At 42.4% G+C, this 115,343-nt stretch carries 111 protein-coding genes, 1 pseudogene and 1 riboswitch (2 of these 113 cut by a window edge); of the genes and pseudogenes, 64 read left to right on the top strand and 48 right to left on the bottom strand.

The window, feature by feature from the left end:
* The 11 genes from ACLOAU_RS07170 to ACLOAU_RS07120 all read right to left on the bottom strand — a co-directional run.
* Positions 1-294, bottom strand: the 5' portion of a protein-coding gene (locus tag ACLOAU_RS07170; RefSeq protein WP_427861176.1) for a cytochrome c oxidase subunit 3. Its footprint begins 591 nt before the window's first position; the window shows 294 of its 885 coding nt (coding positions 1-294); it begins with the start codon at positions 292-294; the stop codon falls past the left edge of the window.
* 15 nt (positions 295-309) lie between these two features.
* Entirely contained in the window at positions 310-879 is a 570-nt protein-coding gene (locus ACLOAU_RS07165) for a cytochrome c oxidase subunit 3 (protein WP_427861175.1), read from the bottom strand.
* A 30-nt stretch (positions 880-909) separates the two neighbouring features.
* Positions 910-1,815, bottom strand: coding sequence for a heme o synthase (cyoE, locus tag ACLOAU_RS07160; protein WP_427861174.1), 906 nt, complete (start codon positions 1,813-1,815; stop codon positions 910-912).
* A 71-nt stretch (positions 1,816-1,886) separates the two neighbouring features.
* Positions 1,887-3,701 carry a cytochrome c oxidase subunit I gene (locus ACLOAU_RS07155; RefSeq protein ID WP_427861173.1) on the bottom strand — a complete coding sequence of 605 codons (1,815 nt, stop codon included), beginning with the start codon at positions 3,699-3,701 and terminating at the stop codon, positions 1,887-1,889.
* A gap of 41 nt (positions 3,702-3,742) precedes the next feature.
* The gene (locus ACLOAU_RS07150) at positions 3,743-4,831 is read right to left on the bottom strand and encodes a cytochrome c oxidase subunit II (RefSeq protein ID WP_427861172.1); all 1,089 of its coding nucleotides are present in this window, start codon (positions 4,829-4,831) and stop codon (positions 3,743-3,745) included.
* Between the two features lie 129 nt (positions 4,832-4,960).
* Positions 4,961-6,220: a quinol:cytochrome C oxidoreductase gene (locus tag ACLOAU_RS07145; protein ID WP_427861171.1), complete on the bottom strand. Its 1,260-nt coding sequence runs from the start codon at positions 6,218-6,220 to the stop codon at positions 4,961-4,963.
* Positions 6,221-6,251: 31 nt separating this feature from the next.
* Entirely contained in the window at positions 6,252-6,890 is a 639-nt protein-coding gene (locus ACLOAU_RS07140; protein ID WP_427861170.1) for a c-type cytochrome, read from the bottom strand.
* 28 nt (positions 6,891-6,918) lie between these two features.
* Entirely contained in the window at positions 6,919-7,506 is a 588-nt protein-coding gene (locus tag ACLOAU_RS07135; protein ID WP_114790180.1) for a DUF3341 domain-containing protein, read from the bottom strand.
* Between the two features lie 108 nt (positions 7,507-7,614).
* Positions 7,615-9,063: an NrfD/PsrC family molybdoenzyme membrane anchor subunit gene (nrfD, locus tag ACLOAU_RS07130; protein WP_427861169.1), complete on the bottom strand. Its 1,449-nt coding sequence runs from the start codon at positions 9,061-9,063 to the stop codon at positions 7,615-7,617.
* Positions 9,064-9,142: 79 nt separating this feature from the next.
* Entirely contained in the window at positions 9,143-12,301 is a 3,159-nt protein-coding gene (locus ACLOAU_RS07125; RefSeq protein WP_427861168.1) for a TAT-variant-translocated molybdopterin oxidoreductase, read from the bottom strand.
* Positions 12,302-12,397: 96 nt separating this feature from the next.
* On the bottom strand, positions 12,398-13,690 hold the full coding sequence (locus ACLOAU_RS07120) for a c-type cytochrome (protein WP_427861167.1): 1,293 nt from the start codon (positions 13,688-13,690) through the stop codon (positions 12,398-12,400).
* Between the two features lie 278 nt (positions 13,691-13,968).
* Between ACLOAU_RS07120 and ACLOAU_RS07115 the strand changes: the two genes are divergently transcribed.
* The 5 genes from ACLOAU_RS07115 to ACLOAU_RS07095 all read left to right on the top strand — a co-directional run bounded on the left by ACLOAU_RS07115 (position 13,969) and on the right by ACLOAU_RS07095 (position 20,011).
* On the top strand, positions 13,969-14,262 hold the full coding sequence (locus ACLOAU_RS07115; protein ID WP_427861166.1) for a DUF6787 family protein: 294 nt from the start codon (positions 13,969-13,971) through the stop codon (positions 14,260-14,262).
* 30 nt (positions 14,263-14,292) lie between these two features.
* Entirely contained in the window at positions 14,293-14,862 is a 570-nt protein-coding gene (purN, locus tag ACLOAU_RS07110; RefSeq protein ID WP_427861165.1) for a phosphoribosylglycinamide formyltransferase, read from the top strand.
* A gap of 107 nt (positions 14,863-14,969) precedes the next feature.
* Positions 14,970-17,549 (top strand): alpha-L-arabinofuranosidase C-terminal domain-containing protein, encoded by a 2,580-nt coding sequence (locus ACLOAU_RS07105; RefSeq protein WP_427861164.1) that lies wholly within the window; start codon positions 14,970-14,972, stop codon positions 17,547-17,549.
* A gap of 72 nt (positions 17,550-17,621) precedes the next feature.
* On the top strand, positions 17,622-18,413 hold the full coding sequence (locus ACLOAU_RS07100) for a peptidase associated/transthyretin-like domain-containing protein (RefSeq protein WP_427861163.1): 792 nt from the start codon (positions 17,622-17,624) through the stop codon (positions 18,411-18,413).
* Positions 18,414-18,439: 26 nt separating this feature from the next.
* Positions 18,440-20,011, top strand: coding sequence for an N-acyl-D-amino-acid deacylase family protein (locus tag ACLOAU_RS07095; protein ID WP_427861162.1), 1,572 nt, complete (start codon positions 18,440-18,442; stop codon positions 20,009-20,011).
* A gap of 20 nt (positions 20,012-20,031) precedes the next feature.
* Here the strand turns inward: ACLOAU_RS07095 and ACLOAU_RS07090 are convergent, their stop codons facing one another.
* The 4 genes from ACLOAU_RS07090 to ACLOAU_RS07075 form a co-directional block, all read right to left on the bottom strand.
* On the bottom strand, positions 20,032-20,700 hold the full coding sequence (locus ACLOAU_RS07090) for a TapB family protein (protein ID WP_427861161.1): 669 nt from the start codon (positions 20,698-20,700) through the stop codon (positions 20,032-20,034).
* Positions 20,701-20,859: 159 nt separating this feature from the next.
* Positions 20,860-21,726 carry a pirin family protein gene (locus ACLOAU_RS07085; RefSeq protein WP_427861160.1) on the bottom strand — a complete coding sequence of 289 codons (867 nt, stop codon included), beginning with the start codon at positions 21,724-21,726 and terminating at the stop codon, positions 20,860-20,862.
* A gap of 371 nt (positions 21,727-22,097) precedes the next feature.
* Complete coding sequence (locus ACLOAU_RS07080) at positions 22,098-22,682, bottom strand: Crp/Fnr family transcriptional regulator (protein ID WP_427861159.1); 585 nt, start codon at positions 22,680-22,682, stop codon at positions 22,098-22,100.
* Between the two features lie 42 nt (positions 22,683-22,724).
* Positions 22,725-24,713: an alpha-ketoacid dehydrogenase subunit alpha/beta gene (locus ACLOAU_RS07075; RefSeq protein ID WP_427861158.1), complete on the bottom strand. Its 1,989-nt coding sequence runs from the start codon at positions 24,711-24,713 to the stop codon at positions 22,725-22,727.
* 171 nt (positions 24,714-24,884) lie between these two features.
* Between ACLOAU_RS07075 and ACLOAU_RS07070 the strand changes: the two genes are divergently transcribed.
* On the top strand, positions 24,885-25,946 hold the full coding sequence (locus ACLOAU_RS07070; RefSeq protein ID WP_427861157.1) for a DUF4421 family protein: 1,062 nt from the start codon (positions 24,885-24,887) through the stop codon (positions 25,944-25,946).
* Positions 25,947-26,026: 80 nt separating this feature from the next.
* Here the strand turns inward: ACLOAU_RS07070 and ACLOAU_RS07065 are convergent, their stop codons facing one another.
* Positions 26,027-26,314 (bottom strand): helix-turn-helix domain-containing protein, encoded by a 288-nt coding sequence (locus tag ACLOAU_RS07065; protein ID WP_427861156.1) that lies wholly within the window; start codon positions 26,312-26,314, stop codon positions 26,027-26,029.
* 30 nt (positions 26,315-26,344) lie between these two features.
* Positions 26,345-27,619, bottom strand: coding sequence for a M16 family metallopeptidase (locus ACLOAU_RS07060; RefSeq protein ID WP_427861155.1), 1,275 nt, complete (start codon positions 27,617-27,619; stop codon positions 26,345-26,347).
* A gap of 174 nt (positions 27,620-27,793) precedes the next feature.
* On the opposite strand from ACLOAU_RS07060, the gene ACLOAU_RS07055 reads away from it, so the two are divergent.
* The 3 genes from ACLOAU_RS07055 to ACLOAU_RS07045 are packed head-to-tail and all read left to right on the top strand — an operon-like array spanning position 27,794 to position 30,311.
* A complete protein-coding gene (locus ACLOAU_RS07055) occupies positions 27,794-29,269 on the top strand; it encodes a sensor histidine kinase (protein ID WP_427861154.1) in 1,476 nt (491 codons plus the stop codon).
* 20 nt (positions 29,270-29,289) lie between these two features.
* Positions 29,290-29,589: a hypothetical protein gene (locus ACLOAU_RS07050; RefSeq protein ID WP_427861153.1), complete on the top strand. Its 300-nt coding sequence runs from the start codon at positions 29,290-29,292 to the stop codon at positions 29,587-29,589.
* A 50-nt stretch (positions 29,590-29,639) separates the two neighbouring features.
* Positions 29,640-30,311 (top strand): LytR/AlgR family response regulator transcription factor, encoded by a 672-nt coding sequence (locus ACLOAU_RS07045; RefSeq protein ID WP_427861152.1) that lies wholly within the window; start codon positions 29,640-29,642, stop codon positions 30,309-30,311.
* 50 nt (positions 30,312-30,361) lie between these two features.
* Here the strand turns inward: ACLOAU_RS07045 and ACLOAU_RS07040 are convergent, their stop codons facing one another.
* Positions 30,362-31,600: a M16 family metallopeptidase gene (locus tag ACLOAU_RS07040; RefSeq protein WP_427861151.1), complete on the bottom strand. Its 1,239-nt coding sequence runs from the start codon at positions 31,598-31,600 to the stop codon at positions 30,362-30,364.
* Positions 31,601-31,697: 97 nt separating this feature from the next.
* On the bottom strand, positions 31,698-32,990 hold the full coding sequence (locus ACLOAU_RS07035) for a retropepsin-like aspartic protease (RefSeq protein ID WP_427861150.1): 1,293 nt from the start codon (positions 32,988-32,990) through the stop codon (positions 31,698-31,700).
* Positions 32,991-33,189: 199 nt separating this feature from the next.
* Between ACLOAU_RS07035 and mqnC the strand changes: the two genes are divergently transcribed.
* The 8 genes from mqnC to ACLOAU_RS06995 all read left to right on the top strand — a co-directional run bounded on the left by mqnC (position 33,190) and on the right by ACLOAU_RS06995 (position 41,752).
* Complete coding sequence (mqnC, locus tag ACLOAU_RS07030) at positions 33,190-34,314, top strand: cyclic dehypoxanthinyl futalosine synthase (protein ID WP_427861149.1); 1,125 nt, start codon at positions 33,190-33,192, stop codon at positions 34,312-34,314.
* A gap of 10 nt (positions 34,315-34,324) precedes the next feature.
* Positions 34,325-34,795, top strand: coding sequence for a DUF2314 domain-containing protein (locus ACLOAU_RS07025; RefSeq protein WP_427861148.1), 471 nt, complete (start codon positions 34,325-34,327; stop codon positions 34,793-34,795).
* Between the two features lie 80 nt (positions 34,796-34,875).
* The gene (locus ACLOAU_RS07020) at positions 34,876-36,162 is read left to right on the top strand and encodes an NAD(P)/FAD-dependent oxidoreductase (protein WP_427861147.1); all 1,287 of its coding nucleotides are present in this window, start codon (positions 34,876-34,878) and stop codon (positions 36,160-36,162) included.
* Positions 36,163-36,210: 48 nt separating this feature from the next.
* Positions 36,211-37,824, top strand: a complete 1,614-nt coding sequence (locus ACLOAU_RS07015; protein ID WP_427861146.1) for a Na+/H+ antiporter — start codon at positions 36,211-36,213, stop codon at positions 37,822-37,824.
* A 49-nt stretch (positions 37,825-37,873) separates the two neighbouring features.
* Positions 37,874-38,443 carry a pentapeptide repeat-containing protein gene (locus ACLOAU_RS07010; RefSeq protein WP_427861145.1) on the top strand — a complete coding sequence of 190 codons (570 nt, stop codon included), beginning with the start codon at positions 37,874-37,876 and terminating at the stop codon, positions 38,441-38,443.
* An 89-nt stretch (positions 38,444-38,532) separates the two neighbouring features.
* Positions 38,533-39,243 (top strand): DUF4198 domain-containing protein, encoded by a 711-nt coding sequence (locus ACLOAU_RS07005; protein WP_427861144.1) that lies wholly within the window; start codon positions 38,533-38,535, stop codon positions 39,241-39,243.
* Positions 39,244-39,386: 143 nt separating this feature from the next.
* Positions 39,387-40,511: an MBL fold metallo-hydrolase gene (locus ACLOAU_RS07000; protein WP_427861143.1), complete on the top strand. Its 1,125-nt coding sequence runs from the start codon at positions 39,387-39,389 to the stop codon at positions 40,509-40,511.
* A gap of 185 nt (positions 40,512-40,696) precedes the next feature.
* Positions 40,697-41,752, top strand: a complete 1,056-nt coding sequence (locus tag ACLOAU_RS06995; RefSeq protein WP_427861142.1) for an NAD(P)-dependent alcohol dehydrogenase — start codon at positions 40,697-40,699, stop codon at positions 41,750-41,752.
* Between the two features lie 99 nt (positions 41,753-41,851).
* Here the strand turns inward: ACLOAU_RS06995 and ACLOAU_RS06990 are convergent, their stop codons facing one another.
* Complete coding sequence (locus ACLOAU_RS06990; RefSeq protein ID WP_427861141.1) at positions 41,852-42,232, bottom strand: VOC family protein; 381 nt, start codon at positions 42,230-42,232, stop codon at positions 41,852-41,854.
* A 326-nt stretch (positions 42,233-42,558) separates the two neighbouring features.
* Here ACLOAU_RS06990 and ACLOAU_RS06985 point away from each other — a divergent pair, with 326 nt between their 5' ends.
* The 10 genes from ACLOAU_RS06985 to ACLOAU_RS06940 all read left to right on the top strand — a co-directional run bounded on the left by ACLOAU_RS06985 (position 42,559) and on the right by ACLOAU_RS06940 (position 51,167).
* Complete coding sequence (locus tag ACLOAU_RS06985) at positions 42,559-43,140, top strand: (2Fe-2S)-binding protein (protein ID WP_427861140.1); 582 nt, start codon at positions 42,559-42,561, stop codon at positions 43,138-43,140.
* Positions 43,137-44,108, top strand: coding sequence for an FAD binding domain-containing protein (locus ACLOAU_RS06980; RefSeq protein WP_427861139.1), 972 nt, complete (start codon positions 43,137-43,139; stop codon positions 44,106-44,108). The genes ACLOAU_RS06985 and ACLOAU_RS06980 overlap by 4 nt, the downstream gene beginning before the upstream one ends.
* 61 nt (positions 44,109-44,169) lie before the next feature.
* Positions 44,170-44,409 (top strand): hypothetical protein, encoded by a 240-nt coding sequence (locus ACLOAU_RS06975; protein WP_427861138.1) that lies wholly within the window; start codon positions 44,170-44,172, stop codon positions 44,407-44,409.
* Between the two features lie 5 nt (positions 44,410-44,414).
* Positions 44,415-44,819: a PIN domain-containing protein gene (locus ACLOAU_RS06970; protein WP_427861137.1), complete on the top strand. Its 405-nt coding sequence runs from the start codon at positions 44,415-44,417 to the stop codon at positions 44,817-44,819.
* A gap of 63 nt (positions 44,820-44,882) precedes the next feature.
* Complete coding sequence (locus ACLOAU_RS06965; RefSeq protein WP_427861136.1) at positions 44,883-47,102, top strand: xanthine dehydrogenase family protein molybdopterin-binding subunit; 2,220 nt, start codon at positions 44,883-44,885, stop codon at positions 47,100-47,102.
* A 76-nt stretch (positions 47,103-47,178) separates the two neighbouring features.
* On the top strand, positions 47,179-47,538 hold the full coding sequence (locus tag ACLOAU_RS06960) for a bleomycin resistance protein (RefSeq protein ID WP_427861135.1): 360 nt from the start codon (positions 47,179-47,181) through the stop codon (positions 47,536-47,538).
* 249 nt (positions 47,539-47,787) lie between these two features.
* Positions 47,788-48,276 carry an asparaginase domain-containing protein gene (locus ACLOAU_RS06955; protein WP_427861134.1) on the top strand — a complete coding sequence of 163 codons (489 nt, stop codon included), beginning with the start codon at positions 47,788-47,790 and terminating at the stop codon, positions 48,274-48,276.
* 146 nt (positions 48,277-48,422) lie between these two features.
* Positions 48,423-49,697 (top strand): TCR/Tet family MFS transporter, encoded by a 1,275-nt coding sequence (locus ACLOAU_RS06950; protein ID WP_427861133.1) that lies wholly within the window; start codon positions 48,423-48,425, stop codon positions 49,695-49,697.
* Positions 49,698-49,803: 106 nt separating this feature from the next.
* Positions 49,804-50,679 carry a helix-turn-helix domain-containing protein gene (locus tag ACLOAU_RS06945; RefSeq protein WP_427861132.1) on the top strand — a complete coding sequence of 292 codons (876 nt, stop codon included), beginning with the start codon at positions 49,804-49,806 and terminating at the stop codon, positions 50,677-50,679.
* 8 nt (positions 50,680-50,687) lie between these two features.
* Positions 50,688-51,167: a DUF983 domain-containing protein gene (locus ACLOAU_RS06940; protein ID WP_427861131.1), complete on the top strand. Its 480-nt coding sequence runs from the start codon at positions 50,688-50,690 to the stop codon at positions 51,165-51,167.
* 2 nt (positions 51,168-51,169) lie between these two features.
* On the opposite strand, the gene ACLOAU_RS06935 is transcribed toward ACLOAU_RS06940, so the two are convergent.
* The 3 genes from ACLOAU_RS06935 to ACLOAU_RS06925 form a co-directional block, all read right to left on the bottom strand.
* Positions 51,170-51,526 (bottom strand): arsenate reductase family protein, encoded by a 357-nt coding sequence (locus ACLOAU_RS06935; protein WP_427861130.1) that lies wholly within the window; start codon positions 51,524-51,526, stop codon positions 51,170-51,172.
* Positions 51,527-51,624: 98 nt separating this feature from the next.
* Positions 51,625-52,488, bottom strand: coding sequence for a vWA domain-containing protein (locus ACLOAU_RS06930; RefSeq protein ID WP_427861129.1), 864 nt, complete (start codon positions 52,486-52,488; stop codon positions 51,625-51,627).
* A gap of 57 nt (positions 52,489-52,545) precedes the next feature.
* Positions 52,546-54,255, bottom strand: coding sequence for an OmpA family protein (locus tag ACLOAU_RS06925; protein ID WP_427861128.1), 1,710 nt, complete (start codon positions 54,253-54,255; stop codon positions 52,546-52,548).
* Between the two features lie 287 nt (positions 54,256-54,542).
* Between ACLOAU_RS06925 and ACLOAU_RS06920 the strand changes: the two genes are divergently transcribed.
* The 4 genes from ACLOAU_RS06920 (at position 54,543) to ACLOAU_RS06905 (ending at position 56,912) form a co-directional block, all read left to right on the top strand.
* The gene (locus ACLOAU_RS06920; RefSeq protein ID WP_114790215.1) at positions 54,543-55,139 is read left to right on the top strand and encodes a NifU family protein; all 597 of its coding nucleotides are present in this window, start codon (positions 54,543-54,545) and stop codon (positions 55,137-55,139) included.
* 85 nt (positions 55,140-55,224) lie between these two features.
* Complete coding sequence (pnuC, locus tag ACLOAU_RS06915) at positions 55,225-55,854, top strand: nicotinamide riboside transporter PnuC (RefSeq protein WP_427861127.1); 630 nt, start codon at positions 55,225-55,227, stop codon at positions 55,852-55,854.
* A complete protein-coding gene (locus ACLOAU_RS06910; protein ID WP_427861126.1) occupies positions 55,847-56,449 on the top strand; it encodes an AAA family ATPase in 603 nt (200 codons plus the stop codon). Before pnuC ends, ACLOAU_RS06910 begins: the two co-directional genes overlap by 8 nt.
* A complete protein-coding gene (locus ACLOAU_RS06905; protein ID WP_427861125.1) occupies positions 56,433-56,912 on the top strand; it encodes an SRPBCC family protein in 480 nt (159 codons plus the stop codon). Before ACLOAU_RS06910 ends, ACLOAU_RS06905 begins: the two co-directional genes overlap by 17 nt.
* On the opposite strand, the gene trxA is transcribed toward ACLOAU_RS06905, so the two are convergent.
* The 5 genes from trxA to ACLOAU_RS06880 all read right to left on the bottom strand — a co-directional run bounded on the left by trxA (position 56,909) and on the right by ACLOAU_RS06880 (position 60,842).
* Complete coding sequence (gene trxA / locus ACLOAU_RS06900) at positions 56,909-57,253, bottom strand: thioredoxin (RefSeq protein ID WP_427861124.1); 345 nt, start codon at positions 57,251-57,253, stop codon at positions 56,909-56,911. The genes ACLOAU_RS06905 and trxA overlap by 4 nt on opposite strands.
* A gap of 43 nt (positions 57,254-57,296) precedes the next feature.
* Positions 57,297-57,992, bottom strand: coding sequence for a monofunctional biosynthetic peptidoglycan transglycosylase (gene mtgA, locus ACLOAU_RS06895; protein WP_427861123.1), 696 nt, complete (start codon positions 57,990-57,992; stop codon positions 57,297-57,299).
* Between the two features lie 85 nt (positions 57,993-58,077).
* Positions 58,078-58,710 (bottom strand): LysE family translocator, encoded by a 633-nt coding sequence (locus tag ACLOAU_RS06890; RefSeq protein WP_427861122.1) that lies wholly within the window; start codon positions 58,708-58,710, stop codon positions 58,078-58,080.
* Between the two features lie 40 nt (positions 58,711-58,750).
* Positions 58,751-60,283: a GH3 family acyl-acid amido synthetase gene (locus tag ACLOAU_RS06885; protein WP_427861121.1), complete on the bottom strand. Its 1,533-nt coding sequence runs from the start codon at positions 60,281-60,283 to the stop codon at positions 58,751-58,753.
* Between the two features lie 355 nt (positions 60,284-60,638).
* Positions 60,639-60,842 carry a hypothetical protein gene (locus ACLOAU_RS06880; RefSeq protein ID WP_427861120.1) on the bottom strand — a complete coding sequence of 68 codons (204 nt, stop codon included), beginning with the start codon at positions 60,840-60,842 and terminating at the stop codon, positions 60,639-60,641.
* A 122-nt stretch (positions 60,843-60,964) separates the two neighbouring features.
* Here ACLOAU_RS06880 and ACLOAU_RS06875 point away from each other — a divergent pair, with 122 nt between their 5' ends.
* The 4 genes from ACLOAU_RS06875 (at position 60,965) to ACLOAU_RS06860 (ending at position 64,822) form a co-directional block, all read left to right on the top strand.
* Positions 60,965-61,738 (top strand): inositol monophosphatase family protein, encoded by a 774-nt coding sequence (locus tag ACLOAU_RS06875; RefSeq protein WP_427861119.1) that lies wholly within the window; start codon positions 60,965-60,967, stop codon positions 61,736-61,738.
* Positions 61,739-61,835: 97 nt separating this feature from the next.
* The gene (locus ACLOAU_RS06870; RefSeq protein WP_427861118.1) at positions 61,836-62,072 is read left to right on the top strand and encodes a four helix bundle protein; all 237 of its coding nucleotides are present in this window, start codon (positions 61,836-61,838) and stop codon (positions 62,070-62,072) included.
* 161 nt (positions 62,073-62,233) lie between these two features.
* Complete coding sequence (gene thiL, locus ACLOAU_RS06865) at positions 62,234-63,262, top strand: thiamine-phosphate kinase (RefSeq protein ID WP_427861117.1); 1,029 nt, start codon at positions 62,234-62,236, stop codon at positions 63,260-63,262.
* 6 nt (positions 63,263-63,268) lie between these two features.
* Positions 63,269-64,822, top strand: coding sequence for a S41 family peptidase (locus ACLOAU_RS06860; RefSeq protein WP_427861116.1), 1,554 nt, complete (start codon positions 63,269-63,271; stop codon positions 64,820-64,822).
* Between the two features lie 96 nt (positions 64,823-64,918).
* Here ACLOAU_RS06860 and ACLOAU_RS06855 read toward each other — a convergent pair whose 3' ends face one another.
* The 3 genes from ACLOAU_RS06855 to ACLOAU_RS06845 all read right to left on the bottom strand — a co-directional run bounded on the left by ACLOAU_RS06855 (position 64,919) and on the right by ACLOAU_RS06845 (position 67,464).
* On the bottom strand, positions 64,919-65,290 hold the full coding sequence (locus tag ACLOAU_RS06855) for a LuxR C-terminal-related transcriptional regulator (RefSeq protein ID WP_427861115.1): 372 nt from the start codon (positions 65,288-65,290) through the stop codon (positions 64,919-64,921).
* A complete protein-coding gene (locus ACLOAU_RS06850; RefSeq protein WP_427862680.1) occupies positions 65,268-65,435 on the bottom strand; it encodes a response regulator in 168 nt (55 codons plus the stop codon). Before ACLOAU_RS06850 ends, ACLOAU_RS06855 begins: the two co-directional genes overlap by 23 nt.
* Before the next feature lie 88 nt (positions 65,436-65,523).
* Complete coding sequence (locus ACLOAU_RS06845) at positions 65,524-67,464, bottom strand: tetratricopeptide repeat-containing sensor histidine kinase (RefSeq protein WP_427861114.1); 1,941 nt, start codon at positions 67,462-67,464, stop codon at positions 65,524-65,526.
* A gap of 161 nt (positions 67,465-67,625) precedes the next feature.
* Here ACLOAU_RS06845 and ACLOAU_RS06840 point away from each other — a divergent pair, with 161 nt between their 5' ends.
* The 9 genes from ACLOAU_RS06840 (at position 67,626) to ACLOAU_RS06800 (ending at position 74,723) form a co-directional block, all read left to right on the top strand.
* A complete protein-coding gene (locus tag ACLOAU_RS06840; RefSeq protein ID WP_427861113.1) occupies positions 67,626-68,456 on the top strand; it encodes a YdgH/BhsA/McbA family protein in 831 nt (276 codons plus the stop codon).
* Positions 68,457-68,549: 93 nt separating this feature from the next.
* The gene (locus ACLOAU_RS06835; RefSeq protein ID WP_427861112.1) at positions 68,550-70,019 is read left to right on the top strand and encodes an outer membrane protein assembly factor BamB family protein; all 1,470 of its coding nucleotides are present in this window, start codon (positions 68,550-68,552) and stop codon (positions 70,017-70,019) included.
* Between the two features lie 74 nt (positions 70,020-70,093).
* Positions 70,094-70,375: a hypothetical protein gene (locus tag ACLOAU_RS06830; RefSeq protein ID WP_427861111.1), complete on the top strand. Its 282-nt coding sequence runs from the start codon at positions 70,094-70,096 to the stop codon at positions 70,373-70,375.
* A gap of 11 nt (positions 70,376-70,386) precedes the next feature.
* The gene (locus tag ACLOAU_RS06825) at positions 70,387-70,911 is read left to right on the top strand and encodes a hypothetical protein (protein WP_427861110.1); all 525 of its coding nucleotides are present in this window, start codon (positions 70,387-70,389) and stop codon (positions 70,909-70,911) included.
* 20 nt (positions 70,912-70,931) lie between these two features.
* Positions 70,932-71,348, top strand: a complete 417-nt coding sequence (locus ACLOAU_RS06820; RefSeq protein WP_427861109.1) for an SET domain-containing protein-lysine N-methyltransferase — start codon at positions 70,932-70,934, stop codon at positions 71,346-71,348.
* Complete coding sequence (locus tag ACLOAU_RS06815) at positions 71,345-71,740, top strand: SET domain-containing protein-lysine N-methyltransferase (protein WP_427861108.1); 396 nt, start codon at positions 71,345-71,347, stop codon at positions 71,738-71,740. Before ACLOAU_RS06820 ends, ACLOAU_RS06815 begins: the two co-directional genes overlap by 4 nt.
* A gap of 239 nt (positions 71,741-71,979) precedes the next feature.
* Positions 71,980-72,555, top strand: coding sequence for a hypothetical protein (locus ACLOAU_RS06810; protein WP_427861107.1), 576 nt, complete (start codon positions 71,980-71,982; stop codon positions 72,553-72,555).
* 33 nt (positions 72,556-72,588) lie between these two features.
* Positions 72,589-73,635 carry a hypothetical protein gene (locus tag ACLOAU_RS06805; RefSeq protein ID WP_427861106.1) on the top strand — a complete coding sequence of 349 codons (1,047 nt, stop codon included), beginning with the start codon at positions 72,589-72,591 and terminating at the stop codon, positions 73,633-73,635.
* Positions 73,636-73,646: 11 nt separating this feature from the next.
* On the top strand, positions 73,647-74,723 hold the full coding sequence (locus tag ACLOAU_RS06800) for a lipocalin-like domain-containing protein (protein ID WP_427861105.1): 1,077 nt from the start codon (positions 73,647-73,649) through the stop codon (positions 74,721-74,723).
* A gap of 93 nt (positions 74,724-74,816) precedes the next feature.
* Here the strand turns inward: ACLOAU_RS06800 and ACLOAU_RS06795 are convergent, their stop codons facing one another.
* From ACLOAU_RS06795 to ACLOAU_RS06780, 4 genes are read right to left on the bottom strand one after another with little or no spacing between them, the layout of a single operon-like run.
* The gene (locus tag ACLOAU_RS06795; RefSeq protein WP_427861104.1) at positions 74,817-75,635 is read right to left on the bottom strand and encodes a nitrilase family protein; all 819 of its coding nucleotides are present in this window, start codon (positions 75,633-75,635) and stop codon (positions 74,817-74,819) included.
* 1 nt (position 75,636) lies between these two features.
* Complete coding sequence (locus ACLOAU_RS06790) at positions 75,637-76,128, bottom strand: regulatory protein RecX (protein ID WP_427861103.1); 492 nt, start codon at positions 76,126-76,128, stop codon at positions 75,637-75,639.
* A 9-nt stretch (positions 76,129-76,137) separates the two neighbouring features.
* On the bottom strand, positions 76,138-77,241 hold the full coding sequence (locus ACLOAU_RS06785) for a trypsin-like peptidase domain-containing protein (protein WP_427861102.1): 1,104 nt from the start codon (positions 77,239-77,241) through the stop codon (positions 76,138-76,140).
* 48 nt (positions 77,242-77,289) lie between these two features.
* A complete protein-coding gene (locus tag ACLOAU_RS06780) occupies positions 77,290-78,615 on the bottom strand; it encodes a type III secretion system chaperone family protein (protein WP_427861101.1) in 1,326 nt (441 codons plus the stop codon).
* 422 nt (positions 78,616-79,037) lie between these two features.
* Between ACLOAU_RS06780 and dnaN the strand changes: the two genes are divergently transcribed.
* The 11 genes and pseudogenes from dnaN to kdsB all read left to right on the top strand — a co-directional run bounded on the left by dnaN (position 79,038) and on the right by kdsB (position 91,294).
* Entirely contained in the window at positions 79,038-80,153 is a 1,116-nt protein-coding gene (gene dnaN / locus ACLOAU_RS06775) for a DNA polymerase III subunit beta (protein ID WP_427861100.1), read from the top strand.
* A 72-nt stretch (positions 80,154-80,225) separates the two neighbouring features.
* Positions 80,226-80,849: a TPM domain-containing protein gene (locus ACLOAU_RS06770; protein ID WP_427861099.1), complete on the top strand. Its 624-nt coding sequence runs from the start codon at positions 80,226-80,228 to the stop codon at positions 80,847-80,849.
* 93 nt (positions 80,850-80,942) lie between these two features.
* Entirely contained in the window at positions 80,943-82,559 is a 1,617-nt protein-coding gene (locus ACLOAU_RS06765) for a PQQ-dependent sugar dehydrogenase (RefSeq protein WP_427861098.1), read from the top strand.
* A gap of 121 nt (positions 82,560-82,680) precedes the next feature.
* Positions 82,681-82,884: riboswitch (cobalamin riboswitch) on the top strand.
* A gap of 100 nt (positions 82,885-82,984) precedes the next feature.
* Entirely contained in the window at positions 82,985-85,003 is a 2,019-nt protein-coding gene (locus ACLOAU_RS06760; protein WP_427861097.1) for a TonB-dependent receptor plug domain-containing protein, read from the top strand.
* A 10-nt stretch (positions 85,004-85,013) separates the two neighbouring features.
* Positions 85,014-86,117 (top strand): YncE family protein, encoded by a 1,104-nt coding sequence (locus ACLOAU_RS06755; RefSeq protein WP_427861096.1) that lies wholly within the window; start codon positions 85,014-85,016, stop codon positions 86,115-86,117.
* Positions 86,118-86,150: 33 nt separating this feature from the next.
* Positions 86,151-87,275, top strand: coding sequence for a hypothetical protein (locus ACLOAU_RS06750; RefSeq protein ID WP_427861095.1), 1,125 nt, complete (start codon positions 86,151-86,153; stop codon positions 87,273-87,275).
* Positions 87,276-87,290: 15 nt separating this feature from the next.
* Entirely contained in the window at positions 87,291-88,406 is a 1,116-nt protein-coding gene (locus tag ACLOAU_RS06745; RefSeq protein WP_427861094.1) for a DUF5074 domain-containing protein, read from the top strand.
* Positions 88,407-88,483: 77 nt separating this feature from the next.
* Positions 88,484-88,882 carry a putative signal transducing protein gene (locus ACLOAU_RS06740; RefSeq protein WP_427861093.1) on the top strand — a complete coding sequence of 133 codons (399 nt, stop codon included), beginning with the start codon at positions 88,484-88,486 and terminating at the stop codon, positions 88,880-88,882.
* A 105-nt stretch (positions 88,883-88,987) separates the two neighbouring features.
* Entirely contained in the window at positions 88,988-89,521 is a 534-nt protein-coding gene (locus tag ACLOAU_RS06735; protein WP_427861092.1) for an SRPBCC family protein, read from the top strand.
* 123 nt (positions 89,522-89,644) lie between these two features.
* Positions 89,645-90,468: pseudogene (locus ACLOAU_RS06730) on the top strand (sterol desaturase family protein).
* 94 nt (positions 90,469-90,562) lie between these two features.
* The gene (gene kdsB / locus ACLOAU_RS06725; protein ID WP_427861091.1) at positions 90,563-91,294 is read left to right on the top strand and encodes a 3-deoxy-manno-octulosonate cytidylyltransferase; all 732 of its coding nucleotides are present in this window, start codon (positions 90,563-90,565) and stop codon (positions 91,292-91,294) included.
* 65 nt (positions 91,295-91,359) lie between these two features.
* Here the strand turns inward: kdsB and ACLOAU_RS06720 are convergent, their stop codons facing one another.
* Positions 91,360-91,929, bottom strand: a complete 570-nt coding sequence (locus ACLOAU_RS06720) for a hypothetical protein (RefSeq protein ID WP_427861090.1) — start codon at positions 91,927-91,929, stop codon at positions 91,360-91,362.
* A 5-nt stretch (positions 91,930-91,934) separates the two neighbouring features.
* Positions 91,935-92,405: an RNA polymerase sigma factor gene (locus tag ACLOAU_RS06715; RefSeq protein ID WP_427861089.1), complete on the bottom strand. Its 471-nt coding sequence runs from the start codon at positions 92,403-92,405 to the stop codon at positions 91,935-91,937.
* Between the two features lie 103 nt (positions 92,406-92,508).
* On the opposite strand from ACLOAU_RS06715, the gene corA reads away from it, so the two are divergent.
* Positions 92,509-93,621: a magnesium/cobalt transporter CorA gene (gene corA, locus ACLOAU_RS06710; RefSeq protein ID WP_427861088.1), complete on the top strand. Its 1,113-nt coding sequence runs from the start codon at positions 92,509-92,511 to the stop codon at positions 93,619-93,621.
* A gap of 118 nt (positions 93,622-93,739) precedes the next feature.
* A complete protein-coding gene (locus ACLOAU_RS06705; RefSeq protein WP_427861087.1) occupies positions 93,740-95,848 on the top strand; it encodes a S9 family peptidase in 2,109 nt (702 codons plus the stop codon).
* Between the two features lie 65 nt (positions 95,849-95,913).
* Here the strand turns inward: ACLOAU_RS06705 and ACLOAU_RS06700 are convergent, their stop codons facing one another.
* The 5 genes from ACLOAU_RS06700 to ACLOAU_RS06680 all read right to left on the bottom strand — a co-directional run bounded on the left by ACLOAU_RS06700 (position 95,914) and on the right by ACLOAU_RS06680 (position 101,859).
* Positions 95,914-97,941: a M43 family zinc metalloprotease gene (locus ACLOAU_RS06700; protein WP_427861086.1), complete on the bottom strand. Its 2,028-nt coding sequence runs from the start codon at positions 97,939-97,941 to the stop codon at positions 95,914-95,916.
* A 196-nt stretch (positions 97,942-98,137) separates the two neighbouring features.
* Positions 98,138-98,644 carry a DUF2480 family protein gene (locus ACLOAU_RS06695; RefSeq protein WP_427861085.1) on the bottom strand — a complete coding sequence of 169 codons (507 nt, stop codon included), beginning with the start codon at positions 98,642-98,644 and terminating at the stop codon, positions 98,138-98,140.
* Between the two features lie 100 nt (positions 98,645-98,744).
* The gene (locus ACLOAU_RS06690; protein WP_427861084.1) at positions 98,745-100,883 is read right to left on the bottom strand and encodes a peptidylprolyl isomerase; all 2,139 of its coding nucleotides are present in this window, start codon (positions 100,881-100,883) and stop codon (positions 98,745-98,747) included.
* Between the two features lie 287 nt (positions 100,884-101,170).
* Positions 101,171-101,404, bottom strand: coding sequence for a 4a-hydroxytetrahydrobiopterin dehydratase (locus ACLOAU_RS06685; RefSeq protein WP_427861083.1), 234 nt, complete (start codon positions 101,402-101,404; stop codon positions 101,171-101,173).
* A gap of 11 nt (positions 101,405-101,415) precedes the next feature.
* On the bottom strand, positions 101,416-101,859 hold the full coding sequence (locus tag ACLOAU_RS06680; RefSeq protein ID WP_427861082.1) for an IPExxxVDY family protein: 444 nt from the start codon (positions 101,857-101,859) through the stop codon (positions 101,416-101,418).
* A 158-nt stretch (positions 101,860-102,017) separates the two neighbouring features.
* Here ACLOAU_RS06680 and feoB point away from each other — a divergent pair, with 158 nt between their 5' ends.
* On the top strand, positions 102,018-104,123 hold the full coding sequence (gene feoB / locus ACLOAU_RS06675) for a ferrous iron transport protein B (RefSeq protein WP_427861081.1): 2,106 nt from the start codon (positions 102,018-102,020) through the stop codon (positions 104,121-104,123).
* A 113-nt stretch (positions 104,124-104,236) separates the two neighbouring features.
* Here the strand turns inward: feoB and ACLOAU_RS06670 are convergent, their stop codons facing one another.
* Positions 104,237-105,598 carry an OmpA family protein gene (locus tag ACLOAU_RS06670; protein ID WP_427861080.1) on the bottom strand — a complete coding sequence of 454 codons (1,362 nt, stop codon included), beginning with the start codon at positions 105,596-105,598 and terminating at the stop codon, positions 104,237-104,239.
* A gap of 304 nt (positions 105,599-105,902) precedes the next feature.
* Here ACLOAU_RS06670 and ACLOAU_RS06665 point away from each other — a divergent pair, with 304 nt between their 5' ends.
* Positions 105,903-106,337 carry a viral A-type inclusion protein gene (locus tag ACLOAU_RS06665; protein WP_427861079.1) on the top strand — a complete coding sequence of 145 codons (435 nt, stop codon included), beginning with the start codon at positions 105,903-105,905 and terminating at the stop codon, positions 106,335-106,337.
* A gap of 92 nt (positions 106,338-106,429) precedes the next feature.
* Positions 106,430-108,007, top strand: a complete 1,578-nt coding sequence (locus ACLOAU_RS06660) for an IS1182 family transposase (RefSeq protein ID WP_427859941.1) — start codon at positions 106,430-106,432, stop codon at positions 108,005-108,007.
* A 175-nt stretch (positions 108,008-108,182) separates the two neighbouring features.
* Here the strand turns inward: ACLOAU_RS06660 and ACLOAU_RS06655 are convergent, their stop codons facing one another.
* The gene (locus ACLOAU_RS06655; protein ID WP_427861078.1) at positions 108,183-108,767 is read right to left on the bottom strand and encodes an adenylate kinase; all 585 of its coding nucleotides are present in this window, start codon (positions 108,765-108,767) and stop codon (positions 108,183-108,185) included.
* Between the two features lie 152 nt (positions 108,768-108,919).
* Here ACLOAU_RS06655 and msrB point away from each other — a divergent pair, with 152 nt between their 5' ends.
* A complete protein-coding gene (gene msrB / locus ACLOAU_RS06650) occupies positions 108,920-109,486 on the top strand; it encodes a peptide-methionine (R)-S-oxide reductase MsrB (RefSeq protein WP_427861077.1) in 567 nt (188 codons plus the stop codon).
* Positions 109,487-109,548: 62 nt separating this feature from the next.
* On the opposite strand, the gene ACLOAU_RS06645 is transcribed toward msrB, so the two are convergent.
* From ACLOAU_RS06645 to ACLOAU_RS06630, 4 genes are read right to left on the bottom strand one after another with little or no spacing between them, the layout of a single operon-like run.
* The gene (locus ACLOAU_RS06645; protein WP_427861076.1) at positions 109,549-110,535 is read right to left on the bottom strand and encodes a DUF6620 family protein; all 987 of its coding nucleotides are present in this window, start codon (positions 110,533-110,535) and stop codon (positions 109,549-109,551) included.
* Positions 110,536-110,561: 26 nt separating this feature from the next.
* Positions 110,562-111,383 carry a hypothetical protein gene (locus tag ACLOAU_RS06640; protein ID WP_427861075.1) on the bottom strand — a complete coding sequence of 274 codons (822 nt, stop codon included), beginning with the start codon at positions 111,381-111,383 and terminating at the stop codon, positions 110,562-110,564.
* 38 nt (positions 111,384-111,421) lie between these two features.
* Positions 111,422-111,673 carry a hypothetical protein gene (locus ACLOAU_RS06635; RefSeq protein ID WP_427861074.1) on the bottom strand — a complete coding sequence of 84 codons (252 nt, stop codon included), beginning with the start codon at positions 111,671-111,673 and terminating at the stop codon, positions 111,422-111,424.
* Positions 111,673-112,632: an SPFH domain-containing protein gene (locus tag ACLOAU_RS06630; RefSeq protein ID WP_427861073.1), complete on the bottom strand. Its 960-nt coding sequence runs from the start codon at positions 112,630-112,632 to the stop codon at positions 111,673-111,675. Before ACLOAU_RS06630 ends, ACLOAU_RS06635 begins: the two co-directional genes overlap by 1 nt.
* 236 nt (positions 112,633-112,868) lie before the next feature.
* Here ACLOAU_RS06630 and ACLOAU_RS06625 point away from each other — a divergent pair, with 236 nt between their 5' ends.
* The 3 genes from ACLOAU_RS06625 to ACLOAU_RS06615 all read left to right on the top strand — a co-directional run.
* Entirely contained in the window at positions 112,869-114,194 is a 1,326-nt protein-coding gene (locus ACLOAU_RS06625; RefSeq protein ID WP_427861072.1) for a Gfo/Idh/MocA family protein, read from the top strand.
* 292 nt (positions 114,195-114,486) lie between these two features.
* Positions 114,487-114,789, top strand: coding sequence for a helix-turn-helix domain-containing protein (locus ACLOAU_RS06620; protein WP_427861071.1), 303 nt, complete (start codon positions 114,487-114,489; stop codon positions 114,787-114,789).
* A protein-coding gene (locus tag ACLOAU_RS06615) for a type II toxin-antitoxin system HipA family toxin (RefSeq protein WP_427861070.1) crosses the window boundary here: on the top strand, positions 114,782-115,343 show its 5' end (the start). Its footprint extends 686 nt past the window's final position; 562 of the gene's 1,248 nt are visible here — the first part of the coding sequence; it begins with the start codon at positions 114,782-114,784; the stop codon falls past the right edge of the window. Before ACLOAU_RS06620 ends, ACLOAU_RS06615 begins: the two co-directional genes overlap by 8 nt.

The following is a 115,343-nucleotide window of genomic DNA, read 5'->3' as shown; positions in this document are numbered from 1 at the left end:
TAATACCATGGTAACAGAGCTGATGATCAGGATAAAGGTCATGATACTTACGAATACCAATGGCAGGTTAGTGTGACCCGCACCCGGCAAGGCGTTAAATACCACGTTTGGATCTGGCCAGAAGTTCTGGCTAAACCGGGTGGTACCATAAGAGATAAGGAACGCGCCGAACGTAAAGGCATCGCTCATTAAAAAATACCACATCATCACTTTTCCGTACTCGATATTAAAAGGGCTTTTCCCTCCGCTCCACCATTTGGTACGATGTGTGTTTACTGTTGCTTCGTGTGCCATTCCTTAGAAAAAATTTTATCCAACAATTATAAAAAATATTAATAAATACAACCACAAAAGGTCTACAAAATGCCAGTACATGCCCATTACTTCGGCAGGAACCGCACTATATAATTTACTCTTTCCTATTAAAGACCTTACCACCATCACAATCAATGCTACAACGCCGCCTAATACGTGCAAACCGTGCAAACCGGCAATTGCATAAAAGAACTGGCCTGCACCGGATGATCCTTTAAAGCGTATATTCTGATCCCATAACTCACCAAATCCCATCACCTGGCAAATTACAAAAGCCAACCCTAATACTACCGTCACACCCATCAGGGAACGATAGCGCTGCATTTCTCTGGCTTTAAATGCTTTAATAGCCATTTGCATGGTTACGCTGCTTGCTAAAATTACGACAGTTGAAACCCAGAATATTTTGGGTAATACAATCGTTCTCCAACCTGTAAGATTACTTTTTACAATAAAAGCACTCGTAAGACCCGCAAACATCATAATGATACTTGCTATGGCTACCCATAAAGTAAATTTATGAGGATGTACTCTTTTATGCTGCTCGTTGCTCACTATATCCACGTTCAAATTTTTTAATATAACTTTTAGGTACTAAACCTTTGCCAATAATAAGGCCAGTAAAACAACCGGTAAATACATATAGCTTCCAAACATCACATTTCTCGCACTCTTCACATCCATCTTACTATACAAAGTCACACACCTCATGATCATAAAAAGATTGGCTATAATGATCAGCACCAATGCAATAATTCCTCTTACTCCTGCTGAGCTGCTAATGCCGGTAAAAAAAGGAGCTACCGTAATGGGCACCAGTAACAGCGAATAAACCAGTGTTTGTAATGCCGTAAACTTGGTTGGACCTTTGTCACTCGGCAATAATTTGAAACCAGCTTCACTGTAATCTTTATGCGCTACCCAGGCAATGGCCCAGAAGTGTGGAAACTGCCATAAAAACTGGATACCAAACATTACCGCACCACCCAGCCAATCTATTTCCTGGCCTGGTACAAATCCAGCCACCCAACCTATTAAACAAGGAAGAGCTCCCGGAAAAGCGCCTACCAGAACAGCGATAGAGTTTACCTTTTTTAGCGGCGTATAAACAAAGGCATATAAGAACAAACTAAATGCTGCCAATGCTGCCGCTGTCCAGTTAAAATAAAAGCCTAAGATAAATACCCCTAAAGCGCCGGTAAGTACTGCAAAACCCCAACCCTGCTCGGGCGTTATACGTCCGCTGGCAATGGGTCTTTTAGCCGTGCGTTTCATCAAAGCATCGGTATCCTTTTCAACCACCATATTGATGGTGTTGGCACTACCCGTAACCAACATTCCACCTGCAAAGAGCAAAACGATCCGCCACCAGTCAATCAGCACATCGGGCACCAGCAGGTAACTGATTACGCTGCTAAATACCACCATTATACTTAAAGAGGGCTTTACAAGTTGTATATAATCTTTAAAGCCGGTTCTTTCCTGTTTCAAATTGTTCATGGTTCATTGTTAATGGCCATTAGGCTAAAGTCCGTCGACCATTGACTATTGACCATTGACTACTTCTCTTCTTAATGCGAACTTTCTTTTTCTCCTATCGGCTCAGTCTGAGGAATGAAATCTCTTCCGTCTTTACCATAGTCGTAAGCCCAACGGTGAACTTCAGGAATTTCACCATCCCAGTTACCATGACCCAGACGGATAGGCGTAGTCCACTCCAATGTAGTAGCACCCCATGGATTCAGTGTTCTTACCCTTCTTCCTTTATAGATAGAATAAAAATAGTTGAATACGAACATGAGCTGAACTGCAAACACTAATACTGTTACCACTGTGATCATAGCATCCAGACCATGGAACTGGCTGAAGCTCACCCAGCTGCTTTTATCCAGGTACCTTCTTGGCATACCGGCAAAACCCTGGTAGTGCATGGGCCAGAATATAAGGTAGGCACCTATCAATGTAACCCAGAAGTGGATATAACCTAAAGTATTGTTCATATACCGGCCAAACATCTTGGGGAACCAGTGATAAATACCGCAGAACATACCAAAGAATGCGGATACACCCATTACAATGTGGAAGTGAGCGATCACAAACATAGTGTCATGCAGGTGAATATCGATAGTTGAGTTACCCAGGAATATACCGGTTAAACCTCCGGAGATAAATAAGCTAACAAAACCAATAGCAAAAAGCATAGCAGGTGTAAACCTGATATTACCACGCCATAAAGTAGTTAACCAGTTAAATACTTTGATAGCGGAAGGCACCGCAATTAAAAGCGTCAATAATACGAATACCGATCCGAGGAAAGGATTCAGCCCCGTGACAAACATATGGTGCGCCCATACCAGGAAGGCGAGTACGCAAATAGCAAACATAGAGAACACCATCGCCATATAACCAAAGATAGGCTTACGTGCATTTACCGACATTACCTCCGATACGATACCCATGGTAGGTAAGATAATAATATATACCTCAGGGTGACCTAAGAACCAGAATAAGTGCTGGAACAGGATGGCACTACCACCTTCGTTTGCCAAAGCTTGTCCGGCAATATAAATATCACTCAGGTAGAAGCTCGTACCCAGGTGACGATCAAAAATCAATAATACCACACCTGATAATAATACAGGGAATGACAATACACCCAAAATAGCAGTAAACAGGAGCGCCCAGATAGTCAACGGCACCCTGGTCATACTCATACCTTTGGTACGCATGTTCAATATGGTTGCGATATAGTTCAACCCACCCAAAAGCTGGGAAATAATAAACAACGCCATACCAATGATCCAGTAATCCATACCCGCTTTAGAACCTTCTGAAGCCTGGCCCAGGGCGCTCAGCGGAGGATAGATCGTCCAGCCACCGGATGCAGGTCCTGTCTGGATAAACAAAGAAGCCAGCATTACTATACTTCCACCAAAAAAGAACCAGTAAGATAACATGTTCATCATAGGAGATGCCATATCTCTTGCCCCAACCTGCAATGGAATAAGAAGGTTCGCAAAAGTTCCGCTCAAACCGGCAGTTAATACAAAGAATACCAGTACCGTACCGTGCATAGTAGTTAATGCATAGTAAAACTCAGGTCTTAGCTTTCCACCCTCAGCCCATTTTCCGAAAAATGTTTCCAGAATCGGGAAGCTTTCATCAGGAAAACCTAACTGCAACCTGAACAATACCGAAAACAAACCACCAATAATCGCCCAAACAATACCCGTAATAAGGAACTGCTTAGCAATCATTTTATGATCCATGCTAAAAATATACTTCGAAATGAAAGTCTCTTTGTGATGCGCATGCACATGATGATGATCATCTGCATGGTGACCGTGGCTTGCTGTTTCCTGGTGGGTATGTAAAATATCGCTCATAAAAAATTTCGTCTTTAATATCGATCTAAAGGTATATCAAATTATTTTGCAGTAGCAGAATCGGGTTTAGCAGCAACCGCAGCGCTGTCTGCCGGTTTTGCCGCTGAAGAATCTTTGGCAGCAGCCGGAGCCGCAGCAGTTTCTTTATCAGTCACTGCAGTCTTGTATTGCGCTTTCTGGCTTGCCATCCACTGATCGTATTCTTCCTGGGTTTCAACAATAATTTCTCCGCGCATGCCCGTATGTCCCGCTCCGCACATCTGATCGCAGGCAATTTCAAATACAAAGTTCTCCTGGCCTGTTTCTTTGATCATCTCTTTGGTGGTCTTAATAGGAGTAAACCATAAAGTAGTAGGCGTTCCCGGTACCGCATCCATTTTCAGGCGGAAATGTGGTAAACCTACACTATGAATCACATCTTTAGCGCCAATTACCAGTCTTACAGGTTTGTTTACTACCAGGTGCAAAGGACCACCCGATACAATATCATCATGGGTAGCTTCATCATCCCAGATCAAACCTAAAGAGTTATCATTGCTCTCATCAATAAATTTGTAGTTCTTTTTACCTAAAACGCCATCCTTGCCCGGGTAACGGAACTCCCATTTAAACTGGCTGCCGGTAATTTCTACTGTAGCAGCATTTTCAGGAGCAGCACCGGTAATCTGGAACCAATACACTAAACCAAATGAGATTAATACTGTTAAAACAATGGCAGGAACAACAGTCCAGATCATTTCCAGCTTATTGTTATGCGGGAAATAGTATGCTTTTTGATTTTCTCTTTCCTGGTATTTAAAAGAATACCAAAACAACAATACCTGAGTTAATACAAACACAATACCCGTAGCAATCAGGGTATATTTCAACATCCTGTCTACTTTGATACCATGGTCAGAAGCAGAGCTGTCAAAACCTAATGTTTTATCAGCCAGGGTATGATGCGCCCAATACACACCAAAAAGACCTACAATCAGAAACACTAACAACAAAAATGCATTGATCCTGTTAGACTGCTTTCTGGTTCTTTCCTCCCCTTGTACTATTGATACAAATTCAGTCGCCCTTGCAATCTGAAAGGTGATAATGAATCCCAATAATAAAATCGTTATTAGTAAAAAAGTATGCATACGATGTATTGTTCTGTTATGTTATATCTTATTTTTTGTGATCAGCCATGTGCTTCTGTCAGCTTTGTTGCGTCGCACTCTTGTACTGATGAATATATCTCAACTATTCTTTAAACCGCTTTACGTTTATTAAGTATGGTGAATAACACTCTCTTTCGCAAAAGGGTGATTTTTTACTGTCAAAGGATATTTACTTAATGTACGCGCCACCAGCAACATAATCAATCCTACAAAGAACATAGCAATGCCCATATCGAAAATAATAGACGGAACTTTATCAGGAGACACTGCTGGAAATACCATCTGGTAGAAATCAAGCCAGTGACCGAAGATGATCAATATTGCCACAAATGTTACGATAGTGTAATTACGTTTCGAATCGCGGCTCATGAAAATAAGTATTGGCCCAACGAAATTGATAATCAGCATAAACCAGAAGATACCGGAATAAGGACTTTGTCTGGCACTGTTACCAATTCTGTTTACGAAATAAATAGTTTCCTCAGGTTGGTTACTATACCAGATCAACATAAACTGGGAGAACCACAGGTATGTCCAGAAGATAGAAAACGCGAACATAAATTTACCCAGGTCGTGTAAGTGCTCCTGGTTTACTGCAGGCAGTAAGCCATTATTTTTAAGAAATACCACATAAAGAGCGATCAGCGCAATACCCGCAACAAAAGTACTTGCGAAAGTATACCAGCTATACATGGTACTGAACCAATGGGCATCAATACTCATTAACCATAACCAGGGTAAAGATGACATTATCGTTAAAGCAAATACAACCAGGTATAAAGCTGCCATTACGGTGTTATTCCATATAAACTTCTTTTTGGCTTCTACTGTTACCGGAGGGTTTGTATCCAGGCTGCGCGAACGTTGTCTCATTTTCCAACCCAGGAACGACCAGAATACTACCGTTAAAACAGTTACGCTCACATAAAATCCTTTATTCAGGAATCCTTTTTTAAAGTTCAGGATCTTGTCGTGCTTCACATGCTCTGTGTCAGTCCAGTGATAAATAGTATGATTATCACCAAAAACAATCGACAGCAAAATCACAGCGGCTATAACACCGATTACAGGAACTGCCGAAGAAACGGCTTCTGTAACCCTTGAAAAACCAATTTGCCATCCACCCCATGCTAATGTAGTGGCGCACATAAAGAACATAGCTGCATTCACTACCAGCAAAAAGTAAACGCTATTTTGTAACAGGCTTGCCCAAAAGCGTGCGTGGCTTCTGTGTACTTCTTCCTCACTGCCGGTTGCGCCATGCGTTGAAATATACAGCGCAATAGTCGCTACCAAACCTACGGCCATTAACACATAAGATATAGTGTTATACTTTTTTGTAGGTAAAAATTTTTCTACTGTTGACATTCCTGATCTTTATTAAATAAGTTCAAATAAATTAATTCTTTGCCGTTGCTGCGCTATCTACTGGTGCAGCGGCGGCCGGAGTAGCTGCCGGGGCTGCTTTCTTTTGCTTCGATTTAATATAAGCCACTACTTCCCAGCGCTCTTTGGGCGTCAATTGAGAAGCATAACTACCCATTTGTCCTTTACCATAAGTAATAGAATAAAACATGGTACCGGGAGCCATCGCCTCATAAACCGCATCGCCAACTAAAGTGGCAGGTTTTGCAGAGTAAGGACCTTCGCCACCTTTGAAAAGAGGACCGTTACCATCCAATGCTGCACCATGACAAATACCGCAGTTTACCAGGTACAATCTTTCAGCTTCTTTCAGGTTTACGGTAGCACCGCTATCCAACGGATTCTTCAGGCTTGCAGATTGCGCATACCCCGTAGAATCGTGTTTCAGATTAAAATGAAACGCAAGATCTTCATTTGTAGAAACGGTTCCTGCAACAGGAAGCCTGTTGTAATATATACCAGAATCTTTCAGCTCTTTAGTAGAAGCATACGTTTCGTAAGCTTTACTGTAATACATATCAGGCATATAAGCAATACCAGGCTCTTTACCTGCGCCACAACCAGCGGCTACTGCGCTAAGCACCACAACTGCTATATAAAAATATTTGTTCATCTGTTTCTTTTCCTTGAGTTGATATTAATTAAACCTGGGGTACTTTCTTTCCAAATCTTACTGTTTCCCTGTCATAGCGGCCAATCCACCAATCTGCTTCACGATGCTGAATTTCTACACCTTGTGCACCAACACTTTGCAAAAAGGCAATCGCCTCTTCTTCATTTGTTTTGTCAGTACATTCAATAGCCATTGTAAAGGTATCGTCTGTACTACGCAGGTTAAAGTGGTCTTTTTTCACAAACGGAGCCAGTTGGCACAGCCAGCAAAAAGTAAGCACCATACCCACAGCAGCAAATAGTACTGTAAGCTCAAACATAATAGGAATCCATGCCGGTAAAGAGAAGAACGGCTTTCCACCAAAGTTGATCTTCCAGTCGAACGCCAGCATAAAGGTGATAAAGCCTATGGCGGTAGAAGTACCTGTGATACCGTAAATGAAACCGGCAATATGAAGATCAGTATCCTTTAGTCCCATCACTTTGTCTAAACCATGGATAGGAAAAGGCGTATACACATCGTGTATTTTGTACCCGGCACGACGAACCTTCGTTACCGCCGGAAACAAAACCGTCTCTTCGTAAAAATTACCTACAACAAATTTTTTAACGTTCATATATTTTTTGTTACTGGATTCTGGTTACCGGATTCTGGTAAATACCGACCCAAAAACCTTGTCAACTTATAAACCCTGTCCGCCGACAGGCAGGTTTTCAACTTACTATTAATGATGATGGCTTTGCTCGTGCTCAAACGCATCATAGCTTTCTTCTTCCTCTTTGCTATAACCAGCTTTGTAGCTGTCACCGTTTTTCTTCAGGATATGTTTGATCTCAGCGATCGCAATTACCGGGAAGAATTTAGAGAACAGGAAGTAGCAGGTAAAGAACAAACCAAACGTACCCATATAGAAACCAATCTCCCAGATTGTTGGAGTGTAATAAGTACTCCATGAGCTTGGTAAATAATCGCGATAGATAGAGGTAACGATGATCACAAAACGCTCAAACCACATACCGATATTTACTAGGATACTCATAAAGAAAGTAACCAGGATATTACGTCTCATTTTACGGAACCAGAAGATCTGCGGAGAAATTACGTTACACCCCATCATCAGCCAGTAGCTCCATCCATAAGGACTGTTCAGGTTCAAACGGTTTTCTTTAAAAGCAAACCACTCGTAAGGCGAAGCACTATACCATGACATGAATAACTCTGTCAGGTAAGCGATACCTACAATGGAACCGGTAAGAACAATAACCTTGTTCATTACATCGATATGCTCTATAGTGATATATTGCTCTAAACCTAGTACTTTACGTGTGATCAATAAAAGCGTTTGCACCATGGCGAAACCACTGAATACCGCACCCGCTACGAAGTAAGGAGGGAAGATAGTAGTGTGCCAACCTGGTATAACCGAAGTTGCGAAGTCAAAAGATACGATCGTGTGTACTGAAAGTACAAGAGGTGTAGAAAGACCGGCTAATACCAACGACAATGCTTCATGTCTTTGCCAGTGTTTGGTACTACCCGTCCAGCCAAATGCCGCCAAACCATAGAAGAACTTACTCCATTTTAATTTAGCACGGTCACGTAATGTTGCCAGGTCAGGCAATAAACCAGAGTACCAAAACAAAAGAGATACCGTAAAATAAGTAGAGATCGCGAATACGTCCCAAAGAAGTGGTGAGTTAAAGTTCACCCACAACGGACCACGGGTATTGGGATAAGGCATTACAAAGAAAGCGTTCCATACACGACCCATGTGCCAGATCGGGAACTGGCCTGCACACATTACCGCGAAGATCGTCATTGCTTCAGCCGCACGGTTTACACCGGTACGCCAGCCCTGGCGGAAGAGCAATAAAATGGCAGAGATCAGGGTTCCCGCATGACCAATACCTACCCACCATACGAAGTTGGTAATATCCCAACCCCAACCAATCGTTTTATTCAGGTTCCACTGGCCCGTACCATACACTACATCCATATATATGGACACTACACCAAAACCTAATAAGCCCAACGATATAATGAAACCAACCCACCATAATTTGCTGGGTTTAGCCTCCACCGGACGACAAATGTCTTCCGTTACATCGTGGTAGGTTTTATTTCCCTCCACCAATGGCGCCCTGGCCTGCGATTCGTATCTGATTAATGACATAATTATCTATAAAAAATTCTAAAAGTCAAATTCTAAATCCTGATATTGTTTTGCCCTGTTACAGAGGTTGCGTCGTCTATTAATGATGCGCTTCTTCTGCGGCAGGCTTAGCTCCATGTCCTGCTTCAGCGCCATGCCCTGCAGCTTCGTGCCCCTCTTCATGATGCTCATCCCCGGCAAGCACTTCGTCGGTATTTCTAACTTTAGCCAGGTAGCTAACATTAGGTAATACGTGCAGTTGCTCCAGAGAGTAGAATAAACGCTGAGGATTATTCTGCCTGTCCTGGCTTACACGGCTTGCTTTATCATTAATATTACCAAACACGATCGCGTCTGCATTACAAGCCTGCATACAAGCTGTTTTTGCTTCTCCGTCGCGTAAAGGCCTGTTTTCTTTTTTAGCTTCCAGCTTAGCGTGTTGCGTACGCTGGATACAGAAAGAACATTTTTCCATTACACCACGGGAACGTACAGTAACATCCGGGTTCAACACCATGCGTGTTAACGGATCGTTCATCTGGAATATAACCGGATCTAATTTACCAACGATCGTCTGATCCTGGTTGTGAGGGAAGCTATCTGCTCCTGTATAATCTAACCAGTTAAAGCGACGTACTTTAAACGGACAGTTATTAGCGCAATACCTTGTACCGATACAACGGTTATAAGCCATTTGGTTAATACCTTCTTCACTGTGGTTGGTTGCAGCTACCGGACAAACGTTCTCACAAGGAGCGTTATCACAATGCTGACACATCATAGGCTGGAATACCACACCTTTTAACTCATCTGCATTGTTCTCGTCGCTGATGAAATAGCGGTCGATACGAAGCCAGTGCATATCGTGGTACCGAAGCACTTCACTTTTACCAACAATAGGTACGTTGTTCTCAATATGACAGGCTACCACGCAGGCACCGCAACCAAAACAGGCATTCATGTCTACGTTCATACCCCATTTCAATCCCGGAGTTTCGTGTACACCATATAAAGTAGCTTCTTTTCTGAAGTCGCCGGTTGTTGCAGCGAAAGTTTCTACCAGGTGATCTCTCCACTCTTTGATCTCATTAGGTCTTTTCTTGAAAGTACCGAAAGTAGTTTCTCTCAATACTTCAACACGGCCTTCATAAGAATTGTGTATCTGTGTTTGCGCTACTTTTTCTTTTCTTCCGGCATCAGTTACCGTAACATTCGGATTTACGAAGCTTACTGTTGTTCCGTTGAATGAAGTGAAAGGAAATGCATTAGCACCTACACCAGCTGCGGTACGGCCTGTGAATTCGGCACGACCGTATCCCATCGGGATCGCAATCGTATTCGCATTCATACCAGGCATTACCAGTATCGGCAATTCAATGCTGGCTTTACCGCTTTGTATTTTAATTACCGGCTTTTCAGGGTAATATTCATAATCATTATCTAACTCAATGCCTAATTCTTTTGCTTTTGCAACAGAAATAAGTGCGTAGTTACCCCAGGTAACACGCGTTACCGGATCTGGCAGCTCTTGTAACCATGGGTTAGTGGCTCCAACACCAGTACCAACACCCACGTTTCTGTATACCACCAGCTCATCTTTACCACCTGCAGGCGTAGCAGATACAGCAGCAGCAGCAGCAGCAACAGCAGCACCGGAGTAAGAGCCTCCTGTAGCAGCTGCATTTTCAATAACACCCGTTTTTAAGGCATTAAGGAAAGCTATTTCACCGCCCAACTTAGAAGTCCAGAATTCTTTATGGTAATCATGATACTCTGTGGCATTACCACTCAACTTTAATAAAGTATCCTGGTATGCTCTTGTTTTAAACAGAGGATTGATAGTAGGTTGCAGAAAGCTAACGATGCCGCCTTTAGGCTCTGCATCTCCCCAGCTCTCCAGGTAATGGTGAGTAGGTAATATATATTTTACTAACTGCGTTGTTTCGTCCATTCTTTCGCTGAACGATACAGAAGTATTTACTTTTTTAAGTGCATTGGCAAAACGGGCACCATCGAAATAATCGTAAACCGGGTTTGCGCCGTGAATCAGGATCGCTGTTACCTGTCCGCCTTCCATTTGGGTCAGTAAGTCAGCGAAATCTTTATCAACTGCCTTTGAAGTATTAGATGGTCTGGTAAAGTCGATGGTAGAGCCATAAGCACCAATAGCGCCGTTGATTGCATTTACCAGCGTTTGTACGTTTACATCGTTGCTGCCCGATACTACCAGGCCACGTGCACCCGCCGCTTTCAGATCGGCAGCCGCTTTGGCAATACCTGCGCTTAATTTAGCATCCAGGGCAGGAGCGGTAGCGCCGCCACCCACTGCTGCCAATAAGGCTAAAGCAACAGCACCCGTTTGTGAAGGACGATGCGCAAAACGCTCATCGGCGTTAGAACCAGTCATACTTAAGAAGCCCTCAAAATGATAATGCTTATTCATTTTAGGATTCTTCTCGTCTATTTTCCGGCCTTTGGAATATCCTGAAGCCTGCTCAATTGGGTTTAACCATGTTCCCAGGAAGTCTGCACCCAGGCTTACAATTACATCCGCATTTTCAAACCTGTAGGTAGGTAAGTTTCTTCCAAATCCTGATGCTTCGTTGGCCAGCAACATACCGCTGTAGTTAGCAGGGTCGTATTGTACCAAACGGATCTTTGGATTTTTCGCAATAATATCTAAAGTAGATGGAGATGTAATAGTGTTAGAAAGTAAAACAATCTGGCCGGCGCTGGCTAACTCGGCAGCAATTGTTTTATCTAAATGTTCGTAAGTACTTTCTTCAAATTTATCGCCTACTTTTCTTTGGGGAAAACGAAGGCGGTGTGTATCGTACAGATCTAAAACAGATGCCTGAACTGCTGCAGAAGTACCTCCGTTAGTAAAAGTGGCTTTATCATTTCCTTCGATCTTAATAGGACGGCCATCTCTCACTTTTGCCAATACCGGAACCACTTCTCCACCCTGTACATAAGTAGTAGCGTAAAATTTTGCCTCACCAGGTACAATACTCTCTGGCTTAAAGGCGTAAGGAATGGCTTCGCGAACCTTTGTTTTACAGCTGGCTGCTAAGGTTGCAGCGGCAGTGCTAAAACCAAGGTATTTCAAAAAGTCCCTGCGCGGGGCTTTTGCGTCTAATAAGCCCTTGCTGTCAAAATCTTCAAAAGGCAGCTCTTCGCGAAACTCGTCGCTCACTTTCTTCTGAAAATTTTCAGGATCATTTATTTCTCCGAAACCTTGCCAGTACTTTTTACTCATATCTTTATCTAATGTGATAATTTGCTAATGTGATAATTTGCTCTTCGCTTCAGCGTTCGTACTGATGGAGTGCATCAGCACAATAACTGACTACTATTAATAGTGACATTTTTGACACTCCAGGCCTCCGATATCTTTCACCGTCACACTATCCATTTTGCCCGATTTGATGTCATTATGAAACTTCTCGTAAATGCTGTAAAACTGATTTCCGTTGGTAGAATCTACATTGAAATTCACCTTGGTTTGCCTGTGACAGTTCACACACCATCCCATGCTCAACTCAGAGAACTGGTATACTTCGTCCATACCGGTGATTTCACCGTGGCAGGTTTGACACTGAACATTACCCACTCTGATGTGTTGGCTGTGGTTAAAGTAAACGTGGTCAGGCAGGTTGTGAATTTTCACCCACTCAATTGGTTTCGCTTTTGAAGGATCCCATGCATCTGGTTGAGCCGGGTCGAAGCCTGCATATTCATATAATTTCTGGATCTCACGGGTTCCGTCCACCAGGTTACCATTTCTGTCTTTTAACTCAGGACCGCCATACTTCTGAATGGTTTTGTGACAGTTCATACACACATTTACAGATGGGATAGCGGCTGTTTTGCTTTCCCAGGCGTTACCATGACAGTATAAACAGTTGATCTGGTTTACACCCGCGTGTACTTTGTGAGAGTAGAAAATAGGTTGTGTAGGCTCATAATTAATCTGCCTGTTTACGTTAACCAATCCTTTGGTAGTGAAATAACCACCTATTATAAAAAACACGATCGCGAAAATGGCTATATATGTTTTATTGCGGTAAATAGGTAATGAAGGAGCCGATTTTACATTTTCTGCATCACGGGCTGCTTTTTGTAGGTTGAAATTTACATAAATCAAAACCAGGGCAACCAGGGCCAGTATCAATGAAACCACACCGTACATCAGGTTATTCTGGCTGGATCCGCCGCCACCTGCTGCTGCCGTACCTGTCGCTCCGTCTTTTGGCGTATCTAATTTACCAGAAGCTTTTGCATCGATATAGGCAAGAATTGCATCTATCTGAGGATCAGTAAGATCAGGGAATGTAGTCATCGCCGAAGCGCTGATTTTTGACGTTTCAACAGCTTTAGGATATCCTGAAGCAATCAGCTTTTGGTTATTACGTATCCACTCATGTAGTTTTCCGGCATCTTCCCAACGTCCCTGAACACCGCCTAAAGCAGGTCCTGTGCTGTTCGACTTCATGTCGCCGGCATGACAGCTCTGACACTTACCTATAAATAAAGTCTTTCCCTCCTGAACGGCGGCACCATCCTGCGCAAAAACGGGGGCAACGGAAACAAGCAGCGCTATTATAAGTAAGGTTAGTTGGTTAAATAAATACTTATGATTGTTCATAAAACGCATAAAATCTAAAATGTGGATAAAAACCTCTGAACGACTGCAAAAATAAGGCGCGGCGTTAACATAACAGCAACAATTTGCAACTTTTTTAAACCCGCGTCCAGTCTGAGTTTCAGCCGATTTTTTGTCCTTTTTTTTTGAAAGCAAAATTTGTTTGTCATTAAAAAGTCATCCAAGCTTGCACGGTTTTGATGTGAATATCTGGGGTTTCAGCAGGTGTTATACCTCATTTTAGCTTATTTGGAAATTGTGGATTATTTTGCAGGATCAGTATGCTCAACAGGCTCAGGCAAAAATGGAAGGTTGGCCCGCTGCAGTTATTTTTAATACTCTGCACTTTTGCCGTTGGCGGCAGCCTGAGTGGGTATGTTGGCAGGCGGCTGATGTTGATACTACCAATCGACAATAAGGTTCTCTATACTATTATATATATAATACTGGTAACCTTAATCTGGCCATTAATGGTTTTAGGGGTAAGTATTATTTTTGGCCAATATGCTTTTTTTAAAAAGTATTTAAGAGAACTGTTCAGAAAAACTACAAGAAAACGGGCCAATAATGAGTAAGAAGGTCGGTTATGGATCAAATAATAAAAGATGAAACAAAAAATAGCTGTTTTTGCCAGTGGCGCCGGCAGTAATGCCCAGAAAATTATCGATCATTTCAAGGCAAGCGAAATTGCCCAGGTAAGCCTGATAGCCTGTAACAAACCCGGAGCCGGGGTATTGACAATTGCCGAACGTGAGCAAATTGAACAGGTAGTGATTGAGAAAGAACAGTATAAAAAAGATGGATATGCGGCTTTTTTAAAGGAAAAAGGGATTGATTTTGTTGTTTTGGCCGGTTTTTTATTGAAAATTCCGCAACCGCTGATAGATGCCTATCCCCGCAAAATTGTTAATATTCACCCTGCATTGTTACCCAACTACGGCGGAAAGGGCATGTATGGCGCCTTTGTACACCAGGCTGTGATCGCCAACCAGGAAAAACAAAGTGGCATTACCGTTCATTATGTTGACGAACATTACGATCATGGAGATATCATCTTCCAGGCTACCTGCGATATTGAACCCGGAGACTCGCCCGAACAACTGGCCCAAAAAATACACCTGCTGGAACATGCACATTTTCCGGCGGTAATAGAGCAGGTGATCCAACAACATTGATATTAATTCCGGCAGGATCAAGAAGTTGAACCATCAGTTAAAGTAGTTGCGATTCTCTTTGTAAATAAATATATTTGTCATTTATACTATTATAAATTGCCCCTGCTATGAAACGATTGTTTGCCCTGATGGTGCTTTGTTTTTTTGCGGCAACAGGTAAAGCCCAGCAACCAGCCAACCGACCCGATTCGGCCTATATTTTTGCCTATTCTCCGGAAAAAGGAAATTCCCGCACCGGTTTGGCCTTTGCATGGAGTAATGATGGATATAGCTGGCATCCGATAGGACCTGAACATTATTTTGTATACAGCGATTATGGTACATGGGGCGCTCAAAAAAGAATGTTGAAGCCATTTCTTTATGCCGGCGACGCCGGAACCTGGCACCTGGTGTGGAGCCTGAATGCCAACGAAAATGTATTTGCACACGCAGCCTCCACCGACCTGGTATATTGGGGACGCCAGAGTTATCCGCAAACCCCTGCAGGCAGTAATGTAATAGAACCGGTTATATCACCCTCAAATGGCAAATATGCGGTGACCTGGCAAAGTAACACCAGCACCAGTCAGGTATTTTCCCTGGTAACGGACTTTAAAACCTTTCCCACAGCTCAAAAGGTGAGTGCCGGGCAGCACCTTAACAAACGTACGGAGGCAACTATTTTAGGACAAAGGCAAACAGGAACAGCGCACAAAGTAGCTTTTAGCCTGGTGGAAGGACTTTTGAATGCACAAAAATACGCGCAACATCAATCTGCACTTTTAGCAGAATCTGCAGCCACTGATGTACAGCGGTTTGCCGGTTTAAAACCAGTAGATGTGGTACTCACACCCGTTCCTGGAAGAAGCAAAAAGATCAGCGACCTGCTGATCGGAGCTTTTTTTGAAGATATTAATTATGCAGCGGATGGTGGCTTATATGCAGAACTGGTACAAAACCGCGATTTTGAATACCACCCTGCTGATAAAAAATACCAGGACAAAAACTGGAATCATCAAACTGCATGGCGGGTGGGCCTTGGAAATTTGTCCATAGACTCCGTCTCGCCCATCCATCCCAATAACCCGCATTACGCCGTGCTGAATGATGATCTTGGAAACCCGGTGCTGATCAACGAAGGTTTTAGAGGCATCGCTGTTAAGGCAGGTGAACAATATGATTGCAGCGCTTTTGTCAGGATTCCTTCCGGAAAAGCGGGGCAAATCACCTGGAGACTGTCAGATAAAAATGGAAATACACTGGGTGCCGCTTCCATAAAAGTTCCGGCCGGCACCAGCTGGAAAAAGCTTTCGGCAGTAATAACGGCTAATGCAACTGTTGCCGATGCCTCGCTTGAATTAGTTGCGGGGCAAAAGGGAAGTATCCATTTCGATATGGTATCGCTATTCCCTCAAAAAACATTTAAAAATCGTAAAAACGGCCTGAGAGCCGACCTGGCGCAGGCATTAGCAGATATGAAACCTAAATTTTTGCGATTCCCCGGAGGATGTGTTGCCCATGGAGACGGAATTGCGAATATTTACCGCTGGAAAACGACGATTGGCCCGCTCGAAACCCGGAAACCCATGCGCAATTTGTGGAATTATCACCAGACAACCGGTTTGGGTTATTACGAGTATTTCCAGTTTTGTGAAGACATGGGGGCGGAGCCCTTGCCTGTTTTGGCAGCCGGTGTGCCCTGCCAGAACTCTTCCGACGGCGGTGCGGGTCAGCAATGTGGTATCCCTATGGCCGATATGGATGAATATGTACAGGATATCCTCGACCTGATCGAATGGGCGAACGGCGATGCCAAAACAACCCATTGGGGCAGGATCCGTGCCGCATCGGGGCATCCTAAATCCTTTAACTTAAAATACATAGGTATTGGTAACGAGGACCTGATCACCGATATTTTTGAAGAACGGTTCACGATGATCTTTAATGCCATCAAAAAGAAACACCCTGAAATAAAGGTAGTAGGAACCTCGGGGCCGTTTTATGAGGGCACCGATTACGTAGAAGGCTGGGGTATCGCCCGCAAGCTGGGTGTAGACCTTATAGATGAACATTACTATGTGTCGCCAGGCTGGTTTATTCACAACCAGGATTATTATGATAAATACGACCGCAATGGCAGTAAAGTATACCTGGGCGAATATGCCAGCCATTTACCCGGCAGGCCTAACAACCTGGAAACGGCTCTCTCTGAAGCACTTCATCTCAATAATTTGGAGCGTAATGGGGATGTGGTTGCAATGACTTCTTACGCACCTCTTTTTGCAAAAGAAGGCGCTACCCAATGGAATCCCGATCTTATCTATTTTAATAATACCGAAGTAAAACTCACGCCCGGCTATTACGTGCAGCATTTATACGGCAACACACCGGGTGATGAATACATACCAGCCGACTTACAATATTCCAGCAACGATGCAGGCGTAATCAAACGGGTCTCCACTTCAATCGTAAAAAATACAAAAACTAACGAGTTAATAGTGCGTGCAGTGAACCTGTTACCGGTTAATACAAACATCCGGCTGAATTTGGATGGAGTATCCGGTAATCAAAAGGCACAAAAAACAGTATTGAGCGGTAACCCGGCCGATCGAAAAGCGAAACCAGTAACGGGAGAAATACAATTGAAGGCAAACACACGCGAAATTTTACCTCCCTATTCACTCACAGTATGGCGGATTAGACTCTGATTACCAGATATCTGTTATTTTTATCAAAGCATTTGCAAATAGTTTGCTTGTTTTGCCGTCCTATTAACTGATTTGAAGCGTTTTTCTCTCATACTACTTATTCTAACAGCTACGGCGCTGGCAGGCGTGCAGGCGCAGATTACTGTAAAGGGAACAGTGTTCGACAGTTCGGGCACTTACCCGGTTCAGGGCGTGTCTGTTTTATCTACCAACGGAACCGGCACCAGCACCGATGCCAATGGTGATTACAGTATCCGAGCCAATGAAACCGACTCCATCTGGTTCAGCTATCTCAATAAACCTACCCGTAAGTTCCTGGTGCGCAGCATTAAAACACCCTATGCTTTTAATATTTCGCTGCAAACATTTATCACCTTATTGCCGGGAGTAAAAGCCCGGGTGAAGGATTACAAGCGGGACTCTATTCAAAACCGGCAGGATTATGCCAAATATTTCAATTATGAAAAGCCGGGTTTGAAAGTGAGCTCATTAAGTGACGGATCTGTTGGATTTGATCTGAATGAGATCATTAATTCCTTTCGGTTTGGCCGCAATAAACGTTTGTCGATGTTCCAGAACAGGTTGATCACACAGGAGCAGGATGCATTTATTAAGCATCGCTTTAGCAAGGCTTTGATCAGGCGTATTACCGGAGCCGATAACGACAGTACCATCAGCGAGTTTATTATTTATTACCAGCCCTCGTATCTTTTTACTTCTACTGCAACCGACTATAGCTTTCATAAATATATTAAAGACTCTTATGAGCGTTTTACCGCAGGTTTGATGCCCTCCCCGCTCTGGCTGGAAGGAGCAACAGATGACGAGGAAGTCATTTACAGGAGATTGGGTAGCAGGCCTTAAAAGCCGGATTATGCTTAAATTGCAGTATGCGCCATTTAAAACTATGGATCGTCCTGCTGCTTTCTTATCATGTATGCCCTGCACAAACCAGCTGCGATATCCTCATTAAAAACGGGAAAATTATTGACGGCACCGGTAACAACTGGTATTATGGCGATATAGCCATAAAAGAAGGTAAAATTGACCGAGTAGGTAAATCATTGCCTTATATAGCTAATAAAACCATTGATGCAAAAGGATTGATTGTTGCTCCCGGGTTTATAGATGTTCATACCCATATTGAAGGGGATGAGGCCAAAAACCCGACTGCGGATAACTTTATTTATGATGGCGTAACCACTGTAGTAGCAGGCAATTGCGGCGCATCGAATGTAGACATAGGCAGGTATCTGAAATGGATAGACTCACTGCAACTCTCGGTAAATGTAGCTTCGCTGATCGGGCATAATGATATACGCAAAGCCGTAATGGGAAGAGCTAACCGCGATGCCACTCCGCAAGAATTATCGCAAATGCAGGCCCTTGTAGAAAAAGCCATGAAAGATGGCGCCGTGGGGCTTTCTACAGGTCTTATTTATATACCGGGCACTTATTCCAAAACACCAGAAATAGTAGCGCTCGCCAAAATAGCATCCCGTTATAATGGCGTTTATGCCTCACACATGAGAGATGAGGGAGATAAGGTAACTGATGCGATCAATGAGGCCATTACCATTGGCCGGGAGGCTGATATACCGGTAGAGATATCGCATTTCAAATTAAGCGGCCAGCAAAACTGGGGCAGAAGTAAGGAAACGATTGCGATGGTGGTCAATGCGCGTGAACAGGGATTAGATGTAACCATTGACCAATACCCCTACACCGCCAGCAGTACCTCCATCAGTACATTATTACCCGATGATATATTGGGCGACGGGCAGGACAGCATCGTAGCAAGACTTAAAAACCCGGCCATAAAGAAAAGAGTGGTTGATGAAATGCTGGCGAGATTAAAGAAAAGAAAATTGAAGCATTTTAGTTATGCAGTGGTAGCCAGTTATCGGCCAGACAGTAATTATAATGGCAAAAGCATTGAAGAAATCAACCTGATGATGGGCCGCAGGCATAAGGTGAAGGAAGAAGCAGAAACGATTATTGATATTATGATCAATGGAGGCGCCAGCGCCGTATTTCACGGTATGGGAGAGGAGGATGTAAAACGCATTATGCAATACCCTTTTAATATGTTTGCCAGCGACGCTTCTATCCGCGTTTTTAACCAGGGTGTACCACATCCCCGGGGCTATGGCACCAACGCCCGGGTATTGGGTAAATACGTAAGAGAAGAAAAAGTAATTTCATTAGAAGAGGCCATCCGGAAAATGACTTCCCTGCCGGCTCAAAAATTCCAGCTAAAAGACCGGGGACTTTTAAAAGAGGGAATGGCAGCAGACATCGTAATCTTCGATGAAAAACAGGTAATCGATCAATCCATCTATAAAAGTCCGCATGCCTACTCGAAAGGGTTCCATTATGTATTGGTAAATGGGCAACTAACAGTTAATCAGGAAAAGCATTTGGGAACAAGGGCGGGTAAGGCCTTATATCATTTGCATTAGTAAATACAGCGCATGGCATTCTATTCAATAGAAATCAGCTCTTGTGTGCCCCATTTGGAAGTACTTTTTACTATGCCAAAATCGGGTACAAACCATTCGGTCATTTGCATTTTCATGGGAATAGCAATACCCATATTCATGATTATTTTTGAGTCGTAAGTAATTTTATAAGCGTCCCAGCTGCCTGCTGGTGTAGTGATCTTTTCCTTTGCCTCTACTTTACGGTTAGTAACATCGATGGTAACATTGGCCATCATACCCGACTCAGACTTCATATCCATGTTGAAATTGGCATCGCTTAGCGACTGACCAACGCTTAACGATGAAGGATATTCCATAAACACGCCCTTACCATCTACATCTGTATTTTTAAACTGCTGCGCCTGCTGGGGATTCATCATCATTTTCATATCAATCATTAGTTGTCCGCTCTTGCATTGCATGGTGCCGGCACCGCCTCCCAGAGACTTCCCCTTTTTGTCAAACACCTCCGATTTTACTTTGGCACTGGTGGTGCCTCCTGCTTTGGCTACACCCGATACCTTGTAAACATATTTCCCGTCCTGGTTACCCTTTCTGTCGTACATAGCCATGGTAATCGTTTTATTATTTTGTAAATAATAATAGTTACACTGCGCATAAACACCTGAGCTGATCGCTAACAATAACATTAAAATAAGGACTCGCATAATGAATAGTTTTATACTGCAAATTACTTTGCTTCAGATCATCCGGCCATCGCTTAAATAGGCGAGCGACAGTATGATCATTGGATGGATCAACTATAAACCAATAACGGCCGCCCAGGGCGACCGTTATCCTTACCAATAAACCCAAAACAAAAAACACTAATTCAACACACCATACTTCCCATTTTGAAATTCTTCCATCGCTTCATAAATTTCAGCCTGTGTATTCATTACAAAAGGACCATAACTGGCAATAGGTTCTGCAATGGGCTCACCACTTAATACCAATACCACGCTGTCTTTTGTTGCAGAAAATTCTATCTCTTCACCGTCATTTTTAAATAATATAAAGCTATGCTCCTCAATTTCTTTACCATTTACAGTAATACGTCCTTCTATTACCAGTAATGCCGTATTATGACTAGCAGGAATAGTTGTTGTTAAGCTGGCGCCACTATTTAGCTTTACGTTGAAAAGATTGACATCTGTATAGGTTTCAGCAGCACCTGTGTTGCCATTAAAGTTACCGGCAATAACATTTACTTCACCACCATTGTCAGGCAACACCGTTTTACCGATCTTCTCTTTTGTCAGGGACTGGTAATGTGGTTGAGCCGATTTATCTTTTTTAGGCAGGTTCACCCACAACTGTACCATTTCAAAAACACCACCCCTTGCGGCAAAAGTCTCTTCATGATACTCCTTGTGCAAAATGCCGGCCCCTGCTGTCATCCACTGTACATCGCCGGGATGAATAACGCCGCTGTTACCTGCGCTATCATGATGTGCTACACTTCCCTTATACGCAACGGTTACTGTTTCAAATCCTTTATGAGGGTGCACATCAACACCGCGGGGTTTGTCGGTGGGTGAAAAATTAAAAGCAGCAGCAAAATCAAGCATTAAAAAAGGACTTAACCTTTGTTGGGTAACACCGCGGGGTATGAAATTAAAAACCCTGAATCCGTCGCCCACCATGCCTGCTTGCGTGGGGCGGGTAAGCACTCTTTCTATTGACTTTTTCATTTTGTGATCTCCTTTAAAAGCAAAGCTAGCTTAAAGAAGAGGCGGGCACAATAACACGGATTAAGTAAAAGAGTTAATCCAGGTTAAGTGAGAAAGGCTGGAAATAATGTAATTTTAAGAGATGTTCTGTTTCCCGCAGAGCGCGCAAAGGAACGGAGGCGCAGAGATTACAGGAACGTAGAGTGTTATATATCCCTTCGATGCTAACCCTAATAGCTGCTTGCCATCACCTACTAGCTTGTTTCACGCAGGGCGCACAGAGGAACAGAGGCGCAGAGGTTAATGTATATTGCTTATTGAAAATTAAATGTTGTCCATTTCTTCGATGCTAACCCCTACTAGCGACTCACCATTCCCCTACTAGCTACTTTCTAGCCCTTCTTCATCGGCTGACTCAACATCTTACTCATAAACTCGGGGGTAATGCCAATATAAGAAGCCACATATTTCTGTGGGATGCTTTGTATAAGCGAAGGATATCTTATGCAGAAGTTGTTATATCGTTCAACAGCGGTAAGACTTAAAGCATCTATCAATCTTTGCTGAGATGTAGCCAGAGACCGTTCTGCCAGTATCCTGAAATAGCGTTCCATTTGAGGCAGGGCCTGGTACATATCTTCTATTTCCGATTGCTTTATTAAAAAAACTTCGCTGTCTTCTATGGCGTCAATACTCAGGTTCGACGGCGCATTATTTAACAGGCTTTGCATATCTGCAATCCACCAGCCGGCAGGAGCAAACTGCAAAATATGTTCTGTTCCGTTTTTATCAATAGAATAGCTACGTAAACAACCGGAGTTAATAAAGGCTATATGCTGCTGTACATCTCCCTCCTGGTATAAAAAGGTTTTCTTCTTCAGTTTTTTGGTTCTGAAAAAAGAAGTAAATGTTTTTTGGTCTTCTTCGTTCAGTGTTACCCGCTTTGAAATGCTTTGTAGTAATAGTTCGAAAGACATTGTTTAGTTGATAGTTTATAGTTGAGCCGGAAAATACCGTAATTAAAAATTCAGTAAATTCTGAATGCATTTTTCTAACCGGGCATGGGCCATAAAATTTGCTTCCAGTTCTTTATTAAAAGGCACTGGTGTATCCAAAGAGGCGCATCGCATTACCGGCGCATCCAGCCGGTTAAAGCAATGCTCACCAATCCAGGCCGCTATTTCTGCACCAATACCACCCGTCAAAGTATCTTCATGCAATACCAGTACTTTGCCGGTACTTTCTGCAGCTTGTTTGATTGCATCATAATCCAGCGGCAAAAGGGTTCGCAGATCCAGTATAGCTATTGATACCTCGGGATGTGAGGCTGCATATTCTTCGGCCCAAATAACACCCATTCCATAAGTAATAATAGCGATATCATCTCCTTGCTGTACCCACCTTGCTTTACCAATCGGTATCTCAAAGCTTTCATCGGGCACCGTAGCAGCTATACTACGGTACAAAGTTTTATGCTCAAAAAACAATACCGGGTTGGGATCATTGATGGCCGAAATCAGCAACCCTTTTGCATCAGCAGGAGTAGAAGGATATACCACTTTCAAGCCGGGCACATGCGTAAACCAGGCTTCATTGCTCTGGCTGTGAAAAGGCCCTGCGCCTACGCCTCCGCCGGTTGGCATGCGTATGACCACATTGGCCTGCTGTCCCCAGCGATAATGTAATTTTGCCAGGTTATTCACAATCTGGTTAAAAGCCATGGTAGCAAAATCTGCAAACTGCATTTCCACTACCGATTTGCAGCCTTCCAGGCTGAGTCCCAAAGCCGCTCCCACCACCACGCTCTCACAAATAGGGGTGTTACGAATCCTGTTTTTTCCAAATTCCTCCAATAGTCCTTCCGTCACTTTAAAGGCGCCACCATATTCAGCGATATCCTGTCCCATAATCACCAGGTTATCGTGTAACCTCAGCGATTGTTGAAGACCCTCCTTAATTGCTTCTATAAAACGTTTTTCTGAAACAGTACTATCATCCGTATTAAGCTGATCATCTCCCTGCTCGTGAGGAGCATACACATCGTCTACTTCAACAGCTGTATCAACTGCAAGAGGGTATGCTTTTGCTTCCGCCTGTTTTAACTCCTCCTCTATCTTAGTTTTAAAACTATCCCTTATTGAGACGATCTCTTCTTCCGTTAATATACCTTCACCAATGAGATATTGCTCAAAGTTGGCTACAGGATCTTTTTTATCCCAAAGTTCAAATAACTCCTTGGGTACATACTTGGTACCACTGGCTTCCTCATGTCCACGCATGCGAAAAGTAGAGCACTCAATTAAGTACGGCTTTTGATTTTTGATGCAATAATCCCTTACACCTTTAATGGTATCATAAACAGCTAAGATATTATTACCATCAATGGTAATGCCTTCTATACCATAGCCTTTGGCTTTATCTGCCAGGTTGATACAACGGTATTGTTCATGGGTGGGAGTGCTGAGCGCATAGCCGTTATTCTCTATTAAAAAAATTACCGGCAAATCCCAGACAGCTGCCAGGTTTAAAGCTTCATGAAAATCACCCTCGCTGGTACCGCCCTCTCCTGTAAAAGCTAGCGATACTTTTCCTTTCTGACCCAGCTTATTAGCCAATGCAATGCCATCGGCTATAGCAAGCTGCGGACCTAAATGTGAGATCATGCCGCAAATATGATGTTCCTTGCTTCCAAAATGAAAGCTTCTTTCGCGGCCTTTGCTGTAGCCGTTCTGGTTGCCCTGCCATTGGTTAAATAATTGGTGCAGGGGCATCTGCCTGGTAGTAAAAACCCCCAGGTTTCTATGCAGGGGCATAATCCACTCATCCTGCTGAAGCGCCAGTGTAGCTCCCACAGCTATCGCTTCCTGGCCGATGCCGCTAAACCACTTACTTACTTTCCCCTGCCTCAGCAATACCAGCATTTTTTCCTCGATAAGCCTCGGATACACCAGGCTTCGATACATTTGTATGAGCTGTGCATTAGAAAGATTTTTCCTGTCGAAAAGCATATTACAAACGTAGGCTTTTTTGGTGTACGAAGTGTGCAGTGCTTATTGATATACGCTGCCTATTGTTAAATACAGTTACCGGAAACCATTTATGCAAATAGTTAAAAGCCAGAGGCATAAAATATTTGGCATGTAGCTTGTTTTAATTATCGTATTTTGTAATACCATCATATGCTAAAAGCCATACTGTTCAGTTTTCTTATTGCCACAGCTCTAAACTTACATGCTCAGTACAGATCTGAACGGTATGACACCAGCTATTATGTTTCCTATCGCAATAAATTAACATTAGGTGCTATCGCTGCTAAAAAGAACACAGTTTTTAAAACAGATGCTTCCAGTGCCGAAAATTCCTTAAAGTATTTATCTAACAGCCCCGGTCGCCTGGGTATTTCGGGCTCTCACGATTTTGTGGGATTGGCAGCTACATTTGGCGTAGGCCGGCTTGACCCTTCCTATAAACCTGAAAGAGGAAAAACAAAACAAACTAACCTGCAGCTGAGTATTACAGGCCGAAAAGTGTTAGCTGATATTTATTTTCAGAATTATAAAGGGCTTTATGTAAACAGCGGATACAATATTGCCCCCGTGGGTATGCCCAACTATACCCGGCCCGATATTGAAACCCGGCTTTATGGAACCACGGTGAACCTGATTCAAAACAGCAGGAAATTTAGTGCACAGGCTGCTTTTTTACTGGATGCCTGGCAAAGAAAATCTGCCGGCTCTTTATTGTATGGCGGCGAGTTTTTTTATGGTTCAGCCAAGGGTGATAGTGCATTTATTCCTTCCCAGCTAAAAAATGAGTTCCCCCACCCAAATGTTTCGAAGCTGGATTTTATTACGTTCGGCCCCGGTATTGGATACGGTTATACGCTGGTAGTTAAAAAGCATTTTTTCGCTACGGCAATTGCTTCGTTCAATGCAGATGTGAGTTATATTAAAGAACAGAATAATAACAATACGCAGCATTCGTTCTGGAAATTAAATCCTAACCTAAAGGCAAAGGGGGCCATTGGTTATAACAGCGAAAACTGGGGCATTGCTTTTTCTTACGTCTCCAACCGCTTGTTCTTTAAAGGAATGGATGGAGACTCGCGGTACCTGAACTATAACGACAATTACAAATTAATGTATGCCAGGCGTATCAATGCCGGTAAAACCATTCCGAAAATTACCAGGTTTGCAGGAAAAATGATTAATAAGATCGGATTGGGTTTCCTGATTAATTAGAATGCATTTTTAATAGGCCTGAATTAATACCTCTGCAGGTATTTGTAGTTTTTCTCTGATCTTACGGATTATAGTGAGGTTCAGCTTTCTTTCCCTGAAAGAATTTCCGACTTCCTGGATCTGTAACCCAGTATATCAGATAGTTCCCCTTCAGACATATTCAACTGCTCCATTCTAAACTTAATAGCATCCAGTGGATTAGGCTGTGGCACAGCATGGTTTTCATGCTCGTATTCTTTAATGAGTATCGAAAGCACTTCTAATTCATCAGACTCTTTTGAACCTGTTGTTACTTCTGTTTGCATCAGCATATAAACCCTCTCAAGGGCATCTTCATATTGCTGCTCACTTTTTATGGGTGTTAACATAACTCGGTTTTTTAACATGAATTGCGCTTTCTACACCACTACCAACTCATAAAAATCCCCGGGTAACAAATACTTATTGGCTGTTTCCTGCAATTCGGCAGCAGTAATATTTTTTATATTGGAAATATAGCGGTTGAAAAATTCGTCGTCAAGATCATTGAGAATGATATTTTTCCAACGGGCAATCATCTGGAAAGGCCCATCCAGGTCTCCTAATATAGATCCCATCATAAAGTTTTTCACCAGCATTAATTCTTCTTCATCTACTGCTTCATCACGCAGTATTTCCATTTCTTTATATACTTCGGTAATGGTGGCTTCGCTTACATCGCGGCCCGCTTCGGTGGTAATCATCCATCCATTTTCCCGTTTATTACCCATCAGGTAACTATGTATGCCATAGGTGTAGCCTTTATCTTCCCGGATATTGTCCATCAGGCGACTGCCAAAAAATCCGCCCAATACCACGTTCAATACCTGAGCTTTCAAAAAGTCGGGATGGTGGCGGTTTTCAAAAGGCCTGGCGATCCGGATAGAGCCCTGTGCACTTTTCTCATCATTGATCACCCTGTGCTTTTTTTGCTGGTCCGGCGCAATAACATGCTTTTTTTCTGCAGGTGCAAGGTTATCAAAGTCTCCAAAATACTGATCCAGCAGTGTTTCTATGGTGTCAGGTAACTTACCTGCTACGAATATTTTAAATTGTCCTTTTTTATAATACTGTTGATAAAAGTGGAGCAGCCCATCCCTCGTCAATGCGTCAAAGTCTTCGTGCCTGCTGAATTGGCCGTAGGGATGCTGTTCCCCAAAAAGATAGGTATCTATCAGCCGCCCCGCCACAAAGCTGCTTTTCTTCAGGTTTACGTCCAGTTTTTGTTTCATGTTCTGAATCGCAATATCCATTTCACTCTGTAACAGGGTAGATTCGGAGAAAATGTCTCTCACTACCGGCAACAGCTTTTCAATATGTTTTGACAGGCAATGAAGTGCTACTGAAGAGTACTCTGATCCGCTGTTACGGTTTAAATAAGCGCCATAGTACTCAAAATGATCATTAATTTCAAAGGCGGTTTTAGAAGTAGTGCCGTTCTTCAACAAAAAATTGGTAACACCGGCCTCCAGGTTTTTCTCTTCAAACCAGTTGCCGGCATTAAACACCCACTCTATTTGTAATACCTCCTCGGAGCCCGCATCTATGGCATATACTTCTATGCCGTTTCGTAAAACGTATTTTTGATAGGGTTGTAACTGAAGATTAAAATTTACCGCGTCAACAATAGCCGGCGCTATAGTTCTGTTAAGCATTAAATGAAAATTGAGGCGACAAACGTACATTAAATTTTTCTCTGAAAAGTTCTTTTTTTCTATAGACCTAAACTCTATGACAGTAATAATTCATCACATTTTTATGCTGTTTCGTCACATCTGTCCTCTAATTCAGCAGGTAGCTATGTAATCTTGCATAACAAATAAATAAAAATGAAAGCGAAAGAGATATATAACAAAATTGAATTCTGGCTGGTAACCTTATTAGCTGCAGTATTTGTTTTTACATTATTGGTGATGAGTAAAGACGCCAATGATGGCAGTCACAGCTATTGGAAGTTCCATGAATATAATATCCGCTTCAATTTTTATAAGCACCTTTTTGTTCCCTACCTGGCGCAGATCATTATTTACTATTCAGCATTTGTTTTTCTAACAAAGTATGCAAGCGAAATAAAGGACGAGTGGACTAAAACCGGCTCTGTATTTGGCTCGTTCTTAATTGTTGCCACGCTCATATCCATCACCAATACTTATATAGATGGGTGGAAATTTGCACAATTTGAAACAAGAGACGAAGTATACAATGATGTATTTACAGATAGTTTTACAACCGTCGCCATTATTTATATTCTTTTTATTGCCTATTACACATTAAAAGAACTGTTATTTAATGTGTTAAAAGGCCGTAAAATAAGCTCAAACGGAAGGAAGGGACTTTTATTTACCTTCCTGGCGCTGGCTTGCTGGATCTCAATTTTTGCGATCCTCATGTCTAATCATGCTCCGGAAGTGGCCGCTTTCTGGATGGTGGGTGTTCCTTACGCAGCACTGCTTATATTTTTACACTTCCGCTTTTTAATTCCCCTGACAGGTGAAAAAAAGTACAAAAGCCGGTCTTACTGGTTACGTATTATTCCTATTATCTTCCTTTTAAACCTGCTGGCTGCCGGAATTGCTTACGGCATTGCCGGCCATGGCGAATACGGTGCTTACCTTGCAGTTTTCCTGGTTCTGGGATTTTTCTTCGTCATTCCATTAAGCTGGTATATTGCCCGCAATCAGGTTGAAAAAGAGGTTTTGCAAACAGCGCTGGGCTCATCACAAGCCAATCTGAGTTTTTTACGTTCCCAGATCAATCCTCATTTTTTATTTAACGCATTAAACACGCTTTATGGCACCGCTTTACAGGAAAATGCAGATCGCACAGGTGAGGGCATTCAAAAACTGGGCGATATGATGCGGTTTATGCTGCACGAAAACATGCAGGAAAAAATATCGCTGGCGCGGGAAATAGACTATCTGAATAATTATATCGATCTGCAAAAGCTGCGTACTGTTACAAGCCCTAATATTTTGATACAAACCAATATTGAAGAGCAACTCAATCGCCTGGATATTTCTCCTATGCTGCTCATCCCTTTTGTTGAAAACGCCTTTAAGCATGGCATTAGTTTACAACAACCTTCATTTATTAATATTTCTTTACACACCAAGGACCAGGTACTGTACTTCGATGTCAATAACAGTGTGCATTTAAAAAGCGAGTATGATCCTGAAAAAATGAAAAGTGGTATTGGTTTGCAAAATGTTAAACAAAGACTGGCATTACTCTATCCTAAAAAGCATGAACTGATCATCAGGGAAAGCGCAAAAGAATTCTTCATACACTTAACGATTAATCTATAACTCAATCTTAAATTCTTTTTATGAAATATCTTCCCTTTATACTATTGCTGATTGTATTTAGTTGTTCTATCAATAGCGACTATGTAACACAAATTGAAACAAAAAAGGTAAATAATAACGGAGTTGAATCTAGTGTGCGTGTTACCAAGAAACTGCGCAAAACGGATAAGCTTCCTGTCTCTATTCTGGTAGAATCAAAAAATGAAGAAGCCTCATTTGAGGGGCTGGACAGTATTTATTACGATGCGCGGGGTAATACCACACTTACCCGGTCTTTTGAAAAGAAAGATGGTCGCTGGGTTTTAGTCAAAAGCCATTGATCTGATAAAGCAGGCACGCACTAAAACACTTAACTTTAATATTAAAAATTTTGATCGCCATAGCCATAGATGATGAGCCAATAGCCCTGGAAGTAATTAAAAGCCATGCGGCCAAGGTTCCTTTTGTAGAGTTAAAAGCAACCTTTACAAATGCTTTTGAAGCCATCGACTTCTTACAAAAAAATAAAACGGATCTGTTATTCCTGGATATTAAAATGCCTGATATCAGCGGCATAGAGTTTTTTAAATCGTTAACCAATCCGCCGATGGTTATTTTTACGACGGCCTATAGCGAACATGCAGTGGAGGGTTTTGAAGTAAGCGCTATAGACTACCTATTAAAGCCATTCTCATTATCAAGGTTTTTAAAAGCTTGTACAAAAGCCAGTGATTTATTAGCGCTGAGATCCGGAACACCCCGGCACATAGATCATATCTTTTTGAAAGATGGTTACGAGCAGGTGAAAATTATGTTTGATGATATTTTATACATCGAAGCATCCGGAAACTACCTTAATATTTTTTTAAAAGACCAGCAAAAACTTATGACCCGGTCTACCATTAACGATCTCTCGCTGCAACTGCCGGAAAATGATTTTACACGGGTGCACAGAAGTTATATCGTTAACAATAAAAAGGTAGAGAAATTTAACAAACAGGCCGTATTTATTGGATTTTCCGAGATCCCTATCGGTAATACCTACCAGTTTCCGTTGAAATAAAAAAGGCTGGTCTTAAAGGCCAGCCCGGGTTTCTTTTTATATAATTTTTGCTAGTCGCTAGACAGGTAATATAATGTGCAGCTATTCTCTTGCGACAGTATATCTTTTGCTGCCTTATTAATAGCAGCTACAGTCACATCTGCATATTTCTGCAATTCTGTATTCATCATATTGGCATCTCCCAGTAACTCGTAAAAAGCCAGGCTGGTAGCGCGGTTAAGCACGCTCATATCTTCGAAGGCCATCATGCTCTCGGTTTTATTTTTTACTTTTTCCAGCTCCTCGTTGGTTATTAAATTATCTTTAATATCCTGTAGAATAGCTTCAACGGCGGCTTCTGCGGCTTTGATATCTACCCCTTTTACCAGCTTACCCTCGATGGTTAAAAGACCGGGATCAATGCTGCCAAAATGATAGCACTGAATACTGACAAATAACTGCAGCTCCTTCACCAGCTTCTGGTATAATCTTGACGACTCCCCGCCCCCCAGGATATCTGTCAGGAGATCCATGGCATGATATTGATCGCTCAAGCGTCCTTCGATATGCCAGGCTTTATAAAAACCATCTAAAGGCACATCTGCTTTTACCTCTTCTGTTCTGGCTGCGGCCTGTGGTGCTTCTACCGGCAGTTTACGTTCTGTTTTTTCTCCGGCTTCTATATTTCCGAACCATTTTTCAGTTAAAGCTTTCACCTGGCCGGTTTCTACATTTCCGGCAATTACCATTACCGCATTATTAGGGCGATAGTGTTTAAAAAAGAAATTTCTTACGTCTTCAAGCCGGGCCTCTTCAATATGAGAAAGCTGCTTGCCAATGGTCATCCATTTATAAGGATGGTTTTTATAGGCGAGCTCCCGCATTTTAAACCAGGCGTCTCCGTATGGTTTGTCTATATAATGTTCTTTAAATTCTTCGCAAACCACTTTGCGTTGTACTTCCAGGCTTTTTTCGCTAAAAGCCAGTGAAAGCATCCGGTCGCTTTCTAACCAAAAAGCGGTTTCCAGGTTTTCAGAAGGTAATTGTATATAATAGTTGGTTAAATCATTGGTTGTGTAGGCATTATTTTCTCCACCGGCCATTTGCAATGGCTCATCATACTCGGGTATATTTACCGACCCGCCAAACATCAGGTGTTCAAACAAATGCGCAAAACCCGTTTGATCAGGATCTTCGTCCCGGGCACCCACATCGTACAAAATGTTCATTACAGCCAGGGGAGTCGATTTATCCTGGTGTACAATCACCTTTAAACCATTCTCTAATACAAACTTTTCAAATTGAACCATTCAGCGAAAGTAAGGGGATTTGCAATTCTTTACAATATCAGTTCAACACAAAAAGGTACAGATAAGTTCAACGGCCGATAGCTGCCGGTTTAAGGCGTTACGGTTGCTTCCTGAAATTGTAATCGTCGATGCCACCTACACGTATCTTAAACCCGTCTCTAAAGTCATTGGATATGGTTTGGTTAGGTATTGCTTTACCATTGAGTATATTAATTACGTTCATCTTCTTCACCAATAAAGAGTCATCCCTTTTAATGATCACTTCTACGCGACCATAAACAGCCTGGAGGGCGTGCTTTAATTCATTCAGTGTCATACCAAATTTTTTATTAACGGCGAGCACTTCGTCTCCGGGTACCAGGCCGGCAATATCAGCGGGCGAACCTTTGGGTATGTCTCCTATAACCGCATTGCCATCTACCAGGTAAAGCTCCAGGCCAGAGTAGGCGTAATCAAACGGGTCTCTGTAAAATTTATTCGGTAGAATATGTATTTGCCTGTTTCTATAATTGAGGATGCAGTTAAAGCGCCGGAAAATATCATTTCCAATAAGCCCCCCGTAGGTTGGATAGGAAGTGATATTATACTCATCATCGAAAATATTGATCGGTACATTTCTGAATTTATAGGGACCTATTTTTAGCTCCTTCATCACACTGAGATCAAAAGAAACTTTTCCACCCAAGCCCTCTCCCTGTTTTAAGTACCGTTTACGCTTGCTTTTCAGTAAGTTTTTTTCTTCCATATAGTCTTCCGAAAAAAGAACGGTGAGACCGGCACCAATATCAAATAGATAATTAAAATCCTGCCTGGATGCATCTTTCACCTCCGACAAAAGATAGGGTATAGTGGTTAAGCGCGGACGCATGATATAACCCCCTTTTGGATATTTCATTGTACCATTACTCCAGAACGATATCTCCTGGTTCTCATAATCTATTTTTAGGATGTACCGGCTTAATAGCGAGTATCCTATGATACCATCTATTTTTTCGCCGTATAATGCAGATAGTACCTCATAGTCTATAATATGAAAATTGAGGCTGTCTACCACCAGGTTATTGAGCCTTAGCTGCCGGTTTTTTAAAAAACCAACTTTTCGCGTACCGCCAATACCTCTGATCATACGTTCGGGCTCGGTGGGTTTTAGTCCCAGCAATGAAACTGTAGTTGAATCGAGCGAAATTCCCCCGCTCCCGGTGTCCAGCACGAATGTGAGAGAGTCTTTAAAGTGATCCAGCAATGCCTTAAAAACAATCACACCACCTGTAAATTGCGTAAAATTAATTCTTGTAAGCTCCCGGCTGGGTGGGTCAACAAACTCTTCCTGCCCACGTATGGTATGTGTTGTAAAAAAAATAATGAGCAGCAAAAGCAGTACATTTTTCATTATAGAAGACCGTTCTCCTAAAGTTAGTACATTTTTAAACCTCCCTTTGTATTTTGGTATAAACGGTAGAGAGCGCCCGTTTTATGACCATCGCCAGGCAAATAAGCCTGTTGATGCGGGGCCTTTGCTTTCGGTACAATACAGGCTTATGCGTTAATAACCTGCTTTTCGTACCTTTGTATATAATTTCGTTCCTACTATGGATTTAAGTGATCTCTATAAAAAAGCAGCCGCTTTTGAATTTTTAAGTGTAGAAGAAGGCGTTTTCCTCTATCATCATGCTCCCCTAAGCGAGTTAATGTTTATTGCAGATGAGTTGCGCAAGCAGCAGGTACCGCATGGTAAGGTTACCTGGCAAATAGATCGCAACGTAAATACAACCAATGTGTGTATTGCTAACTGCAAGTTTTGCAATTTCTTTCGGATACCGGGGCATGCCGATGCTTATATAACTGATATGCCCACCTACCGTAAGAAAATTGAAGAAACCATTAAATATGGTGGCGATCAACTTTTGTTACAGGGCGGTCATCATCCCGAGTTAGGCCTGCAATTTTACGTAGATACTTTTAAAGCAATTAAATCCGAGTTTCCTGATATCAGGCTTCATGCCCTGGGACCACCTGAAGTGGCGCATATCACCAAGCTTGAGAAGAGCACACATCATGAAGTGCTAAAGGCTTTAAAGGAAGCGGGCCTGGACTCCTTACCGGGTGCCGGCGCAGAAATATTGATTGACCGTGTTCGCCGCCTGATCAGCAAAGGAAAATGTGGGGCGCAGGAATGGCTGGATGTAATGCACGAAGCGCATAAACTGGATATTACCACTTCTGCCACCATGATGTTCGGGCATGTGGAAACCATAGAAGAAAGGTTTGAACACCTGGTAAAAATCAGGGAAGTTCAAAGCCGTAAACCGGAAGGAACCAACGGGTTCCTGGCATTTATTGCATGGACCTTCCAGGATGTCGATACCTTATTAACCCGCATTCGTGGTGTTCATAATCTTACCACGGCTGATGAATATGTGCGCATGGTGGCTTTAAGCCGCATCATGCTGCCTAATATACTCAACATACAGGCCAGCTGGTTAACGGTTGGACGGCCAACGGCGCAGCTCTGCCTCCACGCCGGAGCGAACGATTTCGGAAGTATTATGATTGAAGAAAACGTGGTAAGTGCCGCCGGTGCCCCACACCGTTTTACTTACCGTTCGATGCAGGATGCTATAAAAGAAGCGGGCTTTGAACCCCAGTTACGCAACCAGTTATACCAATGGAGAGATATACCTGAAACCATTGAAGAGCAGGTAGTGGATTATTAAAATAATGATCATGAGTTTTAACCAGACCCTTTTTTTACGTTTCCTCGTTGCACTCCCGTATGCCGGCCTGGTTTTTACCTCATGTAAATCATCTCCCAAAACCGGCGACAAAGAGCAGGCGGACTGGGATAAGGCAAATATTGTACAGGTTGATCCAACAGATTCTGCCTACCGGCAGCAATTAAAAAATGTGCAGGACAGCATCGGCTTTTTTGTTACTCTTTTAAAGTCTAAAGCGGAAAATCATTTTGATTTTTTTGCTAAAGCCGAATTTATTGATGGCGATAAAGCCGAGCACATGTGGTTTTCGGCCGACAGCCTGGTTGGCAATAAAATTGCAGGTCTTTTAGACAACGAACCCGTAGAATTAAAAAATGTTATTTATAAAGACCGGGTAACAATAGATCTGAAGGATATTGAAGATTGGGCAATTTATGATAAGGATTCCCTGGTTGCGGGGAATTTTATTACCTACGAGTAGAAAAGCATGGTAACAAAAACCGGCTACACAGCAATCATTAACGACGGCAGGCCTTATATATTTAATTAAAACCAATGGATATGAATGCATCGGCTGTAAAAAAAGTGATAGTAGTTGGCGGTGGATTTGCCGGCGTTAATTTTGTAAAAAGGTTAGCTCAACACAAAGAGTTTGACATTACCCTGGTAGACCTTAACAATTATAATTTCTTTCCTCCTTTATTATACCAGGTAGCAACCGGTTTTCTCGAACCTTCCAGTATTAGCTATCCCTTCAGGAAGTTTTTAAGAAATAAGCCTAATGTACGTTTTCGCATGGCGGCACTCAAACAGGTTGTGCCCGCTGAAAACAAAGTTATACTCTCCAATGGTGAGCTGGATTATGATTTGCTGGTGATGGCTACAGGTGCCACCACGAATTACTTCGGAATGGAAAATGTGAAACAACATTCCATTCCAATGAAAACATTGAGCGATGCCCTGGCCATGCGAAACCTGCTGCTGAATCGCCTGGAAGAAGCATCGCGTACCACTGACAGGGAGGCGAAACGAAAATTGCTGACCATTGTGGTAGCCGGCGCCGGCCCCACCGGTGTGGAAGTATCGGGCATGTTTGCCGAAATGAGACAAAGCATTATACGGAAAGACTATCCCGAGTTGGGCAAAGGTCTTAGCGAAATTATATTGGTTGATGGCGGCGATGCGGTTTTAGGGCCCATGTCTGTTGCGTCGCAAAAATATTCCAAGGAGTCGCTGGAAAAGTTGGGTGTAAAAGTGATGCTGAATAACCGCGTGAAGGATTTCGACGGCGAAACAGTGGAGTTGATCGATGGTAATTCCATCACAACTAAAAACCTGATCTGGGCGGCCGGTGTATCAGCCATAGCTTTCGAAGGTTTTCCGATAGAAAGCTTCGGGCCTGGCAAGCGCATGTTGGTGGATGCATTTAATAAAGTACAGGGCACCGAAAACATCTATGCCATAGGCGATACCTGCCTGCAAACCACCGATGAGAAGTTTCCTAAAGGCCATCCGCAGGTAGCACAGGTGGCCATACAACAGGGTCAGTTATTAGCTAAAAACCTGCCTAAAGATGTGTCGTTGTGGAAGCCGTTTTTGTATAATGATAAAGGCTCCATGGCCATCATTGGCCGTAATAAAGCCGTGGCAGATATTCCCAAACCTAAATTTCATTTCAATGGATTTTTAGCCTGGGCGGTGTGGTTATTTATACACGTAATGTCATTGCTTACGGTTAAAAACCGTGTCCGCACTTTGGTGAACTGGGTCATTGCCTATTTCAGTAAAGACCAGTCCTTCCGTATGATCATTCGCCCGCAGGATAAGGATAAGAATGTAACAGCGTAGCAGGTAGGCCCGGGACGGCGGTTTACCAACATTTTCTTAAATTAGAACATGCTTGAGAAAAACCTGCTTCTTGTTATTTCCCTCCTGTTTATTATTACCCTGCTCACTATGCTGGGCAATAAACTGAAGGTAGCGTACCCTATCTTCCTGGTTATAGGGGGTTTGCTTATCAGCTTTGTTCCTGGCGTTCCCGATCTGCGCATCAGCCCGGATATTGTTTTTTATATTTTTTTACCCCCTGTGCTGTTTGCAGCTGCCTGGCAAATACCCTGGGCAGACTTCTGGAAGTTCAGGCGACCCATTGCCAGATTTGGCTTTGGCCTGGTGTTCTTTACTTCAACAATCATCGCATTTCTTTCACAGGCTTTGATACCTGGATTCACGCTGGCATTGGGTTTTGTTTTAGGTGGCATTATTTCTCCTCCCGATGCGGTTGCCGCGACATCTGTTCTGAGAAAACTAAAGGTTCCGCGTAATATTGTAACCCTGCTCGAAGGCGAAAGCCTGGTTAACGACGCTTCAAGTCTTATCGTGTTTCGCTTTGCATTGCTGGCAGTTACTACCGGACAATTTAGTTTTTTAGATGCGTCGCAAAGCTTCGTGCTGATGGCTCTGGGCGGCACATTCGTAGGCTTAGCTATCAGTAGCATACTCTACCTGATCCACCGTTTTTTTCCCACCACTACAGCCATTGATACCGCCCTTACATTAATATCCCCCTTCGTAATGTACCTGGTGGCAGAACACCTGGGTTTTTCGGGTGTATTGGCCGTTGTTTCAGGCGGGTTGTTCATCAGCTATCATTCGCACCGGATATTAACTTATAGCTCACGATTGAATATTAATGGTGTTTGGGATACATTAACTTTTTTATTGAACGGGTTCATATTTATATTGATTGGGCTACAGTTACCTTATCTCTCCCGGCATTTTACCGATAATACTATCAAAGACGCATTATTTTATGGCGTGATCATTAGCCTGGCTGTTATTGCGATCAGAATAATATGGGTGTATAGCATCAATTATTTCCGCATACTTGTTAATAAACGAAAGCCACTTAAAGATGAGCTGCTCACCAATAAAGAGGCCTTTCTCATTTCCTGGTGTGGCATGCGCGGGGTAGTGTCATTGGCGGCGGCTTTATCCATTCCTTTTTTTGTCCAGGGAGAAGAAATGTTCCCCTACCGGTTCCTGATACTCTTTATCACTTTTGTTGTAATACTCATAACACTGGTCATTTCCGGCCTTACAATCGGCCCTTTACTAAAGTGGCTTAAAATAGAGGATAAGCAGGCCAGCGAAAAAAAGAAAAGCGAACAGCTGATCAAGTTAAACCTGGCACAGGCCACACTCAATTACCTTGACCATCATTTTACAGATGACTTAGCAAAAGATGAGCATTTTAGAGCAGTGCATCACCGGTATGAGCGAATAATTCAATTGAGTAAACAAAAACTGGAAAACATTGAAACCGGTGGTGCAAAGAGTAATCAGAAATCTACCCCCCGATTAAAAAGAATGCTATTGGAGTTGATTGAGCTAAAAAGAACAGAACTGGCCAAATACCTGGCTAACCGCACTTTTGATGAAGAACTGATACGGGAAAAAGAAAGGGAGCTGGACCTGGAAGAAGCGCGTTTAAGAAGTAAAGAGAGTTGATACATTTGCCTTTATTTCCCGACTTTTGCGGCCCTAATCTCCCGTTTATATGGAAAAGTATTTTATAGACACTACTTATAAAAATGTTGACTATACTTTATCAGCGCCGGCATTTGGAGAATATGAAGGCTGTACTTTCCAAAACTGTAATTTTTCTAACAGCAACCTTGGTAAGATATCGTTTATAGATTGTGTATTCAATCATTGTAATATCAGTAATGCACAGCTAGCGGAAGCCATTATAAGAGATGTGCAGTTCAATCATTGTAAAATGATGGGCTTACATTTTGAAACCTGCAGCGATTTTCTTTTTTCTGCATCATTTACCCAATGTACCCTCAACCTGTCTTCTTTCTATAAACTGAAGATGAAGAACACCGCGTTCAACGATTGCACCCTGCACGAAATTGATTTTACTGATACCGACCTTACCGGAGCTTCTTTCACCAATTGTGATCTGAAAGGAGCCACATTTGACAATACTTTACTGGAAAAGGCGGATCTGAGCACGGCTTATAACTATATTATCGACCCCGACAGAAACAAGATCAAAAAGGCAAAATTTTCCAAAGACGGGCTACCGGGACTATTAATGAAATACAATATCGTGGTGCGATAGCCTTGTTTTTCCCTTTTTAGTAAGAAAGTTTTCCGCATTTAGTAAACATACGGGGTATAGCGGTAATACTTTCGCGGAAATTTATTCTGATGAGAAAGATATTATTGTCTTTAGTAACGTTACTATTATGCCAGCTAACCTGGGCGCATGCCATTTGGATTGAGACACTGCCAACCGGTAGCAAAAACAAAGCCCAGGAAATAAAAGTATTCTTTGGTGAATATGCCGACAAGGACATCACTGCTGCTGAAAAATGGTTTTCCGACCTGAAAGATTTTAAGATCATTGCCATTGCTCCGGATGGCTCTATTGAACCATTATCTACAGCTATTGGCACAGACCACTATAAGAGTAGCTTTACCCCCAAACAGGAAGGCATCTACACCATTAGCCTGCAACACCCGGTAAAAGATTTATATCATGGTACTAAGATTAATTATTTCAGCAGTGCTACTGTTAAAGTAGGTAAAGTTGATACAGGAAATGAGCCTACGCTTAATAAAAACTTTATCAGCCTTACATCAAAAGATGCTGCCACAGCTATAGCCAATAAAGAAGTTAAAGTGATCGCTTTGTTTGAAGGCAAACCGGCAGCAAAAAAAGAGATACAGGTTTTTGCACCCAATGGCTGGAGCAAAACCTTGTACACCAATGACGCCGGCGAAATTAGCTTTACGCCCTTATGGAGTGGCAAATACCAGGTAGAGTTTTCGCATACTGATAATACCGAACGCGAAGAAAACGGCGATAAAATAACTAAAACGTTTAACGGGGCTACTTATATGCTCTTTGTGAAATAGTTTCCCCGGCCGATTGCTACACTGTGAAATGGCTCTGAATCCACTTATTGCCTTCGGTAATACCTTAAAGTAAATCTTTGTTACGGTCGTCTTCGTTTAAAATAAGCATATTTACAAAAATAGCTTAGCGTGAATCAACCGTAATGAAGATTTCTTTAAAAAATAAATTGCGTAAAATAATGTGGGTGCTGCTATCCGCCATTGTCATCATCATTGCTGCAGTGATGATCTTTATTAACCAGAAGAGTTTTGGAAAAGCGCCCTCGGGCGAACGGCTCGAAAGGATCAAAAAATCGCCTAACTACCGCGACGGAGCCTTTCAAAATCAAAGTCCCACCCCAAATTTTTCCTCCGACAAAGGGTTTACCGGAGTTTTATATGATTTCTTTTTTAAGAAGGTAAAAGACCTTCGCCCATCCAAAGATATTCCCACCATCAAAACCGATTTGAATGGATTGGGCACAGAAGATGCCCTGGTGTGGATGGGACATTCTGCTTTGTACATGCAGGTGGCGGGCAAAAAATTCCTGGTTGACCCGGTATTGGTTTCTGCCTCGCCTTTGTCAGCTTTTAATAAGGCCTTCAATGGTGCATCTACGTATCAACCCGAAGATTTGCCCAATGCCGATGTATTAATTCTGACGCACGACCACTGGGATCACCTGGATTATGAAACCATGATCAATTTGAAGGACAGGGTAAGTAAAGTGATTTGCCCGTTAGGAGTGGGAGAGCACCTGGAATATTGGGGCTTTGACAAAAATAAAATTGTAGAACTGGATTGGAATGAACAAACTTCGGTAGACGGCTTTACCATTACCGCTCTACCCGCCAGGCATTTTTCGGGTCGCGGCCTTACCCGCAATAAATCTTTATGGGCATCCTTTATGTTGCAATCTCCTGCAGGCGGTAATATTTACCTTGGCGGCGACTCGGGCTACGACAGCCATTACACGGCGATCAAACAGCGTTTTGGCACCATCGACCTGGCCATTTTGGAAAACGGGCAGTATAATGATGCCTGGAGATATATTCACCTGGTACCCGAAGACCTGGTAAAAGCCGTAAAAGAGCTGAACCCGAAAAGACTTTTTACCGTTCACAACTCTAAATACGCTTTGGCCATGCATGCCTGGAGCGAGCCACTGGAAAACATTTCCAAGGCAGCCGAAAAAGATAGCATCCATCTGATGACACCTATGATTGGCGAGGTCGTACACTTAAAAGATACCTTACAGACCTTTAAAAAGTGGTGGCAGCAAGACTAACCCTCTCTTAAAATACCCCGAGTAACAGATCATTCGTTTCGGCAGTTGGCTTTTTTGCAACAACGTAGCTATTATTCCCCGGTACTCCTGTCAACTTTGTTACTATTCACTTGTTAGTTTCATTTGTTATTTGTAGTCAATCTGCTATAAACTATTTAACCTTTAACAATTAAACCGACCACCACATGAGTACGAATGTAAAAGCTTTTGGCACCGAAGCTGCTGATGCAGATCTTCAACCGATGAATATTGATCGCCGTGATGTGAGCCCACAGGATGTGGAAATTGAAATATTATATTGCGGCGTTTGTCACTCCGACCTCCACACCGCCCGTAACGACTGGGGTGGCTCCAAATACCCTTCTGTTCCCGGACATGAAATTGTGGGAAGAGTAACCAAAGTGGGCAGCGAAGTAACCAAATTTAAAGCCGGAGACCTGGCAGCAGTAGGGTGCATGGTGGACAGCTGTAAAACCTGCGACAATTGTAAGCAAGACCTGGAACAATTTTGTTTGAATGGTTTTACCGGAACTTATAACGGAAAAGACAGGCATTCGGGTGGACATACTTTTGGCGGTTATTCCGAAAAAGTAGTGGTAGACCAGCATTTCGTCTTAAAAGTGCCTGAAAACCTGGATCTGGCAGCGGTAGCACCCATTCTTTGTGCGGGTATTACTACCTGGTCGCCGTTGAGACACTGGAAAGTAAAGGAAGGCAGCAAAGTGGCAGTAATAGGTTTGGGCGGATTAGGCCACATGGCTTTGAAGCTGGCTCATGCGCTGGGTGCAGAAGTTACCTTGTTTTCAAGAAGCGCTGGAAAAACTGAAGAAGCCAAATCTTTAGGAGCAGATAATGTGATTATTTCTACGGACGCGGCACAGATGAACTCTGTGAGAGGCAAGTTCGACCTGATCATTGATACCGTGCCTTATGTACATGATCTGAATCCTTATATTCAAACCCTGCATACCAGCGGCACATTGGTTTTGGTTGGCTTCCTGGGTAACTTGGAGCCTATGCTCAACACAGCTCCATTAATATTAGGTAGAAAATCCATTACGGGATCTTTGATCGGCGGTATTGCAGAAACACAGGAACTGCTCGATTTCTGCGGTCAGCACAATATCGTTTCAGAAATAGAACTCATCAAAATGCAGGACATTAACCAGGCTTACGAAAGAATGCTGAAAAGCGATGTTCGTTACCGGTTTGTAATTGATATGCAAAGCCTGAAAAATTAATAACATGACATCTGCAGAAAGAGGTGATAACGAATGCTATCGCCTCTTTCTGTTTTATAACTTCCCGGGCTCTTTTGAATTATTCAGCACGCGTATAAATTATCGGTGCTGGTCAATCAAAATAGGGTTGCCATCCGGATCGGTAAGGGTAATATAAGCCGGGCCGGTTGTTGTTTCATCCGCCTCGGCAGTCAATTCAACACCCTGCTCTTTCAGGTGCTGCTGAACCACACGCACATCATCAAACTCCTCCAGGTGTTTGGCTTCCTGGTCCCAACCCGGATTGAACGTGAGCATATTTTTATCAAACATACCCTGAAAAAGACCAATGACAGATGTACCGTTCTTCAGCACAATCCAGTTTTGATTGATATCGCCGCCTTTATATGTAAACCCCAGCTTTTCATAAAATGCTTTTGAAGCATGAATGTCTTTTACCGTAAGACTTACTGAAAATGCCCCCAGTTTGATATTATCCATTTGATACTTATTTATATAATAAATGTATCGAAAATTTGTTTCCTTAAAAAATCATCGCAGTTGCCTTCAACTTACCACGAACTTGTACCGGATTTTTTTACCGCAAAGAGCGAGAGAAGCGGAGATAACGCGGAGGGGTTGCATTACCTATTCCAGGTTTACTTTACCGGGGTTAGCACATAACCTCTGTATCCTTTGCGTCCTCGTTTCTTCGCACCTGCCCGACTGCAGCAGGCGAGGTTAAGAGAAATAAGCCGCTTTTTAATTATATTTATCGTATCGAAAACTTTAAGGGCTTTTCAGGCCCTTATGTAATATCTGCATACATGAAAAGTTCACGCCGTTCGTTCATCAAAATTTCGGGAGCCTTAACAGCGCTGGCCGCCTTGCCCAGTTCGGTAAAAGCATTCTACCAGGATGTAAAAAGCTTTTTTGTTCCTCCCAAACAAACCATCCCGCTCGCCATCAACATTAATAAAAAACCGTATAAGGTAACTGCCGATACCCGCACTACTTTGCTCGACCTGCTAAGGGAGGAATTGCAATTAACCGGCACTAAAAAAGGGTGCGACCATGGCCAGTGTGGGGCCTGCACGGTGCATATCAACGGCGAACGGGTGCTTAGTTGTCTTACCCTATCGGCACAAACGGTTGGCAAAGAGGTTACCACTATTGAAGGTTTGGCTAGTGGCGACCAGCTACACCCCATGCAACAGGCATTTATAGAATGCGATGGCTTCCAGTGCGGATACTGCACACCGGGCCAGATCATGTCGGCCGTTGCCTGTGTACAAGAAGGGCATACCAAGTCCGTTGCAGAGATTAAAGAATTTATGAGTGGTAACCTCTGCCGTTGCGGGGCTTACAATGGTATTGTTGAATCTATACAAAAAGTGGCAGCTATATGAGACCCTTTAGTTTTAATAAAACGGAAAATGCGGCGAAGGCTGTTGCATCCAAGAAAGATCAGGCCCAGTTTATTGCGGGTGGTACTAACCTGGTAGACCTGATGAAAAAACACATTGCCCAGCCTGATGCATTGGTTGATATTACCGGATCTCTTTCCGATAAGATAGAAATTGCTAACAAAGGCATTCGAATAGGTGCAATGGTTCGAAACAGTACTTTGGCTACTGATAGTAAAATACTTTCGCAGTACCCGCTAATAGCAAAAGCGGTACTGGCCGGCGCTTCTCCCCAGATCCGGAATATGGCCAGTACCGGCGGCAACCTGATACAACGCACCCGTTGTCCTTATTTCTATGATGTAACCAGCGCCTGTAATAAAAGAAAACCTGGATCGGGTTGTAGCGCCCTGAAAGGCGAAAACCGGATGAGCGCGGTGGTGGGTTATAGTGATCAGTGTGTAGCAGTTCATCCTTCAGATCTATGTGTGGCACTTGCCGCCCTGGATGCTTCCGTTAATATCATCAATCAAAAACAGCAAAAAATAACTATTGCTTTTAAAGACTTTCACCGGCTGCCCGGCGATCAACCCCAAACAGATAACAAATTACCGGCAAATGCATTGATTACCTCTATCGATATCGCATCGAACCCCTTTCATACAAATTGTGCTTATCTAAAGCTGCGCGATCGCGACTCTTACGCATTTGCCTTGGTTTCTGTTGCTGCGGCGCTTCATTTACAGGATAATAAAATTACTGATGCCCGTTTGGCCTCAGGGGGAGTAGCGCACAAACCATGGCGCTGGTACGCTGCCGAAGCTTATTTAAGGGGAAAGGAGGCGACCCCGTTACATTTCGAAAAAGCGGCTGCGATTGCTACAGAGGGATTAAAACCCTTATCCGGCAATGCTTTCAAAATATCCATGTTAAGAGGTGCGATAGCAACGGCGCTGCAAAATTGTTTGTAGGCTTAATATTGACAGCGGCAATGTATTCATGACAACTTTTTATCTTTGAGAAAACATTCTAATGAATTACGCAGAAAAAAATATTGTTGAAGCTTATGCAAGGTTGATGGAAAACTTAAGTTCCATTGGGAAAATTGAACTACTCGAAAAACTTGCTAAATCTTTAAAGAAAGAAAACAAGTCGAAAGAAAAAAACTTCTTTAAGTCTTTTGGCGCTTTTCCTTCAGAAAGTTCTGCTGAAGCTATCATTAAAGAACTTAAGGAAAGCAGGAAATTCCATGAAAAAGATATAAAACTGTAAGGGCCATGCAATACCTCCTGGATACAAGTACTTGCGTTTTCTTTCTGCGGGGAAAGCTCAATCTTGATGAAATAATCCGGCAAAAAGGTGTTCTAAATTGTTTCATATCCGAATTAACAGTTTTTGAATTGATGTATGGCGCCGCTAATAGTGAAAATCCGGTGAAAGCAAATGAAGCCGTTAAGGGCTTTGTCGATGGCCTTTCAATCATTCCTATCATTGGTTGTGTCGATAAATATGCTGAGGTCAAAGTAAACTTAAAGAAGAAAGGTAAACCTCTGCACGACGAATTTGATTTAATTATTGGAGTAACAGCGCTGGCAAATCAGTTGACCTTAGTAACAGATAACGAAAAAGACTTTAAGAATATAGATGGTCTCGTTATGGAAAACTGGTTTCAGAGAAAATAACATTCTCAGGCGACCTTTAAAGTTGTATAGGCTTTCTTTTGATAAGTATTTAATCTCTTTATTATGGCATTTTTTGATGAACCTTTTGATATGCTTGCGCCTCCCGAAGGACGTGTAGAGGGCGTTGCAAAAGTTACCGGGAAAGGAAAGTATGCAGCGGAATATGAAGTGCCTGATGTATGCTATGCGGTATTGGTAGATAGTTCCATTGCCTCAGGCACTATCAAAAATATTAACCTGCAAAACGCGAAGCAGGTTGCCGGCGTGATCGATATTATAACGCATCAGCATAAACCGCTGGTTCCCGGCCTGGCCGATGAAACTAAAATAAAAGAATCCAGGTTTGGTCTGCCTGTTTTTCATACCGATAAAATTTATTTTAAAGGACAGCCCATTGCAATGGTGATTGCCGAAACCCTTGAAGACGCCACTTATGCGGCTTCACTGGTTACCGCTGATTACGACGCTACACCTTTTAAAGTTGACTTTGAAAAAGAGCATCCCCTAAATCAGCTGGCCAATGCAGGTAAGGATAGAGGATCTTTGGATGCCTGGAGTAACCTGCCGCATATCGTAGAAGCCTCTTACAATATAAAAGCGGAAGTGCATAATCCCATGGAAATGCATGCCACTATTGCGCACTGGATCAGTAACGATCAGCTAAAATTATTCGATAAAAACCAGGGCGTTAACAATGTACAACGCAGCTTTGCCCGGCTTTTTAATATTCCGGAAAAGAATATAGAGGTGTTTAGCGAATTTGTAGGAGGTGGCTTTGGCTCGGGTTTAAGAGTATGGCCCGGCGCCCTGGCCGCAGTAATGGCAGCGAAGCAGGTGAACCGACCCGTAAAGTTGATGTTGACGCGCCCGCAGATGTTCCATTCTGTAGGCTATCGCCCGGCATCCTGGCAAAAAGTAAAAATGGGTGCAGATAACGAGGGCAATATTACCGGCGTATGGCATCAGGCCAAAAACGGAACCTCTGTTTATGAAAGTTTTGGAGAAGGCATTACCCGCGTTACACGCCTCATTTATAAATTCCCCAACCTGAAAACCGAATCAGCCATTGTACCGCTGAACCTCTCAACACCAACCTGGATGAGAGGTCCTGGCGATTGCACCGGCGATTTTGCCATCGAAAGCGCTATTGATGAGTTAAGCTACAAAATAGGAATGGACCCGGTACAGCTGCGGCTTAAAAATCTTGCATTGGATAAAAACCCCGATTCCGGCCTGCCCTGGTCTACCAACTATATCCATGAGTGTATCGAAAAAGGAGCATCCCTCATCAATTGGTCTCAACGAAAAACAAAGCCCGGCCAAATAGAGGATAGAGACTGGAGCACCGGTTACGGCATGGCAGTAGGCATGTGGAATGCCGGGAGGGGCAATGCCAGCGCTGGTATTGAAATGCGTAAAGACGGCAGCATCACGGTACAAACAGCTATGACAGATATTGGTACCGGAACAGGAACGGGTATGTATAATATAGCACACGAGATTACCGGTATTCCTAAAAGCAAAATAAAAATAGAGCTCGGCAATTCCACATTGCCACCGGCGCCCAGCCAGGGTGGTAGTACCGGCTTGTCTTCCGTGAGTGGTGCGGTAGTGGCTGTTTGCAATGCTTTAAAATTGAAGCTGGCTGAATATGCAGCCACTGTTAACGAAAAATACAAAGGGGCTACCGCCGCAGATATATGGCTTTCAGACAACGGGGTCTCTCTAAAAACAACCGGTAACGAGTTGGTTTCTTACAGTCAGATCTGGACCAAAAATAACCTGACCGTTATTGACCTGGAAGCCAGTTCTGGCCCCGGCGAAGAGCGTAAACAATATGCGTTCTGCTCTTCGGCTGCTCATTTTTGTAAAGTACGCGTCAATACCAAAACAGGAAAACTGAAAGTGGAAAAGCTGGTTTGCGTTGCAGACGGCGGTAAGATCGTAAATGAAAAAGCTGCTGCCAACCAAATGTCGGGTGCAGCTGTAGGTGGTATTGGAATGGCATTGATGGAGGAGCAGGTGGCCGATGAACACCTGGGTGGGCTGGTAGGCAACGACCTGGCCGGCTATCATTTTGCGGTAAATGCCGATGCACCCATTATTGAGGTGGCCTTTATCGGCAAGCCGGATGTGAATATAAATCCAACAGGTGCAAAAGGTTTAGGAGAAGTGGGCATCATTGGTGTAGCGGCCGCAATTTCTAACGCCATATACAATGCAACCGGCAAACGTTTGCGAGATTTGCCGATTACACCCGATAAAATACTGGATTTCTCCTGAATATTTATTATTGTTGTTAGCCAGGAGGAACTATGGATGAAAAATTTAATGTCCGTTTATCTTAAAAGAAAGTTACATGCTTACAGCTATTCATCCCAAATTACCCATGCGCAATAAGCAGGCTACAAAAGCTTATTATATCGACCAGCTTGGTTTTATAGATTGCGGTGCTGCTGACTATGACGGCTACCTGATGGTAGAAAAAGAGGGCATAGAAATTCATTTTTTTGAGTTTAAAGAGCTGGATCCGGCAGAAAATTTCGGACAGGTTTATATACGCACCAATGATATTGATGGGTTATATCAGTCCTTATTAGACAGCCGGGTTGTTATTCACCCCAATGGTCACCTGGAAACCAAACCCTGGGGACAGAAAGAATTTTCGTTACTGGACCCGGATAACAACCTGCTGACCTTTGGCCAGCACGCTTCCTAGTGCGGAAGCTTAAAACCATTTAGGTATAAGGCTATTAAGCCCGCAACAACCTGATATTCTTCCACCTGATTCATTTTATTTTTTCCAAATGATATCGGGCAGATGTTATATTCTCCTTGTATCATTCATATAGTATTAAATGAATTAAAACAATTCGGGTATTTCCTTTTATCCTGTCGATTACCTTATTTCTGCCTTCCTTTTGCCAATATAAAGTTCATTACATTTGGTTCTCAAAACCAACCAACCATGGCGATCAGGATTTTTATTACAGGAGGCACTTTCGATAAGGAATATAATATGCTAAACGGTCAGCTCTACTTTAAAGACACCCACCTGCATGAGCTGCTGGAGAAAGGCCGTAACCTCGTACCTGTTGAAATAAGAACATTGATGATGATCGATAGCCTGGAAATGACAGAAGAAGATCGCGAGTTGATTGCTTATCAATGCGAACAGTGCGAAGAAGAACAAATAGTAATCACACATGGCACGGACACCATGGATAAGACCGCCAGGGTATTAGCTGAAAAAGTAAAGAATAAAACGATCGTTATTACCGGCGCCATGATCCCTATTAAATTTGGCAGCTCCGACGGTTTATTTAACCTGGGTAGTGCTTTGGCATTTGCCCAAACCCTTCCCCCCGGTGTTTATGTAGCAATGAATGGCCGCTATTTCAACTGGGATAATGTTCGCAAGAACAGGCAATCGGGCATTTTCGAAGAAATTAAATAAAAACCAAACAAGCCCTCGCTTTTGTACCTATAGTTTTCGCATCTTTGCAGGCTCAATAAACGAAACAGAAGAGTCGCTTCGAGGTATTCAGGACACTGAATAATTGCGTTGTAAATTTCTTCCGTGTCAAAATAAAAACCAATCGGATGAAAACTTCGAAAAGCGCTGCCATAGGCTTTATCTTCATTACACTTACCATTGATGTTATCGGCTGGGGATTGATTATACCGGTGATGCCCAAGCTTCTTTCGGAACTGAAGCATATTCCAATAAATGAAACGAGCACCTGGGGTGGCTTACTGGTATCTGTTTTCGCGTTAATGCAATTTTTATTCGCTCCATTAATGGGTAATTTGAGTGATCGGTTTGGCCGAAGACCTGTTATTCTTTTATCCCTCCTAGGATTTTGTGTTGACTACGTCATACTAGCGCTGGCACATAATTATGCTTTGCTTTTTGTAGGCCGGGTATTGGCTGGAATTACAGGGGCGAGCTTCACCGCTGCCAGCGCCTATATTGCAGACATAAGTACTAATGAAAACCGGGCTAAAAACTTTGGCCTGATTGGCGCTGCTTTTGGATTGGGCTTTGTATTAGGTCCGGCATTAGGTGGTTTGCTGGCTGGCTGGGGCTTAAGGGCTCCGTTTTATGCAGCAGCAATCCTTTGCTTTATCAATTTCTTATATGGTTACTTTGTACTTCCAGAGTCACTGAAGCCGGAGAATCGCAGGCCGTTTAGCTGGTTGAAAGCCAATCCGGTAGGATCGCTCTTCTTCTTTATCAGACATAAAGAAATAACAGGCCTTGTAGCTGGTTTTATTTTTATTTACCTCGCGGCTCACGCGGTACAGAGCAACTGGAGCTATTTCACCATGTTTGTATTTAACTGGACAGAAAAGCAGGTGGGCATTTCTTTGGCAATTGTTGGGGTATTGGTAGGGCTGGTACAGGGAGGTTTGATACGTGTTATTAATCCTAAACTCGGTGATGAAAAAAGCACCTACCTGGGGCTTATTTTATATGCTGTAGGTTTAACCTTATTCGCTTTTGCCTCTAAAAGCTGGATGATGTATGTATTTCTGATTCCGTATTGCATGGGAGGTATCGCAGGCCCTGCTCTTCAATCTATTATTACCAAGCATATCCCTAACAATGAGCAAGGAGAGCTACAAGGTGGTTTAACGAGCCTGATGAGCCTGACCTCCATTTTTGGGCCATTAATTATGACAGGTTTGTTTAATTATACCACGCATAAAGAGTCTGCTATTCACTTTCCCGGCGCCCCATTTCTGCTGGGTGCCTTTTTTATGCTGATCAGTGTATGGATAGCCCGAAAAGTTCTTCAAAAAGAACGCAAGGAAAATCCCGAACTGGCTAAACGCCTGGATGAACCGGCAACAGAGCCAACGATCACACATTAACTACATAACAAAACACTAAAATCTCCGTTTAGTACCATTTTTGGTCCGAAAAGCAACATAAGTATACCACGATCCGGGTGTAATTTTGCATTGTATTACATTAGCTATGACAAAGTTCCCGGTATATAACATCTGCAATATCAGCGCTTCGCCAACGCCACCGGATGAGGATATTCTTGTAGAAGATTTTGCTCAATATATCAGTCGGCACTATGCAAAACTGAACTATCCGCACCGGCACGCTTTTTATCATATTGTATTGTTTACCGCAGGACAGGGAACTCATACCATCGATTTTAAAACCTTCCCGGTACAGGCGGGTCAGGCATATTTTATGATCCCTAGCCAGGTTCATGGCTGGCAGTTTGAAGGAAAAGTAGAAGGCTATATCGTGAACTTTTCAGAAAGCTTTTTCAAATCGTTTTTATTGAACTCGGCTTATTTGGACCAGTTCACCTTTTTCAGCGGCAATTGTGACGAAGGAGTCATTCAGCTAAATGCCCCGGCATTTAAGGAGGGTGAAAGGTTAATGGGTCAAATGCTGAAGGCTGCTGAAGATGGGCAGGCTCATGAAGACCTGATCAGGGTATTACTATTACGTTTCCTGATCCTGGCCGATGAAGCATCCGGGAAAAAAGTAGCTAATACCGTTCCCCATCAAAAGGTATTGACATTAAAAACGTTCAGGAACCTGATCGAAAAAAATTATCGGCAATTAAAGTTGCCAAATGAATATGCAGGGCTGATGTACATTACGCCGCATCACTTAAATGCTTTATGCCAGGACTTGACCGGTCAAACTGCCGGGGAACTGATACGCGACCGCGTGGTGCTGGAAGCAAAGCGGCTTTTGGTAAACGACGAAATGACAGCAGCAGAAATTGCCTGGAACCTCAATTTTAAAGACGCTTCTTACTTTAACCGCTTCTTTAAAAAAGCGACCAGACTTACACCTTTCGAATTTAGAAAACAGATTAAATAGAATTGATCATGCATACACAAACAATTCCCTCCGTTCAACAGTCAGAAGAAAACAAACCCAGTTTTTTAAAAGTGCTGCAATGCAAATGCCCGCGCTGTCGCAAGGGTAATTTGTTTGTCGAACGGAACCCGTACAAGTTGTCGAGCATTATGAAAATGAACGAACCCTGCCCGGTTTGCGGGCAACCTTTTGAGTTGGAAGTGGGCTTTTACTACGGCAGCGGTTATATCAGCTATGGCTTATCAATTGCGTTAAGCGTTGCCTCTCTTATTGCCTGGTGGGTATTTGTCGGCCTGAGCGTTAACGACAACCGCATATTTTACTGGTTGATTTTTAACGCCGTTTTACTCCTTTCATTACAACCATTGATCATGCGCTTAGCGCGCGCAATATGGCTTTCTTTCTTCGTTAGATACGATAAAAACTGGCGAACCAACCCGCCTAAACAATCAGAGAGATTGAATAAAGAGCAGGGAGCCAACTGGTAATATTATTTCAACGCTTCTTTAAGTGCAGCTATATTTTTCTTTTCGCTGCCAATAAAAATTTGATCTCCCAGTATAACTACCGGGCGCTTCAGGAAAGTATCGTGTTCCAATATATAGTTTTTATACTCTTTCTCTGTAAGGGTTTTATCTTTTAAACCCAGCTCCTTGTACTTGAGCGCCCGGCGGCTGAAAAGCGATTCAAAAGATCCTGCCAGTTTTTTCATTTCGTCCAATTGTGCTGATGTCATGGGCTGGGTTCTGATATCCTGCAACTCAAAACCCGTTTGCTCGCTAATATTTGCTTCCTTCATAATTTCTGCACAGGTGCTGCAGGTGGACAGGTAGTAGATCTTTTTCATCAGCCAAAGATAGCAGTTGATGGCCGCCTTACAAATAAAGAGACCATTTCAAACTTTTGAAACGGTCTCAGAGAAGAGCAGAAGGGAGTATTCGGTGATTATTTTCTTTGCACTGTTTTACTTTCGCTGCATATATTCCGGATCTGGCTTATAATATCTTTGGATATATTGTTAAAAGTAGGCGCCACAACAGCAGACCCTCCGGTATTATTGGCGATAAGCTGTAGCTGATAATTAGCAGGATATAAGGTATTACCGCTAAAAGTGGTAAGCAACACGCATTGCACACCCATACTATTGGCGGTTGCGGCCAGTGCTTGTAAAAAGCTGTCGTCGGTTGCGTTGGCATTATCGTCATCGCCGCTGGCCGGCGCATCTGTAATAATAATTGTGAGTTTCGTTATATTTCCGTTGCGCCATGTACCCGCAAAGTTGTTATTCAAAATTTCATTCAACAGTAAATCTCCCGGCTCAGGGCCGTTAATGCCCCAACCCATGGGCATATTGGGGTTGTTATTTAGGAAAGAAAGCTGTGTGCTAAAACTGGTCGAATTGGCCGGTGCAAATTTTTCCATCATCGTAAGATGCTGATCGGTAGCAGTTCCTGTTGTCACTATCTTCTTTTGGGCAGCGGGTAGCGCTGTATAAGCCGGACTTGCTATATAAGACGGGCCGCCTTTTTTAGGGTATTCGTCGAAGATACCCAGCGCCAACCGGTAATCACCGCCAGATTCAGCCATAATAGTGTTAACAATCGTATTAACCTCACTTTTTATGGAGTCAATTGCGCTGCCCATGCTCCCTGTATAGTCTATCAAAAAGGCAACATCCATTCCTGCTGCACAACCGGTAGGCGCTTCGTCGTAGTCACACAGATCTGCGTTCTTTTTGCAGGAGACAGTAGTAAACATGGCAATACATATTAATAATATAGTAAGTGATTTTGTAGAAAGCGTTTTCATAACAAAAATTTTTAAGGGTTGAAAATGGGAGGCTGTTTGAAAGCCTCCCGGTTAGGGCTAGCGGTTATCGGGACAGATTACTTTAATTTCGGTACGGCGATTGATCTGATGCTCAGCTTCACTGCAATCCACTCCATCTTTACAACGGTTCAGTAATCTTCTTTCGCCATAACCCACAGGGATCAATCTTACTTTTTCTATGCCCTGCAATACAAGGTAATCTACAGCTGCATCCGCACGTTTTTGAGAGAGTGTCATATTATAGGTATCCGAAGCCCTGGAATCAGTATGTGATGATAATTCTACCTTTACACCGGGGTTATCTTTCATAAACTGTGCGAGCTTGTTCAGCTCCGGCTTGGCATCCTCTCTTATAAAGAACTTGTCAAGATCGTAGTAAATATTTTTAAGGATAATGGCCTTACCACAGTCTGTTTTTTCCATACATACTTCCAGCTTAATAAACAGGGTTTTATTGCGGTCGAAACTTAGAGTGGTGATGGTTTCTGTCTGCGAGAAATAATCATTCTTTTTAGCATATACCGAATAAGTAGCATTTTGTAAAGCATGGAAAATGAAAGCGCCTTTATCATTGGTATGGGTTGTTTTTTGCTCTGCCTTTACCGTGTTGGTCAGCACTACAGAAGCTCCTGTCAAAGGATTGGCTACATTACACTCCACCACCTGCCCGCGAAGTATAAAGCGATCATCGGTATACAATATCTCTTTCTGCAACGTTTGGTTAGGTTTGAAATCGTTTTTATTAGCTGCAGTACCCTTCAGATCAACATCGAACAGTTTTCCTGCAATTGAATAATTATCAGGACGGATATTACTAAATACGATCACACCATAATTATTCGTGGTACCGCCATGAATAATTTCTCCGTACACATTTTTAATCACTACATCCGTATTGGGTAGTACTTCATTGGTATACTGGTCCCTGGCCGTAACTGCCAAAGCGTAATTGTCGCAGGTATTGCAATCTTCTTTAGGTGCGGGCTTCTTTTCTTTTTTAGGTAATTGAATGCTAACACCTGCAAAAGCACCCAAAGAACTAATATCGCAATTGCAGGCATTGCTACGCTGCGCCAGCGAAGGTTGTGATCCGGCATTATCTCCGGCAACGGGCAGGTAAGCCGCAGAAAATCCAAGTTTGGCATCAGTGAGTTCCGGTGTTTTAAAATGCCTCATGTAATAAATGCCTGCGTGCACGCCCACTGAGCGGGTAAAATAATAGCTGAATTGTGCCTGTGCCTTGGCAGATAATACATTTTTGGCGTCATAACCCACATGGTAGTTCAACAATTGAGCAGGCGAAGTAGCTGACAAATTGGTATACCCGCCTTTTATACTGGCCAATCCGCCGCGAAGAAACAATTCAGCGGCAAACCTATCATTGCGTTGGTATTTTAAGGAAGGTCCGATACCGTAAAACATACGGGTAATCTTATCTTCTTGCAAATTCAATGCGCTGCCGGCATATGCACCTGTAGGGTAATTACTTTGAGGGCGGTTCTGGATATAATCAAAATCGCCTCCCAGCCCCAGCCACCCCCAATAGTAATTGACGCTGGCTCCTGCAGCGGGTCCGCCTTTATAATTAATATAAGGTGTATTGTTGTTATAGAAGGGCAGTGCATCATAACCTCCTCTTAGCGAAGCCGCAAAGCGATTGGGGCTGGTGCTGTTGGAGTTGATTTGTGCTGTTACAGCAATCATCATTGTTTGTAAAACACATAATAAAATAATCATCTTTTTCATAATATAACTGTTTTTAGCGTGAGGCCTACTCTGGCAGTTTTCGGCATCCCTGGGTGAGTTATTTACAGGTATATCAGATGTCTGGAGCAATTGTTACCCCTGATCAGGATTTTATTTTGTTGAAGACATGGGCGCTGACCCGTGCTGGTGCTTTATGTCAGTTATGCGTTCATATTGTACCCTGAGCAGCCGCTGCCAGCTATCGTCCGCCAGCCGATAACATCCTGCCCAAAATCCCAACCTTTCCTCAAAAGATTTGTTATCTTTGCATACTAATTTTCAGAATTATGATTAAAACAGGAAGTCCCGTTATCAGCATATATACAGAAATGACACCGAACCCGGAAACCATGAAGTTTGTTGCCAACAAGCTTTTGTATCCTGGTAAGAGTATCGATTTCCCGGATGCGGAAAGTGCTAAACCTTCACCGTTAGCCACAGAATTATTTGGTTTTCCGTTTATTAAAGCTGTTTTTATAGCCAGCAATTTTGTTACACTTACTAAAACGCCTGATGCTGAGTGGATGGACGTAACACCTTCGATCCGCCAGTTTTTGAAAGATTACCTGGAGGAAGGTAAGGAGGTAATTAACGAAGATGAGATTGTTGAAGTTAAAAAAGAAAGCAGCAACGAAGTATTGGCTGACGATGATGATGTAGTAAAACGTATTAAAGAATTACTGGAGAACTATGTAAAGCCTGCTGTTGAAATGGACGGTGGAGCTATCCAGTTTAAAAGCTATAACGATGGGGTGGTGAACCTGATGATGCAGGGTAGCTGCAGCGGATGCCCCTCATCAATGATCACTTTGAAATCGGGTATTGAGGGCATGATGAAGCGTATGATCCCGGAAGTAAAAGAGGTTGTAGCTGAAGCAGAATAATTTTTTCAATTTTTGTTTTTTTTGAAAAGCTGTGCATTCAACCGCACAGCTTTTTGTTTAAGCTTACTTTTGAAAAAATCTACGTTTGCAGGAATTTTTTAACCAGTTGATCAGCGGTCTCAAAGCCACCACCATTCCGGAGTATATAGCCGTGCTGGCTGGTATTGCCAGTGTTTGGTATAGCCGTAAAGAAAATATCCTGGTTTATCCTACCGGATTACTTAATACCATTATTTACATCTGGTTGAGCTTTAAATATCATTTGCTGGGTGAAGCTTCGGTAAATTTTTACTACACCCTTATGAATATGTATGGCTGGTATTTATGGACCCGCAAAGATAAACAGCAGCAAGCCATTATTCAGGTTCGTTTTTCATCGGCAAAAGAATGGCTGGGGCAACTATCCTTTTTTGCCTTTTTCTACCTCAGCATTTTTTTTGCATTGAGCTATTTGAAGAAGGCCTTTGCACCGGGTGCTATTCCCTGGGCCGATGCACTGGCTTCAGCAAGTGCCTTTACCGGTATGTGGCTGATGGCTAAGAAAAAAGTAGAAAGCTGGTACTGGTGGATTATTACTAATATTTGCGGCATGCCTTTATATTTTGTAAAAGGGCTGGTATTTACATCCGTTTATTATTTTGTTTTACTGATTTTAGCAATAGGAGGACTGACGGAGTGGCGAAGAAGAGCTTATCTAAATAGGAGTAATGATTAAAAAAATTGTAATTATAGGACCGGAGAGCACGGGGAAAAGCACACTTTGCGAACAACTGGCAGCTCATTATAATACCGTTTGGTGCCCCGAATATGCCCGGGAGTACCTGTTGCAAAACGGCACCAATTATACATTTGATAATCTGGCTACCATAGCAAAGGGACAGGTGGCTTTGGAAGATGAATATGTGGGTAAGGTCGAAAACCAGGAAAGTCGGAAAGTCCGTAAGCTAACAGAATCAGGCTCCGTACTTCCGGACTTACCGACTTCGGCACTACTTTTTCTCGACACCGATATGTATGTGATGAAAGTATGGTGTGAGTTTGTTTTTGGCCAATGCCACCGGTTTATACTGGATGAAATTGTGGCGCGTAAATATGATCTGTACCTGCTTTGTAACATTGATCTGCCCTGGACCAAGGACGAGCTGCGGGAATACCCCGACCTGGAAAGCAGGCAAACCTTGTTCAAAATGTATAAGGATATTCTTATTAACCAATCAACGCCCTGGGTGGAAATTAAGGGGAGTAATGATGATCGACTGAAAATAGCTATTGAAGCCACTGATAAATTAACGTATGAACATCAGCACTAAAAAATATTCCGGTATTTATATTTTAAAAGCAACACAGCAGTTGAATGCTTCACTCGCTGATGCCTGGAATTATTTCGCCACGCCGGCCAATCTTCAAAGTATAACACCTGAAAATATTGGCTTTGAGATCACCTCGGGTAACGATGGTGAAATGTATCCTGGTAAACTCATTACTTACCAGATATCCATCTTTCCTTTAATAAAAAATAAATGGGTTACAGAAATTACGCATATCGCTCATCAAAAATATTTTATCGACGAACAACGTAAGGGACCTTATGCCATGTGGCACCATGAGCACCATTTCGAAGAAAATGCGAAGGGTGTATTGATGACAGACCTGGTTAGCTACAAGCTGCCTATGGGTTTTGCGGGTCGCCTGGTTGCAGGAAATTTAGTAGCTAAAAAACTACACGGTATTTTTTCCTTCCGCTATAAAACCCTGCAACAATATTTTGGTTAATGTGCTGCATTAGATCTTAATACGCTCTCTAATTCTGCCAGCGGGCGTACACCTGACTGCCGCCAAACCGGTTTCCCGTTTTTAAAAACAATCAATGTTGGCACTCCCTGTACCTGGTAGGCATTGGCAGCTTGCGGACTTTTATCTACATCAATTTTAATGATCGTAGCAGCATCGCCTATTCGCTCTTTTAATTGCTCCAATACCGGCGCCATCATTTTACAGGGACCACACCACTCTGCAAAAAAGTCTACCAATACCGGCTTATCCTGGTTGATAATTTCTTTAAACGTCATATTTTGTTCTTTTTGTCTACAATAAATAACCAAAAAGCAGACCACCAGTTCAACGGCCTAAGTGTGGTGATATGGAGTAACGATTCGCCTATTTGTCGCTAATAATTGCCTGTATATCCCTGTCGGGCCGTAAAAAATTCATCTGCTGTACAATCTTCTTACTGCGCGCAGATACATAGGGGCTCATGGGTTTTACTGAATATTTTTTAGGATTGGGTAATGCTGCGGCTATGGCTGCGGCCTGGCTTTGTGACAGCTCTTTCACCGACTTTCCAAAATACGTCTGAGCAGCTTTTTCCATACCAAAAATACCTTTCCCGGTTTCTGCTACATTCAGGTACACTTCTAAAATCCGCTTTTTTCCCCATATTTTTTCGATCATAAAGGTAAAGTAGGTCTCAAGGCCCTTTCGTATCCAGCTACGTCCCTGCCATAAAAAAACATTCTTTGCCGTTTGCTGGCTGATCGTGCTGCCTCCGCGCACGCGCCCGGGCTTCTTTTGGTTGTAATCCAACGCCTTTTGAATACTCTTCCAGTCAAACCCGTTATGATCGGGAAAGAGCTGATCTTCAGAAGCGATAACTGCCAGTCCTGCATTTACCGACATCTCACTTAAGGGAACATATTCTTTTTCGATGCCATGCTCCTGGACAAGGCTAACCAGTTGGGTAATGGTGATGGGCGGGTTAATCCATTTTAATGCTACAACATAAGCAAGCTGGGCAATAAAAAGAACAATGAACGTTCTCTTAAACCATCTCCATATTCTTTTAATCAGCTTCATGCCGTTGCAATATATAGAAAAGTTTAATGGTTTATATGTTGAAGACAATGAACCTTCTCATAAAAGATAGTGAAATAGTGCGAGGCTAGTGTGGTTTATAAAGCAGCAGGCCTACAACCAGTGCAATGGAAAAGCCAATTAGTATGATACCATTGATCCGGTTAATCAACTGGATATTGTGTGGTGTAAGCCGATTACGAATTTTACCGGCCAGCATTACTTTAGTAATATCTGCTGCCAGCACAATTAATAAGCAGGTAGCGAAAATAACAACCCGTTCCTGTATGGTGTGGTTGATTACGGACGATGAGGCCATGAGCCAATATAAAAATACAGAAGGATTCAGGGTGTTCATTAAGAACCCCGAAAGGAACATTTTAGCATAATCTCTTTTACGGAAATTGATCTGTATGGCTTTCCCCTGCTCGTTGATCTTTACTTTTTTAAAGAAAAGAAAGTAAATGCCCAATGCCAATAAAAACAAACTACCCGTTATGCCTATGCCCTGTTTGTATTCGCTGATCTCCAGAAATAAAGCGGAGAATACATTGCTTACCAAAGCAAAAGTAATGTCGCTGGCAGAAACGCCGGCAACAAATGCGATCCCCCCCTTATGGCCCACATTGATACTGTGCTTTATGATAGAAAAAAGTACGGGGCCAACCGCTATGCTTAACAATAATCCTAAGGTTAATCCTTTAATTAAGCCTTCAATCATAGTGCCGGCAAGATTAATGAAGTTTTTTTAAGGAGCGAAGTTAAATTTTACCTGTGGCCAGGAACTTATCCCAGTTTTCGAGCATATTGCCCTTCATTACACGGGGAAACTTATTTTGACTACCCAGCTTACCTCTCAGTTCCATAAATTTAAGAAATTTTTCTTCGGGTAAAATTTCAATAAAGATATCACTCAGGGCACTGGTTCTTTCTGTTGCATAGTCATCATTGATCGCCTTCAGCGTATCGTCAATGAATTGCAGCAATTCGCCGGAATCCACATTATCATCGGTAGCTATATACCATTTATGAGCAAAGTAATTTTTGTAGGGGAAACCGGTTACGGTATATTCGGGAATACTGATATTAAAATGATTGTTGGCCTTTTCGATGGCACAATTCATATTATCCACGCTTAAATGTTCTCCTACCAGGCTTAAAAAATGTTTGGTTCGACCGGTTATCACCACTTCACATTTTTCCACATTCAAAAACCGGATCGTATCGCCGATGAGGTACCTCCATGAGCCGGCGTTGGTGTTGAGCAAAATCGCATAATCTTTGCCATATTCTACCTCGTCTATAAGTAAGGCCTCGGCATCTGGTTTTACATTCCCGTCTGCATCGAAATTGTTACTGTCGAAAGGAACAAATTCGAAAAAGATATTATTATTGGTAATCAGCTGCATGCCTAACGCATGCTCCTTCATTTTATACCCTATAAACCCTTCGCTCGATAAATAATTTTCAATGTAAACTATTGGCTTACCCAGTAGCTTTTCAAACGACTTTTTGTAGGGTTGAAAAGAAACGCCACCATGCACAAAAACCCCGAAATTCGGCCAGATCTCATGAATGTTGTTGACCTTATACTTTTCAATGATCATCTCCATACACATCTGGCACCAGGCAGGAACACCGACGATATAGCCAATATCCCACTCCCGCGCATGCTCTACTATCTCTTTGAGTTTTTCATTCCAGTCTTTTAACGCGGCAATACGTCCGCCGGGTTTATAAAAGGTCTGGAACCAGAAGGGCCGCTTCTTAGCCAGGATACCGCTTAAATCGCCCGCATACCAACCAATATCGCTTTTTTGAAGATCGGTAGTCCCTCCTATCATTAAGAAGCTTTTTCTCAGCGCTTTTTTATTGGCTTCCTGGTAAGAAAACACACTTATCAGTTGCCTGACATAGTTAATGGTATTACTGCGTAACAAATCTTTGGTAACAGGTATGTATTTACTGGCAGCTTCGGAGGTGCCGGAGCTTAATGCAAAATATTCAATTTTCCCCGGCCAGGTTACATCCGGAACGCCATCCAACGTCCGGGCCCACCAATCGTTGTAAATCTTATTATAATCGTGAATGGGTACAGACTGTTGGAAAGATTTTTCAACATTTTTGCTTAACAGCACCTGGTCAAAATTATATTTTTGACCAAATTCAGTAAATCTTGCCTTTTTAAGCAGCTTTTTAAGCACTCTACGCTGTTGCTTCCGGGCATCGGAGGTAGGAAGCCCCAAAGCCCTGGCAATCGCTTTCGGTATTTTAAAATCAATAATTGAAGCCATAAAACTACTACCTTGTGGGTGCAGCAAAGTTGCAAGATACGATTTTGTGAAAAATGGGTTTTTCTGATCGTTTTTATTCGATCCCGAAAATCCCTTGAAAGAGACTATTATGGTTTAGGTTTATACAAAAACAACCTTCAAATCTCCTCCTTTCAATATCTGTGTTTGCAAACAAATATAATGATTGCACCCTAAAAGCAGGGATATACTTTGCTTGGGATAGAAGTTTTATTGGCGGTACAACAGATTTTTGAGCGGGGTCAATAAAATGATTCTGATGGATTAATAAGCTGGTTAGGGCGAGATAAGCCGCATCTTAAAGAAGTAAATGCCTCCTGGCAAACTGTTTCACTTTTCAATAAAGAATAAACATAGAAATCACCAATAATACAAAGAGAACGAATATACCGGCTAAAAAAGATACACCCAGGATAACCAAAAGCTTATCCTTTTTGCCCTCGGTTGCTTTTCCCCTGTTTTGCTTCAGGTTTTTTAATGCCTCCTGTAATTTTTGAGGCGTTTGCTCATTGGTAAGGAAACTGATCATTGTGCGGTTCATTATTGTGGTATTTGAACGAAAGGCAATATTATCATTCAAAGAAAGCACAAAACTAAAGACAGGAAAAGGGTATTTTTCCCGTATTTTAATGACCCTCTGTACCGCTTTCCTATCTTTGCCGCATGTTAAAAACCGTTTTACACGACGCCATTATGGCCGGAGGCGAGCAGGTATCGAAGTATTTTAACCAGACCTTCGAAATAAAGTACAAGGAAGGACGTAATAATCTGGTTACAGCAGCCGATCATGCATCAGAAAAAGCAATACTTGAAGTAATACAGAAAGCTTACCCCGAGCATTATATACTAACAGAAGAAACAGGGGCGCTTCCTCAAAACTCTGATTATAAATGGATCATAGACCCTATTGACGGCACGATCAATTTTGCACATGGCATTCCGCTTAATTGTATATCCATTGGTGTAGAATTTAAGGGCGAAATGATTTTGGGCATGGTGTATAATCCCCATATGAATGAGTTATTTTTTGCCGAGAAGGGCGAGGGAGCTACGCTAAACGGGCAAGCCATTAAAGTTAGCGCCGAAACAGATGTAATGAAAAGTTGTTTAGTTACCGGCTTTCCTTATACTTATATACAACAAAATAACGGACCAATTGAAGTATTCGAACGTTTTGTGAGAGAAGGCGTTCCGGTTCGCCGATTGGGTGCTGCCGCCATTGACCTCTGTTGGGTGGCAGCAGGACGTTTGGATGGATTTTATGAGCATAAGTTACAACCCTGGGATAGTGCTGCCGGCTTTTTGATTGTTGAAGAAGCGGGAGGAAAAGTGACCGATTTTGAAGGTAACAGGTATAGTCCTTACGAGCAGCGTATCGTATCTACCAATGGACTGATACATGAGCAGTTGCTTGATGTTATTCATGGGGTGAAGTAAGTGTACGATGTACGGGTTTACGATTGTAAAAATAGCCTGTGTTACGCAATATACACATATAATATGCGCCGATTTTTGCTAATGAAAAACACAGTATATGGATGCTGAACAGCGGAAGCAAAGACCCAAACAGTTTGCAATAGATGTTGCAAGGTTAACCCAATCCCTGCCTGAAAACAGGGTAAACAATGCCTATTGTAACCAAATTGTACGGTCGGCAAGCTCCACTGGAGCCAACTATAGGGCAGCGCGAAGAGCTAAATCAAAAGCAGATCATATCAATAAATTAAAAATAGTAGAAGAGGAGCTGGGTGAAAGCTTATTTTTTCTTTAATTACTTTTGCTATTTAATCCTCTTTTTGAAGAAAAAATAAATAGTATTTACAAAGAGGGGGAAACTTTATTAAGAATAATCGTAGCGACTCTCATAACATTAAGAAACAATTAAACAATAAACGGACCGCGTCTATCGTACTCCGTACATCAAACATAAAAATGTCAGAACGTACAGAAATATCCGATTTGGGAGAGTTTGGTTTGATAGAACATCTTACCAGGAATATTGAACTTCAAAATGCATCGTCTCTACTGGGTGTAGGCGACGATGCGGCCGTAATAGACCATTTTGGCAAGCAAACCGTAGTTACTACAGACCTGCTGCTGGAAGGAGTACATTTTGATTTAATGTATTCACCTCTCAAACACCTGGGCTATAAAAGTGTGATCGTAAATCTTAGCGATGTATACGCCATGAATGCTACGCCTACACAAATAACCATAAGCCTGGGATTAAGTAACCGCATCAGCCTTGAAGCCCTGGATGAGTTTTATGAAGGCGTTTATGCCGCCTGTAGTCATTATGGGGTTGACCTCGTGGGAGGCGACACAACAACTTCGCAAAAAGGTTTTGTTATTTCAGTAACAGCTATTGGCGAAGTGACACCAGATCAGTTTGTAAAGCGTAGCACTGCCCAAAAAGGTGATCTGCTTTGTGTAAGCGGGGACCTGGGTGCCGCTTATATTGGTTTGCTTTTTTTAGAAAGAGAAAAGAAAATTTTCCTGGAAAGCCCGGGTGTACAGCCAGACCTGGAGGGAGAAACTTATGTGGTAGGCCGTTTATTGAAACCGGAGGCCAGAAAAGATATTGTTGATTTTTTTGCAGAACAGGAAATTTTGCCCACTGCAATGATGGATGTAAGCGATGGGCTCAGCTCTGAAATTTTGCATATTTGCAAGCAAAGCAATCTTGGCTGTGTGCTGTATGAAGATAAGCTACCTGTGGCGGAAGAATCACGCCTGGCGGCTTTTAAGTTTGAAATTGACCCCACTACCTGTGCATTGAGTGGCGGTGAAGACTACGAACTGCTGTTTACGGTGTCTCAAAATGATTATGAAAAAGTATCAGCCAATGCCAATATCAGCATCATTGGTTACATGACCGAAGTCGGAGAGGGTTGCACTATTATCACCAAAGGAGGTGGCAGGCATGCTATTACAGCCCAGGGATGGAACCCGTTGAAATAATAGTTGATGGAGTTACCGGCACAGGAACAGAAATCGTCCTTATCGGTTAGCCGCACTTATGCGTACAACAGAGGTATGTATACTGTGTATAATTACCTTGTGGGCTTACTGTTATTATCCCTTCTTTTATTTTCCTGCGGTAGTGCTCGTAAAACTTTTAATCCTAATAAAAAGTTTCCTGCCGCTCAGTTAAAAGAGGATTACCGGTTATTTCAAACTATACTGGAGCAAAAACATCCCAGCCTGTATTGGTACAGCACCGAACATCAAATGGATAGTGCTTTTGATGCTGGTGGCCTGTTGCTAAAAGATAGCATGACGGAGTACGAGTTTCGAAGAGTGCTTGCTTTGGTTGTTGATAATATTCAATGCGGACACACATCTGTCAGAGCCTCCCGAAGCTACCAGAAATATTTTGATACGTTATCGGCCAAACGCAGCTTTCCACTTAATATTAAAACCTGGAGCGACACGATTGTATTAACGGCTCCTGTCAAAAACACGCCGTTGTTACGTGGTGATATTATTGACGCTATCAACGGCATATCATCAAAACAGATCATTGATACCTTGCTCCGTTTTATTCCTGCAGATGGTAATAATATTGTTGCAAAGAGCCAGCTACTGAGTGGAACCAGCTATTTTGCCTCTTTATATACAGGGGTCTTTGGCTGGCCTAAAACCTTCCGGGTTACTTACAAGGACAGCCTGGGACAACCGCAACAAACCATCATACAGCCCGTTGTTGTGCCTAAAGACAGTCTATCTAAAGCCGGGAAGAAATCTGTCAAAAAGGATAAAAAATCAAAAGCTGATAAGTTGAAGGAACAGCGTAATCTGCAGCTATCGGCTAAAAACGGATATGCTGTTTTGGAATTGAATACCTTTTCCGGCAGCCCTGGCTTGAAACGGTTTTTCCGAAAGTCATTCAAAAAACTGGGAGATTCGGCAATTGGCAATCTGGTCATCGATCTGAGATTAAATGGTGGGGGAAGGATCAGCAATTCAACCTCATTAACACGTTATCTAGCTAATAAGCCCTTTAAAACCGGCGATTCCATTTATGCGAAAAAGCCCTCTTTTAAGTATGGGCAATTCATTAAAAACAATTTTACTGAAACCATTTTTACCCGGGTATCTACGAGAAAAAAAGCCAACCTATATCATTTCCGACATTTTGAGAACAAGTATTATAAGCCCATAAAAAGAACCCATTACAACGGGCAAGTTTATGTTTTAACGGGTGGTTACACCTATTCAGCAAGTGTTTTGGTTTTAAATGCCTTGCGTAATCAGCCCAATGTAACTATTGTTGGCGAACCATCGGGAGGAGCGGCCTACGGTAATACGGCGATGATCATTCCGGATGTAACCTTGCCTTATACCAAAGTTCGCTTCAGGTTACCCCTATTCAGGCTGGTAATTGATAAAGACATTACCAAAAATGGGAAAGGGGTTGAGCCGGACGTATTTATAAGTGCTACACCGGAAACAATACGAAAAGGTGTGGATGCCAAAATGGAAAAGGCATTGGAATTGATAAAAAAGAGCTTTAAATAGAGGGCCCAGGCTTGAGATGTAATTCCCGAAAATATTCGAGGCGAATAAAGGTAACGCGCCGGCATTGTATTTTCTTAATTTTCGTTTTGCACAAATTCATATTTTATGGCTTTTGCCTATCTGTAAAGCAGTATTTTTTACATCAGATTTTTCTAAAAGGCTCTTGCGATGGGTGTTTACGGTGGGAATACTAATAAATAGTTTTTCGGCCATTTCAGTATTGGTGAGACCCTGGGCAATCAGTGCCAGTATTTCTTTTTCCCTGCGGGTGATGATGGGTAATTGTTTATCTGTTTCTTTAATGGCAAGTACCGCCTCATAACTTAAATATTCCTTTCCCTTGAGTACCGCAGCAATAGCTTCGGGTATTTCCTTTTTTGAAGCATTTTTTAGTAAGTAGCCCAATGCGCCGTTGTCCATCATATTGCGTATAACTGCCTGCTCGTTAAAGGTACTCAGTCCCAACACAAATACAGAAAGGATACAATTGTTTTACCTCCTTACACAAATCAGTTCCGCTTTTGTCAGGCAAATTGACGTCCATTAAAATAATATCGGGCTGCCGTTGCTTTAAAAAACTCAAACAGGATGCGGCATTGGTGACATGTCCCATCCATTCATTTGCACGCTCGTTTTGCAACAAGAGCGTATGCCCTCTATTACCATATAATGATCGTCTACTATAAAAACACGTATTGCCATCACCTAGTAATTTCTATCATTACCGATGTTCCGTTACCCGGCACAGATTGGATGTCCAATTTTCCTTTTAAAAAATCTACCCTGCTTTGGATATTTTTCCATCCTATTCCATTTGCTTTATTCAACAGGTTTACATCAAAGCCAATACCATCATCTTCTACAGTTAGTGCTAATAATTTTTCCTGCCGATGTAAATGAAGCTGCACTAATACTTCACTTGCTTTACCATGTTTGATGGCATTGTTCACCAACTCCTGTGCTATGCGATAGATAGTTACCGAAATCGTTTGTTCAATACTTTCCTTATCAATGTCAATAGATTGATAATTTGCTTTTGTGGCGCCACTTCGGGTTATTTCAGTACAAAACTCTTTCAATGCGGTATCCAATCCATATTTTACCAGCATTTCGGGCATCATATTGTGTGCTACCCTGCGCATTTCACTAATGGAAGAATTGAGCATATCAATGCTTCGTTCAAACGCCTGTGCGTTGTCCGGTGTCATTATTAAATTTTCTTTCATACTGCTTAAAGAATGTTTTACGCCACTTAGCATACCTCCTAATCCATCATGCAAATCTTTAGCAAGACGACTTCTTTCCTGCTCTTCTCCTTTAAGGACGGCTGCCGTGGCGGTGAGTAATTTTTCTGTTTCGAGTTCGTCAATTTTTGCCTGTTGTAGCTTTTGGCGGTGTTTGTAGTTGCGATAGCCAAGTAGAGAAATGAGAAGTACTGCTGCCGTTCCGGTTATTAAAAAATAATTGAGCGTAGATTTTTGCCGGAGTTGTGCTTGTTGAAGTTGTATCTGCGAATCCTTTTTCTCGGTTTCATATTTAGTTTCCAATTCTTCTGTATAAAAATTCAGCTTTTGAAGATTTGCCGCCTGTATAATGGAATCATGTTTGTAAGAATAGTTGCTGCCTTCTTTAATATTTCCCTGCAGAAAATAAAAGATAGAAAGAGCCTGATACAGGTTCTCTAAAGCATCTGTATTATTGTGTCTTTTTGCTATATTCATACCGCTATCCAATTGGGCTTTGGCTAATTGGTATTTTTGCAGGCTCATGAAGTTTAATGCAGCGGCGGTATGCAGCTCTGCTGCTACCTGGCTATCGGGCATGTTTTTGCTATAGCTAGTCAACTCTTTAGTATAAGCCTCCAAAGCAGGCTTATTTCCTGCTTTAAAACTATTATGACACAAATTAATAAGCGCATAATTAATGTTGATGAGGTCTTCCTGTTGCCTGGCTAATGCCAGCTGTTGTTTGCCAATAATAATGGCACTATCGAGCATATGAAGCTGTGCATAGCTTGCCGATAAATTGTTTAGCCCCATTGCCACAGCAAAATCATTGTTAAATAACTTTCCAAACCCGTAAGCTTTTTTAGCATAAAATATGGCTTTATCAAACTGTTGCAGGTTGTAATAAGTAACCGAGGCCGTAAGATTTCTTACAGGAAAGCTGGCGCTGTCTTTTGTTTTTTCAGAAATATCCAAACATTTTAAAATACAATCAATAGCGGATTGATGATTACCAAAACGGTTATAAACTGCAGCAAGATTGTTATAGCTTTTGGCAAGCAATTTCATGTCGTTTTGTGCTGTAGCAAACTCTTTACCTTTTAAAGCATATACAACTGATCTCTTATAATCGCCTTTGTAGTAATAATACTCAGAGTATCCTGCATAAATATAAAAATCCTGTGCAGCAAACTTGATTTTTTTTGAAAGCAGGTCGGCCTGTTGCAGGTAGTAATAAAAACTGTCGTAGTTTTTGTTGCCAAATTGTTTTCCAAGCTGTAAAAGCAGTTTCACTTTTATGCTATCAACTTTAGTGGTGCGTAAGGCAAGCAGCAAGCTGTCCTTTCCACCCGGATTTTGCGCCAAAAGCCGAAAACTGCAAAGCGCCGCTACAAGTATCAAAAAATATTTTTGCATTCGGTAAGAGATCATTCTTTTACAAAAGAACCTTATTTCCGATTTGCTACCCATCCTCTTTTTTAATGATTTTTTGAAACCATGATTTTTAAAAATCATCTTTTTTAACGATAACTCAGGGCGTAGCATGAAAGTACTTTTACATTATAAAATTACAAACAATGAAAAAAATATTGCCCATCATTTTGGTAAGCCTTGTATTGTTTGCCTGCTCAAAAGAAGATTCGCAAAAGCAACCACCACCGCCTGTTATTGACTATAGTCTCTATAAAATAAAAACAGCCACTCATTCAGTAAGAAACTATAACGGCACGTCTTCAAACCTATCCTTCGACACAACCAACTACCTATATGAAGGCAATACCTACCGGTACACCCGCCGCACCTCTATGGGAACTGTGCAGAGCTATACGCATACGCTTAGTAATGGCATCTATACATCTGAGCAGTATAACAACGGTACCTTATCAAACTCAAAAACATACGATCAGCTGAATACCGCAGGATATGTAGATAGCAGCTGGATTTTGAACAACGGAACGGTTACACAATCTTCCAAATACAACTATAATAAAGATGGTACGCTGTCTGATGCGGCTAGCTATTTCTCCGGTTATATCAATAAAGCCAAATATTATTATACAAACAATACAGCCACCTATTATATTTCGGAACGCAGAGGCATAAGCCCTGGCATTCCTAATGCATTAGATTCTGTGGTGTATGAGTATGCCGCCAATCTGCCCTATCGTGCTGGTTTTTATAGTGGGGGGTTGCCGGTTTCTTTTTATGGAAAATTCTCAAAAAATCTGCTGCAAAAAACTACTTATTACGATAAACTCAACAACAAAGTCATCAGGCAAACAGTAGAATACCAATACCAGACAGATGATATAGGATTAGTAACCAAAAGGGTATTGAATATATATACACAACCCGGCAGTACGTTGATTCAAACGGATACTACGGTTTATACTTATTACAACAAATGAGTTGTATAAAAAGGTGGTGTAGGTATTGTCCCATATTTAGAAGTGGCAGAAAAATTCGTTTTGCTTGGATAGGAATAATTAAACTTTAATATAATGATGGTAAAAAAACATATCATCGGCAGCCTTATAATTTTTCTTTTGCTTTGCGCCGATGCAGTGCAGGCACAGACTCCCGACGACTCGCCCGCTGCAAGAGAAGCTGCCATTGCAAGGCTGAAAAAAGTTACAACATATAAACCCTGCGAAGATGCATCTGCCATGACGAGGGCATTTGGCACCACCTGTAATAGCCGTGAGTTTGCAGCGCCACCTATTTTAGCGGCACCTAAAATTCAATGGGAAATTAATCCAGGCTGGTGGAGTGTTTGGACACCCTTTGTTACTGCAAATTACGTGCTCACCGGCAGCTGTAACAATGAAACCAATGCAGGCTTATCTATTATTGATAAAAAGACAGGAAAAATTGTTTGGCGCATCAGCGATATCTGTGCTGTAGGAAACAGGCGTGGTTCGATGGGTGCCATCCAGTTTTTTGAGTTACCATCGGGCGAAGTATTGATGCTATTCAATAGGGAGGACGGTGGCGCCGCAGACTATTATGTTATTAGTTTGAAAACGGGTACAATTGTCCGCTCCTTAACAACGGCAAAGCCCGGCGCACCCCTCAGAAATTATGGAACTGTTTTTACTGCCGTAACACAATCCACCAAAAATGGTTATAGTATTTTAAGTGGCTTAAATACCAACCTTGACAAGGTACTTTGGGAAAATACCAGCTTCAGGTTGGCTATGCCTGATAAATTAGACCCACACTATCAACCTACTTTCAGTGCCGGCGCGGCAGAAGACGACCTGCTATTTTTATCAGCAAGAAGTAAAGATCAAACCGACCCGCCTACCAGGCAATTACACGCTATCGATTTAAAAACCGGCAAAACGCTCTGGCGGCATACCGATCAGCCTGTTACAGAAAAAACCGGCAAAACAGCTTACAAATCGGATGACGGTATACCCATGATTATTGACCACAAGGTCATTATTAAAGTGCAGGGGTTGAACGGCCCGGTAAGCCCCGGCAATAATCCTTATGGTGAAGGGTTAAGGGCCATTGATAAAATAACGGGTAAAATTTTATGGACCACCAAAGCGCATCCGAAGCAACAAATTTTAAACCGTGCAGGTGCCGGAAGCATTATTGTAACCGAAGTGCAAACGGGTAAAGAAAAAGAAATATGGGGATATCATACAAAAGATGGAAAGCTTGTATGGAGGCGAAAAATTTCGAACAATGCTGCTTTGCTTTGTGCATCAGGCGGCGCATTTTATGTGGGCGAAAGAATAGTGGATGAAAACAATAAATGGAAAGATACCCAACTACAGGGCTTTGATGGCGAAACAGGAACCTTACTGTGGACCACCAGCCTACCCGAAAGATTTTTTCAATACGATGTAAATGCACCCTGGAATATTGAATCGCCAAAGGGAGGTTATCCTGTTTGGACCATTGCCCATGATGGTGCTATTTATGGCGTTACTTTAAAGGGCGCTTATAAACTGAAATAAAGCAAAAAATCATCTTTTTGAATGATATCAATGCGAAGGTCAGCAGTGTATTTTTAATGCATAAATTTTAAAAAATGAAACGATTATTCACTATTATCAGTGCCTTGTTGATTACAGCAGGCCTAAAAGCCCAAAGCAGCAATGTGCAAAAAGAAACCACCCCGCCCGTTGCACGTATGAATACACCCACAAAAGAGGTCAACAATGCAGCGATAAAGAATACTACAGTAATTAAGAAGGTTGAAGCAAAAGATGCCGGCTTTAAAAATGCAGCAATAAAAAATGTCGCCTCTAAAAATACCGAAATAAAGAAGGCGGCAGTGGTAGCGGATAAAGCGGCTCCTGCTAAACAATAAATAATATACACATGAAAAGAATTGTATCCGTTTTAAGCAGCTTGCTGTTTATTACAGCGCTTAAAGCCCAAACTACCAATGCCCAAAAGGAAACCCAAAAACCTGGCAGTAACCAAACTGCGGTTACAACAACAACTCCAACCTACTCCAAGGACGCTGCTGTGAAAGAGGCAAAAGAAAAACGGGAAGCAGAACAAAAAGACGCAGCCGCCAAAATGGCCGAAATGGAAGCAGCTAAACAGGCTGCACATAAAGATAAAGGCAAAGAGCAAACTGTACCATATAATAAAGAAGCCGCTGTAAAAGAAGCAAAAGAAAAATGGGAAGCTGAGAAAAAAGCAGCAGCAGCAAAGCAGGCCGAAATGGAAGCTGCAAAACAGGCTGCTACTAAAGGCAAAGAAAACACAACACCCTACTCCAAAGAAGCCGCCGTAAAAGAAGCAAAAGAAAAACGGGAAGCGGAACAAAAAGCCGCGGCGGCCAAACAGGCCGAAATGGAAGCAGCCAAAAGAGCCCATACAAAAAAGGATAACTAAAAGCAAACCCGTTAAGCCCTATGCTATTTTTCAATAAAAGAATTGTTCAGCCTACAGATATTGAAGTGAAAGAAAGCCCGCTTCATGGCAGAGGCGTATACGCAAAAAATAAAATTTTTAAAGGTAGCCTGATCGAAAAAGCGCCCGTTGTTTTTTTACCGGCAGCAGCAAAAGAAGCCTTGCGTTATACCAAACTATTCAATTACTATTTTTTAATACAGAACCAGGAAATGCCTGCTGCTTTTGGCTTTGGCTATGCATCGTTTTATAATCATTCGCCCGAAGCCAATGCTTTTTATTCGTTTTCAGGTAAAAGGAATACGCTGAATATTTACGCGTATATTACCATTGAACCGGGTACAGAAATCACTATTAATTATAACGGCCATCCCCGTAACAATCAAGCGGTTTATTTTCCCCAACTAAACAAGGAATGAAGCAATACTTATACCTCAAGGAAGTACAGGGCAAAGGACGGGCTGTTTTTTGCAACCAGGATATTGCAGCAGGTGATACCATTGAAGTCTGCCCTGTTATTGTTGTGCCTGCCGATGATTTTGCGCTGCTTAACAGCACTCCATTATCCAGCTATTGTTTTTATTTTAATAAAGAAGAAAATACCTTATCGCTTGCCATGGGCTTTGGCTCTATGTATAACCACCGGCTATATCCCAATGCAGTATACATATTGGACCGGGAAGAAAAGCAGATGGTATTTACCGCTCATGAGCCCATTCCGGCCCACACCGAAATCTGCATTAATTATGGCGGCGGCTATGGTGAAGACTATAGCAAATGGTTTTCAGACAGGGGTATTGCTCCTTTGTAAAAAATCATGCTTTTTAATGATAACAAAGGGCATAACAGCAACGTATTTTTAACCCGAAGTAGCTTAACCGTTTTAAACCACATAGACACATAGCTTTTCATAGTAGTAAGATGGTATCAGATAAGCAATAGTTTTCATCGAAGATGAAAAAATTATGATGTGCTACTGGTATTCTCTTTCAAACTACCATTTCTATGTGATTAGAATTTAAACAAGCTCTTCATAAAAATTTTATTACAATGAAAAAAATTTTTATTACCGGCCTGATGCTTCTGTCACTGTATCAGGTAAAAGCACAGGAAGTTTTTGGCAAAGCATCTTTCACCGTACCTACAGGTTGGCAAATAACCAGGACGGCTAACGCTGTATCGCTGGAGAAGGCTGCAAAAAAAGGAGTGGTATGTAAAATCATTATTTCGGCAACTGAAAAAGGAGCGGTAATTACTGATGCGGAATACCTGCAGTATCGTACACTCTATGGTGGCACAGGCATTAGCTATCAAAATCAAAGAGGAGCTGTTACCAGGTATGAGGCCGGCGGACTAATAAGCTTTTTTTCAAAAGGCAGTTCCACACAACAAATGGCCCCTGTACAAAGTTATTTTTATTCGTTGAGTAATGGCCAACAAACACTATACTACCAGCTGCTTACTAATAATAATACTTGCATCAGCGAGTTTAACCAGTTTATGGCAACGCTAACAATGGAATTGGAAGAAGCAGCAACTTCCGGACAGACTAATTTAAAGGCCACAACGGGAAGAGCGAAAAAACAACCTCCGGGTGCACCTGCCGCACCTGCCCCCATGATGTAAAGTGTAATTGTCAACTATCATAAACCTGTAGTCATGCAACTGTTTAAAAAATTATTGGGTTTCCATTCTATTATATTGATGAGCTTATGCAGCTATGCACAAAAGCAAAGTTTTGACGTGGTGAGCTACACTGCGCCCAAAGGATGGCAGCAACAGCAAAACGAAGGCGGTGTACAGTTATCAGTTGCGGATAAGAAAACAGGTGCTTATGCTATAGCACTTGTTACCAAAGCCACCGCAAGCAATGGCAATGCCGTTGAAAACTTTAATGCCGATTGGGATAAGCTGGTGAAAGCATCGGTGCAGGTAAACGATGCACCTGCTATGCAAGAGCCTGCACACGAAGATGGCTGGGAAATTATTTCCGGCACGGCTAATTATATAGACAGTGAGCAAAAAGGATTGGCAACATTGCTTACTGCTACCACTTACGGACAAATGGTCAGCGTGGTATTGATGACCAATACACAGCAATATCAAAGCGATTTGCTGGCTTTTGTTAACTCGTTGGAATTAGCAAAGCCTAATCTAAATGAAACAACTAAAACTGGCCCTGCTGCCAATAATACCAGCATTGTGGGTTTATGGGTTGATTATACTATTGAAACAAGTGGCTACTCAAATGGATTTCCGCAACCATCGGGCGGCTATTTTAGAAAAGAATATGCTTTTAATAGCGATGGCACCTATTTGTTCCGTATGAAAAACTGGGCCGTATTTGTAAAAGAAATACAATACGTTTATGAAAGCGGCAACTGGAAACTAAATGAAAATAAATTGACCATTACACCCAAGCAAGGTAAAGGTGGATGGTGGAACAAGGCAGCCAGCAACAGAACCAGCGAATGGGGAAGCCTGGCAAAAACAGGCAGCTGGAAAATGGAGCCCGTCACTTATACAGTAGATCTTAATTATTATATAGGAGGAGATGAGAAAAAAATAACACTTCAATCAAACTCCCGAACAGAAAGAGAAGGAAAACAGGAAAATAACAGAATTGTTCTTAGTTCCCGTACATCGGGTAAATCACTTATTGATGATCCACCAGAATTGTCAACACCCATAAAAACAAAACCATAAAATATATTGTTATGTTGAAATTTTTTACCAGTGTTGCCATTGCATATATGCTGCCAGGTATTGCCTTATTTGCCCAAAAGCAAAACTTTGATATGGTGAGCTATACAGCACCCAAAGGATGGCAGCAACAGCAAAACGAAGGCGGTGTGCAATTTTCTGTTACAGATAATAAAACCGGCGCTTATGCCATCATCCTTATTACAAAGGCCACAGCAAGTGAGGCAAGTGCCACAGATAATTTTAATGCCGATTGGATAAAGCTGGTAAAAGCATCGGTACAAGTAAATGATGCACCGGCCATGCAAGCACCTGCAAAGGAAGATGGTTGGGATATTATTTCAGGCATTGCACACTATACTGATGGTGCGCAAAAAGGATTAGCTACCCAGCTTACAGCCACTAGTGGCGGGCAAATGGTAAGTGTGGTATTAATGACCAATGCACAGCAGTATCAAAGCGAGTTGCTAATGTTCCTACATTCGCTGGAGCTAACGAAGGCTAGACAAAGCAATAATACAGCTACTACTACACCGTCTACTAATATCATTAACGCTTCGCTTACCGGAAAAATATGGGAAGCCCAGTCGCTGGAAAAGCAAGGAGCTGCCTTTGGAAGCATGAGTGGCTTTTATACCGGAGGTTTCTGGCTATATCAATACAAATTCAACGCAGATGGTACCTACCATTTTGTTTACAATGCAGCATCGGCCATGGCAACCAACCCGGTAAATGTATTGCAATACGAAAACGGCACTTATACCGTAAATGGCAATAGCATAACCATAACTCCTTTAAGCGGTGCAAATGAAGAATGGAGTGTAGGCAAAATCAATAACGGCATGAGTGCAGAGACTATAAGAAAAGTGCTGCAAACAAGGGTAAAGCGACTGAAGTCAACAACAAGAAAATTGGAGAAAATAACTTATCCCTTTACTGTTGAGTATTGGCAGGGTAATAATGCCAATGCACTATGCCTGAAACATACACAAGATACACAGCGGGAGGGAAGCCCGGGGCAAAATGATCAGAGTTGTTTTTTTGAAGTAGCACCCACTAAGACGGCAATGCCGGCAAATGCTTTTAAATAGAGAGTGAATGAAAACAAAGGGTATTGAAGATTTCCAATCCAGATTCTATCCGAAAGATGGCTGTTGCAAAAGCTTACGCCTTCAGGAGTTGTATCAGAAAATTTTAAACTCATCCCCATCCTCCCAAAAAGGGAAACGACTGCGAACGTCATTGAGATGATTCTTATCGAGTGTGATGGTGAAAAGGTCTTCCTCATCTTTCTTATGGTATAAAACTTCACCGAGGGGGTCAACCACCATACTGTCACCGCTATGATAAATGTTGTTGCCATCTGTTCCCACACGGTTCACACCTATAACATAGCATTGGTTCTCTATGGCACGAGCTTGCAATAGTGTTCGCCATGCATGGCTGCGTCGCTCGGGCCAGTTGGCTACATAAATCAACACATCGTATAAACCGCGCCAGTTTTCACCAGCAGTTTGCGGTACCTGCCTGGCCCATACGGGAAAACGCAGGTCATAACAAACCTGCAGATTAATCTTCCAGTCTTTAACCGAAGCAATCAGGCGTTTTTCTCCCGCGGTATAATGATCATGTTCGTGGGCATACGCAAATAGGTGGCGCTTGTTATAAACACCAAACTGGCCATTGGGTAGCATCCATACCAACCGGTTAAAATAGGTTTCATCGCCATTATCTGCTACCTCTTTAATAATAAGGCTACCCGTGATTATTTTCCTTTGCTCCGCAGATACATGCTTCATCCATTCTATTGAAGGTCCTTCCATGGTCTCGGCGAGCAACTCCGGCTTCATGCTAAAGCCTGTTGAGAACATTTCAGGCAGCACCACGATCTCCGTTTTATCGGGAATGCTTTTTATTTTCTCTTCCAACAATTGAAGGTTGGCAGCTTTATCTTCCCAAACCAACTGCGTTTGTACCAATGTGACCGTCAAAGCATCTTTCATATTAATCAGTTGACGCGTTAAATAATCGATTGATTAAATGCGATTCAAAACCTTTCTGTAAAAGGTAGTCGGTTGTTTTTTTCATTTTAGCAAATCGGTTCGGCGTGCCCTTAAGACTTTCCCATTTCTGTGTAAATAGCTTTTGAAGCGTCTGCTCATAATCATCTTCGTCAATTTCCTTCAAACCTGTTTTGATACAATAAGCACTTATTCCTTTCTGTTTCAGGGCTTGTACAATTTTGTTTTTACCCCACTGTTTGATTCTGAAGTGTCCCCCGGCAAATGATTTGGCAAAACGCTCTTCGTTTAAATAATTCTCCTCTATAAGTGTTGCAACAATTTCATCATGCTCTTTTTTCCAAACACCCAGATCGTACAATTTGCTTACCACATCGCTATGACAACGTTCGGCATAAGCACAATAGTGCCTTAGCTTTTGCAAGGCTTGTTCTTTTGTCAAATGTTGTTTCGATATCTGTGGCTTTTCATCCATCACCCAATATTAAACCTCTTCCAGCCTGGCAATACAGCCAAACTCATCTTTTAAATAATCATCATAGTGATCAGCCTGTTCAAAAAGGTTTTTGAATTCGGCAACGCCCGTTTCTTTGGTCATATCCAGGTCGTAAATTAAGCGGCTTAATACAATATTATTTTTTACACAGCTTAACACGAGCCCGCTAGGCTTATTGTTTTCCTGCAACAAAAACTGGTACAAGGGCTTAATTTTCAGCGGATCTAATGGCATCTGGCATAAATAAGCATCACCGGCTACAAAATAGTTCTCGGGATTATAGCTGATTTTTACTTTGGCAGATCCGGCTTTCACGCTCCACATATTCGCGCCATCCCTGGCCAGCCGCACGTCCTTACCCAACTCCTTTAAGATGTCCTCAATTATTTTAGCTACACCCATCAGCTCCACTTCTTTCTCGGGGAGTTGAGGTAGCTTCACTTCAGATCCGCAGCTGGGACAATATTTGTTATTATCAATCGTCTCTGCAGTAACCAGGTAATCGCAGTTGGAACATCTTGTAGCGGCGTTACCTCTATTCGGCAGATACAGGTCGAGCGCCTCTTTTAACGTACTCACTGGCAAAGCAAACCCGAGGTTGTCGCCACCTTTGATAATAAAGGAATTGACCCCAATTACTTCACCCGCATAGTTTACTAATGGTCCGCCACTGTTACCGGGGTTAATCGCCGCATCAATCTGTATGTATTTTTCACCGTCACGGATGCGATCTACTTTAGAGATCACGCCCTGTGTGGCAGAATAGTTCAATCCATAAGGATGTCCTATGGCTATTACATTATCGCCGTCCTTCATTGCTTCGTAATTACCTAAGGAAATTTCAGGTAATTCGGCTTCTGCAGGCGGCTCCAGGAAGGCCAGATCATGCTGACTATCTGTATACCATACCCTCGATAAAGCCTTGTCGAAGGTTTTGCCGGCAATGGTTACTTCCGGGTTATTGGCAACCACATGGTTATTAGTAATAATCAGCCCATAGTTCTTTAAATAAAAACCTGTGCCGGTACCCGATTGGGTAGCTATCTGTATAATAGCGTTTTGATATGTATCGATAATTTCTTTTGAATTCATTGTTCATTCCAGGTTTAACATTTCACTCTTCTCTTTCCTCATTACAAATTACTCATTATTCAGGTTCAACAATTCTATCTGGTTGGTAAAGCTTTGATTAAATCTCAGCAAACTGTTATAAGCGATCTGATCGGTATTAAAATTCATCAACGGGTATTTTTGTCTCCATTGGTGCTGGATCTGCCTGACACGCCCCGCGATTACATCCTGCTCGAATTTGTTAGCCACCGGCATATAAAGAGCCTGGGTGTACCCCAAAGCCTTAAAGTACTCGGGATAGTTCACCTGCATAAATATTTCAATCAACTGGGTAATTGGTTTGGGCAAACTATAAGAGTATTGGCAATAAGTAAGGCCGTATTCAATGATCTTATTGGCAAAGTACTCGTGATTATTATCCCGGTACCATAACATATTATGATTGGCCTCATTAATGGCATCTGCTGTGGTTTTATGCGGTTGAGGTGTTACAATAGAGAAAGTATACCTTGACCGGAACAGGTTTTTAAAGACTTCTTCCTTCGGCTTATCCCGTAACTTTTTAAATTCCTCGATCATATCCCGGTTCTTTTCTACCATCTGGCGGTCATCTTTTTTAAAATAGATACCTGATATTTTCTCGAGATCGTTCAATAACTGACCTTCAGGAGCAATCAAAAAGTCGATGCGGTATACCAAGGCCAATAGTAAATAGCAAATTCCCCCAGAAAACTTATCGGCGTCAACCGTTGCAATTTTGTCAAGAGCTTCCGTGATCCAGGTTTGTATAGCTTCGTGTTTTACCTGCTTCTCTGAATCAGGAATTTCGTAAATATGCTCCTCATCAAGCCTTTCCAGGAACGAAAAATCCTGAACCAGCAGGTCGTCCTGTTTATCACTTTTAATGGCCAGCTCTTTCAGCCCGTAATACAATTTGCTGGGGTTGGCCGTTTCAATATTGGTATCGAATCGCATGCACAACTCATTCTCCTGGAGTGCATAACGGCTGTAATACAGTCCGAAATTCATCTCCAGCAGGCGGCGCATTACCGGCACCGAGGGCTGGGCCATTTTGGCCAGTTTTACTTCTGCAGATAATAGCCCGTTTTCCATACGGCCGCGGATCACCTTCGATCCCTGGAAAAACTCAAAGTTAAACCGCTCATTATCACCTGAGAAACTGACATTCTTTTGTTCGTCATCCTTTAAATAATCAAAAAAGGCGTTAATGGACTCTATATATTTTTTTTCCTTGAACAGGTTATCGGCGTCTGTCCACCTGGTTCCTTTAGCTACCGATTTATTATTGTCAGAATAACGCCCAAACGGAATGCGCACCGCTTCAGCGGCGGGGTCGCTTTTCCCTTTTATAAGGTTGATTAGCTTGTTAAACATGCTGTCCTTTTTTTTAATAGAGTGGCGGAAGATACAAAACCTTTTGAGAACGAATTCATATACGAAATCTTAAATCCGGGCCTCAATAAGCAGTTCTTCGCCAGCAGCAATCTGGTCGGGGGAATCTGGCCCGGTAAGATGGAAATTTACATGAACCCAGGTAAAAATAATGTCTCCAAAACAGGTAGGATGAGATGGCATACAGGCTCAATCTCAGATAATAAGAGGGAAAATGTGGTATTATTATAAATAAATTATATTGCGCTCATTCTTTTTTATAGTAGCTTCGCTGCACCCAAAAAACGGATAGAACAATAAAATTTTTAAACGGATGAAATGAGCAATAAAAATTCCTCATATTTAGAGGGATAATTATTTTGCGAATTCCATCTGGCCACTAAAAAAGATATAAAAACAGACAGATGAAATTTATAGCATCATCGAACGCTTTGCTTAAACAACTGCAGAACCTTTCCGGCGTTATTAACGCTAATACAGTATTGCCTATTTTGGAAGATTTTCTTTTTGAAATTGAAGCCAATAAGCTGACTATTGTAGCAACTGACCTTGAAACGGTGATGAGAACGGAGATGGAAATTGAAGCAAAGGATAACGGTCGTGTTTGTATCCCGGGTAAAATACTGATCGATTCATTGAAGAATATACCAGATCAACCGCTGACTTTTAATATTGATAAAAATTTCAGCGTTGAAATTACGAGCGATAGCGGTAAGTATAAAGTAATGGGAGAAAACCCCGACAATTTCCCCAAAGAACCTGCGGCAGATGATACCACTTCCTTTACAATGACTTCTTCGGCCCTGGTAACAGCAATCAACAAAACCCTGTTTGCTACCAGCACAGATGACCTGCGCCCGGCTATGACAGGTGTTTTCTTTGAGTTGGATAAAAATGGTATTCAGTTTGTTGCCACCGATGCGCACAGGCTGGTACGCTACAAACGTAAGGATGCCCAGGCAACAGGCGGTGATAATTTTATTGTTCCGCGTAAACCGCTGAACCTGCTAAAGTCTGCGCTACCTGATAATGATGATATTATCACTTTAAATTATAATACCAACCACTTTTTCGTAACCCATGGTACTACCCGCCTGAGCTGTCGTTTAATTGATGCCCGCTTCCCGGATTATAAAGTAGTAATTCCAACCGAAAACCCGTACAGACTTACAGTAATCCGTACAGATTTCTTAGGAGCGCTTCGTCGTGTTAGTGTATTTAGTAACAAAAGCACTTACCAGGTGGCGTTAACTATCAGCGGCAGCGAATTACAATTAGCAGCACAGGATGTTGATTTCAGCTTCGAGGGTAATGAGCGCATGAAATGCCAGTACAACGGTGAAGACCTGCAAATTGCTTTTAACGCTAAGTTTTTGATCGAAATGCTGAACAGCACACATAGCGAAGAGGTATACTTAGAATTGAGTACACCAACTAAAGCAGGTTTGATTAAACCGGTTGAGCAGGATGAAAGTGAGGAGCTGTTGATGCTGGTAATGCCGTTGATGCTGAATCAATAGTTTTTATCTATAATGGCATCGATTTTGCCTTTCAGGGATTTCCCGGCATAACCGGGTTATCGTTCCATTATTATGACAGCACTTTTTCAACAATTTCGTACAATTCGACACGCTTCCTTAAAGTGTGGCATCTTCTCCAACAAATGGTATTTGTTGGCAGGTTTCATTATATGCTTATCATCGGCATGTAATTCTTCCGGCAAAGTCAATAACACTGCTGCAAAACGAAAAACGGAAACGAAAGTAATTCTTCCTGCACAACAGGTTGCAACCCCGGCCGGTATCAATTACGTATACGATTACGAAAACATATTTACACCCGGTGAAGAGAAAAAACTGGATTCCCTTGCCAGGGTATTTGAAAAAAGCAACCTGATCCCTATCCGAATTACAACCGTAAACGATCCGGCAGTAACCGCCGAAAACTTTGATCAGGGTAATAAAATCTTACTCGATGAGTGGTCGGGTATTCATGGCAAAAGTGACCGATGTATGTCCGTCAGCATCAGCAAACAGTTACGACGTATCAGGATTGATTATGGTCCGTTTGTTTCGCGGCTGCTTAGTGATGATGAAGCCAAAGCTATAGTTGAAAATCAATTCAAACCCTCATTTAAGCAGGATCAATTTTTCCAGGGTAGCTGGAACGGTTTAAACGCCCTGATGGACACCATTCGTAAAAACATTAAGTTTTAGAATATATTGACTTTGAGCTGGTAGGAACCGCAGAACGGCTCAATATTTGCTTTTTGGACATTGCTGATAGTTTTTAACCCCTAAACTATTTTTATGATCCAACGCATCCTCAACACCCTTTTGACCTTTTGGGCATGCTTCATTTTTATTGTTCCGGTCTTTTCACAAACAACTCCAGATATTGGCTACCAGCCCCTCATATCCGGTGGTGGCCTAACAACTCCTATCGATATTGTTAATGCCGGCGACGGCAGTAACCGGCTTTTTGTAGTGCAACGTGGAGGCACCATTCGTGTATATGACCAAAACCTCAACTATATCCAGGATTTTCTTACCGTTAGCGATGTTGGTACGGCGGGTGAGGGAGGCTTATTAAGCCTGGCATTTCATCCCAATTACGAAACCAATGGCTTCCTATTTGTTTACTATACCCGCCCCGATTTTAGCCTGGAAGTAGCACGTTACAGTGTCAGCAGCGGCAATAGCAACAGTGCAGACCCCGCCTCAAAGCAAATCGTCATTAATATTCCGCATCCCACTTTTAATAATCATAATGGAGGCAAAATAGTGTTTGGACCCAATGATGGCTTTCTTTATTTAGGCACGGGAGACGGAGGTAGCGGCGGAGATCCATCCAATAATGCACAAAACGGTAATAGCCTGCTGGGCAAAATGCTTCGCATTAATGTCAATACACTTCCCTATACTATTCCCCCCGACAACCCCTATGTATCCGACCCTAATATAGCAGACGAGATCTGGGCTATAGGCCTGAGAAATCCATTCAGATGGAGCTTTGACAGGGCCAACGGCGATATGTGGATTGCTGATGTTGGGCAGAGTGCCCAGGAAGAAATTAACTACCGGCCGGCCGGCTCCACCGGTGGTATCAATTACGGGTGGCGTTGCTATGAAGGACTGGCTTCTTATAATACTGCAGGATGCCAGGCAGCATCTAATTATATTGAGCCAATCTACACCTATGGGCGCGATAATACTGTCGGCGGGCAATCTGTTACAGGCGGATTTGTGTATAGAGGTACCGAATTCCCGTCCCTGGCCGGTTATTATATTTTTGCAGATTATGTGTCCGACAACCAATGGGTAATCACTCCCGACAGAACTCAAATGCTTCAACTACCGGATGCGGGTTTCCCGGCTGATATCGTGGCTTTTGGTGAGGCCGAAAACGGAACGCTTTATGCAGCGTCATTATCTGGTAACACTATTTATAAAGTAATAGATAACGCTGCATTGCCCGTAACCTTTGGAACTATTAAGGCCACCCGAAAAGAGGCTAACTTATATATTAACTGGACAACGCAGTCTGAAACCAACAACAGTCATTTTGAGATTGAAGGATCGGTTGATGGTAAAACCTTTGCAACAATTAAAACGGTGGATAGCAAAGCCATTGATGGAAATAGCAGCAGCACTATAAACTATGCAATAACGCTTGGTAAAGACAGCCTGGGCATGATGTTGGGAATTTCACTTTTAGCCGTGTTGACTATTGCCGGATTCAGGTCTGGTAAAAAATGGGGTCAGGTATCTCTGCTGGTATTAGCCGTATTTATTGTTGTCAGCGCTTGTAACAAAAGAGATGTAGCAAAAGGTCCTGGAGATAATACCTTATTTATACGCATCGCCCAGGTTGATAAGGATGGAACCAAACGGTATTCACAAACCGTGCAGGTCGTAAATGAGTAAGTAACGTTTTAAGTCTGATAAAACCTATACTCTTCTTTTGAAAAGCTGTAATCCTCTTATAAGATTACAGCTTTCTCTTTTATCCTTTTATAATTCATCTCCTTTTCTTTAAAAAATACACCTACCTTCGCGCCGCATTGGTTCAATACGCCTTCCGGGCGCTATTGATTAAAAGGGAATCAGGTGCAAATCCTGAACAGTCCCGCTACTGTAAGTTCTAAAAAACATTTTGACAAATCTTAGCCACTGTTCTGAAAACGTTGGAACGGGAAGGCTGCTCAAAATGAGAACAAGTCAGGAGACCTGCCAAAGCAGACAGATGTTAAGCTTTCGTGGACTGAAGCTTGAACGCAAATGCTTTTTATAGCAACATATTTGTTTTCAGTTGTTCGCAAAGCTGTTTGATTCATTTAATCAAATAGTTAATGCAGTATGTTTTAAAAGCCCTGGCAGGCTTATGTTTATTGCTGTCGGTACTGTTATGCCCCAAAGAGATGGGTGCACAAACAGGCGACAGCATACTTACCCGTGAGTTGGAAGAAGTTCAGGTAAACGGCACTAAAAAAAAGTCCCTGGCTGCATCTGTTTCGCCCGTGCAAGTGCTATCGGGCGAAGCATTACAGCGTTTAAACAGCTTCTCTGTTGCAGATGCCATCCGTTATTTTTCAGGTGTACAGCTAAAAGACTACGGAGGTATTGGCGGGCTGAAAACCGTGAACGTGCGTGGCATGGGAACACAACATGTGGGTGTATTTTATGATGGCATGCAACTGGGCAATGCTCAAAACGGCATCATCGACCTGGGTAAGTTTTCACTGGATAATGTTGAAGCCATCTCATTATACAATAGCCAGAATCCTGATATATTTCAGCCTGCAAAAAGCCTTGGCAGCGCATCCTCCTTTTATATAACAACACAGCAACCTAATTTTAAAGATAGTCAATCGTATCATTTAAAAGCTGCGTTAAAAACCGGCTCCTTCGGGCTTGTTAATCCTTCTGTTTACTGGCAGCAAAAAGTAACTGCCAATATAGCCACCACCGTCAGTGCCGAGCTCATCAACGCACATGGCAGGTATAAAACACGTTATAAAAAATGGGCTTACGATACCTCCATTGTACGGCAAAATGCAGATGTTGCTTCGCAAAGAATTGAGCTGGCTATACAGAATCTCAATAAAGACACGACCACACACTGGAAAATACAAGGGTATTTTTACAACTCCGAGCGAGGCTTACCCGGGGCCATTGTTGCAGAGCGTTTTTATAATTCACAACGGCTATGGGATCAGAACTTTTTCACACAAGGCTCTTTCCAACACCGGTTTTCGCAACGCTACAGAACGCTACTCCGGTTTAAATATGCAAATGATTTTACCCGTTACTTAGATACCACTATTAAAAAGATAGGAGGGGCGCCACTCAATAACAACTACCGGCAACAGGAGTATTACAGTTCATGGGTGAATGAGTTTACCATCAAAAAATGGTGGAAGTTATCATTGGCAACCGATTGGGCGATAAACCGCATGCAGGCGAACCTCGATGACTTCGCCTATCCTACACGTAGTACAAAACTTGTTGCTATAGCCACGGAAATGTCCTGGGCTCCCATAACCATATCAGGCAATTTACTGGGCAGCTTTATTAACGAAAAAGTAAAGCGCGACGATGCAGCCACCGAAAAGCAGGAACTAACTCCGGCGATCAATATTTCCTGGAAACCATGGAGTAGCATTCCCCTTAGCTTTCGCTCCTTTTATAAACGCATTTTCAGAATGCCCACGTTTAATGATTTGTACTACACTATTGTTGGCACTACCACATTAAGACCTGAGTATTCAAACCAATACAATATTGGCGCACAATACAACGAATATTTTTTACCGCTAAAACTGGGCATCACCCTGCAGGCAGATGCCTATATCAACAAGGTGCAGGATAAAATTATAGCCATCCCTGCTAATAATTTATTCCGATGGAGCATGATCAACCTGGGCGCTGTTTCCATCAAAGGGATAGATATCCATACATCATACTTCCTTAAGCTAAAAGAAAAACTTGCATTAAATGGCTCGCTCAATTATTCGTACCAGGAAGCCATTAATAAAACAAACGGGCAACGCTCGTATGGCCACCTGATCCCTTATGCGCCCAAACACAGTGGTTCTGCAACTTTGCAGGCATCTTACCAAAACTGGGGAATTAATTACAGCTTTATCTATACAGGCGAACGATACATGCTACCGGAAAACGATCCGCAAAATTATTTGATGCCCTGGTATACGCACGACCTCTCGCTTACTAAAAAACTGGCGCTTCGAAAAACTTCTGTTGTTGTGGCTGCCGAGGTTAATAATCTTTTTAATCAATACTACGATGTGGTCATCAACTACCCTATGCCGGGAAGGAACTACCTCGTAAAACTTTCGTTCCATTTATAATTCTACTTCTATGAATCAAAAACAAATTAACACGCTACTCTTCTTTACCCTATTGGTCCTGCTGGGATCCTGCAGGAAGGACCATGAGTATACCCCGCCGCCACAGTCAACCGAAGCAGACTCTACCAGCACCGGCTTCTATCTTTTAAATGAAGGAGGATGGGGCTATAACAACGCTACCCTTGACTACTTCGATGTGCACAATGGTATCTACACAAGGGATGTGTTTACCAAAGACAACCCCGATGCAGTGTTGGGCCTGGGTGATACGGGCAATGATATTGGCATATATGGCAGCAAATTGTATGTGGTGATGAACTGGTCAAAAAAAATTGAAATACTGAATGCTGCTACTGGTAAGCGAATCAAGACGATTACCGATAATACACATAAAGCGATCGAAAATGCGCGCTATATCACATTTGCCAATGGCTCTGCCTACCTGAGCTCTTATACCACGTCTGAAAAAGGAATGGTGCTTGAAATAGATACCGCTACACTAACCATCAAAAGAACGGTGGAAGTAGGCCGCCAGCCAGATGAATTGGAGATAGTGGGTAATAAACTGTATGTAGCCAACAGCGGGGGCTATAGCCAATCGAACCTCGAAAACTATATTTCGGTAGTAGACCTTGCTTCTTTCACCGTTGTTAAAGCCATCACTGTTGCCCCTAACCTGAGACGATTGAAAAAAGACAGCAGAGGTACTTTATATATCTGTCCCTGGGGAACTACCAATAAACTATATGTGGTAGATACAAAGACTGATCGGCTGGCCGATTCTATCACTGTAAAAGTGGAAGATTTTGCTATTCAAAATGATACCGCTTATGTATATGGTGCTGACTATGGAGCCAAGAACCATTCATTTACCCGTATTGACCTTAAGACGCAAACAGTATTACCCGGATCCTTTATTACAGACGGAACGAAAATAGAAATCCCTTATGGTATCGCTGTTGATCCTAACAATGGGAACATTTATATAGCCGATGCGCGGGACTATGTGGAAGCTGGCGACCTGTTTTGCTTTGATGCGCAGGGAAGGTTAAAAAGCACGATTAAAAAAACCGGTATTATACCAGGGCATATTGCCTTCTTTAACCGGAAATAATAACTACAATATTTAAACACAAAAAAAACACGAATGAAACATTTGAAACTATTGTCGATCCTATCATTTTTCTTGTTGCTCTTAAACAGTTGTTCTAAAGATGACGATATTCCGGCGCCCATTATAGAGTTATCTGTAACAGAAAAAACTATCCAGACAAAAATAAAAGAAGCTGTTACTATTACTTCCCGCATTACTGTTGGCACGGCGGTAAAAGAAGAATGGCATGTTGGTAATGAACTGATCTCGACCAGCAGTACATTCAATCACATTTTTGAAGTGGCGGGTAATTATAAAATTTACTACCAGGCCAGTAATAATTATGGTATTTATAAAGACAGCTTTGATGTAAAAGTAGAGGCCATCCTAAGAGAAAACGGTACCAACCAATATGTCACTTCTTTGTTTGAGTTTGTGCCGGCTCCGGGACAGTTCATTAACAAAGCACCAGGCAACCTGGTAAGCGCAGAAGGTCTTCTTGGAAAAACGGGTATGGTGAGCCTGGGCGCCTGGGGCGGTTATGTAGTCTATGGCTTTGATCACAGTGTTCCTAATAAAGATGGCAATGATATAGATGTAACAGGCAATGCGCTTACCGAATGGAGTGAGCCGGGCATCATTTACGTAATGGTAGATGATAATGGCAATGGCAAACCAGATGATACCTGGTATGAGCTGGCGGGTAGCGAGTTTGGTAAAACTGATGGTACTTATATCCGCGATTACGAAGTAACTTATTTCCGCCCGGAAACCTTAGATAAAGACATTGCCTGGACTGACAACAAAGGCGGTACTGGCTTTGTAAAGCGAAACACTTTCCACAGGCAGGCTTACTTCCCCGAATGGATCACAGCCAACAGCTACACGTTAAAAGGCTCCTGGCTGAAAACAAAAGTAGATCCGTCAAGGCCCACTTATGTCGTATCTCTTCCCTACGACTGGGGGTATTCTGACAATCAAACAGAAGCTAATGGTGGCGGAAAAGTAGATATCAGCAACGCGGTAAACGTCACTGGAAATAAAGTGAATCTGAAAGCAATCGACTTTATTAAAATTCAAACCGGTGTACTTGGTGATGGTGGCTGGCTAGGTGAAGTATCTACCGAAATAACCGGTATCAAAGACATGCATTTCTCTGCAAGCAACACAACTAAATAAACAAAATTTTAATTGATGACTATTTTCAACAACAAATACCTGTCCCGCTTATCGATAACAGCTGCAATAGCTATCTCCCTTACAGCCTGCTCTAAAAATGATGACCTGCCAATAGGTGGTCCTGACCAGGTTGAGAGAGCACCTTATGCCAATGGCTTCTTTATTATAACTGAGGGCTCCTATGGTCAAACCTCCGGAACGGTACAATTTTATCGATATGGCGCAGACACTGTTGCTACCAAAGTTTATGAAAAAGAAAACCCGGGTAAGATAACATCGAATGCCGCTAAAACGAGTACGCTGCAATTTGCAACCATGTACAGTGGTAAGCTTTTCCTGATGAGTAAAATAAACGGCCCTCTTATCCGGTTGGACGCAGCAACATTAAAAGAAGAAGTGCGGTTTAACCAGGAAACCAGCAATTGGAGAAGCCTTGTGGGCATTAAAGGTGCCGAAGGGTTAGTTAGCGCCAATGATGGAGTGTATGCCCTCAATTTAAATACTTTAATACCGCAATATAAGCTAACATCAGTATCGGCAGTTAATACCGGAGATATGCTGGTTTCGGGTAACTATGTTTTTTTACTTCAGAGCAATGGCGCCAAAATTATATCTACCAGCAATTATTCTTTTGTAAAGGGATTTAGTAATATCAGCCGCGGGTTTGCCAAAACACCCAATGGAAAAGTTTGGGCGGCTACCGGGAGCAGGCTGATCGCCATAGATAAAAACCTTGACACAACTGGCGTGATGCTACCGGTTGCAGTAGGTTCTTTCGGGCTGGATGCACCAACCAGGCTTACAGCCTCTACCAAAGAAAACGCAGTGTTTTATCACTCCGGAGCTAACATATATAAATATGTTGACGGTAATGCAACATCTTTAAGCCAACCTTTTATCTCCATTGACATTGCGCCGTTTATGGTATATGGATCTGTTCGCTATGATAGCAACAAGGACTATATTATTGTAAATGGCATACAAGGCTATGGTGGTGCATCGGGTGTAAATTATTTGCTGATCTACAATGCAAGTACCGGCGCATTAATAAAAAATATTAAATACGGTAACGACGGATCTGTGGTAGACTTCAACCATATCTACTTTCCGGGCCTGGCTGTATTTCATTAAATATTGCTGAGGATCCTGTTAAAATGCCGCGCGAGTGCGGCATTTTTTATTGTCTGGAATTGCGCTAACTTTAATATATGAATTTTGTAATTGCCGCCGTATTTGATAACTATATCAACGCACATGTAACCATGGGACGCCTGCAGGAAGAACATATTAACTGCTGGCTGAAAGATGAAAATACCGTTACCATCGATCCCATACTTACTAATGCGGTGGGAGGTATTAAGCTTATGGTGGCCGAACCGCAGATCGAACGGGCATTAGCCTTAATAGCAACTGACCGGCAGGAGTACCAGCAACAGCATCCCTGCCCTCAATGTGGTTCGGAAAATATCGACCTGGTAAGCACTCCCCGTAAGCCGGGCAACTGGTTAGGCACCATCACCAGCGCGGTATTAGGCATTGGGTCTGCAACTCCCATTGATAAAGTGTACCACTGTTTCGACTGTGGTAAAGAGTATGAGATGGAGTAATGGACTGGGAAAGGATTTATTTGTTGTCATTTGGCAAGAGCAATTGGTACTTATGGCAATTACCTTTGAGTTTCCTATTTTTTAATAAAACCAAATTGACTTAAAATGAAAATCCTAAAACGCATCCTCTTTGTAATACTGGGGTTAATTGCCTTACTATTAATTATTGCCTTGTTTGTAAAAAAAGATTATGCCATTACCAAAGAGGTTGTAATCAACAAACCGGTAGCCGAAGTTTTTAATTATGTCAGATACCTAAAAAACCAGGATAATTATAGCATCTGGAACCAGATAGATCCCGGGATGAAAAAAGTATATACGGGTACAGACGGAACTATTGGCTTCATTTATGCCTGGGACAGTAAAAACAAAAATGCCGGAAAAGGCGCCCAGGAAATTAAGGCCATCGACGAAAACAAAAGGGTTGATGTAGAAATACGGTTTGAAGAACCCATGGAAGGAACCAACCAGGCATCGGTTATTACAACGCCCATAGATAGCAACAAAACAAAAGTAGAATGGGGTTTTTACGGGAAGAGTCCTTATCCGTTTAACCTGATGAACTTATGCATGGACGCACTGGTGGGTAGCGATTTGCAAACGAACCTGGAAAATCTTAAAAAAGTATTGGAAAAATAAGTATCCCTCAAAGCTATTGTTAAACCCGGACTGTCAGTGATGGACCGGGTTTAATTTTTTTGTAACTTTAAGAAGGATGAGGATACAGGACCAGTTGTCCTCCTTGCCGGTAAACGATCGCCGATGGAAAAAGTTATTGCCTATTTTTCGACATTAGAACAACGCCCTTTGGAACGCATGGCCTTTCTTGTGGGCGGTCTTCTTTTTTTCTGGATTATCGAGGGCGCCATTCCGCTGGTAAAACTACAGTACCGGAACACCAAGTTCAGGCATGCACTGGTGAATTTTGGATTCACGATAATGCATCTTATTATACATACCGGGCTGGCTGTTTTCATTGTATTGTTAAGCGATTGGTGCCGGAATGCCGGCTTCGGCATGGTTTACTGGTTCAATGCCAATGTATGGGGCGCTATCTTAATTGGCGTGCTGGCGCTCGATTTCAGCAGCTGGCTGGTACACTGGGTTATGCACAAAAACCCTTACTTATGGCGCTATCACCTCATTCATCACAGCGACAATAAAGTAGATGTAACTACCGGTTTGCGCCATCACCCCGGAGATAGCCTGTTAAGAGGTATCTTTTTTTGTTGTTGATCTTTATCAGTGGCGCACCCATGTATAGTGTGATGATCTACCAAACACTGGTGGTGATCACCACGGCTTTTACACACGCCAATATTAGCTTACCTCCGCTGCTGGATAAAACCCTGAGTTATGTATTAGTTTCTCCCAATATGCACAAAGTGCATCATCATTGGATGCAGCCTTATACTGATAGTAATTATGGCGCCGTATTTTCCATCTGGGACAGATTGTTTCAAACATTTTCAACCCTGCATCCATCTAAAATAAAATATGGGCTTGACCGGTACTATCCTAACGAAAAAGATGAGGACTTCCTGGATCTTTTGAAAGATCCGTTTCTACATAAAAAGAAATGGTGAATTGCCGGTGGTGAATAATGAATCGATTAGCTATCGCCGCAATAGACTATTAACTATTCCCCATTATCTATTCACCATTCACTATTTTTGGCACATGAGTAAAGTAATTGCCATGATACCGGCGCGCTACGCGGCTACACGCTTCCCTGCTAAATTGATGAAAATGCTAGGCGATAAACCGGTTATTGCGCATACTTACGAAGCAGCCATGCAAAGTGGATTATTTGCTGATGTATATGTAATCACGGATAGCGATGTGATCTATGAAGAGATTACCAGTCGTGGTGGCAAATGCATTATGAGCCTTACTGAACATGAAAGTGGTACCGATCGCATTGCAGAAGCTGCACGCAACCTGGATGTAGAGGTGATCGTGAACGTACAGGGCGATGAACCCTTTATTCAGAAAGAGCCTCTTGAAAAACTGGTTCGTTTATTTGATAATGAACAGGTACAGGTAGCCTCCTTAATGCGAAAGATGGAAAATGCTGCTGAGGCAACTAACCCCAACATGGTTAAAGTGGTGACTAATAAAAATAATAAAGCGCTTTATTTCAGCCGCAGTATTATTCCCTTTCAGCGTGATGCAGATATTGCAGTCGACTACTTCCTGCATATAGGCGTATACGCTTTTCGAAAAAACGCTTTACTCAACTTCACGACTTTGCCACAGGCCCCACTGGAGCAGATTGAAAAGTTGGAGCAATTACGCTTCCTGTATAATGATATTGATATTTACATGGCGGAAACCAGTTATAAAAATATCGCTATTGATACACCGGAAGACCTCGAAAAAGCAAAGGAGCAAATTAACAATACCCCTTAGGTTATTCAATAATCGCCACAGAACATATAAGCATTCGGGCAGCGTTGCCCTAAGCAAAGAATCATTTATACCCCGGCTGAGCTATCATCAGTCATATCAAAGTCAGCTATTTGCTGATTCAGCTTTTTAATCCACCGGGACCAGAGTTTAGAAGACAGGATGATGAGTTGAACAACGATAATGGTGCTAAACAAGAGCAACAGCCACTTTTCTTTTGTAAAAACTATGGTAGATGTAAAAAATATAACGATTGAACTGCTGTATAATAAAGTTACCAATAAAGAAAAAAAGGAAAGCCTCTTTACCCGTGCTAAATAATCCATTACCGACTGTTTAAGATTAGTGTTTCTCACGGGTCTTGTCAGCGAGATATAGCCAACTATATCATTCAGCAGATATAAAACCAAACCGGCAGTCAAGGCCAGGTTAGCATAAAAGGGTTTCTGGTCGCCATCGAACCAATCGTAGTAAACAAACAAACATATCAGCAGTATAACTAATTGGATAACCAGCCTGGTCTTTATACGTTTTACTACCGGATGGTTCATCATCTTTGTCATTTTCTCCAGGTCTTTCTCACTTTTTAAGTGGTTGCCTGTATTTTTCCAGCCCGATCTTAATTCACTTAGTTCCATAACTTCTATTTTAATATTTCTTTCAGCTTATTTTTGATCCGGTTGAGCCTTACGCCGATATTTGTTTCGCTAAGGCCTGTTATTGCTGCCATTTCCCTGTAACTAAATTCTTCTAAATAAAGAGCCACAATAGCTTTCTCTGCATCACTTAATATCCGGAGCGCTTCAAACAGTTGTTCCTCATTTTCAGACTCAGCTTCTTTCTGCAAGGGGTGAAGGTGCTGAGGTAAATCTGTGTAATGCGTAACTCTCAATCGGGGTTTACGATAAATAGCAATGGCGGTGTTTAAAGCAATACGATACATCCAGGTACTTGGTTTTGATGCACCCCTGAAATCGGGATATGACTTCCAGAGCTGGTATACAATCTCCTGGAACAGGTCTTCCCGGTCCTCCCTGTTATCGCGATACAATGCACTTACTTTGTAAATGATACCCTGGTGGTCGTGAATGAGTTGTAGAAACTGCTTTTCCATATTCCCTCAGTTTTTATATCTGCCTGGTTTGTCTCGCATATTACATAAGTAGCGTAATTAGTATAAAATCTTACAACATCTAAAAAATAATTATCTTTCTTGCATGAAGATGCGTCCTGAAAAATATTTGCGCTACCTGTTTTTACCTAACCTGTTAGAACTTTTCGGTACAGAGCGCACTAAAGAGATTCTTACGGTAAATCCGACCATTATTCCTATAAGGGAGGAGGCGGCTACTGTGATCATTAATGCTTATGTTTATAACAAAGCCGAGGTTAAAGAATACAAAAATATTTCGATAGAAGAGGCGTTATCACTGAAATGCAACGACCATATTATCTGGATCAATATAGACGGGTTACGAAAAGACGATGTAGATCAACTGGGAGATCAATATGGCATTCATCCTTTATTAAGGGAAGATATTCTCAGTATCAATCAGCGACCGAAGGTGGATGAGATCGACGAGATCCTTTTCTCGCTGATGAATATTCTTTATTATAATGAAGAAAAAAACTCTATCGGGCAGGAGCAGATCAGCCTGGTATTGGGAAAAAACTTTGTGATCACTTTCCAGGACGACCCATCAAGAGATTTGTTTAATGCATTGAGAGAGCGGCTAAAACTTACTACCAGTAAAACCAGGGGTAAAGAAGCCGAATATCTTTATTATACCCTGATCGATACAATAGTAGACCATTATTTTATTGTAATGGACAAACTGCGCGACCGCATTGAAGATGTCGAGGAGGAAATTGTTCGGGGAACCAATAAAAGATCCCTGGCATTAATTAATGTGTTGCGTAAAGAGCTTATTGTTTTAAAGCGAAGTATTTACCCGGTGCGTGATGTGATCAGTGGCCTTATTAAAAGCGACAGTGAGCTGCTTACCGATTTTAATGAACGTTTCTATAAAGATGTGTATGACCATGTGGTGCAGGCCATAGACCTCGTGGAGAACTATCGCGATATGATCATGGGCATGCAGGATCTTTACATCAGCAACGTCAACCTCAAAATGAATGAAGTGATGAAGGTGATGGCGATAGTAACCTGTGTGCTGGCCCCGGCTACCGTTATTGGTGGCATTTTCGGTATGAACTTCCAGGTTATTCCTTTAAGTGGCCAGCATTGGGGCTTCTGGATTGCGGTAGGAGCCATGTTGATCATTCCCGCATGGATGCTCATCTTGTTTAGAAAGCGTGGTTGGTTTTAGGATATTTTTTCCTGCGGTATCAGATAAAATATAAGTACATTCTGATAAAAAGCAGCCAGCTTTTAATGTAGCTGTTTGTTATTTTAGATTCTTTGTTCTGAAATAATAAATGATCATTATGAAGAAATTTGCGGCCCTGCTTTTCAGCATTTTTGTTTTTACCTTTTCTTTTGCCCAATCTATTACCATAGAAGATTACAACAGGGCGGTTAGCTATTTCAGAAATAACCTGGCTAAGAAAATGATCTGGAATATCAGCCTTACCCCCAGCTGGCTAAGAGATAGCAGCGGATTTACCTATTCTATTCAGGATGCCAATGGCACACACCGCAAAAAATACGATTTTAAAACAGGTACCATATCCGATACGCCCGACGAAACGCCCAACCAACGTGCCTGGGAGGGCGGCAACCGGCGCCGCAACCAGGAGGCGGCTTCGCCCGATAAAAACCAGGTAGCATTTGTAAGAGATTATAACCTGTACCTTAAAGACGGGAAAAGCAATAGCGAAAAGCAGTTAAGCAAAGACGGGGCAAAAAATTATGAATACGCCAGCTACTATGGCTGGGGAGAATTAATAGAGGGAGAGAACGGCGAAAGGCCTGCTCACTTTGCTGTGAATTGGTCTCCCGATTCGAAATGGCTGCAGGCTTATATCTGCGACTTGCGGAATGGTAAAAAAATGTATTTGCTGGACTGGAGCATCGACTCTCTCTATAAGCCTAAGTTACTGTCCTACTATAGAGGTTCTCCGGGTGATACAGATATGGTGTATATGATCCCGGTTGTGTTTAATGCAACAAGTGGAGAGGCGCACCGGTTAGATGAGTTCAGGAATGTAAATACGGTAGGTTTTGAGTGGATCCCAGGCACTTCCAAAGCTATCATTTATGAGCGGGAACGAGGTTATCAGAAAATCAATTTGTACCTGTACGATCCCTCTGCGAAAACAAAAGAACTTTTGTATACCGAAAGAAGCCCAACCAATATCGACAACTTCAACTACCGGCTGGTTAATGAGTGGGGTCAGGTTATTTTTACCTCTGAGAAAGATGGCTGGAAGCAATTATATGCATTGAACCTCAAGGATAGAAAGCTTACAAGATTAACACAGGGAGACTATTATATTAATGATATTAACGGGATTAACGGAAAAACAGGTGATATTTTCTTTACCGCAAAGGGAAAAGAAGGTACTAACCCTTATTATGATTTTGGCTATAAAGTGAACGTTAAAACCCGTAAAACAACCTTGCTTACCCCCGAAAAAGAAAATCATGAAATCAGCTTCTCACCCGATGGCAAATACCTGGTTGATAATATTTCAACCATGTCGAAACCGAACCGTGCTGTGTTGCGCGATGGCGCTACCGGAAAGATCCTGAAAGAGCTATCACATACTCAGGTTAACCTTGCGGACGGCAAGAGGCATCCTTTGCCGGAAGAATTTACAACCCTGGGACGGGACGGGTCAACAACTATTTATGCCGCCATCTGGAAGCCCTCCAATTTTGATCCGGCTAAAAAATACCCGGTTATTGATCAAACCTACACAGGCCCTCATACTTATATGTACCCCAATGGTTTTGCCAAAGCCCTCGGCAGGGGCAACCAGGCCTTAGCCGAATTAGGATTTATAATAGTAGCCATTGACGGGCTGGGAACAGCAGGGCGGTCTAAGGCCTTTCATAATGTATCTTACAAAAACATGGGGCAAAACCTGCTGGACCATGTGATCGCTATTAAGGCTATGGGAAGGCAGTTTTCGTGGGTGGATACGACCAGAGTTGGCATTTTTGGCCATTCTGCAGGCGGTTATGATGCGGGGCATGCGGTTTTAGAATTTCCTGATTTTTACAAAGTCGCGGTAGCCAGCTCTGCTGATCATGATTTCAGAATGGAAAAAGACTGGTGGCCGGAAATGTATATGGGCTGGCCGGTGGATAGCAGCTACCATAAGGTTTCCAATATTACCATGGCGGGCAACCTGAAAGGAAAACTACTGATTGTACATGGTGGTATTGATGAAAATGTAAACCCTTCTGCCACTTTTAAGCTGGCTGAGGCACTGGTAAATGCAGACAAACAATTTGATATGCTGATCCTGCCCAGTCAGCATCACGGCTATGTAGGGAAAGCTTCAGACTATTTTCAGAAAAAACTCTGGAACTATTTTGTTGAACATTTGAAGGGAGAGGAGCCTATCTGGGACTTTAAGCTCCGATAACTATAAAAAAAGAGGCGAAAACAGCATCAACTGTTTCCGCCTTCATTATTATTAAATATTGGTCTTTATTGTGAAATCACCGAAACCACGCGGCTGAATTTTACGGAGCCGTCTTTATCTACCTGCGCAATTCTTATGTATTTAATATTATTGTCACTGCTATCCACCCCGGTCTGACCTCTTTTCTGGCAGGCGATGAAAATGCCGGCTGCAATAAGCATGGTAAGCATCCATCTTCTGTTTCTTCTAAAGCTAAACAGCGAGAAAATGGTAACCAGGGCTGCTCCCAAAGAAACCACCGTTCCTGTGTTGGCAATGGCGATATTATAGCTCAGGGAAGAAAGGGATGTGCCGTTGGCAGCCTTACTGTCTACTTTAGCAATTCGTGCAAAATTTTCTCCATCAAAAGAGGCTTCAACAAAGAAGTGATCATTATTGGTTTCGCTTTCTGTTGTCCAGTTCACCAAAAGTTTATCAGTTTTTATTTTCGCGCTCACGCCGGTAAAAATCACCGGTAAAGCTCCTTCAATACTCACCCAAAAATCTTCCGTCTGACCAACCAGCAACGCACCGCCTGGTCCAAAATTACTGTTATTAATAAAGTCCGCTCGAACCCGCATCCGCAATAATTGGTTTTTAGCGGTTCCAGCGGCGCTCAATTTCTCTGATGGAATTTGCGCAGCATGACTATAAACACCGGTGCCTGCAGGTGTATTACTATTTAAAATAAGCTCGTCACTGTCGAATGTACCATTATTATTGAAATCAATCCATGCCTTACAAGTTTGCTGGTTATTACCGCCTGTTGTAACCGTTAGCGTGGGACTCGAAGCAGAAGATAACGTAGTTCCAAAATTGCAGGAATTATCCTGGTAAAATTGCTCATCGTCATCAACAAAACCATAAGACTGGTAGGTCAGGCTACCCAGCGTTACATTCCAGGGACCAATGCTGGTAACATTATTCAAAGAGTTGTTTAAGGGCGCCTGGGTGGTATTGGCTTTAACCGTAGTTGCGGGGGGTGGTGTAGAAGCCACCGAAGTCATTAAACCGGCCCGGGCAATATTCAACGCAGCTATCATTCTTGCGCTTTGCCCGGCTGTAAACCGGTCAAGGCAACCGCCATAACCCATTATATTTTTCTGAATACCATTGTAGGGGTTATTGTTGTAGCAGGGATTAGGATCGGTATTCAGTATGGCACAGGCGCCTCCCTGCAGCAGGCTCTTTACCGGATCGGTATCGCAAACCTTATCTCCAATTGTTGTGCAGTTCGTTCCATCTGTCACAGGTGGACAGTTGGTTTGATCACCACCTTCAAAAGTGTGATACAATCCAAAAGCATGTCCCAGCTCGTGTGTAAGCGTAGTAGAAGAGGAAGATATAAGTTGCGAAGCTATAATCATCATCCCTTCCTTTACAGAGGCCGGATAATAAGTTGTCTCCAAGGGCAAATTGGCATAACCACCTACAAAAGTTCCGGCGGGAACATCTGCCGCAATTTTCCAAACTACCCAGATATTGTATGCAAGATTATTCTGCCAAAAGCTCAGGCTTCTGATGGCCTCATTATCAGCACCCGTAACACTTGCCGGAGAACCGGGTACCACTACCCCATTTGCATCATAACCGGGAACACCGCTGCCACTTACCCTTACAATGCCCGTACTTGCGTTACAGTCTTGTGTTCTTTTAGCCAATGTAAATTTTATTGGCGTGGACGCTCCAACACTCCGGGTACTGGTTGCGGCAAAGTCGGCACTTAACCGGTCTATTGCCTCTTGGATCTGCAGATCTGACGGGTTTACCCAGCCCACAGGACTGCCCGATGGAGCAATCACATGTACAACGACAGGTATTTCGTATACCGGCCCCGGTAATATATTTAAGTTTTGAAACTGTGCTCGGGTTTTAATGATCCTTTCAACATCCTGCTGGATTTTGTACTCCGTAGCAGCTAATTTTTGGACATAATCAGGGCTTTTTCGTAAGTGCTGATTTACAAAATCGAACCCACAAATTGCTTGTTGTGAAATAGACCTCGTACCGAGGAACATGCTGCTGATAAGCAGAAGGAAGCGGAGAGCTCTCATGGCGCTAACTGATTGGTTTAGGGACTAGAAACTATTGATTTAGATAGCCAATGCTAAGTTAGTTCTTTCCTTAATAACTCCATGCAGCACGCGGATTTTTTATACACTATTCAAAAACCGCCGGGTTCCAGCAGGCAGCACAACCACGTTATAACGCAGTAATTAAAGTAATACAGGACGGTTTGCCAGTCAGTGGTTACCTTTTTTTGAATACAGGAACAGTGCTGCAGGGTTCTCCATACATCAGGCTTTTTACAACAGGTAAGAGAACGCGGGTAATATCGGCATAGGCTTCTTCTCCAATACCCATATCTCCACAACCCTTAATCACTACCCGCTTATCCTCGTAGTCTGCTGTATTAATAGCGTTGATATTGTTTAACAGTAATCTCTTCTTCACTTCCTCAGTATTGCCTGCTGCCACAAAACGCACCACCGGCTGCAGGTAGGTTATAATGAGCATATAAGCCCAAAGCGGTATAATTGCATCAGCGGTACAGGTAATACCTACTGTTTTACCAGCATATTGCTGCCAATCGTGCTGCTTCAATGCCTCGCGGAAGTTCTTTTCTTTTAAGATCATTTCCATAAATAAATAATCTTTGATATCGAAAATAACTACCTCTTCCCGTGGGTAAAAATCCTCAAGGTTCAAGGTAATAATTCCGCTTTCAGCTACTTTGTTCCTTATTATTTCTTCCATACTTTAAAATAACATATTAGTTTCTCTGGTTGTTCAATTATCTCAAAAACAAAAATCCCGGCTGGCGCCGGGATTTGATATATCTTATAAATCAATTCTATTAATAGAATTTACTACGGAAATCTTTGATGGTCGCGTCTTCTCTTAATGCCTGCAGCGATTGGAACTGGGCTTGTTGCTTCGCCTGCATAAAACGCATTTTTCTTGCTTCATCCACATTAGCCGCCTGAACCGGGGTGTTGCTTAAGTTGTCAACTCTTACAACATAAACACCCTGTGTACCTGCTATGGGTTCGCTGATCACTTTATTGACGTTCGCTTTGTTGAATGACGCACCAATTACTTTGGGTTCGAAGCCTAAAGTCATTGAAGGCTGTCCGGCAAAACGAAGGCTGTCTGCAACTTCAACAGGCTTTTTCAAAGCTGCTGCTGCTGCCTCTAAAGTGGTTACTTTTCCAATCTTATTAGTAATGATCTCTGCTTTCTTTTGGTTTACCAATAATGGTTCAACCATCATTCTTGCTTTTGCAGGGCTCATAGTTCCCTCTTTATTGATCTCTGTTACCAAAGCCACTACATAAAAATCACCAACACGTTCAGAAACTACGTTGCCAAGATCTGCATTGTAAACGCTTTTTACCAAAGCACGCGAAGCGCCCAGCCCCTGGATCATAGACCCGGTTGGAGGTAAGTCCTGCGCTACTGACTTAAAGATGCCTTTCTCTTTTTGCAATTTTGCTGCGGCCGCATCAAAAGATTTTTGATTGGTAGCTTCTGCTGCAAATTTGGTTGCCGCTTCATTTGCTACACGATCTGTTTCCTCGCTGGCTTCAATAGGTTTGTGTATGTACGCTATTTTGTAACCCGTTGCGCTACCTTTCTGAGAAAGGATTTCTATATAGTGGTATCCAAAGTCTGTTTTTACCACGCCTTTTGAACCAACAGGATTTCCAAAAATAAAGTCGTTGAAGGTAGGTACCATTTCCCCCGAAGGAACATTATCATACACACCGCCATTATTTACACTTCCCTGGTCGGTAGAAAATTTAACCACTAAAGAATCGAAATTAGCACCGTTACGGATAGCTAATGCTACGCTATCGGCCAGTTTTTTAGCAGTAGCTGTATCCCTGATAGGAATTTGCTGGCCACTCTGAGGATCTGTTTGAGCAGTACCAATTAATATGTGCCTGATTTTTACAGTATCAGGGATGGGCCTTGCCGCTACAATTTTAGCCAATGTGTATGATCCGCCATCCAGGTATGGTCCGTAAATATTACCAACACCTACTTTAAAGATAGAATCTTTCATAGGTACCTGAATACGGTTACCGCTGATAAAGCCATCATAATAGTTATTGGTACCCTGGGTCATCAGGTAATCTTTCATATTTTTGGCACTATCAAAGGCTGGTTTTAAAGCCAGGATATTTTCTCTTGCCTGTACACTGTCAGCACTGTTAGGCTGCGCATTAAAGGCTACATAAGAAATACTGCGGCTCTCCATCTGCTTAAAGTCTTTTTTATGTTTGTCGATATAGCTTTGAATATTGGCATCCGAAATCTTTACTGCAGAATCAGAAATGCTTGTATATGGCTCTCTTACGAAAGAAACCTTAGAGATCAGGCTGCTTTGAGCATTTTCTTTATCGATCATCCATTTAGGAAAGTTGATGCTGTTAGTTAGCAGGCCATCATATTTTTGAGCCAGGCGCTGAAATACCATCTGGTCTAAAAAGGCATTCAGCTGAGCTTTTTGCTCTGCAGTACCCTTTGTTTTAACCTGGTTGATTTGTTGCTGAGCTATAGCGGGGTTGTAAACTCCTGTCTGAGGATCTGTAAACGCCTGTTTTAACTCCTGGGGAGGATTGTTGCCAAATAGCAGGTCATTAAACTCTTTCTTACCAATTTCAATACCCACTTTTTCTGCTTCCTGGGATAATAATACCCGGGCAATTTCCGTGTTCCAGGCACTTTCGTTAGCCTGCTGAGAAAGCATTTCGCCACTGGCGCCCATACCTCTCTGTTGCATCATTTGGGATTGCTGCTCTACCTGTGCATTGAAGCTGGCAAAATCTATGCTTTCGCCATTTATTTTACCGATGGTAGTTGAGTCGCCTCTAAAAAGGCTGCCTCCGTTCTCAAAAGCAAGCATTATTACAAAGACCACCAATGCCAAAGCAATAATTACGGCCATAACCTTGCCGTACTTGTCCTGGATTTTTTGAATAACCGACATAATATATTAATACATTAAATAAAAGGACGGCAAAAATAGGGTATTTGAAAGTATCAACAAATTGTGGAAAAATTAGAGCGCAACTGCCCGAACTTTTTTGTTTAGCCGCATAGTAGGTGTGTGGTTGCCTTGATTAAGAAAACGGTATCTCCTGTTTCTTCACGTCACCCTGTCTTCACGGTTAGATTTTTCTACCTGCAATTTAAGTAAGTTATACATAAACCGGATAAGAGCTGCCTCCAATAAACTCTATTTCAGCAGACACTAACCTGTTTAGCCGGAACAATCTATTTCACAAGGCCGTCAATTTTTTGGGCCAGTTTATGGTCTTTTTCAGTTACCACATCTCCTGCATCATGCGTGCTCAGCCAAACCTCTACGGTATTATATACATTCTTCCACTCGGGATGATGATCCATTTTTTCTGCCGCAAGCGCTACCCGGGTCATAAAGGCAAAAGCCTCGCTAAAGTTTTTAAACTCGAATTTCCGGTACAGCTTACTTTGTTCTTCCTGCCACATAGTGTTGATTTTTAGAAGATGAGGTATTCTTTGTTTTTAATTTTTTCATTAGTAAGCTCGGTTACTAATTGTACTCCCGGAATGTTTCGCAACATCGCCTTGATCTGGCCGAGGTATTCTTCTGTAACCGTATCATTTTTCATCAGCCACAAAAAATCAAGGTTTTTAAACTCCGGCAAAAGATACTCTCCGTCATACAAATTATTATACAGGTAGTGGCAGAGCGCACTGTTTGGCTCATGATATTCATATACACTGAAAAAATAGTGCCTCTTTTTACGTTTAAGATTGATTTCAATATCATGGTTGATCCTGAAACTCAATCCCAGCAAATTATTAAGGTTCCAGCAAAAACGGTAATCTTTAACCGTTGTTACGATACCCAGTAATTTGGTATCGTCAAAAAAGCTATCAATAATTTCCTGGGTATCCAGTTCTAATTTAAGAACGGCCATTATTTTTCCTTTACTGTTCGCAAATGGGTATGTTTGGGGGTAAAGGTAGATAAAAGATAATAGGGTGAATATTTAAAATTGCCATAAATCTCCGCATTTCGTAAACATATTTAGGGTATTGGCGGTTAAATTTGCGGTTTTACATATTGAAAAATTCAATGTTACATATTGCATTAGCAGGAAATCCCAATAGTGGAAAGACCTCTTTGTTTAATACGCTTACCGGATTAAACCAAAAAGTTGGGAACTTTCCCGGGGTTACTGTTGATAAAAAAACGGGCTCCACCTCATTAAGCCACGGTACTGCCGAGGTAATTGACCTGCCGGGCACCTATAGCCTATACCCCCGCAGGCTTGATGAGGAAGTAGCTTACAAAGTTTTACTAAACCAGGATGTGCATGTTGTGGCCGATGTAATTGTAGCCGTAGCCGATGCCAGCAGCCTGAAGCGAAACCTCCTTTTTTGCACACAAATTATAGATCTGAAGCGGCCTGTAGTAGTAGCCCTTACGATGATGGATATTGCACGTAAGAAAGGTATACAGATTGACGTTCATGAAATGGAGCGGGAACTGGGCGTTCCGGTTGTAGCCGTGAACCCCAGAAAGAACAAGGGTATAGCAGAACTCAAAAAAGCGATTGAACTGGTGTCTGGTAAATTGTATAAACCCGCTGCCCGGAATTTTATTGATGTAACGGCCCTGGCGCCGGGGGCTATTAAACAGGCCCAGCAGGCAGTTCCTCATGTAGGAGATTATGAAGCCGTTCACTACTTAATTAATCATGAAACTTTTGCCCTGCCAGATGATGTGCAGGAGAAGATAGAACAAGCCGAGGTTGACAACCAGTTTAATCCTGCCCGCACCCAGGCCGAAGAAATATTACAACGGTATACACGTATCAACCATATTCTGAGCCAGGCAGTAACTTTTCCCGATCCGCAGAAAAGATCTAAAATAACCGAAAGGCTCGATAATGTTTTCCTGCACCGGTACTGGGGATATGCTATTTTGTTAACCGTATTATTCCTGTTGTTTCAATGTGTTTTCCTGCTGGCATCTTATCCAATGGATTGGATAGATGGCGGAACGGCAGCATTCAGCGGTTGGTTGGGAGATCTACTTCCCGAAAATCATTTTACCGATTTATTGATAAATGGCCTAGTGGCCGGACTGGGGGGTATCGTTATTTTCATCCCACAGATCATGATCCTCTTTGGCCTGATTACCCTTTTGGAAGACACAGGTTATATGGCACGTATCAGCTTTTTAACCGACCGGGTAATGCGTACTGTTGGGCTGAATGGTAAAAGCGTGATGCCCATGATTAGTGGGTTTGCCTGTGCCGTACCGGCTATTATGAGTGCCCGGAATATTGAGAACCGGAAAGAGCGCCTTCTCACTATACTTGTAACACCGCTAATGAGTTGCTCAGCACGCCTGCCGGTTTACATTATTTTAACCGCTATTGTAATACCTAAAACCTACATAGCGGGTTTTATAAGCATACAGGGCTTAGTAATGATGGGGCTCTATTTGATCGGGGTTGTTTTTGCAATGGCGGTATCGTGGGTGGCCAAATGGTTTATAAAGATAAAAGAAAAAAGCTTTTTTATTCTTGAGCTACCGGTTTACCGGGCACCGCGCTGGAAGAATGCCGTACAAACAATGATCGAAAAGGCGAAAATATTTGTGCTGCAGGCAGGTAAAATCATTTTGATTATTAGCCTGGTGCTTTGGTTTTTAAGCTCATTTGGTCCCGGAGCGCGCATGGAACGGGCGCATGCACAATATGAGCAACAATTGGCGCAACCCAATGCGGATACTACGCTGATCGAAGAACAATACAGTACTGCCAAACTGGAGAACTCTTATGCCGGCATTATGGGTAAAGCTATTGAGCCCGCCATCAGGCCATTAGGCTACGACTGGAAGATTGGCATTGCATTGATTACCTCATTTGCTGCCAGAGAAGTATTTGTAGGCACTATGGCCACTTTGTATAGCGTAGAAGATGACGGGGAGGAAAACCTGGCATTGCAGGAAAAAATGCAACGGGCCACGTTCTCCGATGGCACTAAAGTTTTTACTTTAGCTACCGGCGTTTCGCTGATGCTGTTCTATGTTTTTGCCATGCAGTGCATGAGCACACTGGCCATTGTAAAGCGGGAAACAAAAAGCTGGAAATGGCCTATGATACAACTGGGCTACATGACCTTTTTAGCATACGTGGTAAGTTTGGTAGCTTACCAGCTATTAAAATAGATGTTGACTCTTGTTATCCCTCCGGCAATGCTTTCCATCTTTTTACAACAGACCCATTGATAAAAAGCCGGTCTTCCGCTCCGGAGGCATTGTGTTTTTTATAAGACCAGTAGTTACTGCTTTACAAATTCCACCCGCCGGTTATTGGCTTTTCCTTCGGCGGTAGTGTTAGGCCCTGCAGGTTGAGATTCGCCTTTCCCATCTGTTGTCATCCTGCTATCGCTGATCGAAAACTGGGTAGATAAGGCTTTTTTAACCGCCTCTGCACGTTTTTTAGAAAGGCTCAGGTTGGCCGCTTCATCACCATCGCTATCGGTGTGGCCTATAATTTTTACGTTCACTGCTTCGTTCTCGGTTAAAACGCCTGCAATATCTTTTAATACACCATAGCTTGCCGGTTTTATCTTATCGCTGTTTACGTCAAACAAAATACCGGTGGTAACATATTTTCCTTCTGTGATCAGCTTGCTACGGGTATCAGGGGCTCCTACCGCTACTCTTATATTGCTTATATAGTATTGGTCGGCATCTGAGTTAGGGCCATCATTTCTGAAATACAAAGAAGATATACCGATACCGTCTGTGAAGGCCCTTGGAATATCCCATATTTTAGCTTCATCAACATATACTCTTATACGGCCTTTTTGTCTCCAGATGCTTACCCGGACATTGGTGTTCCCGGGAGCTGTTGCAAACGACCGTTGCTCTATCTCATTCTTTATGTTTTCCTGGCCACTGCCACCAGAGTATAGCACCGACATTCCTCTTTGACCCCCTGCACCGGTGGGGTGCAGCGCTACCTCAACTGTTAGCTTGCTCTCCTGTTGCTTGTTGCCATATTTCTGAAAAGTTCTCCAGTTTTTACCTACGTTAGCATCGGTAAACCCAATGACAAAGAAGCCACTATAAAAACTAAATTGGGGGGTGCTGGCCAGGTCAAATTCCAGCGTAAAATTTTCGGGAAGGTTAGATACAAATTCCGGGTAAAACACCGTTTCGGTATTGGTCATCAGGAACTTGTTAGGTAAATTATTCAGCTTTGACAAAGTGCCTGCACCATTGGTATTCCACCGGGCCGGAAAATCACCAAGAGCATCCTGGCTAAAATCTTCAACCGCTATTATTTTACTGCCGGGAACAAAATCAAATTTACTGTAACTTGAAAAGCTTCCTGAACCTTTGCTGTTGTTCTCAGGTGATGCTTCCCCGGATTCATCCCCGTTGTCTTCTGTTTGCGAAGAGGGAGATGTTTTTTTACCAGATGAGCTGTTACCAGAACCTTTTTCCTTCTTTTTAAAAATACTTCCTATCCCTTCTTCTACTTTATCCAGACCCTTGTCTATTCCCTGATCTACTTTTTGGTTAGCCCGATTTTCAGCAGCACGCCTTGCGGCTCTTTTAGGATCGATGATTTGTGCACTTATACTGCCAGCGCAAAACAGCAGAAAAATAATCGCTGTAATTGTTCTTTTCATCAGTTTAATTTTTATTTATAGGATAAAAAATTCAAGGGTTTACGCACACAACATTACTTAGTCTACGGCAACAGTTTAATTTTAAATTACATGTAAAAATAACTCTATTAGAAGGCCAACGCCGCACTATACCTCAAATTAGTGAGGACTGCTAACTGGTGCACAGGCTTCTAAAATGAACCGGGTGCTGCAGTATTAAAGAACATACAGGCTCCTGTAGTACCACCTGCCTAATACTACCGGCAAAACGCTTAAGGGCCTATACAACACATTATATGTTTACTTTTGCTAAAATTAATTTTTGATGATCCGTTTTTATAGTTTTGCTCTTGTCGCTCTCCTGGCCACGGCTTGTAATAATGGTGGTTCAGAACCTGCCGAACCCGGAAAGTCTTTATCCGATAGCTTGCTGCAGCAGGTTTTAGACGGACATGATGTGGCGATGCCCAAAATGATGAAGCTGCAGCGTCTGCAAAAAGATGTTCAGACAGAAATAGATTCATTGAAAAAAACATCAGGCAACACCCAACGCATTGCATTATTAGATAGCACTTTGAAAAATTTAAGCTATGCAGATGTGGCCATGCATGAATGGATGGAGGGTTTCAGGTACGATTCTTTGAAGGACAATGAGCCGGCAAGAGTAGATTATTTAAAAATACAGTTAGCATCGGTAAATGAAATGAAAGAAGTAGTGCTCTCGAGCATAGCAAAGGCAGATTCGGTATTAGCTAAATAGCTTACAAATAGAGGGGCTGACCAAAAAGGTCAGCCCTTTTCTTTGTGAGAAAGGGGCTGAGTTGTAATTTTAGTTACCACACAAAAATTACAATGGCTAAAGTAAAAACTTCTGTAGTATTTAAGCAATATAGTCCTCAACAAAATTTATTGTTACCACCTTCACTGGAAGAGTTAATAGGCAAGGATCACCTTGTAAGGGTGGTTAATGAGGTAGTTGAGTTGATGGATATCAGCGACCTGATCAACTTATACAAAGGTGGCGGCACCAGTAGCTATCACCCCCGGATGTTACTAAAAGTGTTATTATATGCCTATTGTGTAAAGATCTATACTGGCCGCAAGATAGCCAAGGCACTGAGCCAGGACATTCATTTTATGTGGCTTTCAGCTATGAACCGTCCTGATTTTCGTACGATTAATAACTTCCGCAGCAGCAAAGCCAAACAGGTAATAGAAGCATTGTTTAAAGAGCTGTTGGAGTTTTTGGTAGCTCATCAGTATATCAAGCTGGAAAATTATTTTTGCGATGGAACAACATTGCGTGCAGATGCCAATCAGCATAAAATGGTATGGAAGAAAAATGCAGAGCGGTATGGTCTGAAGGCTGTAGAAAAATGCCAGGAGTTGTTTAAGCAAATAGATGAGCTGAACCGGCAGGAAGATAAAGCCTATGGGCAAGCTGATCTGGAAGAACATGGACAAGCTGCTACCGTGAGCCGGGAAGCAATAGCCCAAAAGGCAGCTACACTCAACGATGTCATACGCAATACTGTTGTAAAGAGCAAACGACGCAAGGCCACCACACTGAAAAAGAAGTTAAAAGATGCTGAAGGCAAGATAGAAAAGTATAACAATCAGATTCAAAAAGCCGGCAACCGTAGTGGTTACAATAAAACTGATACCGATGCCACAGCTATGATGATGAAAAATAAGGTAGAAGTACTGCCAGCCTACAATGTACTGGCAGGTAGCGAGGATCAGTTTATTACCGGGGTGAGCGTTCATCAATCGACCAACGATGGAGCCTGCTTTAATGATCACCTGCACGCCATAGCCAGCCAACAACCTTGCCAGCCCGACAGGATTATTGCTGACAGCATCTTTGGTACAGAGCAGAATTATGAACTGCTACAACAAAATGAAATAGCCAGTTATATGAAGTTCCCGCTATATCACAAAGAACAAACCAAAGCTTATCAGCAAAATTCTTTTCTAAAGGACAACTTTATCTATGATATACTCACAAATACTTATAGCTGCCCTAATAAGCAACTACTTATTTTTAAAGGCAAACACCAACAAACGCATAAACGTACCGGTTACAAATCAGAGGTAAAAGTTTATGAATGTAATAATTGCTCCGGCTGTCCTTTTTATCAACAGTGTTGTAAATCGACTAAAGGGGAGAACCGAAAGATAGAGATCAACGAAAAACTGGAAGCCTTTAAGCAGCAGGCAAGGCAAAACCTTCACACAGAACTGGGACAGTCCTTGAAAAAACAAAGAGGCACAGAGATCGAAAGCTGTTTTGGAGATATAAAACACAATATGGACTTCCGTCGCTTCCACCTGCGAGGTCTTCAAAAAGTAAAAACAGAGTTTATATTGGTAGCTATGGCACACAACCTGAGAAAAGTATCAATAAAAAAACTCAATAAAGCAGCCTGATAAACAAAAAAAGTACGTTTATCACTCATAATATCCCCTATTACTGCAGATATTATTGTGAAACCGAAAACTTAAATAAATAAAGTACAGCCCATATAAGTGAACTGTACTTTTTCAAATATTGAGACGTTTGACCTTTTTAGTCAGCCCCTGCTAATAATATTAATACAGTAAATTATTCTCCTTTATTGTATTCATCTATCGCTGTGCTAAGGTTTCCAAAAATATCATCCACGGAACCCTCACCTGGAATTGCTTTAAACTTATCGCTTTCTTTATAGTGCTGTGCTACCGGCTCCGTTTCGTTGGTATAAACCTGGAATCTTTTCCGGATCACTTCTTCGCTGGTATCATCAGAACGGCCGGAAGTTTTACCGCGTTCCAGAAGTCTTCTTACTAACTCTTCTTCATTCACCTGCAAAGCCAATACTAAGTTGATCTGGTTCTTTTTCAGCTCCAGTAATTTATCCAAAGCCTTTGCCTGGGTAATGGTTCTTGGAAAACCATCAAACAAAAAACCATTGGCTCCTGCATTTTTTTCCAGGCAATTATCAATAATGCCAATTACTACTTCGTCTGGAACCAGCTGACCGGCATCCATTATTTTTTTGGCTTCAACACCCAATGGGGTTTTATTTGCTATTTCGCTTCTGAGTAAATCTCCCGTAGAAAGATGAACCAGTTTATATTTTTCAATAAGATTGGCAGCTTGTGTACCCTTGCCGCTACCGGGAGGGCCAAATAAAACTAAATTAAACATTTACGTAAATTGTTTTGATGTAACTCAACAAATATACGTATCAAAACTAATTTAATGCTGTTACCCTGAGTTTTATTGGAAAATGTGAAAATTGCCTTATGACGCAATCCCTGGCAACTTTTTATACGTATTATTTGTTTAAATTACCAGTTATGAAGTATTTTTTACTGATATTAGTAAGTGTTTGCTGCGTATTTCATCAATGCCAGTCTCAAACAAAATCATCCAATCCTAAAGACACAACAAAAATGAATAAAGAAAATAACTCTGTTTACTCTCGTACGGATACGTCGAAGGTGAAAATCAGTAATGAAGAATGGCAAAAAGTATTACCTGAAGATGTTTACTATATTGCCCGTCAAAAGGGAACGGAAAGACCCTGGACCAGTAAGTACGAAAATTTTAAAGAAATAGGTACTTATTATTGCGCCGCCTGCGGAAATCCGCTTTTTAAGAGCGACACGAAATTTGAAAGTGGATGTGGATGGCCCAGCTTTTATGAACCCATCAGCAAAACAAGTATTATTTACAAGGAAGATAAAAGCCACGGCATGGTGCGTACCGAAGTGGAATGCGGACGCTGCGAGGCGCACCTTGGACACGTTTTTGATGACGGCCCTCCCCCCACAGGGTTACGCTATTGCATTAATGGTGTAATACTCGACTTTGAAAAAGCGAAAGAGGCTGAGAAAAAGTATAAAGAAGAAGATAAAAAGTAGATAGTAACACATAAAAAGCAAATGCCCGGAAATTCCGGGCATTTGCTTTTTATAGAGGCTTTCTAAAATTCAATATCGTCTGCCACATTACCGCCTTGCTCTGCCGCAAATTTTTCTGCATATTCTTTTCTCTTCTGTTCCTGGTAGTCCATATAATGCGTCAGCTTCGCAGAGTCGAAATTCTGGTTCTGCGCGGTCATCCAATCCATAGCTACTGCCTGGAAATCGCCCAGGCTAATCCCATAATTATCTACAATCCATTGGGCGCCATCTAACCCATATTCGTAAGCTGCTGTTCTTGCCCCGCAAAGCTCTTCGTAGAAATAACGATCTGTTTTCAATTTCTCCAAATTGCTATTCTCCGAGCCTAACCCAATATTAGGCGCAAGACCTGTAAGTTTAGGATGTTGAGGGGCAGCAGCAAAATATTCCCCATACTTAGCCATAATACCATAGGTTGGATCCTCTTTCATGCGCTCGGGCCACAACACGTTTACCTCGCCCCAAACAGCACTGTCTATGCCAAAAGCTTTCAACAACTCTGCTTCCGTAATTCCCTGCGTCATACCATGCGCTATAGCTGCATAATCATATAAAGAAATACCGTGAATAGGCTCATATAAAGGATTGCCCTCTTCTTTTACCTGGTCGAAGCCCGATGTAACATATCCAGTTAATTCCAGGGAATTGGCCATTTCAAATTTCGCCAGCTGGTCATAGTCGTGGCCGTTCCAGTCCATATACACTTTCCTGTAAGCTTCCCGCTTTAAGTTGTTCTTATCCTGCTGACTTAAAGGTTCATCTTCGCCGTCAAGATATTGCTCGTACAGGTTGTTGGCAACGGTATCAAAGTCCTCCTTACTGTAATGCGTTCCGTGATGTGTCACCGGGTCAAACTGGTATTGCTCTTCATCCTCCGCATCTTCGTCTTCCTCCACTTCTTCATTTAAGTTTTGGTTTACCGGTGTACCGGCACTGTAAGGCGCCGACTCCTTCTTTTTGTTGTCTTCTTCGTTACCTAATAAATTATTCAAAAACTTTTTAAACATAGGACCTTGTTTTATTGATTAAAAATTTATGCGATGGTATTATTAAAGTCGGCCAATAATCTCTGATAAAACTTTTCATTGGAGTGCGCCATGTCCGGAACAATACTGTTCCATTCATCAAACATAGTACGCAGGTAATGGCGATATAGTTCAGGACGAGGGTTGATATTGTACTCATCCAACAAGTAGGCCGTTCGCTCTTCTGCCAAACTCCGGGCCAGGTGCGGCAGGCTTTGTGTAAGCGAGCTGGGTTGAAAAGTGTTTTGGGTACTGCAGGCGGAACATTGCAGGTAAGTGGGTGTGAAATATATTTTTTCGATCTTGATTCCGGCGCCACATTGCTGGCACTTAAACTTACCTTTCACCTGTTCGTGCTCTTCCAAAATGCGCCTGTAAGCCGCTTCATTGTCCGGTTTAACGGCTTCATCTAACTGTTTTCGCCATTTATCACGCATTGCCTCAAACTGGTTTTGTCGTTCGTTACAGGCTTCCCTGAAATCGTAAGCCATAGCGCCGGGCAATTTTGCATCATACAGCTGGGTTAATAGCTGCTTATAAAAAGGGTATACCTGCTGCTCATACACGTCTCTTATTTTTCCTTCCATCTGAGACAACTGGCCCACAATACCTGTTTGCACCTGGTGCAGGTCGCGATCAAAAAGATCTCCTGATTGCTCGCGCATCGCCTTTAGCTCTGTTACACTGGCGGAGCATAACTCTTCCATCCGGTCTTCCAGTTTTTGCAGAAAGGAGAACCAGCGCTCTTTCATTTGAGTCGTTTGCTCTGCCCACTCACCTGGTATAATATTTTCTCTTTCTTCGTTTTTCTTTCCAAAAAAATTCAACATACGATCACCTGTTACTTTATGTTAGCTGTCTGTCAGTCTTACAAATGCTCCCTCGAATTATCTTCCTTTTTAATGTTAAGCCCATCGGTCAGCTTCACCTGCATAAAGGCATGGCCGCAATAGGCGCAATGCGTTACCCCGTCTTCTTTAGCCCTGCCGGCGCCGCAGTTAGGACAGGTATTCGCACCCATATTGGCGTCCTGCGCTTTTATTTCGCCTCCATATTTCTCCTGGGCCTGTGCTTTTGCCTTTAGTTTTTCTAAAAAAGAAAGTCCTTTTTTTTCTTCCACTATAACTGGCTTATTAGTTCGGCTTTCTTGCTCTTGTACTCCTGCTCATCAATCAGCCCGTTGTCAAATAATGTTTTTAACTTTTGTAGTTTGACAGTAAGATCATCTGCCGGTGGCGCCGGGTTAGGTTGATGATTGTTGGCTTGTTGCATCTGGTTCATCATCGCGCCCATGGCCAGCGCGGTTTGCGTTGCATCGTTTAAGGCGGTTCCCTGCTGACCGATAGCATTGGCCGTATTGAAACGCGTAAACTTATCCATATCCGTTACCATATTCATATTGGTAACCTTGTCGTAAAAAGCAGTTACTTCGTCAGGAAGGGTAACAGAGGTCACCATAAATTGTGTCAGCTCCAAACCGAATTGTTCGAAATAAGGCCTTAACAGCGGCTCGATCTTTTTACTGAGCTCCGATATATTTCCCGCAACATCTGTAATGGTAATATTTTCATTGGACAACACTTCGCCAAACTTAGGCGCGATATAGTCTCTTAGCTCGTGCTGTAATTCAAAAATGGTAAACTGTTTAAAGGAGCCCGCGTATTTGCGAAAGAAGGTTGCCACATCATTAATGCGTATATCAAAGCTTCCGAAAGCTCTCACCCGCACCTGGCCAAACTTTGGATCGCTCATTAAAATAGGCGCAGGCGTTCCCCATTTATTATTCACAAAATGCCTGGTATTGAAAAAATAGATATCTGCCTTAAACGGACTTTCAAATCCGTATTTCCATCCCTTTAACCTGGAGAGTACCGGGATATTTTCTGTACTGAGTTTATGACGCCCGGCTGTAAACACATCTGCCAACTGGCCTTCGTTCAGGAACATGGCTGCCTGGCTTTCCCTAACGGTAAGCTGCGCTCCGTTTTTTATTTCCTTATCAGCATCGGCAAATTTCCACGTCAGTAAATTCGGATCCGGTGTAATTTCTTCTATGATCTCTATAAATGGTAAACCCATCGCTTTATTTTTTACAAGAATAAACCTGCGATGCATTCATGTTCACAGGTTTGGTTTTTAAATGATATCAGGGATGAAAATACAATCTTTTGGTAACGGATACAGCTATTTCACTTTTGTTGACAAAAATTTTACATCTTCTGTAATATTTTTTCCGCATTATTAATAATTGTTGTTTTTACATTTTTTCTTGCTAACTTTCCTTCGCTTAAATAATTGAATAAAACAGATTGCTCATGTCATCCAGAAGAAAGTTTCTTACCAATAGCTCTATGCTGGCCCTTGGTGGGTTTGCGCTACAGTCGTTCAATACACAAAACTTCTCCGGCATTATTACCAGTGCCGCTGATCAGATCAATATTGGTGTGATTGGGATCAAAGGAATGGGCTGGTCCAATACCATGTCCATACTAAAAATCGCAGGGGTTAACCTGGTAGCACTTTGCGACGTAGATCAATCGGTATTGGACGATCGCCTGAAAGAACTGAAGGGAAAGAATATTGACACCGGTAAAATCAAAACCTATAAAGATTACCGCGGCTTGCTGGATAATAAAGATGTGGATGCCGTTATTATTGGTACACCCGATCATTGGCATGCGCTGATCATGATAGATGCCGTACGCGCCGGAAAAGATGTGTATGTAGAAAAGCCGGTGGGTAATTCTATAGAAGAATGTCGCGCCATGGTGGCCGCCCAGGAAAAATACAATAAAGTGGTGCAGGCCGGGCAATGGCAACGGAGCCAGCAGCATTTTAGAGATGCGATTGCTTTGGTGCACAGCGGCCAATTGGGTAATATAAGAACCGTAAAAGTAAATTGCTACCAGGGTTGGATGAAACCCGCACCGGTAGTGGCCGACAGCGCGCCGCCTCCTGGTGTGGATTATAAAATGTGGCTGGGCCCTGCTAAAACAAGGCCTTTTAACGGCAGCCGTTTTCATTTCAATTTCCGTTGGTTCTGGGATTATGCCGGTGGCTTAATGACGGATTGGGGCGTGCACCTGATGGACTATGCTATTTTTGGAATGAACGCACCGGTGCCTAAAACAGTTTCTGCTTTAGGTGGCAGGTTTGCTTATCCTGATTTGTACCAGGAAACACCGGACACATTGACCGCACTGTATGAATTTGATGGCTTTAATATTGTTTGGGACCATGCCATGGGTATTGATAATGGCAACTATGGTAAAGATCACAGCATTGCCTTTATTGGTAATAACGGAACGCTGGAGCTGGACCGCGGCGGCTGGCAGGTAATAGAGGAAAAGCGGAGTGAAAAGAAAGTTTCCGTTCCGCGTAAAAGCCCCACCGATAACGGGTTGGATAAACACATGGAGAACTTTGTACAGGTAATCCGCTCCCGTAAAATGGCTGACCTTAATTGCTCCATACAAACAGGGGCCCATATTGCCACGGTTTGCCAAATGGGTAATATAGCTTTCCGCAGCCAGGAAAAAGTAACCTGGGATAAAGCAGGAGCTAAGTTTACTAACAGCCAACTCAATAAACAGTATATGATGGCACCTTACCATAATGGGTATAAGCTGCCGAAGTTGTAGGTTTGTATAACTCAGATATTAAACAACGCCGCCTTCAATAGTATTGGAGGCGGTTTTTCATTTCGGGCCACGCCTCTTAGCTCGTCATTTCGATGAGCGCCTGAAAAGGCGCGAAGATAAATCTCTAGGAAAGGCCATCTTTAAAATAACCTATCTCCACGCTTTTCGCCTGTCGGCCGACAAGCAGGCTTGATTACAACCTATCTCTCATTTAGTTTATATTGTAGTGAATTAACTAATTTGTTGTTTATTTTCAACAAAATGATTAAATTTGTTGATATTATACAACATTATGCAGTCAAAAAAACAAGTATTACTTCCCCGCTTTCAGAAAATACTAGAGACAATGGGAGAGAATGTCAGGTTGGCCCGCAAGCGTCGTAAACTGACCACTATGCAGGTTTCGGAACGGGCTGGTATTGATCGCACTACCTTGTATTATATAGAAAAAGGTAATGCCAGTGTCTCCATAGGGGCTTATTTCAACGTATTGAGAGTATTGGGTTTGCAGGATGATTTTTTAAAGCTGGCGGCAGATGATAAGTTGGGCAGGAAATTGCAGGATTTAAAATTAATCGCTAAAAGTAATGACTAGCACGATAGATATATGGGTTTATGCAGACTGGAAGGGTATGGATGCACCTAAGAATATAGGTGTGCTATCGGCCCAGCAGGCTAAGGGAAGAAAAGCATTTAGTTTTTCTTACAACGATGAATGGATTGCATCACAGGAGCAACTATTACTCGATCCTGATATTGCATGGTTTAGCGGCCAACAGTATCCAAACGGCAAAGAAAATTTTGGCGTGTTTTTAGATTCCATGCCGGATACCTGGGGCAGGACTCTAATGAAACGACGAGCCGCACTTAATGCAGCACTTAACGGTAAGCCAACCCCAACTTTGTATGATATTGACTACTTATTGGGCGTTCATGATTTGAGCAGAATGGGCGCTTTGCGATTTAAAACGCAGCCGGATGGGGACTTTATGGATAATGACCCCATTTCGCCAACACCTCCCTGGGCCAATATACGCGAGCTGCAATACGGAGCTGCTTTAATTGAGTCGAATAAAGATACTGCAGAAGTTCGTAAATGGTTGACGATGCTTATGGCTCCGGGATCATCCTTAGGAGGAGCAAGGCCCA

It is taken from the genome of Paraniabella aurantiaca (genome assembly GCF_050309965.1).
GTDB lineage: Bacteria > Bacteroidota > Bacteroidia > Chitinophagales > Chitinophagaceae > Niabella.
This window is presented reverse-complemented; position numbering and strand designations above follow the sequence as displayed.

Excerpts from the sequence above, each read along its gene's own strand:
- cyoE (WP_427861174.1), bottom strand. The coding sequence starts at position 1,815 with ATGAACAATTTGAAACAGGAAAGAACCGGCTTTAAAGATTATATACAA.
- ACLOAU_RS07155 (WP_427861173.1), bottom strand. The coding sequence starts at position 3,701 with ATGAGCGATATTTTACATACCCACCAGGAAACAGCAAGCCACGGTCAC.
- ACLOAU_RS07150 (WP_427861172.1), bottom strand. The coding sequence starts at position 4,831 with ATGCATACTTTTTTACTAATAACGATTTTATTATTGGGATTCATTATC.
- ACLOAU_RS07145 (WP_427861171.1), bottom strand. The coding sequence starts at position 6,220 with ATGTCAACAGTAGAAAAATTTTTACCTACAAAAAAGTATAACACTATA.
- ACLOAU_RS07140 (WP_427861170.1), bottom strand. The coding sequence starts at position 6,890 with ATGAACAAATATTTTTATATAGCAGTTGTGGTGCTTAGCGCAGTAGCC.
- ACLOAU_RS07135 (WP_114790180.1), bottom strand. The coding sequence starts at position 7,506 with ATGAACGTTAAAAAATTTGTTGTAGGTAATTTTTACGAAGAGACGGTT.
- nrfD (WP_427861169.1), bottom strand. The coding sequence starts at position 9,063 with ATGTCATTAATCAGATACGAATCGCAGGCCAGGGCGCCATTGGTGGAG.
- ACLOAU_RS07125 (WP_427861168.1), bottom strand. The coding sequence starts at position 12,301 with ATGAGTAAAAAGTACTGGCAAGGTTTCGGAGAAATAAATGATCCTGAA.
- ACLOAU_RS07120 (WP_427861167.1), bottom strand. The coding sequence starts at position 13,690 with ATGAACAATCATAAGTATTTATTTAACCAACTAACCTTACTTATAATA.
- ACLOAU_RS07115 (WP_427861166.1), top strand. The coding sequence starts at position 13,969 with ATGCTCAACAGGCTCAGGCAAAAATGGAAGGTTGGCCCGCTGCAGTTA.
- purN (WP_427861165.1), top strand. The coding sequence starts at position 14,293 with ATGAAACAAAAAATAGCTGTTTTTGCCAGTGGCGCCGGCAGTAATGCC.
- ACLOAU_RS07105 (WP_427861164.1), top strand. The coding sequence starts at position 14,970 with ATGAAACGATTGTTTGCCCTGATGGTGCTTTGTTTTTTTGCGGCAACA.
- ACLOAU_RS07095 (WP_427861162.1), top strand. The coding sequence starts at position 18,440 with ATGCGCCATTTAAAACTATGGATCGTCCTGCTGCTTTCTTATCATGTA.
- ACLOAU_RS07090 (WP_427861161.1), bottom strand. The coding sequence starts at position 20,700 with ATGCGAGTCCTTATTTTAATGTTATTGTTAGCGATCAGCTCAGGTGTT.
- ACLOAU_RS07085 (WP_427861160.1), bottom strand. The coding sequence starts at position 21,726 with ATGAAAAAGTCAATAGAAAGAGTGCTTACCCGCCCCACGCAAGCAGGC.
- ACLOAU_RS07080 (WP_427861159.1), bottom strand. The coding sequence starts at position 22,682 with ATGTCTTTCGAACTATTACTACAAAGCATTTCAAAGCGGGTAACACTG.
- ACLOAU_RS07075 (WP_427861158.1), bottom strand. The coding sequence starts at position 24,713 with ATGCTTTTCGACAGGAAAAATCTTTCTAATGCACAGCTCATACAAATG.
- ACLOAU_RS07070 (WP_427861157.1), top strand. The coding sequence starts at position 24,885 with ATGCTAAAAGCCATACTGTTCAGTTTTCTTATTGCCACAGCTCTAAAC.
- ACLOAU_RS07065 (WP_427861156.1), bottom strand. The coding sequence starts at position 26,314 with ATGTTAACACCCATAAAAAGTGAGCAGCAATATGAAGATGCCCTTGAG.
- ACLOAU_RS07060 (WP_427861155.1), bottom strand. The coding sequence starts at position 27,619 with ATGCTTAACAGAACTATAGCGCCGGCTATTGTTGACGCGGTAAATTTT.
- ACLOAU_RS07055 (WP_427861154.1), top strand. The coding sequence starts at position 27,794 with ATGAAAGCGAAAGAGATATATAACAAAATTGAATTCTGGCTGGTAACC.
- ACLOAU_RS07050 (WP_427861153.1), top strand. The coding sequence starts at position 29,290 with ATGAAATATCTTCCCTTTATACTATTGCTGATTGTATTTAGTTGTTCT.
- ACLOAU_RS07040 (WP_427861151.1), bottom strand. The coding sequence starts at position 31,600 with ATGGTTCAATTTGAAAAGTTTGTATTAGAGAATGGTTTAAAGGTGATT.
- ACLOAU_RS07035 (WP_427861150.1), bottom strand. The coding sequence starts at position 32,990 with ATGAAAAATGTACTGCTTTTGCTGCTCATTATTTTTTTTACAACACAT.
- mqnC (WP_427861149.1), top strand. The coding sequence starts at position 33,190 with ATGGATTTAAGTGATCTCTATAAAAAAGCAGCCGCTTTTGAATTTTTA.
- ACLOAU_RS07025 (WP_427861148.1), top strand. The coding sequence starts at position 34,325 with ATGAGTTTTAACCAGACCCTTTTTTTACGTTTCCTCGTTGCACTCCCG.
- ACLOAU_RS07020 (WP_427861147.1), top strand. The coding sequence starts at position 34,876 with ATGAATGCATCGGCTGTAAAAAAAGTGATAGTAGTTGGCGGTGGATTT.
- ACLOAU_RS07015 (WP_427861146.1), top strand. The coding sequence starts at position 36,211 with ATGCTTGAGAAAAACCTGCTTCTTGTTATTTCCCTCCTGTTTATTATT.
- ACLOAU_RS07010 (WP_427861145.1), top strand. The coding sequence starts at position 37,874 with ATGGAAAAGTATTTTATAGACACTACTTATAAAAATGTTGACTATACT.
- ACLOAU_RS07005 (WP_427861144.1), top strand. The coding sequence starts at position 38,533 with ATGAGAAAGATATTATTGTCTTTAGTAACGTTACTATTATGCCAGCTA.
- ACLOAU_RS07000 (WP_427861143.1), top strand. The coding sequence starts at position 39,387 with ATGAAGATTTCTTTAAAAAATAAATTGCGTAAAATAATGTGGGTGCTG.
- ACLOAU_RS06995 (WP_427861142.1), top strand. The coding sequence starts at position 40,697 with ATGAGTACGAATGTAAAAGCTTTTGGCACCGAAGCTGCTGATGCAGAT.
- ACLOAU_RS06990 (WP_427861141.1), bottom strand. The coding sequence starts at position 42,232 with ATGGATAATATCAAACTGGGGGCATTTTCAGTAAGTCTTACGGTAAAA.
- ACLOAU_RS06985 (WP_427861140.1), top strand. The coding sequence starts at position 42,559 with ATGAAAAGTTCACGCCGTTCGTTCATCAAAATTTCGGGAGCCTTAACA.
- ACLOAU_RS06980 (WP_427861139.1), top strand. The coding sequence starts at position 43,137 with ATGAGACCCTTTAGTTTTAATAAAACGGAAAATGCGGCGAAGGCTGTT.
- ACLOAU_RS06975 (WP_427861138.1), top strand. The coding sequence starts at position 44,170 with ATGAATTACGCAGAAAAAAATATTGTTGAAGCTTATGCAAGGTTGATG.
- ACLOAU_RS06970 (WP_427861137.1), top strand. The coding sequence starts at position 44,415 with ATGCAATACCTCCTGGATACAAGTACTTGCGTTTTCTTTCTGCGGGGA.
- ACLOAU_RS06965 (WP_427861136.1), top strand. The coding sequence starts at position 44,883 with ATGGCATTTTTTGATGAACCTTTTGATATGCTTGCGCCTCCCGAAGGA.
- ACLOAU_RS06960 (WP_427861135.1), top strand. The coding sequence starts at position 47,179 with ATGCTTACAGCTATTCATCCCAAATTACCCATGCGCAATAAGCAGGCT.
- ACLOAU_RS06955 (WP_427861134.1), top strand. The coding sequence starts at position 47,788 with ATGGCGATCAGGATTTTTATTACAGGAGGCACTTTCGATAAGGAATAT.
- ACLOAU_RS06950 (WP_427861133.1), top strand. The coding sequence starts at position 48,423 with ATGAAAACTTCGAAAAGCGCTGCCATAGGCTTTATCTTCATTACACTT.
- ACLOAU_RS06945 (WP_427861132.1), top strand. The coding sequence starts at position 49,804 with ATGACAAAGTTCCCGGTATATAACATCTGCAATATCAGCGCTTCGCCA.
- ACLOAU_RS06940 (WP_427861131.1), top strand. The coding sequence starts at position 50,688 with ATGCATACACAAACAATTCCCTCCGTTCAACAGTCAGAAGAAAACAAA.
- ACLOAU_RS06935 (WP_427861130.1), bottom strand. The coding sequence starts at position 51,526 with ATGAAAAAGATCTACTACCTGTCCACCTGCAGCACCTGTGCAGAAATT.
- ACLOAU_RS06930 (WP_427861129.1), bottom strand. The coding sequence starts at position 52,488 with ATGAAAACGCTTTCTACAAAATCACTTACTATATTATTAATATGTATT.
- ACLOAU_RS06925 (WP_427861128.1), bottom strand. The coding sequence starts at position 54,255 with ATGAAAAAGATGATTATTTTATTATGTGTTTTACAAACAATGATGATT.
- ACLOAU_RS06920 (WP_114790215.1), top strand. The coding sequence starts at position 54,543 with ATGATTAAAACAGGAAGTCCCGTTATCAGCATATATACAGAAATGACA.
- ACLOAU_RS06910 (WP_427861126.1), top strand. The coding sequence starts at position 55,847 with ATGATTAAAAAAATTGTAATTATAGGACCGGAGAGCACGGGGAAAAGC.
- ACLOAU_RS06905 (WP_427861125.1), top strand. The coding sequence starts at position 56,433 with ATGAACATCAGCACTAAAAAATATTCCGGTATTTATATTTTAAAAGCA.
- mtgA (WP_427861123.1), bottom strand. The coding sequence starts at position 57,992 with ATGAAGCTGATTAAAAGAATATGGAGATGGTTTAAGAGAACGTTCATT.
- ACLOAU_RS06890 (WP_427861122.1), bottom strand. The coding sequence starts at position 58,710 with ATGATTGAAGGCTTAATTAAAGGATTAACCTTAGGATTATTGTTAAGC.
- ACLOAU_RS06885 (WP_427861121.1), bottom strand. The coding sequence starts at position 60,283 with ATGGCTTCAATTATTGATTTTAAAATACCGAAAGCGATTGCCAGGGCT.
- ACLOAU_RS06880 (WP_427861120.1), bottom strand. The coding sequence starts at position 60,842 with ATGAACCGCACAATGATCAGTTTCCTTACCAATGAGCAAACGCCTCAA.
- ACLOAU_RS06875 (WP_427861119.1), top strand. The coding sequence starts at position 60,965 with ATGTTAAAAACCGTTTTACACGACGCCATTATGGCCGGAGGCGAGCAG.
- ACLOAU_RS06870 (WP_427861118.1), top strand. The coding sequence starts at position 61,836 with ATGGATGCTGAACAGCGGAAGCAAAGACCCAAACAGTTTGCAATAGAT.
- thiL (WP_427861117.1), top strand. The coding sequence starts at position 62,234 with ATGTCAGAACGTACAGAAATATCCGATTTGGGAGAGTTTGGTTTGATA.
- ACLOAU_RS06860 (WP_427861116.1), top strand. The coding sequence starts at position 63,269 with ATGGAGTTACCGGCACAGGAACAGAAATCGTCCTTATCGGTTAGCCGC.
- ACLOAU_RS06850 (WP_427862680.1), bottom strand. The coding sequence starts at position 65,435 with ATGGGACATGTCACCAATGCCGCATCCTGTTTGAGTTTTTTAAAGCAA.
- ACLOAU_RS06845 (WP_427861114.1), bottom strand. The coding sequence starts at position 67,464 with ATGCAAAAATATTTTTTGATACTTGTAGCGGCGCTTTGCAGTTTTCGG.
- ACLOAU_RS06840 (WP_427861113.1), top strand. The coding sequence starts at position 67,626 with ATGAAAAAAATATTGCCCATCATTTTGGTAAGCCTTGTATTGTTTGCC.
- ACLOAU_RS06835 (WP_427861112.1), top strand. The coding sequence starts at position 68,550 with ATGATGGTAAAAAAACATATCATCGGCAGCCTTATAATTTTTCTTTTG.
- ACLOAU_RS06830 (WP_427861111.1), top strand. The coding sequence starts at position 70,094 with ATGAAACGATTATTCACTATTATCAGTGCCTTGTTGATTACAGCAGGC.
- ACLOAU_RS06825 (WP_427861110.1), top strand. The coding sequence starts at position 70,387 with ATGAAAAGAATTGTATCCGTTTTAAGCAGCTTGCTGTTTATTACAGCG.
- ACLOAU_RS06820 (WP_427861109.1), top strand. The coding sequence starts at position 70,932 with ATGCTATTTTTCAATAAAAGAATTGTTCAGCCTACAGATATTGAAGTG.
- ACLOAU_RS06815 (WP_427861108.1), top strand. The coding sequence starts at position 71,345 with ATGAAGCAATACTTATACCTCAAGGAAGTACAGGGCAAAGGACGGGCT.
- ACLOAU_RS06810 (WP_427861107.1), top strand. The coding sequence starts at position 71,980 with ATGAAAAAAATTTTTATTACCGGCCTGATGCTTCTGTCACTGTATCAG.
- ACLOAU_RS06805 (WP_427861106.1), top strand. The coding sequence starts at position 72,589 with ATGCAACTGTTTAAAAAATTATTGGGTTTCCATTCTATTATATTGATG.
- ACLOAU_RS06800 (WP_427861105.1), top strand. The coding sequence starts at position 73,647 with ATGTTGAAATTTTTTACCAGTGTTGCCATTGCATATATGCTGCCAGGT.
- ACLOAU_RS06795 (WP_427861104.1), bottom strand. The coding sequence starts at position 75,635 with ATGAAAGATGCTTTGACGGTCACATTGGTACAAACGCAGTTGGTTTGG.
- ACLOAU_RS06790 (WP_427861103.1), bottom strand. The coding sequence starts at position 76,128 with ATGGATGAAAAGCCACAGATATCGAAACAACATTTGACAAAAGAACAA.
- ACLOAU_RS06785 (WP_427861102.1), bottom strand. The coding sequence starts at position 77,241 with ATGAATTCAAAAGAAATTATCGATACATATCAAAACGCTATTATACAG.
- ACLOAU_RS06780 (WP_427861101.1), bottom strand. The coding sequence starts at position 78,615 with ATGTTTAACAAGCTAATCAACCTTATAAAAGGGAAAAGCGACCCCGCC.
- dnaN (WP_427861100.1), top strand. The coding sequence starts at position 79,038 with ATGAAATTTATAGCATCATCGAACGCTTTGCTTAAACAACTGCAGAAC.
- ACLOAU_RS06770 (WP_427861099.1), top strand. The coding sequence starts at position 80,226 with ATGACAGCACTTTTTCAACAATTTCGTACAATTCGACACGCTTCCTTA.
- ACLOAU_RS06765 (WP_427861098.1), top strand. The coding sequence starts at position 80,943 with ATGATCCAACGCATCCTCAACACCCTTTTGACCTTTTGGGCATGCTTC.
- ACLOAU_RS06760 (WP_427861097.1), top strand. The coding sequence starts at position 82,985 with ATGCAGTATGTTTTAAAAGCCCTGGCAGGCTTATGTTTATTGCTGTCG.
- ACLOAU_RS06755 (WP_427861096.1), top strand. The coding sequence starts at position 85,014 with ATGAATCAAAAACAAATTAACACGCTACTCTTCTTTACCCTATTGGTC.
- ACLOAU_RS06750 (WP_427861095.1), top strand. The coding sequence starts at position 86,151 with ATGAAACATTTGAAACTATTGTCGATCCTATCATTTTTCTTGTTGCTC.
- ACLOAU_RS06745 (WP_427861094.1), top strand. The coding sequence starts at position 87,291 with ATGACTATTTTCAACAACAAATACCTGTCCCGCTTATCGATAACAGCT.
- ACLOAU_RS06740 (WP_427861093.1), top strand. The coding sequence starts at position 88,484 with ATGAATTTTGTAATTGCCGCCGTATTTGATAACTATATCAACGCACAT.
- ACLOAU_RS06735 (WP_427861092.1), top strand. The coding sequence starts at position 88,988 with ATGAAAATCCTAAAACGCATCCTCTTTGTAATACTGGGGTTAATTGCC.
- kdsB (WP_427861091.1), top strand. The coding sequence starts at position 90,563 with ATGAGTAAAGTAATTGCCATGATACCGGCGCGCTACGCGGCTACACGC.
- ACLOAU_RS06720 (WP_427861090.1), bottom strand. The coding sequence starts at position 91,929 with ATGGAACTAAGTGAATTAAGATCGGGCTGGAAAAATACAGGCAACCAC.
- ACLOAU_RS06715 (WP_427861089.1), bottom strand. The coding sequence starts at position 92,405 with ATGGAAAAGCAGTTTCTACAACTCATTCACGACCACCAGGGTATCATT.
- corA (WP_427861088.1), top strand. The coding sequence starts at position 92,509 with ATGAAGATGCGTCCTGAAAAATATTTGCGCTACCTGTTTTTACCTAAC.
- ACLOAU_RS06705 (WP_427861087.1), top strand. The coding sequence starts at position 93,740 with ATGAAGAAATTTGCGGCCCTGCTTTTCAGCATTTTTGTTTTTACCTTT.
- ACLOAU_RS06700 (WP_427861086.1), bottom strand. The coding sequence starts at position 97,941 with ATGAGAGCTCTCCGCTTCCTTCTGCTTATCAGCAGCATGTTCCTCGGT.
- ACLOAU_RS06695 (WP_427861085.1), bottom strand. The coding sequence starts at position 98,644 with ATGGAAGAAATAATAAGGAACAAAGTAGCTGAAAGCGGAATTATTACC.
- ACLOAU_RS06690 (WP_427861084.1), bottom strand. The coding sequence starts at position 100,883 with ATGTCGGTTATTCAAAAAATCCAGGACAAGTACGGCAAGGTTATGGCC.
- ACLOAU_RS06685 (WP_427861083.1), bottom strand. The coding sequence starts at position 101,404 with ATGTGGCAGGAAGAACAAAGTAAGCTGTACCGGAAATTCGAGTTTAAA.
- ACLOAU_RS06680 (WP_427861082.1), bottom strand. The coding sequence starts at position 101,859 with ATGGCCGTTCTTAAATTAGAACTGGATACCCAGGAAATTATTGATAGC.
- feoB (WP_427861081.1), top strand. The coding sequence starts at position 102,018 with ATGTTACATATTGCATTAGCAGGAAATCCCAATAGTGGAAAGACCTCT.
- ACLOAU_RS06670 (WP_427861080.1), bottom strand. The coding sequence starts at position 105,598 with ATGAAAAGAACAATTACAGCGATTATTTTTCTGCTGTTTTGCGCTGGC.
- ACLOAU_RS06665 (WP_427861079.1), top strand. The coding sequence starts at position 105,903 with ATGATCCGTTTTTATAGTTTTGCTCTTGTCGCTCTCCTGGCCACGGCT.
- ACLOAU_RS06660 (WP_427859941.1), top strand. The coding sequence starts at position 106,430 with ATGGCTAAAGTAAAAACTTCTGTAGTATTTAAGCAATATAGTCCTCAA.
- ACLOAU_RS06655 (WP_427861078.1), bottom strand. The coding sequence starts at position 108,767 with ATGTTTAATTTAGTTTTATTTGGCCCTCCCGGTAGCGGCAAGGGTACA.
- msrB (WP_427861077.1), top strand. The coding sequence starts at position 108,920 with ATGAAGTATTTTTTACTGATATTAGTAAGTGTTTGCTGCGTATTTCAT.
- ACLOAU_RS06645 (WP_427861076.1), bottom strand. The coding sequence starts at position 110,535 with ATGTTTAAAAAGTTTTTGAATAATTTATTAGGTAACGAAGAAGACAAC.
- ACLOAU_RS06640 (WP_427861075.1), bottom strand. The coding sequence starts at position 111,383 with ATGTTGAATTTTTTTGGAAAGAAAAACGAAGAAAGAGAAAATATTATA.
- ACLOAU_RS06630 (WP_427861073.1), bottom strand. The coding sequence starts at position 112,632 with ATGGGTTTACCATTTATAGAGATCATAGAAGAAATTACACCGGATCCG.
- ACLOAU_RS06625 (WP_427861072.1), top strand. The coding sequence starts at position 112,869 with ATGTCATCCAGAAGAAAGTTTCTTACCAATAGCTCTATGCTGGCCCTT.
- ACLOAU_RS06620 (WP_427861071.1), top strand. The coding sequence starts at position 114,487 with ATGCAGTCAAAAAAACAAGTATTACTTCCCCGCTTTCAGAAAATACTA.